Annotated in this window: 91 protein-coding genes and 2 pseudogenes (1 of these 93 running past the window's edge); 49 read left to right on the top strand and 44 right to left on the bottom strand. The window is 67.9% G+C overall.

The window, feature by feature from the left end; all coding sequences use genetic code 11:
* The 4 genes in view from MMB92_RS12355 to MMB92_RS12340 are tightly spaced (at most 21 nt apart) and all read right to left on the bottom strand, a layout consistent with a single transcriptional unit that may run on beyond the window.
* On the bottom strand, window positions 1-1,649 hold the 5' portion of the coding sequence (locus tag MMB92_RS12355) for a sarcosine oxidase subunit alpha family protein (RefSeq protein WP_277562710.1). It extends 1,363 nt beyond the left edge of the window; only the first 1,649 of its 3,012 coding nucleotides appear in the window; it begins with the start codon at window positions 1,647-1,649; its stop codon lies off the left edge, out of view.
* A complete protein-coding gene (locus MMB92_RS12350; protein WP_034201959.1) occupies window positions 1,646-1,960 on the bottom strand; it encodes a sarcosine oxidase subunit delta in 315 nt (104 codons plus the stop codon). Before MMB92_RS12350 ends, MMB92_RS12355 begins: the two co-directional genes overlap by 4 nt.
* A gap of 21 nt (window positions 1,961-1,981) precedes the next feature.
* Complete coding sequence (locus MMB92_RS12345; protein WP_006480591.1) at window positions 1,982-3,226, bottom strand: sarcosine oxidase subunit beta family protein; 1,245 nt, start codon at window positions 3,224-3,226, stop codon at window positions 1,982-1,984.
* A 14-nt stretch (window positions 3,227-3,240) separates the two neighbouring features.
* Window positions 3,241-4,626: an L-serine ammonia-lyase gene (locus MMB92_RS12340; RefSeq protein ID WP_006496824.1), complete on the bottom strand. Its 1,386-nt coding sequence runs from the start codon at window positions 4,624-4,626 to the stop codon at window positions 3,241-3,243.
* A gap of 285 nt (window positions 4,627-4,911) precedes the next feature.
* Here MMB92_RS12340 and MMB92_RS12335 point away from each other — a divergent pair, with 285 nt between their 5' ends.
* The 8 genes and pseudogenes from MMB92_RS12335 (at window position 4,912) to denD (ending at window position 13,098) form a co-directional block, all read left to right on the top strand.
* The gene (locus MMB92_RS12335) at window positions 4,912-5,985 is read left to right on the top strand and encodes a GlxA family transcriptional regulator (protein ID WP_080332005.1); all 1,074 of its coding nucleotides are present in this window, start codon (window positions 4,912-4,914) and stop codon (window positions 5,983-5,985) included.
* Window positions 5,986-6,176: 191 nt separating this feature from the next.
* Window positions 6,177-6,881, top strand: coding sequence for an FCD domain-containing protein (locus MMB92_RS12330; RefSeq protein ID WP_277562709.1), 705 nt, complete (start codon window positions 6,177-6,179; stop codon window positions 6,879-6,881).
* Window positions 6,882-6,930: 49 nt separating this feature from the next.
* Window positions 6,931-7,842: pseudogene (ltnD, locus tag MMB92_RS12325) on the top strand (L-threonate dehydrogenase); the annotation flags it as partial.
* A 19-nt stretch (window positions 7,843-7,861) separates the two neighbouring features.
* Window positions 7,862-9,163: a 3-oxo-tetronate kinase gene (gene otnK / locus MMB92_RS12320; protein ID WP_060267287.1), complete on the top strand. Its 1,302-nt coding sequence runs from the start codon at window positions 7,862-7,864 to the stop codon at window positions 9,161-9,163.
* A complete protein-coding gene (locus MMB92_RS12315) occupies window positions 9,160-9,798 on the top strand; it encodes an aldolase (protein ID WP_006489112.1) in 639 nt (212 codons plus the stop codon). Before otnK ends, MMB92_RS12315 begins: the two co-directional genes overlap by 4 nt.
* A 122-nt stretch (window positions 9,799-9,920) precedes the next feature.
* On the top strand, window positions 9,921-11,246 hold the full coding sequence (locus tag MMB92_RS12310; protein WP_006489121.1) for an MFS transporter: 1,326 nt from the start codon (window positions 9,921-9,923) through the stop codon (window positions 11,244-11,246).
* A 75-nt stretch (window positions 11,247-11,321) separates the two neighbouring features.
* Window positions 11,322-12,098, top strand: a complete 777-nt coding sequence (otnI, locus tag MMB92_RS12305) for a 2-oxo-tetronate isomerase (RefSeq protein WP_060267299.1) — start codon at window positions 11,322-11,324, stop codon at window positions 12,096-12,098.
* Between the two features lie 28 nt (window positions 12,099-12,126).
* Entirely contained in the window at window positions 12,127-13,098 is a 972-nt protein-coding gene (denD, locus tag MMB92_RS12300; RefSeq protein WP_006496821.1) for a D-erythronate dehydrogenase, read from the top strand.
* Between the two features lie 262 nt (window positions 13,099-13,360).
* Here denD and MMB92_RS12295 read toward each other — a convergent pair whose 3' ends face one another.
* Together MMB92_RS12295 and MMB92_RS12290 are read right to left on the bottom strand one after the other, a co-directional pair.
* Window positions 13,361-13,636, bottom strand: coding sequence for a DUF4148 domain-containing protein (locus MMB92_RS12295; RefSeq protein ID WP_058903496.1), 276 nt, complete (start codon window positions 13,634-13,636; stop codon window positions 13,361-13,363).
* A 71-nt stretch (window positions 13,637-13,707) separates the two neighbouring features.
* Window positions 13,708-14,052: a DUF4148 domain-containing protein gene (locus MMB92_RS12290; protein ID WP_006496820.1), complete on the bottom strand. Its 345-nt coding sequence runs from the start codon at window positions 14,050-14,052 to the stop codon at window positions 13,708-13,710.
* 206 nt (window positions 14,053-14,258) lie between these two features.
* On the opposite strand from MMB92_RS12290, the gene MMB92_RS12285 reads away from it, so the two are divergent.
* The 3 genes from MMB92_RS12285 to MMB92_RS12275 all read left to right on the top strand — a co-directional run bounded on the left by MMB92_RS12285 (window position 14,259) and on the right by MMB92_RS12275 (window position 16,541).
* Entirely contained in the window at window positions 14,259-14,948 is a 690-nt protein-coding gene (locus MMB92_RS12285) for an aspartyl/asparaginyl beta-hydroxylase domain-containing protein (RefSeq protein WP_006489133.1), read from the top strand.
* 101 nt (window positions 14,949-15,049) lie between these two features.
* The gene (locus MMB92_RS12280; protein WP_058903498.1) at window positions 15,050-15,319 is read left to right on the top strand and encodes a MoaD/ThiS family protein; all 270 of its coding nucleotides are present in this window, start codon (window positions 15,050-15,052) and stop codon (window positions 15,317-15,319) included.
* Window positions 15,320-15,392: 73 nt separating this feature from the next.
* Complete coding sequence (locus tag MMB92_RS12275) at window positions 15,393-16,541, top strand: hypothetical protein (protein WP_058903499.1); 1,149 nt, start codon at window positions 15,393-15,395, stop codon at window positions 16,539-16,541.
* Here MMB92_RS12275 and MMB92_RS12270 read toward each other — a convergent pair.
* The gene (locus tag MMB92_RS12270) at window positions 16,528-17,472 is read right to left on the bottom strand and encodes a LysR substrate-binding domain-containing protein (protein ID WP_006496818.1); all 945 of its coding nucleotides are present in this window, start codon (window positions 17,470-17,472) and stop codon (window positions 16,528-16,530) included. The two genes, MMB92_RS12275 and MMB92_RS12270, sit on opposite strands and share 14 nt — an antisense overlap.
* A gap of 137 nt (window positions 17,473-17,609) precedes the next feature.
* Between MMB92_RS12270 and MMB92_RS12265 the strand changes: the two genes are divergently transcribed.
* Entirely contained in the window at window positions 17,610-18,035 is a 426-nt protein-coding gene (locus tag MMB92_RS12265) for a PACE efflux transporter (RefSeq protein ID WP_012493547.1), read from the top strand.
* A gap of 9 nt (window positions 18,036-18,044) precedes the next feature.
* Here the strand turns inward: MMB92_RS12265 and MMB92_RS12260 are convergent, their stop codons facing one another.
* The 6 genes and pseudogenes from MMB92_RS12260 to MMB92_RS12235 all read right to left on the bottom strand — a co-directional run bounded on the left by MMB92_RS12260 (window position 18,045) and on the right by MMB92_RS12235 (window position 23,620).
* Complete coding sequence (locus MMB92_RS12260) at window positions 18,045-18,671, bottom strand: trimeric intracellular cation channel family protein (RefSeq protein ID WP_058903619.1); 627 nt, start codon at window positions 18,669-18,671, stop codon at window positions 18,045-18,047.
* A 293-nt stretch (window positions 18,672-18,964) separates the two neighbouring features.
* Window positions 18,965-19,912 (bottom strand): choline ABC transporter substrate-binding protein, encoded by a 948-nt coding sequence (locus tag MMB92_RS12255; protein ID WP_006489128.1) that lies wholly within the window; start codon window positions 19,910-19,912, stop codon window positions 18,965-18,967.
* A gap of 102 nt (window positions 19,913-20,014) precedes the next feature.
* Window positions 20,015-21,013, bottom strand: a complete 999-nt coding sequence (locus MMB92_RS12250) for a GlxA family transcriptional regulator (RefSeq protein ID WP_006489109.1) — start codon at window positions 21,011-21,013, stop codon at window positions 20,015-20,017.
* A gap of 107 nt (window positions 21,014-21,120) precedes the next feature.
* Window positions 21,121-22,017, bottom strand: coding sequence for a choline ABC transporter permease subunit (choW, locus tag MMB92_RS12245; protein ID WP_006491873.1), 897 nt, complete (start codon window positions 22,015-22,017; stop codon window positions 21,121-21,123).
* Window positions 22,010-23,301: pseudogene (locus MMB92_RS12240) on the bottom strand (glycine betaine/L-proline ABC transporter ATP-binding protein); the annotation flags it as partial. The gene choW and the pseudogene MMB92_RS12240, both read right to left, overlap by 8 nt.
* Window positions 23,267-23,620 (bottom strand): hypothetical protein, encoded by a 354-nt coding sequence (locus MMB92_RS12235; RefSeq protein WP_006489122.1) that lies wholly within the window; start codon window positions 23,618-23,620, stop codon window positions 23,267-23,269. The pseudogene MMB92_RS12240 and the gene MMB92_RS12235, both read right to left, overlap by 35 nt.
* A gap of 164 nt (window positions 23,621-23,784) precedes the next feature.
* Between MMB92_RS12235 and MMB92_RS12230 the strand changes: the two genes are divergently transcribed.
* Window positions 23,785-27,162 (top strand): DUF2339 domain-containing protein, encoded by a 3,378-nt coding sequence (locus tag MMB92_RS12230; protein WP_277562708.1) that lies wholly within the window; start codon window positions 23,785-23,787, stop codon window positions 27,160-27,162.
* Entirely contained in the window at window positions 27,159-28,517 is a 1,359-nt protein-coding gene (locus tag MMB92_RS12225) for a DUF3999 domain-containing protein (RefSeq protein ID WP_062910319.1), read from the top strand. Before MMB92_RS12230 ends, MMB92_RS12225 begins: the two co-directional genes overlap by 4 nt.
* A gap of 166 nt (window positions 28,518-28,683) precedes the next feature.
* Here the strand turns inward: MMB92_RS12225 and MMB92_RS12220 are convergent, their stop codons facing one another.
* Complete coding sequence (locus tag MMB92_RS12220; RefSeq protein WP_058903502.1) at window positions 28,684-29,472, bottom strand: GNAT family N-acetyltransferase; 789 nt, start codon at window positions 29,470-29,472, stop codon at window positions 28,684-28,686.
* 296 nt (window positions 29,473-29,768) lie between these two features.
* Between MMB92_RS12220 and MMB92_RS12215 the strand changes: the two genes are divergently transcribed.
* The 11 genes from MMB92_RS12215 (at window position 29,769) to MMB92_RS12165 (ending at window position 48,693) form a co-directional block, all read left to right on the top strand.
* A complete protein-coding gene (locus MMB92_RS12215) occupies window positions 29,769-30,074 on the top strand; it encodes an NIPSNAP family protein (protein ID WP_006490913.1) in 306 nt (101 codons plus the stop codon).
* Between the two features lie 310 nt (window positions 30,075-30,384).
* Window positions 30,385-31,035, top strand: a complete 651-nt coding sequence (locus MMB92_RS12210; protein WP_006490914.1) for an NAD(P)H-dependent oxidoreductase — start codon at window positions 30,385-30,387, stop codon at window positions 31,033-31,035.
* A 235-nt stretch (window positions 31,036-31,270) separates the two neighbouring features.
* The gene (locus tag MMB92_RS12205; RefSeq protein ID WP_006480563.1) at window positions 31,271-31,489 is read left to right on the top strand and encodes a hypothetical protein; all 219 of its coding nucleotides are present in this window, start codon (window positions 31,271-31,273) and stop codon (window positions 31,487-31,489) included.
* Window positions 31,490-31,584: 95 nt separating this feature from the next.
* Entirely contained in the window at window positions 31,585-32,487 is a 903-nt protein-coding gene (locus MMB92_RS12200; RefSeq protein WP_006490910.1) for a hypothetical protein, read from the top strand.
* 962 nt (window positions 32,488-33,449) lie between these two features.
* Window positions 33,450-41,555 carry an ESPR-type extended signal peptide-containing protein gene (locus tag MMB92_RS12195; protein WP_277562713.1) on the top strand — a complete coding sequence of 2,702 codons (8,106 nt, stop codon included), beginning with the start codon at window positions 33,450-33,452 and terminating at the stop codon, window positions 41,553-41,555.
* A 121-nt stretch (window positions 41,556-41,676) separates the two neighbouring features.
* Entirely contained in the window at window positions 41,677-42,339 is a 663-nt protein-coding gene (locus MMB92_RS12190) for an OmpA family protein (protein ID WP_012493551.1), read from the top strand.
* A gap of 377 nt (window positions 42,340-42,716) precedes the next feature.
* The gene (locus MMB92_RS12185) at window positions 42,717-43,862 is read left to right on the top strand and encodes a DUF2827 domain-containing protein (RefSeq protein ID WP_006495166.1); all 1,146 of its coding nucleotides are present in this window, start codon (window positions 42,717-42,719) and stop codon (window positions 43,860-43,862) included.
* A 14-nt stretch (window positions 43,863-43,876) separates the two neighbouring features.
* Window positions 43,877-45,031, top strand: coding sequence for a DUF2827 domain-containing protein (locus MMB92_RS12180; protein WP_006495165.1), 1,155 nt, complete (start codon window positions 43,877-43,879; stop codon window positions 45,029-45,031).
* A 26-nt stretch (window positions 45,032-45,057) separates the two neighbouring features.
* Window positions 45,058-45,525, top strand: a complete 468-nt coding sequence (locus MMB92_RS12175; RefSeq protein ID WP_006482018.1) for a DUF4019 domain-containing protein — start codon at window positions 45,058-45,060, stop codon at window positions 45,523-45,525.
* 33 nt (window positions 45,526-45,558) lie between these two features.
* A complete protein-coding gene (locus MMB92_RS12170; protein WP_058903508.1) occupies window positions 45,559-46,695 on the top strand; it encodes a DUF2827 family protein in 1,137 nt (378 codons plus the stop codon).
* Between the two features lie 24 nt (window positions 46,696-46,719).
* Window positions 46,720-48,693: an FkbM family methyltransferase gene (locus MMB92_RS12165; RefSeq protein ID WP_109342804.1), complete on the top strand. Its 1,974-nt coding sequence runs from the start codon at window positions 46,720-46,722 to the stop codon at window positions 48,691-48,693.
* 58 nt (window positions 48,694-48,751) lie between these two features.
* Here MMB92_RS12165 and MMB92_RS12160 read toward each other — a convergent pair whose 3' ends face one another.
* From MMB92_RS12160 to MMB92_RS12150, 3 genes are all read right to left on the bottom strand, one after another.
* Complete coding sequence (locus MMB92_RS12160) at window positions 48,752-49,168, bottom strand: hypothetical protein (RefSeq protein WP_059720879.1); 417 nt, start codon at window positions 49,166-49,168, stop codon at window positions 48,752-48,754.
* A gap of 73 nt (window positions 49,169-49,241) precedes the next feature.
* Window positions 49,242-50,045, bottom strand: coding sequence for an EAL domain-containing protein (locus MMB92_RS12155; protein WP_006495162.1), 804 nt, complete (start codon window positions 50,043-50,045; stop codon window positions 49,242-49,244).
* 782 nt (window positions 50,046-50,827) lie between these two features.
* Window positions 50,828-51,970: a DUF2827 domain-containing protein gene (locus MMB92_RS12150; protein ID WP_080324275.1), complete on the bottom strand. Its 1,143-nt coding sequence runs from the start codon at window positions 51,968-51,970 to the stop codon at window positions 50,828-50,830.
* A 400-nt stretch (window positions 51,971-52,370) separates the two neighbouring features.
* On the opposite strand from MMB92_RS12150, the gene MMB92_RS12145 reads away from it, so the two are divergent.
* Window positions 52,371-53,693, top strand: coding sequence for a galactosyl transferase GMA12/MNN10 domain protein (locus MMB92_RS12145; RefSeq protein ID WP_077056652.1), 1,323 nt, complete (start codon window positions 52,371-52,373; stop codon window positions 53,691-53,693).
* An 87-nt stretch (window positions 53,694-53,780) separates the two neighbouring features.
* Here MMB92_RS12145 and MMB92_RS12140 read toward each other — a convergent pair whose 3' ends face one another.
* The 6 genes from MMB92_RS12140 to MMB92_RS12115 form a co-directional block, all read right to left on the bottom strand.
* Window positions 53,781-55,895 (bottom strand): phospholipase C, phosphocholine-specific, encoded by a 2,115-nt coding sequence (locus MMB92_RS12140; RefSeq protein WP_277562707.1) that lies wholly within the window; start codon window positions 55,893-55,895, stop codon window positions 53,781-53,783.
* Between the two features lie 42 nt (window positions 55,896-55,937).
* Complete coding sequence (locus MMB92_RS12135; protein WP_006483229.1) at window positions 55,938-56,141, bottom strand: hypothetical protein; 204 nt, start codon at window positions 56,139-56,141, stop codon at window positions 55,938-55,940.
* A gap of 331 nt (window positions 56,142-56,472) precedes the next feature.
* A complete protein-coding gene (locus MMB92_RS12130; protein ID WP_277562706.1) occupies window positions 56,473-58,467 on the bottom strand; it encodes an acetyl/propionyl/methylcrotonyl-CoA carboxylase subunit alpha in 1,995 nt (664 codons plus the stop codon).
* Between the two features lie 36 nt (window positions 58,468-58,503).
* Entirely contained in the window at window positions 58,504-59,289 is a 786-nt protein-coding gene (locus MMB92_RS12125) for an enoyl-CoA hydratase/isomerase family protein (protein ID WP_006483238.1), read from the bottom strand.
* 19 nt (window positions 59,290-59,308) lie between these two features.
* Window positions 59,309-60,916, bottom strand: a complete 1,608-nt coding sequence (locus tag MMB92_RS12120; RefSeq protein WP_048987838.1) for a carboxyl transferase domain-containing protein — start codon at window positions 60,914-60,916, stop codon at window positions 59,309-59,311.
* Window positions 60,917-60,947: 31 nt separating this feature from the next.
* Window positions 60,948-62,129 (bottom strand): isovaleryl-CoA dehydrogenase, encoded by a 1,182-nt coding sequence (locus MMB92_RS12115; RefSeq protein WP_006480547.1) that lies wholly within the window; start codon window positions 62,127-62,129, stop codon window positions 60,948-60,950.
* Between the two features lie 170 nt (window positions 62,130-62,299).
* Here MMB92_RS12115 and MMB92_RS12110 point away from each other — a divergent pair, with 170 nt between their 5' ends.
* Window positions 62,300-63,046, top strand: a complete 747-nt coding sequence (locus MMB92_RS12110) for a TetR/AcrR family transcriptional regulator (protein ID WP_006493419.1) — start codon at window positions 62,300-62,302, stop codon at window positions 63,044-63,046.
* Between the two features lie 72 nt (window positions 63,047-63,118).
* On the opposite strand, the gene MMB92_RS12105 is transcribed toward MMB92_RS12110, so the two are convergent.
* Window positions 63,119-63,607 (bottom strand): MarR family winged helix-turn-helix transcriptional regulator, encoded by a 489-nt coding sequence (locus MMB92_RS12105; RefSeq protein WP_006483226.1) that lies wholly within the window; start codon window positions 63,605-63,607, stop codon window positions 63,119-63,121.
* 200 nt (window positions 63,608-63,807) lie between these two features.
* Between MMB92_RS12105 and MMB92_RS12100 the strand changes: the two genes are divergently transcribed.
* A complete protein-coding gene (locus MMB92_RS12100) occupies window positions 63,808-64,887 on the top strand; it encodes an aromatic ring-hydroxylating dioxygenase subunit alpha (protein WP_034203294.1) in 1,080 nt (359 codons plus the stop codon).
* Entirely contained in the window at window positions 64,884-65,849 is a 966-nt protein-coding gene (locus MMB92_RS12095) for a PDR/VanB family oxidoreductase (protein WP_062910313.1), read from the top strand. Before MMB92_RS12100 ends, MMB92_RS12095 begins: the two co-directional genes overlap by 4 nt.
* Before the next feature lie 174 nt (window positions 65,850-66,023).
* Here the strand turns inward: MMB92_RS12095 and MMB92_RS12090 are convergent, their stop codons facing one another.
* A complete protein-coding gene (locus tag MMB92_RS12090) occupies window positions 66,024-66,470 on the bottom strand; it encodes a hypothetical protein (RefSeq protein WP_034203292.1) in 447 nt (148 codons plus the stop codon).
* Between the two features lie 400 nt (window positions 66,471-66,870).
* Between MMB92_RS12090 and MMB92_RS12085 the strand changes: the two genes are divergently transcribed.
* The 5 genes from MMB92_RS12085 to MMB92_RS12065 all read left to right on the top strand — a co-directional run bounded on the left by MMB92_RS12085 (window position 66,871) and on the right by MMB92_RS12065 (window position 72,843).
* Window positions 66,871-69,039 (top strand): TonB-dependent siderophore receptor, encoded by a 2,169-nt coding sequence (locus MMB92_RS12085; protein WP_006495153.1) that lies wholly within the window; start codon window positions 66,871-66,873, stop codon window positions 69,037-69,039.
* A gap of 243 nt (window positions 69,040-69,282) precedes the next feature.
* Complete coding sequence (locus MMB92_RS12080) at window positions 69,283-70,074, top strand: hypothetical protein (RefSeq protein ID WP_062911390.1); 792 nt, start codon at window positions 69,283-69,285, stop codon at window positions 70,072-70,074.
* Between the two features lie 8 nt (window positions 70,075-70,082).
* Complete coding sequence (locus tag MMB92_RS12075; protein WP_277562712.1) at window positions 70,083-71,150, top strand: substrate-binding domain-containing protein; 1,068 nt, start codon at window positions 70,083-70,085, stop codon at window positions 71,148-71,150.
* A 53-nt stretch (window positions 71,151-71,203) separates the two neighbouring features.
* Window positions 71,204-71,902 carry a c-type cytochrome gene (locus MMB92_RS12070; RefSeq protein ID WP_058903519.1) on the top strand — a complete coding sequence of 233 codons (699 nt, stop codon included), beginning with the start codon at window positions 71,204-71,206 and terminating at the stop codon, window positions 71,900-71,902.
* Window positions 71,899-72,843 carry a c-type cytochrome gene (locus tag MMB92_RS12065; protein WP_062910312.1) on the top strand — a complete coding sequence of 315 codons (945 nt, stop codon included), beginning with the start codon at window positions 71,899-71,901 and terminating at the stop codon, window positions 72,841-72,843. The genes MMB92_RS12070 and MMB92_RS12065 overlap by 4 nt, the downstream gene beginning before the upstream one ends.
* Window positions 72,844-72,887: 44 nt before the next feature.
* On the opposite strand, the gene MMB92_RS12060 is transcribed toward MMB92_RS12065, so the two are convergent.
* From MMB92_RS12060 to MMB92_RS12050, 3 genes are all read right to left on the bottom strand, one after another.
* Window positions 72,888-74,816, bottom strand: a complete 1,929-nt coding sequence (locus MMB92_RS12060) for a hypothetical protein (protein ID WP_062910311.1) — start codon at window positions 74,814-74,816, stop codon at window positions 72,888-72,890.
* Between the two features lie 447 nt (window positions 74,817-75,263).
* A complete protein-coding gene (locus MMB92_RS12055; RefSeq protein ID WP_080322659.1) occupies window positions 75,264-75,695 on the bottom strand; it encodes a GFA family protein in 432 nt (143 codons plus the stop codon).
* Window positions 75,696-75,792: 97 nt separating this feature from the next.
* Window positions 75,793-76,986, bottom strand: a complete 1,194-nt coding sequence (locus MMB92_RS12050; RefSeq protein WP_006495147.1) for a porin — start codon at window positions 76,984-76,986, stop codon at window positions 75,793-75,795.
* 305 nt (window positions 76,987-77,291) lie between these two features.
* Between MMB92_RS12050 and MMB92_RS12045 the strand changes: the two genes are divergently transcribed.
* The 4 genes from MMB92_RS12045 (at window position 77,292) to MMB92_RS12030 (ending at window position 79,987) form a co-directional block, all read left to right on the top strand.
* Window positions 77,292-77,924, top strand: a complete 633-nt coding sequence (locus tag MMB92_RS12045) for a LysE family translocator (RefSeq protein ID WP_058903522.1) — start codon at window positions 77,292-77,294, stop codon at window positions 77,922-77,924.
* A 12-nt stretch (window positions 77,925-77,936) separates the two neighbouring features.
* Complete coding sequence (locus tag MMB92_RS12040; protein ID WP_058903523.1) at window positions 77,937-78,473, top strand: GNAT family protein; 537 nt, start codon at window positions 77,937-77,939, stop codon at window positions 78,471-78,473.
* A gap of 110 nt (window positions 78,474-78,583) precedes the next feature.
* Entirely contained in the window at window positions 78,584-79,318 is a 735-nt protein-coding gene (locus tag MMB92_RS12035) for a metallophosphoesterase family protein (RefSeq protein ID WP_006490078.1), read from the top strand.
* 57 nt (window positions 79,319-79,375) lie between these two features.
* Window positions 79,376-79,987 (top strand): alpha/beta fold hydrolase, encoded by a 612-nt coding sequence (locus MMB92_RS12030; protein WP_006490057.1) that lies wholly within the window; start codon window positions 79,376-79,378, stop codon window positions 79,985-79,987.
* 63 nt (window positions 79,988-80,050) lie between these two features.
* On the opposite strand, the gene MMB92_RS12025 is transcribed toward MMB92_RS12030, so the two are convergent.
* Both MMB92_RS12025 and MMB92_RS12020 read right to left on the bottom strand, forming a co-directional pair.
* Window positions 80,051-81,373 carry an ATP-binding protein gene (locus MMB92_RS12025; protein WP_006490055.1) on the bottom strand — a complete coding sequence of 441 codons (1,323 nt, stop codon included), beginning with the start codon at window positions 81,371-81,373 and terminating at the stop codon, window positions 80,051-80,053.
* Complete coding sequence (locus tag MMB92_RS12020) at window positions 81,370-82,110, bottom strand: response regulator (protein WP_006490080.1); 741 nt, start codon at window positions 82,108-82,110, stop codon at window positions 81,370-81,372. The genes MMB92_RS12025 and MMB92_RS12020 overlap by 4 nt, the downstream gene beginning before the upstream one ends.
* Window positions 82,111-82,343: 233 nt before the next feature.
* On the opposite strand from MMB92_RS12020, the gene MMB92_RS12015 reads away from it, so the two are divergent.
* The gene (locus MMB92_RS12015) at window positions 82,344-82,925 is read left to right on the top strand and encodes a thioredoxin family protein (RefSeq protein ID WP_006490070.1); all 582 of its coding nucleotides are present in this window, start codon (window positions 82,344-82,346) and stop codon (window positions 82,923-82,925) included.
* A 50-nt stretch (window positions 82,926-82,975) separates the two neighbouring features.
* Here MMB92_RS12015 and MMB92_RS12010 read toward each other — a convergent pair whose 3' ends face one another.
* The gene (locus MMB92_RS12010; RefSeq protein ID WP_006495144.1) at window positions 82,976-83,614 is read right to left on the bottom strand and encodes an FMN-binding negative transcriptional regulator; all 639 of its coding nucleotides are present in this window, start codon (window positions 83,612-83,614) and stop codon (window positions 82,976-82,978) included.
* Window positions 83,615-83,738: 124 nt separating this feature from the next.
* On the opposite strand from MMB92_RS12010, the gene MMB92_RS12005 reads away from it, so the two are divergent.
* Window positions 83,739-85,247: a PLP-dependent aminotransferase family protein gene (locus tag MMB92_RS12005; protein ID WP_277562705.1), complete on the top strand. Its 1,509-nt coding sequence runs from the start codon at window positions 83,739-83,741 to the stop codon at window positions 85,245-85,247.
* A 124-nt stretch (window positions 85,248-85,371) separates the two neighbouring features.
* Window positions 85,372-87,603, top strand: coding sequence for a transglycosylase domain-containing protein (locus MMB92_RS12000; protein ID WP_062910309.1), 2,232 nt, complete (start codon window positions 85,372-85,374; stop codon window positions 87,601-87,603).
* Window positions 87,604-87,768: 165 nt separating this feature from the next.
* Here the strand turns inward: MMB92_RS12000 and MMB92_RS11995 are convergent, their stop codons facing one another.
* From MMB92_RS11995 to MMB92_RS11985, 3 genes are read right to left on the bottom strand one after another with little or no spacing between them, the layout of a single operon-like run.
* Window positions 87,769-88,371, bottom strand: a complete 603-nt coding sequence (locus MMB92_RS11995) for a hypothetical protein (RefSeq protein WP_230878057.1) — start codon at window positions 88,369-88,371, stop codon at window positions 87,769-87,771.
* Window positions 88,340-89,440, bottom strand: coding sequence for an adenosine deaminase (gene add / locus MMB92_RS11990; RefSeq protein ID WP_048987859.1), 1,101 nt, complete (start codon window positions 89,438-89,440; stop codon window positions 88,340-88,342). Before add ends, MMB92_RS11995 begins: the two co-directional genes overlap by 32 nt.
* 44 nt (window positions 89,441-89,484) lie before the next feature.
* Window positions 89,485-90,834, bottom strand: a complete 1,350-nt coding sequence (locus tag MMB92_RS11985) for an NCS2 family permease (RefSeq protein ID WP_006491121.1) — start codon at window positions 90,832-90,834, stop codon at window positions 89,485-89,487.
* Window positions 90,835-90,928: 94 nt separating this feature from the next.
* Here MMB92_RS11985 and MMB92_RS11980 point away from each other — a divergent pair, with 94 nt between their 5' ends.
* Window positions 90,929-91,837, top strand: coding sequence for a LysR family transcriptional regulator (locus MMB92_RS11980; RefSeq protein WP_006495136.1), 909 nt, complete (start codon window positions 90,929-90,931; stop codon window positions 91,835-91,837).
* A 39-nt stretch (window positions 91,838-91,876) separates the two neighbouring features.
* Here the strand turns inward: MMB92_RS11980 and MMB92_RS11975 are convergent, their stop codons facing one another.
* The 4 genes from MMB92_RS11975 to MMB92_RS11960 form a co-directional block, all read right to left on the bottom strand.
* Window positions 91,877-92,929, bottom strand: a complete 1,053-nt coding sequence (locus MMB92_RS11975) for a nucleoside hydrolase (RefSeq protein ID WP_080322656.1) — start codon at window positions 92,927-92,929, stop codon at window positions 91,877-91,879.
* Window positions 92,930-92,938: 9 nt separating this feature from the next.
* Window positions 92,939-94,051 (bottom strand): porin, encoded by a 1,113-nt coding sequence (locus MMB92_RS11970; RefSeq protein WP_006491111.1) that lies wholly within the window; start codon window positions 94,049-94,051, stop codon window positions 92,939-92,941.
* A gap of 161 nt (window positions 94,052-94,212) precedes the next feature.
* On the bottom strand, window positions 94,213-95,520 hold the full coding sequence (locus tag MMB92_RS11965) for a hypothetical protein (RefSeq protein WP_277562704.1): 1,308 nt from the start codon (window positions 95,518-95,520) through the stop codon (window positions 94,213-94,215).
* Between the two features lie 395 nt (window positions 95,521-95,915).
* Entirely contained in the window at window positions 95,916-97,334 is a 1,419-nt protein-coding gene (locus MMB92_RS11960) for an MFS transporter (RefSeq protein WP_006495132.1), read from the bottom strand.
* 447 nt (window positions 97,335-97,781) lie between these two features.
* Between MMB92_RS11960 and MMB92_RS11955 the strand changes: the two genes are divergently transcribed.
* Window positions 97,782-100,244, top strand: a complete 2,463-nt coding sequence (locus MMB92_RS11955) for a DUF3772 domain-containing protein (protein WP_006491122.1) — start codon at window positions 97,782-97,784, stop codon at window positions 100,242-100,244.
* A 138-nt stretch (window positions 100,245-100,382) separates the two neighbouring features.
* On the opposite strand, the gene MMB92_RS11950 is transcribed toward MMB92_RS11955, so the two are convergent.
* On the bottom strand, window positions 100,383-101,894 hold the full coding sequence (locus tag MMB92_RS11950) for an aldehyde dehydrogenase family protein (protein WP_034175147.1): 1,512 nt from the start codon (window positions 101,892-101,894) through the stop codon (window positions 100,383-100,385).
* Between the two features lie 729 nt (window positions 101,895-102,623).
* On the opposite strand from MMB92_RS11950, the gene MMB92_RS11945 reads away from it, so the two are divergent.
* The 3 genes from MMB92_RS11945 (at window position 102,624) to MMB92_RS11935 (ending at window position 106,313) form a co-directional block, all read left to right on the top strand.
* Window positions 102,624-104,108 (top strand): amino acid permease, encoded by a 1,485-nt coding sequence (locus MMB92_RS11945; RefSeq protein ID WP_307850622.1) that lies wholly within the window; start codon window positions 102,624-102,626, stop codon window positions 104,106-104,108.
* Between the two features lie 135 nt (window positions 104,109-104,243).
* A complete protein-coding gene (locus MMB92_RS11940; protein WP_048987866.1) occupies window positions 104,244-105,512 on the top strand; it encodes an FAD-binding oxidoreductase in 1,269 nt (422 codons plus the stop codon).
* A gap of 126 nt (window positions 105,513-105,638) precedes the next feature.
* Window positions 105,639-106,313, top strand: a complete 675-nt coding sequence (locus tag MMB92_RS11935) for a TetR family transcriptional regulator (RefSeq protein WP_006491110.1) — start codon at window positions 105,639-105,641, stop codon at window positions 106,311-106,313.
* Window positions 106,314-106,378: 65 nt separating this feature from the next.
* Here MMB92_RS11935 and MMB92_RS11930 read toward each other — a convergent pair whose 3' ends face one another.
* Together MMB92_RS11930 and MMB92_RS11925 are read right to left on the bottom strand one after the other, a co-directional pair.
* Window positions 106,379-108,169, bottom strand: a complete 1,791-nt coding sequence (locus MMB92_RS11930; RefSeq protein WP_006495126.1) for a phospholipase D-like domain-containing protein — start codon at window positions 108,167-108,169, stop codon at window positions 106,379-106,381.
* A gap of 105 nt (window positions 108,170-108,274) precedes the next feature.
* A complete protein-coding gene (locus MMB92_RS11925; RefSeq protein ID WP_006491117.1) occupies window positions 108,275-109,033 on the bottom strand; it encodes a DeoR/GlpR family DNA-binding transcription regulator in 759 nt (252 codons plus the stop codon).
* A gap of 202 nt (window positions 109,034-109,235) precedes the next feature.
* Between MMB92_RS11925 and MMB92_RS11920 the strand changes: the two genes are divergently transcribed.
* The 3 genes from MMB92_RS11920 (at window position 109,236) to nadE (ending at window position 111,531) form a co-directional block, all read left to right on the top strand.
* Window positions 109,236-109,421 carry a hypothetical protein gene (locus tag MMB92_RS11920; protein ID WP_006480515.1) on the top strand — a complete coding sequence of 62 codons (186 nt, stop codon included), beginning with the start codon at window positions 109,236-109,238 and terminating at the stop codon, window positions 109,419-109,421.
* Window positions 109,422-109,621: 200 nt separating this feature from the next.
* Complete coding sequence (locus MMB92_RS11915) at window positions 109,622-110,491, top strand: DMT family transporter (RefSeq protein WP_006491114.1); 870 nt, start codon at window positions 109,622-109,624, stop codon at window positions 110,489-110,491.
* Between the two features lie 191 nt (window positions 110,492-110,682).
* A complete protein-coding gene (gene nadE, locus MMB92_RS11910; protein WP_265225550.1) occupies window positions 110,683-111,531 on the top strand; it encodes an ammonia-dependent NAD(+) synthetase in 849 nt (282 codons plus the stop codon).
* A 74-nt stretch (window positions 111,532-111,605) separates the two neighbouring features.
* On the opposite strand, the gene MMB92_RS11905 is transcribed toward nadE, so the two are convergent.
* From MMB92_RS11905 to MMB92_RS11895, 3 genes are all read right to left on the bottom strand, one after another.
* A complete protein-coding gene (locus MMB92_RS11905) occupies window positions 111,606-113,282 on the bottom strand; it encodes a peptidase S1 (RefSeq protein ID WP_058903535.1) in 1,677 nt (558 codons plus the stop codon).
* A 72-nt stretch (window positions 113,283-113,354) separates the two neighbouring features.
* Window positions 113,355-114,944, bottom strand: a complete 1,590-nt coding sequence (locus tag MMB92_RS11900; protein WP_048987877.1) for a S53 family peptidase — start codon at window positions 114,942-114,944, stop codon at window positions 113,355-113,357.
* A gap of 118 nt (window positions 114,945-115,062) precedes the next feature.
* A partial coding sequence (locus tag MMB92_RS11895; RefSeq protein ID WP_212066297.1) for a hypothetical protein occupies window positions 115,063-115,343 on the bottom strand: 281 nt, incomplete at its 5' end.

The raw sequence follows: 115,343 nt of genomic DNA, 5'->3' as shown, positions 1-115,343 counted from the left end.
GTGTAGCGCTTCACGTGCTCGACCGATTCGAAGCCTTCGCGCGCGGCGAGCAGGATGTCGGCGGCGGCAACGTCGTTCTGGAAGTCGACGAACTGCTTCGGCCCGCGCGCGGCCGCCTCGCGGCTGCCGACGAGCCACAACGGATGCAGCGCGCCTTCGACGGTTTCCGCGACCTGCGGTGCGGCCGGACGCTGCGCGGCCGTGAAGCCCGCGGCCTTCGCCGCTTCGACGCCCGCATCCACCGCGAGCCGCAGCGCACGGGCGAGCCCGAATTCGCCGGCCGCCGCGCCGATGCTCGCTTCCGCCTGCACGGGCTTGCCCGGCAGGAAGCACGCCTTCTCGTCGTTCCAGCACGCCTTGCCGCCCGATTGCGCGAACAGGTGCAGCACCGGGCTGAAGCCGCCCGACATCGCGACGAGGTCGCACGGCAGCGTCTGCAGCTTGCCGCCGGTCTGGCCGTTCGAGTAGGACGCGACGTCGACCGACGATACGCGCCACTTGCCCGAAGCGGCCGTGACGACCGCGCCGCTCATCACCGTCACGCCCTGCCGCTTCGCAGCGGCCGGCAGCGCGCCGTTCGACGACGCGCGGGAATCGACGACCGTCACCTTCGCGCCGCACGCCTTCAGGTCGAGCGCGGTCTGATAGGCGCGGTCGTTGTTCGTGAACACGACCACGTTGCGGCCCGGCAGCACGCCGAAGCGATGCACGTAGGTCGACACCGCGCCCGCCAGCATCACGCCCGGCAGGTCGTTGTTGCCGAACACGATCGGCCGCTCGTGCGCGCCGGTCGCGAGGATCACGCGTTTCGCGCGGACCTTCCACAGCAATTCGCGCGTGCCCTTGCGCATCGACACCGGCAGGTGATCGGTGAGGCGTTGCGTGACCGTCACGAGGTTGTGGTCCTGATAGCCGAACGCGGTGCTGCGCGACAGGATCGTCACGTCGGGCAGCTTGCGCAGTTCGGCCTCGATCCTCTCGACCCATTGCAGCGCGGGCTTCGCGTCGATCTCCGCGCGGCACGACAGCAGGCTGCCGCCGAGTTCGCGCTGGTCGTCGACGAGAATCACGCGCGCGCCGGCCGTGGCGGCCGCATGCGCGGCGGCGAGGCCCGACGGGCCACCGCCGACCACGAGCACGTCGCAGTGCGCGTAGCATTTGTCGTAGCGATCGGCGTCGAGCACTTCGGGCGCCTTGCCGAGGCCGGCCGCTTCGCGGATCTTCTCTTCGTACTTCGGCCACATGTTGCGCGGCCACATGAAGGTCTTGTAGTAGAACCCGGCCGGCATGAAGCGCGAGAACTTCTGGTTGATCGCGTACTTGTCGTTCTCGAGCGTCGGCTCCGCGTTCACGCTGGTCGCGACGAGCCCCTGGTACAGCTCGATCTCGGTCGCGCGCGCGTTCGGCACCGTGTACGGGCCGGTTTCGAGCTGCACGACGGCATTCGGTTCCGCGACGTCCGCCGTCACGATCCCGCGCGGACGGTGGTACTTGAAACTGCGCGCGACGAAATGCACGCCGTTCGCGAGCAGCGCGGACGCGAGCGTGTCGCCCTGGAAGCCCTGGTACGTGCGGCCGTTGAACGTGAACGTCAACGGAATCGCGCGATTGATGCGGCCACCGGTGCCGAGGCGGTCTTTCTGGCTCATTTGCTCGTGCCCTCTTCGTGTGCGTTGCCGGCAGCTGCGCCACTGTTGGCAGCCCCACCGAACTTTTCGTAGCCCTTGATATCGTAGGTCACCGTGTCGCGCGTGACCTTGAACCAGCGGCGGCAGCCCTGCGTGTGCAGCCATTGCTCCTTGTGGAGCCCGCGCTTGTTCTCGCGCATGAACACGTATTCGCCCCATTCGCGGTCGGTCATGGTCTCGTTCGCCACCGGGCGCACGATGTCGGCTTCACCGCCGCACGTGAACTCGGATTCGGCGCGCGGCCCGCACCACGGACATTCGATCAGCAACATGTTTCTTTCTCCTCAGTGCGGTTAGTGCGCGACGGCAGCGGCGCCGTGCTCGTCGATCAGATGGCCCGTGTAGAAGCGGTCGAGCGCGAACGGTGCGTTCAGCGGATGCGGTTCGTCGCGGGCGATCGTGTGCGCGAACACCCAGCCCGAGCCGGGCGTCGCCTTGAAGCCGCCGGTGCCCCAGCCGCAGTTGAAATAGAGGCCCTTCACGTCGGTCTTGGTGATGATCGGGCACGCGTCCGGCGACACGTCGACGATGCCGCCCCACTGGCGGTTCATCCGCACGCGCGAGAACACCGGGAACATCTCGACGATCGCCTGCAGCGTGCTTTCGATGATGTGGAAGCTGCCGCGCTGGCCGAAGCCCGTGTACTGGTCGATACCGGCGCCGATCACGAGGTCGCCCTTGTCGGACTGGCTGATGTACGCGTGCACCGCGTTCGACATGATCACCGAGTTGACGACCGGCTTGATCGGCTCCGACACCAGCGCCTGCAGCGGGTGGCTTTCGATCGGCAGACGCACGCCGGCCATGTCGGCGAGCGTCGTCGTGTTGCCGGCGGCGACCACCGCGACCTTCTTCGCCTTGATGAAGCCCTTCACCGTGTCGACGCCGACCACCGCGCCGCCTTCGCGGCGAATGCCCGTGACCTGGCAGTTCTGGATGATATCCACGCCGGCGCGGTCCGCGCCGCGTGCGAAGCCCCAGGCCACCGCGTCGTGACGCGCGACACCCGCACGGCGCTGGATCGATGCGCCGAGCACCGGGTAGCGGCTGTTCAGGTTGATGGTCGGCTCGATTTCCTTGATCTGCGCGGGCGTCAGGAATTCGGCATCGACACCGTTCAGCCGGTTCGCGTTCACGCGGCGCTCGGTGTCGCGCACGTCCTGCAGCGTGTGGGCGAGGTTCATCACGCCGCGCTGGCTGAACATCACGTTGTAGTTCAGGTCCTGCGACAGCCCTTCCCACAGCTTCATCGCCTTCTCGTACAGCGCGGCCGATTCGTCCCACAGATAGTTCGAGCGCACGATCGTCGTGTTGCGCGCGGTGTTGCCGCCGCCGATCCAGCCCTTCTCGAGGATCGCGACGTTCGTGATCCCGTGTTCCTTCGCGAGGTAGTACGCGGTCGCGAGGCCGTGGCCGCCGCCGCCGACGATCACGACGTCGTATTCCTTCTTCGGCTCCGGGCTCTTCCACTGCTTCTCCCAGTTCTCGTGATACGAGAGGCCGTTGCGGAACAGGCTGAATATCGAGTAGCGGCTCATGTTTGGATCCTTCGTTAGCATTCGATGACGTTCACGGCGAGGCCGCCGCGCGACGTTTCCTTGTATTTCGTCTTCATGTCGGCGCCGGTTTCGCGCATCGTCTTGATCACGGAATCGAGCGATACGTAGTGCTGGCCATTGCCCTTGAGCGCCATGCGCGATGCGTTCAGCGCCTTGATCGCGCCCATCGCGTTGCGCTCGATGCACGGGATCTGCACGAGCCCGCCGACCGGGTCGCAGGTCATCCCGAGGTTGTGCTCCATGCCGATCTCGGCCGCGTTCTCGACCTGGTCGGGCGTGCCGCCCATCACGGCGGCGAGCGCGGCGGCGGCCATCGAGCATGCGACGCCCACTTCGCCCTGGCAGCCGACTTCCGCGCCGGAGATCGACGCGGTTTCCTTGTAGATGATCCCGATCGCCGCGGCCGTCAGCAGGAATTCGACGATGCCGGCTTCGTTCGAGCCCGGCACGAACTTCACGTAGTAGTGCAGCACCGCGGGGATCACGCCGGCCGCGCCGTTGGTCGGCGCGGTGACGACCCGGCCGCCGGCCGCGTTCTCTTCGTTCACGGCCATCGCATACAGGTTGACCCAGTCGAGCATCGACAGCGGATCGCGCAGCGACTCTTCCGAACGCGCACGCAGGCGGCCATTCAACTCGGCCGCGCGACGCTTCACGCGCATCGGGCCCGGCAGGTCTCCCTCGACCTTGCAGCCGCGCTCGACGCAGGCGGCCATCGTGCGCCAGATCGCGAGCAACCCGGCGCGCACTTCGTCGGCGGGGCGCAGCGCGCATTCGTTGCGCAGCATCAGTTCGGCGATCGACAGCCCGTGTTCGCGGCACTGGCGCATCAGGTCGTCGCCGGTGCGGAACGGATACGGCACGTCGACCGCCGCCCGCACGCCGTTCACGCGATCGCCGTCGCGGTTCACGACGAAGCCGCCGCCGACCGAGTAATACTCCTTCTCGACGAGCAACTGGCCGTGTTCGTCGAATGCCTGGAAGCGCATCCCGTTCGGGTGCACGATGCTCGTGCCGCTCATCAGCTTGCGATAGAAGCCGATGTGTTCCTTCTCGTCGAAGCGCACCGTCTGCTTGCCGAGCAGCGACAGCGTCTTCTCCGCGCGGATCGCGGCGAGCCGCGGCTCGATCAGGTCCGGATCGATCGTGTCGGGCAGGTGGCCCTCGAGGCCGAGCAACACGGCCTTGTCGGTGCCGTGGCCCTTGCCGGTCGCGCCGAGCGAGCCGTACAGCTCGACCCGCACGCGGCGCACGAAGCCGAGCAGGTTCGCGTCCTCGACGTGCGACGCGAAGCGGCACGCGGCGATCATCGGGCCGACCGTATGCGAACTGGACGGGCCGATGCCGATCTTGAACAGGTCGAACGCGCTGACGTTCATCTGGCTTCCTTTGGGTTGCATGCGTGAAATGTCGTTGGGCCCCAGTACATCAAAGCGTAAAATCGGCCGATAGAACAAAAACGGCATCGGCGTGGGATAGCGCCGCCAAGCGCCGCCCCGGCCGGCCCGAAAGTGCGTTTTGGCGATGGTTCGCGACGAAAAACCACAAGTCCGGCCGCGGCCGATCGGCGACGCTGGCTGCATCCGCGCCGCCCCGGCAGCCGTAACCCGCAAACCGAGTGAAACGAGTGAGACCGCCTGCCCGGCGTGACGAGATTGGCCGCGATGATCCCCGACGTACCCGCTTCCCCCCTCGCAGAACCCGCGCCGCGGCGCATCCGCTTCGGCATCGTGCTGCTGCCGAACTTCACGCTGACGGCCTTCTCCGGCTTCGTCGACATGCTGCGGCTGTCGGCCGACGACGGCGACTACAGCAAGCCGGTGCGCTGCGCGTGGAGCGTGATCGGCGAGACGCTCGCGCCGGTGCGCGCGAGTTGCGGGATCCAGATCACGCCGTGGGAGACGTTCGACGCGGCCGAGCCGTTCGACTATGTGGTGGTGGTCGGCGGGCTGCTGCATTCGGGGCCGCAGGCCGGCCCTGAAACGCTCGATTTCGTCCGCCGCGCGGCGGCGGACGGCGCGACGGTCGTCGGCATCTGCACCGGCGTGTTCACGTTGATGCGCGCCGGCGTGCTCGACGGCTACCGCACCTGCGTGAGCTGGTTCCATTACTGGGATTTCATCGAGCGCTTTCCGTCCGCCGATCCCGACCTGCTGATCGCCGACCGGCTGTTCGTGATCGACCGGCGCCGGATCACGTGCTCGGGCGGCCGCGCGTCGATCGACGTCGCCGCCGCGATCCTGCTGCGCCATTTCGATCACGCGACCGTGCAGAAGGCGCTGCGCATCCTGCTGGTCGGCGAGATGCAGAAAGGCAATGCGCCGCAGCCGCATCCGCCGGGCCTCGAACCGGCGACGCATCCGAAGGTCAAGCGCGCGATTCTTCTGATGGAACAGCACGTCGGGCGGGCGCTGCCGCTCGAGGAACTCGCGTGCAAGCTCGACCTGTCGACGCGGCAGCTCGAACGGCTGTTCAAGGCGGAGACCGGCAAGAGCCCGCAGGCCTTCGCGAAACAGGTGCGGCTGCGTACCGCCGCGTGGCTGCTGACGAGTTCGGACCGCACGGTCGCCGATATCGCGTCGAGCTGCGGATTCGCCGATGCGTCGCACCTCGGGCGCGAATTCCGCAAGCAGTTCGGCGTGCCGCCGGCGACGTATCGCGAGCGCGGCGGCGACGTGGCTGAAGTCGCCGCGACGCCCGACGGGTCGGCCGATCCGGTCGAAGACATCGCCGACTGAACGCCCCCGGGCGCGCATCCGCCTCCCCCGTCGATTGCGGATCGACACACGTTCACATCGGTTTCGCCGCTTTTGGAACCGGTTCCAGTCAACTTAGCCGACGTTCACCGCCGTAAAACGAGGGTTATCCCGGATGCTGATGCCCGCTCAAATTTGTATGATGACCACATCACCTTACAAACCTGAGCATCATGTTCGAGAAAATTCCCGCCCGCGCGATGAGCGACCATGTCGCGCAGCAACTGCTCAAGCAGATCGAAGTGGGCAGCTTCTCGGCCACCGGCAAGCTGCCGACCGAGGCCGTGCTCGCGCACGAATTCGGCGTGAGCCGCACCGTGATCCGCGAGGCGATCTCGCGGCTGAAGAACGAAGGCGTGGTCGAGCCGCGCCAGGGCAGCGGCGTGTTCGTGAACCAGCACGGCGCGATCCGGCCGCTGCGGATCGACTACGCGGAAGCCGTCGAGGCGAGCTCGCTGCCGCACCTGCTCGCGGTGCGCCGCGCGATCGAGGCTGAAGTCGCGGCCGAAGCCGCGCTGCACCACACCGCCGACGACATGGCCGACATCGACGACGCGCTGCGCAAGATCGACGAAGCGGTGGCCGAAGGGCGCGACGGCGTCGCGGAAGACGTCGCGTTCCACCGCACGATCGCGGCCGTCACCGGCAACCCGTATTTCCTGAAGACGCTGCAGTTCCTGAACCAGTACCTCGAAGCCGGCGTGAAGGTCACGCGGCGCAACGAAGCGACGCGCGAGGACTTCTCGCGCCAGGTGCGCGACGAACACGCGGCGATCGCCGACGCGATCCGCGCGCGCGACCCGATGGCCGCCCGCAACGCGGCGCGCACGCACATGTACAACGCCGCCCGCCGTCTCGCGGAAGCCGGCATCTGCTGAAAGCCGGCGGCGCGGCCGTTCCCGGCAGCGCCGCCGTCACGAACCTCTCCCGAATCGATCAAGGTTGACCATGTCACGAAATGTTGGAGTCATCGGCCTCGGCGCGATGGGCCTCGGCGTCGCACGCTCGCTGCTGCGCGCCGGGCTGCGCGTCCACGCATGCGACGTGCGCGACACCGTGCTGCAGGCGTTCGCCGCCGAAGGCGGCATCGCCTGTGCGACGCCGGCCGAACTCGGCGCGCAGTGCGACGTCGTCGTCACGCTCGTCGTCAATGCCGCGCAAACGGAAACGGTGCTGTTCGGCGAACACGGCGCGGTCGCGGCGATGAAGCCGGGCGGCGTCGTGATCGCGAGCGCGACCGTCGCGCCCGAATTCGCGGTCGCGCTCGGCGCGCGCATCGAGGCTGCGGGCCTGCAGATGCTCGACGCGCCCGTGTCGGGCGGCGCGGCGCGCGCGGCCTCCGGCGAGATGACGATGATGACGTCGGGCCCGGCCGCCGCCTATGCCGGCTGCGAGGACGTGCTCGCCGCGATCGCCGGCAAGGTGTACCGCCTGGGCGACGCGCACGGCATCGGCTCGAAAGTGAAGATCATCAACCAGTTGCTGGCCGGCGTGCATATCGCGGCGGCCGCCGAGGCGATGGCGCTGGGCCTGCGCGAAGGTGTCGATGCCGACGCGCTGTACGACGTGATCACGCACAGCGCCGGCAATTCGTGGATGTTCGAGAACCGTGTGCCGCACATCCTGAACGGCGACTACACGCCGCTGTCGGCCGTCGACATCTTCGTAAAGGATCTCGGCCTCGTGCTCGATACCGCGCGCCGCAGCAAATTCCCGCTGCCGCTGTCGGCCACCGCGCACCAGATGTTCATGAGCGCGTCGAGCGCCGGCCACGGCGGCGAGGACGATTCCGCCGTGATCAAGACTTTCCCCGGCATCACGCTGCCGCCCGCCCGCTGATTCGAACGACGCTTTTGCCATGACCGCTTCCGCTTCCCGTCCCCTGCTCGGCTGCATCGCCGACGATTTCACCGGCGCGACCGATCTCGCGAACATGCTCGTCAAGAGCGGCATGCGCACCGTGCAGACGATCGGCGTGCCCGCCGACGGCGCCGCTGCCGACACGATCGTCGACGCCGACGCGATCGTCGTCGCGCTGAAGTCGCGCACGATTCCCGCCGCCGACGCCGTCGCGCAATCGCTCGCCGCGTACGAATGGTTGCGCGCGCAAGGGTGCCGCCAGTTCTTCTTCAAGTACTGCTCGACGTTCGATTCGACCGACGCGGGCAACATCGGGCCGGTGGCCGACGCGCTGCTCGACGCGGCCGGCGGCGACTTCACGGTCGCGTGCCCGGCATTCCCCGAGAACGGCCGCACGATCTATCGCGGCCACCTGTTCGTCGGCGACGTGCTGCTGAACGAATCGGGGATGGAGAATCATCCGCTCACGCCGATGAAGGACACGAACCTCGTGCGCGTGCTGCAACGGCAGACGCAGTCGCCGGTCGGCCTGATCCGCTACGACACGATCGCGCTCGGCGCGGCCGCCGTGCGCGCGCGGATCGACCAGCTGCGCGCGGAAGGCGCCCGTTTCGCGATCGCCGACGCGCTGTCGGACCGCGATCTCTACGTACTCGGCGAAGCGTGCGCAGGCCTGCCGCTCGTCACCGGCGGCTCGGGCATCGCGCTCGGCCTGCCCGCGAATTTCCGCCGCGCGGAGCAACTGCCCGAGCGCGACAACGCGGCGTCGCTGCCGCGCATCGACGGCCTGTCGGCGGTACTCGCCGGCAGCGCGTCGAAAGCCACCAACGCACAGGTCGCCGCGTGGCGCGCGACGCGGCCGAGCTTCCGCATCGATCCGCTCGCGGCCTCGCGCGGCGAGCCCGTCGTGGAGCAGGCGCTCGCGTTTGCGCGCGCGCACCTGCCGCAGCCCGTGCTGATCTACGCAACGGCCACGCCCGACGAGGTGAAAGCCGTGCAGCAGGCGCTCGGCGTCGACGCGGCCGGCCATCTCGTCGAAAGCACGCTCGCGGCGATCGCCCGCGGGCTGCACGAACTCGGCGTGCGCAAGTTCGTCGTCGCGGGCGGCGAAACGTCCGGCGCGGTCGTGCAGGCGCTCGACGTGAAGTCGCTGCAGATCGGCGCGCAGATCGATCCGGGCGTGCCGGCCACGGCCACCGTCGACGCGCAGCCGCTCGGCCTCGCGCTGAAATCCGGCAACTTCGGCACGACCGACTTTTTCGACAAGGCGCTGCGCGCGCTGGACGGAGCCGCACGATGAGCGACGAAGCCAAACTGCGCGAAGAGATCTGCGTGGTCGGCGCGAGCCTGTACGCGCGCGGCCATGCGGTCGGCAGCGCCGGCAACATCAGCGCGCGCCTGCATGACGGCTGGCTGATCACGCCGACCGACGCCTGCCTCGGCCGGCTCGACCCGAACGACATCGCTAAAGTCGGCGCCGACGGCCAGCCCGTCTCGGGCGGCAAGCCGTCGAAGACGCTCGCGCTGCATCGCGGCATCTATGCGCGCAACGCCGCAGCAAACGGCGTCGTCCACACGCATTCGACGCACCTCGTCGCATTGACGCTCGCGGGCGTGTGGCGCGACACCGACGTGCTGCCGCCGATCACGCCGTACTACGTGATGAAGGTCGGCCACATTCCGCTGATCCGCTACCGCCGCCCCGGCGACCCGGCCGTCGCGGCCGAAGTCGCGGCGCTGGCCGACCAGGTGCGCGGCGTGCTGCTCGATCGCCTCGGCCCCGTGATGTGGGGGCCGTCGGTATCGCACGCGTCGTATGCGCTCGAGGAGCTCGAGGAAACCGCGCGGCTGTGGCTGATGACGCAGCCGAAGCCGGAACCGCTGTCCGACGCCGCGCTCGACGAACTGCGCCAGACCTTCGGCGCGCGCTGGTAACGCGCCGCCGTCCTGGTCACGCACCGCTTCCCATGCCCGCCGTGTGCGCGGGCCCTTCCGTCAGCACACACACGATCCGGCGGCGTACGCGCCGCCGGTACACGATAGTCCAGGAGACGACGATGACTGCTCTCGACGCGGCCGCAAGCCGCTCGCCCGCCGCGGCCGCCCAATCGGGCGAACTCGACCGCACCTACAAGAAAGTGTTCTGGCGCATCGTGCCGTTCCTGATGCTCTGCTACGTGGTCGCGTATCTCGACCGCGTGAACGTCGGCTTCGCCAAGCTGCAGATGTCGCAGGATCTCGCATTCAGCGAAACCGTGTTCGGGCTCGGCGCCGGGATTTTCTTCCTCGGCTACTTCCTGTTCGAACTGCCGAGCAACATGCTGATGCACCGCATCGGCGCGCGCATCTGGATCGCGCGGATCATGATCACGTGGGGGCTGCTGTCCGCGCTGTTCGCGTTCGTGAAGACGCCCACGCAGTTCTACGTGCTGCGCTTCCTGCTCGGCCTCGCGGAAGCCGGCTTCTACCCGGGCGTGATCCTGTACCTCACGTACTGGTTCCCGTCGCACCGCCGCGCGAAGATCATCGCGGTGTTCATGTCCGCGATTCCGGTGTCGGGCATCTTCGGCAACCCGCTGTCGGGCTGGATCATGGAGCGCTTCCACGGCGGCTCGGGCTTCCACGGCTGGCAATGGATGTTCATGATCGAAGCCGTGCCGGCCGTGCTCGTCGGCATCGCGACGATCCTGTATCTCGACAACAGCATTCGCAGCGCGAAATGGCTCGACGAGCGCGAGAAGCAGTTGCTCGAAGACGAAATCGCCGCGCAGCCGCAGGAACAGCAGAAGCACGGCCATTCGCTGAAGGCCGTGTTCTCGGACCCGCGCATGTGGTGGATGTCGCTGATCTACTTCGCGTTCGTCACCGGCCAGTACGGGCTCACGTTCTGGATGCCGACGCTCGTGAAATCGACCGGCATCACCGATACGCTGCAGATCGGCCTGCTGTCGGCGATTCCGTTCGTCGTCGCGATCGTCGTGATGAACCTGTTCGGCCACAGCGCGGACAAGCGCCGCGAACGCCGCTGGCACCTGATCGTGCCGGCGCTGATGGGCGCGATCGGGTTTGCGGTCGCCGCGTCGTACTCGCACAATACGGCGGTGTCGATCGTGTTCCTGTCGCTCGCGGCAGGCGGCGTGCTGACCTGCGCGCCGCTGTTCTGGTCGCTGCCGACCGCGTTCCTCGCCGGCTCCGCGGCCGCGGCCGGGATCGCGATCATCAACTCGGTCGGCAACCTCGCCGGTTTCGCGAGCCCGTACGTGATCGGCTACCTGAAGGACGTCACGCACAGCACGTCGTCCGGCATGTACGTGCTCGCGGCGATGCTCGTGCTCGGCGCGATCGCGGTATGGCTCACGCCGCCCAAGCTCGTGAACCGCTGATCCGCCGCCGGCCGATTCATCATTCGACGCGGGGCGCATGGCGCCCCGCTCCCTTCATTCACAGGACCCGCTGCCATGCCCCGCTTCGCCGCCAACCTCTCGATGATGTATACCGAGCATGCGTTCCTCGAACGCTTCGCCGCTGCCGCCCATGACGGTTTCAAGGCCGTCGAGTACCTGTTCCCGTACGACTTCGCGGCCGAGGACATCCGCGCGCGCCTCGACGCGCACGGCCTCGAACAGGCGCTGTTCAACGCGCCGCCGGGCGACTGGGCCGCGGGCGAACGCGGCATTGCGTCGCTGCCGGGCCGCGAGGACGAATTCCGCCGCGGCATCGACCAGGCGCTCGACTATGCGCGCGTGATCGGCAACAGGAAGCTGCACGTGATGGCCGGCATGGTCGCGCCGAGCGCCGACCGCGCGCGCCATCGCGACACCTACCTGGCGAACCTGCGTCATGCGGCGCAGGCGGCGGCCGCGCACGGCATCACGATCCTGATCGAGCCGATCAACCAGCGCGACATGCCCGGCTATTTCCTGAGCCGCCAGGACGACGCGCAGGCGATCCGCGCGGAAATCGGTGCACCGAACCTGAAGGTGCAGTTCGACTGCTACCACTGCCAGATCGTCGAAGGCGATCTCGCGATGAAGCTCAAGCGCGATTTCGCGGGCATCGGCCATATCCAGATCGCGGGCGTGCCTGAACGCCACGAGCCGGATGTCGGCGAACTCAACTACCCGTACCTGTTCGCGCTGATCGACGCACTCGGCTACGACGGCTGGATCGGCTGCGAGTATCGGCCGAAGGCCGGCACGTCGGAAGGCCTCGGCTGGCTCAAGCCGTACCTGTAATTCAAGCATTCCTCAGAGGGCAACCAACATGAAAGTACTGATCACCGGCGGCGCCGGCTTTCTCGGCCAGCGTCTTGCGCGCAAGCTGCTCGAGCGCGGCGAATTGACCGGCCCGGACGGTCGCAGCGAGAAGATCGACGAGCTGGTGCTGCTCGACGTCGTCAAGGGCAGCGATTTCGGCGATGCGCGCGTGACGTCGATCGTCGGCGACATCGCCGATCGCGCGGTGCTCGACAGCGCGATCGACACGCAGACGGGTGCGATCTTCCACCTCGCGGCGATCGTCAGCGGGCAAGCCGAAGCCGATTTCGATCTCGGCATGCGGATCAATCTCGACGCATCGCGCACGCTGCTCGAAGTGTGCCGCGCGCGCGGCCACCAGCCGCGTGTCGTGTTCACGAGCTCCGTCGCGGTGTACGGCGGCGCGCTGCCCGACGTCGTGCAGGACGACACCGCGCTGAACCCGCAATCGTCGTACGGCGCCGAGAAGGCGATCGCCGAACTGCTGCTGTGCGATTACGCGCGGCGCGGCTTCGTCGACGGCCGCGTGCTGCGGCTGCCGACCATCAGCGTGCGGCCCGGCCGCCCGAACGCGGCCGCGTCGTCGTTCGCGAGCGGCATCATCCGCGAGCCGCTGAACGGCGAGGAAAGCGTGTGCCCGGTGCCCGGCTCGACGCGGCTGTGGCTGCTGTCGCCGCGCGGCGCGATCGAAGCGCTCGTCGCCGGCTGTGAACTCGACAGCGCGAAGCTCGGCAACAAGCGCGTGATCAACCTGCCGGGGCTGTCGGTGTCGGTCGACGAGATGATCGCGGCGCTGCGCGACGTCGCGGGCGACGAGGTCGTCAAGCTGATCCGTCATGCGCCCGACGAACGCGTCGAGAAGATCGTCGGCAGCTGGCCGGGCCGCTGGGATACGTCGCGCGCGGAAGCGCTCGGGCTGAAGGGCGACACGTCGTTCGCGGACGTGATCCGCAGCCATATCGCGGACGAACGGCGCTGATTTGCGCCGGGCCGGGCCGGGCCGCCTCGACGCGGCCCGGCCGGACTTTCCGACGCGCCACGACGCGCGTCGCGTCCCGCCCGCGTGCCGGCCTACCCGGACGCTTCGCGTCGAGCGCGAGCGCCGGCATGAAGCACGCATCGGCGCCGGGACGACACCGCCCCCCCGCTCCACACGATTCGTATCCGCGCGACCCGCAGCGCGCGCGCCTCGCTCTGTCGCGATGCCGGCGGTCTCTCGCCACACGGGGACATGTCGGCCCCTAGTTGCCGACCTGCGCCGGCATGCCGGGTTCGGCCGCCGGCGTCGCCGACGCCGCCATGCGCGCCCGATCCTGCTCGGCGAGCTTCGCTTCCGCAGCCTGGATGTCGGCCGGATACTCGCCGTCGTCGCCCTTCGCCGGGTCGTACCCGGCCGCTTCGAGACGCATCAGTTCGTCGCGGACCTGCGCACGCGTCAGCGGGGCGGCCGCTTGCGCGAACGCCGACTGACCGGCGAGCGCACCGATCATCATCAGTAGTGCGACATATATTTTCATCATGAACTCCTTCAACGTGATGTACCGATCAACCATGGGACAGGCGTGAGCTGCGCATGCAGGCGGGTGGATCAGCTGCCGAAATAGATCGTGCAGAAGCTCGCGGGGCCGACGCATGCGGCGGTGCCCGGACGCGGCGACATCGCCGCCGGCTTGCCCGCTTCGGACGACAAGGCCGGATCGCTGCCGACCGCCGTGCTGGCCTGCCGCTGCGGCATCCGCTCGGCTTGATGCTGAAACAACGGGCTCACGTCCGGATACGACGTATCGGTCACGAAGCGCAACCCGTTGTTTTCGGCATCGATCAGTTCCTGCCGGACCTGCTCGCGCGTGAGCGCCTGTGCCGACGCTTGCGTCGCGACACCTGCGAGAGACATTGCCGCCACCGTGGCGGCCACCAGCCAGTGCGTATTCATGTTCCACTCCTTCATCGATCAACGAGACGACGTGCTACACCCGTATGACGACGGAGGGGTCGTGTTTATTCCCGGCTTGCCATGCGCGCCGGCCGGACATTCAACTGTCATTCATTCGTCAGCCGGCGTAACCTGACGTAACGCAATGCCCGTCGCGCTTCGGGCAGACTGACCAGCACTTCATCCGGACCGCCCATCGATCGCCCATGTCCGCCGCCTACGACCATGCAGCCGCCCTGCTGCGCACGCTGTACGACCGCCATATCGACAGCGGTGCGGTGCTCGACGCGGCCGCATTCCCGGATGCCGAGCGTTTCGTGCGCGCGTGGCCCGCGATCCGCGCGGAGGCGCTGGCGGTAGCACGCGACATGCCGCGCATTCCGCGCTTTCACGAAATCATGCGCGAGCAGTACGACATCTCGGCCAACGACGCACGCGACTGGCGCATGTTCATCATGCAGGCGTACGGGCAGCCGTTTCCGCGCAACCTGTCGCGCTGCCCGACCGTCGCGTCGCTCGTCGCGGCGTCGCCGGACGTGCTGTCCGCGTCGCTGTCGTTCCTCGCGCCCGGCAAGCACATCCCGCCGCATCGCGGGCCGTTTCGCGGCATCCTGCGCGGGTATCTCGTGCTGTCGATGCCGACGCGCGCGGACGGTACGCCAGCCGCCGTGCTGAAGGTCGACGGGCACGAATACCGGCTCGACGAAGGCCGCTTCCTGCTGTGGGACGACACGTTCACGCACGAGGTGTGGAACGACAGCGACGCGGTGCGGATCGTGCTGCTGCTCGATATCCGCCGTCGCGGGATGCCGCGCTGGCTCACTTGGCTGTCGAATGCGGTGATCGGCGTCGTGCGGCTGGGGATCCGGATCCGGGGGCGGTCGATTCCGGTGTAGCCGCCGCCACCCTGCACGGCGCCTTCAATGCACCTTTCGGCGCGCGCCGGATCGCCTACACTACAAGCCGTCCCTTCGTGCGGCTCCTGCCAGCTACCGCCATGGCGCACCTCTTCTTCGCCGCGTCGATCCAGCGGCATGTCGAAACGCCCGAGCGCGACATCGACGCGCACACGGTCGGCGAAGCATTCGACACCATTTTCAGCGAGCAGCCACGGTTGCGCGGCTACATCGTCGACGACCAGGGCGCGCTGCGAAAGCACCTGTCGGTGTTCATCGACGGCCAGCCGATCCGCGACCGGCAGCGCCTGTCCGATACGCTCGGGACCACCAGCCGCGTGTATGTCGTGCAGGCGCTGACCGGCGGATAAAGGGACCGATGCACGGGCGCATCCCCATACCAAGTGCCGCCGTACCAAGGCGAACCATCCGGAGACATCGCACATGAACGATCGACTGCTCGTCGCCACCCGCAAGGGCCTGTTCGTCCTGCAACCGGACGGCAACGGCGGCTGGACGCCCGGCGAACCGCATTTCATCGGCGAGCCCGTCAGCATGGCGCTCGCCGATCCGCGCGACGGCACGCTGTACGCGGCGCTCAATCTCGGTCATTTCGGCGTGAAGCTGCATCGGCTGCGCGCAGGCGCCACCGACTGGGAGGAATGCGCAGTTCCGGTTTATCCGCCGCAGCCAGCCGATGTGTCGCCTGCCCGTGCCGACACGCGCGCAGACAGCGGCGACACCGACGACGAGCCTGCCGGATCGCCGCAACCGCCGTGGACGCTGCAGCAAATCTGGTCGCTCGAAGCCGGCGGCGCGGACGAACCCGGCGTGCTGTGGGCCGGCACGATTCCTGGCGGCCTGTTCCGCTCCGACGACCACGGCGACTCGTGGGTCCTCAACCGCGCGCTGTGGGATCGCCCCGAACGCGCCGAATGGGGCGGCGGCGGGTACGACGCGCCGGGCATCCATTCGGTGATGGTCGATCCGCGCGACAGCCGGCACGTCACCGTCGGCGTCTCGTGCGGCGGCGTCTGGCAGACCGTCGACGGCGGCGCGACCTGGCGCGTCACGGCGGAAGGCATGGAAGCCGACTACATGCCGCCCGAGCGGCGCGGCGAGCCGAACATGCAGGATCCGCACCGCGTCGTGCAGTGCGCGGCCAACCCGGACGTGCTGTGGACCCAGCATCACTGCGCGATCTTCCGCTCGACCGACGGCGGGGAACACTGGCGGCGCATCGAGGCAGAGCCGTCGAGCTTCGGTTTCGCGGTGGCCGTGCATCCGCACGAACCGGATACCGCGTGGTTCGTGCCGGCCGTGAAGGACGCGTGCCGGATCCCGGTGAACGGCCGGTTCGTCGTCACGCGCACGCGCGACGGCGGCCGCAGTTTCGAGAGTCTGTCGAACGGGTTGCCGGCCGCGCCGGCGTACGACCTCGTGTACCGGCACGGGCTCGCGGTGGACGATTCCGGCAGACGCCTCGCGATGGCGTCGACGACGGGCGGATTATGGACGTCCGCCGATGGCGGCGAGCACTGGCAACAGATATCGGCGCACTTGCCGCCGGTCTATTGCGTCAGCTTCGGGTAGCGGCGCGGCGCTCATCGGGCGCGATCCGCGCCACCGCGTCGCGGGTCCGGGCGATTTCCGCTTCGAGCCAGTCGAGAAACCGCCTGACCTGCGGCTCGCGCTCCCGCCCCGGCCGGCACAGCGCGACGAAGCGCGCGCCGTCGAGCCGCACCGCGGGATCGATCGGCATCAATGCGCCGCGCTCGACATGCTCGGCGGCCAGCACGGAGCTGAGCAGCGCGACACCCTGCCCGTGCAGCACGGCCTGCAACGCGTAATGCTCGTCGTCGTAATGGCGAAACACCGCGCGTTCGAGCCACGCTTCCCGGCCCGCCGCACGGCACCACGACGCCCAGTCGACCGACACGGGCAGCGGCGTGTCCCACACGGTCTCGATCAGATCGAGCGGCGCGTCCGTGCGATGCGCATCGAACCCGGCGGCCGCATACGCGCCGAAGTACTCGTCGATCAACGCAATCTCGTGCAGCGCGGGAAACTGGCGCGACGTCGCGCGAATCGCGAGATCGATCCGTGCATCGCGTTCGAGATCGACGAGCGCGTTTCCGGTTTCGACCTTGATGTGCAGATGCGGATCGACGCGGCGAAACGCACCGAGACGCGGAATCAGCCACATCGCCGCAAAGGCCGGCGTCGTGGTCAGCACGAGCGTGCGCTCGTCGGCCGCCTCCGGACGCACCGCGTCGAGCCCGCGGCTCAACGCCAGCAACGCATCGTGACTCGCGCGAAACAGCCGCTCGCCTTCTTCGGTCAGCCGCACGCCGCCCGCGCCGCGCTCGAACAGCAGCACACCGACGCGGCTCTCGAGCGCCTTGATCTGGTGCGACACGGCCGCCGGCGTCACGGACAACTCGTCCGCGGCAGCCTTGAACGTGCCGAGCCGTGCCGACGCTTCGAATACACGTAATGCGGTCAGGGGAATTTTCGAGAACACGGAGCCTCGCGGGCCGGATGCGGCCGGGTTGAATTGGATTCAATCCGGGTGAGATTAGGTGAATTGAAGCGGGTGCGCAACGCGGCTAGCCTTGCGGGACGTCGCGGCATGGCGCCGCCGTCGAACCGGAGGAACCCGTGCAAGGCCTACCGCGCAGGATCACGCAGGCGGTGCTCTACGAAGCGATCGCCATTTCCTGCATCTCGCCCGTGATCGCGGCGATCTTCAAGCAGGACCTCGTCTACTCGGGTGCGCTGTCGGCGACGATGTCGGCGATCGCGATGCTGTGGAACCTGATCTTCAACGCACTGTTCGAGCGCTGGGAAGCGTCGCGCCGACAGCCGGCGCGTACGCTCGGGCGGCGCATCCTGCACGCCACCGGATTCGAGGGCGGACTGATCTTCATCCTCGTGCCGGTCGTGTCGGGGTGGCTCGACATCTCGTGGTTCGACGCGTTCGTCGTCGACATCGGGCTGTTCGCGTTCTTCTTCTGCTACGCGTTCGTGTTCCAGTGGGCGTTCGATCGCGTGTTCGACGTGCCGGCGGCGACGAAGGGATCGTGAGTCGGGCGCTTACGCCCCCGCGGCAATTTTCGGCAACTGCCAGCCGAAGCGCACCGCCGCCATTCGCAGCGCAAAGCACGCGACGCCGCCCAGCACGGCCGCGACGACGGGCGGGCAACCGAGTCGCCGGCACGACGCGACGACGACCGCACCGAGCAGCGCCGCGCTCGCGTAGATGTCGGTGACCAGCACGACCGGTATCCGTGCGAGCAGCAGATCGCGCACCACGCCGCCTCCGCAGCCGGTCACGGCGCCCATCAGCGTGGCGATGAACGGGTGGACGCGAAATTCCAGCGCCTTCACCGCGCCCGCGACCGCGAACAGCGCGAGGCCGGCCGCATCGAGCGCCGTCAGCAGCGACGGCGGGAACGACGCGACCCGCGCATGAAACACGAATGCGAACAGCCCGGCGGCGAACGCAAGCGCCGGATAACGCCAGTCGCTCACGGCGCTCGGCGGGCGGGCGCCGATCAGCAGGTCGCGAATCACGCCGCCGCCAAGCGCGACGACGAGCGACAGCACCATCACCCCGAACAGGTCGAGTCCGGCGCCGATCGCCGCATTGGCGCCCTCGATCGCGAACACCGCCGTGCCCGCGAGATCGGCGGCGAGCACGACTTGCTCGATGCGCTTCATGCGAATGAACGGCCGCGGTGCGGGATCGCCCGGTTGCAGCCAGCATCGACCGAAGCGGTCGCGCCATTCGGTCGCGTGGCGGCGGCCGATTGCCATCCGGATGTATCGAGCGTGCTGCGGGTCATTGCCGTCTCCTCGATCGGGATCGAGCAGTCTAGCGCATCGCCGGCCGGCGGTCGGGCCAAGCGCGAAGCGGGCAGCAAAAAACCGGCGCAAGCAGGGCACCCTGCTTGCGCCGGCTCATCATGCACGTCAGGTTTTGGGTCGCAACCGCCAAGCCCGACAGGTCACCGTCAATGCACGCCGAGGTACGCCTTCACCGCCGGCAGGCCCGGCTTGCCGTCGAGCGTCGTCACGCCCGCGAGCCACTTGTCGAGGGCTTGCGGATTCGCCTTCAGCCATTCGGCGGCGGCCTTGTTCGGATCCTGCTTGTTCATGATCGGCACCATCACGTGGTTCTCGATCGACGTCGTGAACTGCAGGTTCGACACGAACTTCGCGACGTTCGGGCAGCGCTGCGAGTAGTCGGGCGGCGTCGCCGTCAGCACCTTCGCCTCGCCGTAGTTCGGGCCAAACACGTCGTCGCCGCCGGTCAGGTAGTCGATCTTCATCTGCACGTTCATCGGATGCGGTTCCCAGCCGAGGAACACGATCCACTGCTTGTCGCGGATCGCGCGATTCACCTCGACCAGCATCCCGGCCTCGCTCGACTCGACCAGCTTGAACTTGCCGAGGCCGAACTGGTTGCCGTCGATCATCTTCTTGATCAGCGCATTGCCGTCGTTGCCCGGCTCGATCCCGTAGATCTTGCCGTTGAGCTTGTCCGCGTACTTCTGGATGTCCGCGAACGACTTCAGGCCGCCCTGGTACACGTAGTCGGGCACCGCGAGCGTGTATTTCGCGCCGGTCAGGTTGGGCGTCGCGAGCACCTTGATCGTGCCGGCCTTCGTGAACGGCTGGATGATCGGGTCCATCGTCGGCGACCAGTAGCCGAGGAACACGTCGATCTGCTTGCTCTTGATCCCGGCGAACGTGATCGGCACCGACGCGATCGTCTTCGTCGGGTTGTAGCCGAGCCCCTGCAGCATCGTCGACGCGAGGCCCGTGGTCGCCGCGATGTCGGACCAGCCGACATCGGCGAAGCGCACGTTCTTGCATACGGGCGGATCGGCCGCATAAACGGCCGACATCGGCGCGGCCACCCCGATCCCGCACACCGCTGCGATCAATAGGCGCTTCATCTTGCTTCTCCTCAAAGTGATGTCGTTTGCTTGAATGCGGGATCGTTTATTGAAGCCGCGCGCCGCGATCCCGGCGACGTCGCGGACCGAATGACCGCCCGTTCAGCGCCCCGGCAGCCGGCGCTCGTAGCTCGGCGCATGGCCGAACTGCGCGCGGTATGCCTTGCTGAAATGACACGGCGAATGAAACCCGCAGACCGTCGTCACGCGCGCGATCGATGCATCGGTCGTGCGCAGCAGGTCGCGTGCGCGCTTCAGGCGCAGCGTCAGGTAATAGTGGGTCGGCGAGACGTTCAGGTACACCTTGAACATGCGCTGCAGATGCCGCTGCGACAGCCGCACGAGCCGCGCGAGTTCCTCGAGCGACAGCGGCTCCTCGATGTTCGCCTCCATCAGCCGCACGACCTCGATCAGCTCCGCGCGCGAGAAGCCCACCCGCGCATCGACCGGAATCGGCTGCGTATCGGTCGAACTGCGGATGCGCTCGAGGATGAACTGCTCGGATACCTGCGCGGCCAGTTGCTGGCCGAAGCGCATGCCGACGAGGTTCAGCATCAGGTCGAGCGGCGCGGTGCCGCCGGTGCAGGTGAGCCGGTCGCGATCGACGACGAACAACTCGTCGGCAAAGCCCACCCGCGGAAATTCGGAATGCAGCGCGGACAGGTTTTCCCAGTGCACGGTGCAGCGATAGCCGTCGAGCAACCCGCTCGACATCAGCGCATAGGCGCCCGTGCAGATGCCGCCGAGCGGCAGCCCGCGTTCGGCGAGCGCCGCGAGCGTATCGCGCGCGCCCTCGTCGACCACGTCGCGGATGCGGATGCCGCCGCACACGATCATCACGTCGGGCAGGTTGTCGTAGTCGAGCGCCTGCGTGGGCCGCACCGCGATGCCGTTACTGGCATGCACGGGCGCGCCGTCGAGCGAGTAGATCGACCACTTGTAGTGTTCCGCCCGCCCGACGTAGTTCGCCATCCGAAGCACTTCGACCGCGCTCGAGAACGCGATCATCGAGAAGTTCGGCAGCGTCAGGAAGCCGAAATGGGCGAGGGACGAAACCGGTGAAACGCAGGCGGCGGGCGCGACAGCGACGGCGGACGTCACATCGGTCTCCTGGCGAGGAGGTTGCAGGGGGCCAGCCCCGCGGCCGAAGCCGCGGGAACCGTTATCTATTCAGGGTGTGCGGCCAGGTCGCTCCTGGCCGCCGAAGATCAGGCCTGTGCGGGCGCGGCCTTCACGCGAAACAGCTGCTTGAGGCCGGAGAACAGCGGCGCCTTCACGGTGCCCGGTGCGCGGCCGAAGCTCTCGGTGATGCGGTCCAGAATGATCGCGAGCAGCACGACCGACAGACCGCTTTCGAAGCCGAGACCGATGTCGAGGCGCTGGATACTCGCGAGCACGTCGTTGCCGAGGCCGCCCGCGCCGACCATCGACGCGATGATCACCATCGACAGCGCCATCATGATCGTCTGGTTCACGCCCTGCATGATCGACGGCAGCGCGTTCGGGAACTGCACCTTGTACAGCAGTTGCCACGGCGTGCAGCCAAACGCCTGGCCGGCTTCGACGATCTCGCGGTTCACGTGGCGGATGCCGAGGCTCGTGAGGCGCACCGCGGGCGGCATCGCGAAGATCACCGTCGACAGGATCCCCGGCACGCGGCCGAGACCGAACAGCATCGCGGCCGGAATCAGGTAGACGAAGGCCGGCATCGTCTGCATCAGGTCGAGGATCGGGCGCACGATCGCGGCGACCCACTTGCTCTTCGCGGCCCAGATGCCGAGCGGAATGCCGAGCACGAGGCTGATGATCGTCGACGACAGCGTGAGCCCGAGCGTGATGACCGTCTGGTCCCAGAAGCCGGTCGCGAAGATCAGCAGCAGCGACGCGGTGGTGAACAGCGCGAAGCGCCAGCCCACCCGCCACAGCCCGACGCCGATGAAGATCGCCATCATCAGCCACATCGGGATCGCCTGCAGGCCATGCTCGACGAATGCGGCGAGCCCTTCGATCGCCTGACCGATCGCGTCGAACGTCTTCGCGTCGTGGTCGAGCAGGTAGTGAACGGACTGGTCGACCCAGCTACCGAGCGGAATCATTTCAGACATGGGAGCCTCGCGAACGCGTGATGGCCTTCAGGATGAGCGCGCGATCGACCGAGCCGCAGTAGCAGCCGTCGTCGTCGACGACCGGCAGTGCATTCGGGCTCGCGACCACGCGCGCGACGACATGGTCGAGCGACGCATCGCGCCGGATGCTTTCGATCGGCCGCACGGACGGCGTGTCCTGGCCGATCGCGTCGCGCGTGACGAAGCCGCGGATCTTGCGCTGGGCATCGAGCACGAACGCGTATTCGGCGCTGCCGTTCAGCGACGCCGCGACGTTCGCGGCATCGCACTTCGACACGAGCGGCACGGCGCCCGTCTGCATCAGGTCGCCGGCCGTGAGATAGCGGCTGGTGTCGATGCCGTCGAAGAACGCGCGCACGTAATCGTCGGCCGGGTTCGCGATGATGTCCTGCGGCGTGCCGACCTGCACGAGGCGGCCGCCTTCCATGATCGCGATGCGGTTGCCGATGCGCAGCGCTTCCTCCAGATCGTGCGACACGAACATGATCGTGCGACGCTGTTCCTTCTGCAGTTGCAGCAGCACGTCCTGCATTTCGCGGCGCTTGAGCGGATCGAGTGCGGAAAACGCCTCGTCCATGATCATCAGCGACGGGTTCACGGCCAGCGCGCGGGCGAGGCCGACGCGCTGCTGCATGCCGCCCGACAGCTCGGACGGCAGCTTGTGCGAAAACGGCGCGAGGCCGACCTGCTCGAGCACTTCCATCGCGCGGCGCTCGCGCTCCTTCTTGCCCATGCCCGCGACTTCGAGCCCGAACGCGGCATTCGACACGACGGTGCGATGCGGCATCAGCGCGAACGACTGGAACACCATGCTCATGTCCTTGCGGCGCAGCGCGGTCAGCGCCGAGCGGCGCGCCGACGCGACGTCGAGCCCGTCGATCAGCACCTTGCCGGCGCTCGGATCGACCAGCCGGTTCACGAGGCGGATCAGCGTGGACTTGCCGGAGCCGGACAGGCCCATCAGCACGAAAATTTCGCCTTCCTGCACATCGAAGGAGACGTTGTGCACGCCGACGACCTGACCGGTGCGCTTGAGCACATCGTCCTTCGTCGCGCCGGCGGCGAGCATGTCGAGCGCCTGCTGCGGATTGCTTCCAAACACCTTGCACAGACCTTCGACCACAACCTTGGGGGCATCCATCGAAACCTTCTCCTCGTGTAGCGGGGACTCGCGCTTGTCATAGCGTGCCTACATAGTTGCCAGAAAAAACCCCGGCCTGCCGACGAATTACGACAAACGCTTGCGCAAATACGACACAGCCTCCGGCCCCGTCCGGCGGGCCGCGCCGCCGATTGCGGCAGCGCAATACGCGCCCGGCCAGCAACGACGGGCATCGCCCGCCGGACTTGTGCGCAGCAGCGCGGCGAACGGCACATGAGGTTTTGCGTCAGGTCGCATCGGGCACGCGTCGTTTTGCGACAAATCGACGTCCGTTCCGGCGTCGATCTGCTCAGACGAAAGCGCGCATCCATTCGCCAGTAAAAAGCATGACCGTGCAAAAAGCCGGATGGCGACACCGAACGGCGCATGCCGCGATACCGCGTCACCCCCGGAATTCGGCGCGGGCACGCTGTGATACATTCCCCGCAAACACGCCGATCGCGACGATGCCGCGGGCCTTTCGCACGAGGGCCGAGCCGCACGGCGCGCGCATGCCGGTTCGCCTGCCGGCCGTGCTGAAACCGCCTCGATCCGGTGCGATCCGCGATCGAAGGACGATAACGATAGTGAGAGGGAGCAAGGCGTTGAACTGGGCATTCGCCGTAATCGGTTTCATCGTGGGCGGCATCGCTGCCTTGATCGGGGATTTCTCGGCCGGGAGCGGCTCGCTGCTCGGGGCCGCCGTCGGATTCTGCGTCGGGCACGCGCTGCGGCAACGCAAGCAGCAGAACCCGCGCGCCACGCCCGACGCGTTCGCGGTCTCCGCGACGCCGCCGCCCCCGTTACCGCTCGCCGATCGCGTCGCGCGCCTCGAAGCCACCGTCGACACGCTCACGCGCGAACTCGACGCGCTGCGTGCGCAACTCGCGGGCGCGACGGCCGGCGCGGCGACTTCCGGCGGCATCGCGCACACGGCTTCGGCGAGCGCCACATCCGCCCCGCTGCCGGCGCACTCCCCGACACCGCCCGTACCACCCGCGCAACCTGCTGTCGCACGGGCAGGTACATCGGCCTCCACCTCGGCACCGGCGCCCGCCTCGACGCTCGCGCCGGCAACCGCCGCGCGCCCGGCCGCATCCGCGCCTGCCCCCGTCGACACCACGACGATCCCCCCGGCCGCACCGGCCCGCGCTGTCCCGCCCGCACCCCGTGAACCCGGCATCGCCGAACGCGCATTCGGCGCCGCGCGCGACTGGCTGCTCGGCGGCAACACGGTCGTGCGCGTCGGGATCATCGTGCTGTTCTTCGGCGTCGCGTTCCTGCTGAAGTACGCGGCCGACAACGACATGCTGCCGATCGAGTTCCGCCTCGCGGGCACGGCGCTCGCCGCGGCCGCGCTGCTCGCGATCGGCTGGCGCGTGCGGGCGCGTCGCGCCGCGTACGGCCTCGTGCTGCAAGGCGGCGGCGTCGGCATCCTGTACCTGACGATCTTCGCCGCGACCAAGCTGTATGCATTGCTGCCCGTCGGCGCCGCGTTCCCGCTGATGGTCGCGGTCTGCGCGCTGAGCGCGTTCCTCGCGGTGCGGCAGGACGCGCTGCCGCTCGCATTCATGGGCAGCGCGGGCGGCTTCCTCGCGCCGATCCTGCTGTCGACCGGCCAGGGCAACCATGTCGCGCTGTTCAGCTACTACGCACTGCTGAACGCAGGGATCTTCGCGATCGCGTGGTTCAAGGCGTGGCGCCCGCTGAACCTGCTCGGCTTCGTGTTCACGTTCACGATCGGCTCCGCGTGGGGCGTGACCGCCTATCGTCCCGCGCTGTTCGCGAGCACCGAGCCGTTCCTCATCCTGTTCTTCCTGATGTATGTCGGCATCGCGCTGCTGTATGCGGTGAAACGCGAACTCGCGCTGCGACACTACGTGGACGGCACGCTCGTGTTCGGCACGCCGATCGTCGCGACCGCGCTGCAGGCGTCGCTCGTCAAAGGCATGCCGTTCGGGCTCGCGTGGAGCGCGGTCGCGCTGTCGGCGTTCTACGTCGCGGTCGCCGCATGGCTCGCGCGCCGCCGCGACCGCCTCGGCCTGCTGTTCGAATCGATGCTCGCGCTCGCGGTGATCTTCGCGACGCTCGCGGTGCCGCTCGCGTTCTCGGGGCCGACGACCAGCGCCGCGTGGGCCATCGAAGGCGCGGCCGTCGTGTGGCTCGGCGTGCGCCAGAAGCGCCTGCTCGCGTTCGGCTTCGGGCTGCTGATGCAGGTCGCCGCGGCCGGCGCGTTCTTCACGAGCCTGCTGGGCCCGGCCGACACGGCCGCGCTGCCGGTGCTCAACAGCCCGTATATCGCGATGCTGCTGATCGCGCTCGCCGGCCTGTTCACCGGCTGGTGGCTGCACGGGCGAGGCGAAGCGCGCGCGTGGCACGCATGGATGCCGGAGATCGGTGTCGCGGCCGCCGCGTGGGGGCTGCTGTGGTGGGTCAGCGGCGGGCTGCACGAGATCCTCGTCCATGCGAGCCGCCATGTCGACCTGCATGCCGACCGCTTCGTCGTCGATACGACCGCGCTGTTCGCGGCCGGCACCGCATGGCTCGCGCACGTCGCGCGCCGCCGGCTCGCATGGCCGCTCGCCGAATGGCCCGCGCTCGCGCTCACGCCGGTGCTGGCGCTGCTCGCGCTGCGCGCGTTCGACGCGCACGAAGCGCCGCTGTCGGGCATGGGCGCGTTCGCGTGGCCGATCGCCGTCGGCGCGGGGCTCGCGCTGCTGTGGCGCCAGTCGCGCAGCACGACCGGCGCCGCCGCCGCGAACGGCACGGCGTCCGCCGTTGCAGCAGGCATTCTCGCGCCGCTGCATACGCTGACGTTCTGGACCCTGTGCGGACTGTTCTCGCTCGAGGGTTTCTGGCGCCTGCGCACGTTCGTCCCGGAAGGCGCGTGGAGCTGGAGCGCATGGGCGTACGGCTTCGGCGCGCTGCTCCTGCTCGTATCGGGCCCCGGCTCGCGCCTGCGCTGGCCGGTCGCCGCGTTCCCGCGTGCGTATCAAGTGTGGGGAGCCGCGCCGCTCGCGGCGCTGCTGTGGCTGTGGAGCATCGCCAGCACGGCGAGCGACGGCGACGCCGCTCCGCTCTTCTGGCTGCCGCTGCTCAATCCGCTCGACGTCGCGCAGGGTCTCGTGTTCGTCGCGTTCGTCGCGTGGCTGCGTCGCCTGAAATCGCTCGGCCTCGCGTGGCATCCGCGCGTCGTCGACTATATGGCGATCGCGACCGTATTCCTGTGGTTCAACGCGCTGCTGCTGCGCACGCTGCATCACCGCTTCCACCTGGGCTACGACATCGACACCGTGCTGTCGTCGTTCGGCATCCAGCAGGTGTTCATGGTCGGCTGGAGCCTGTTCGCATTCGCCGGAATGTGGCTCACGCGCCGCGACGGCATCGCCCGCCTCTGTGCGTTCGCGTCGCTGCCGCTGATCGTCGTGATGTGGGCGTGGACCTTCTACGCGAACTTCACGCAGGACGGCGGAAGCTGGGCGCGCGTGCCGCTGTTCAACCCGCTCGATCTCGTGCTCGCGGTCGTCTATGCGCTCGCCGCGTCGTGGTTCGTGCGTGCGCGCAGGCTCGGCTGGTCGTTCGACGCGTATCGCGTCGAGTTGCTGGGTGCGGCCGGCGCGACCGGGTTCCTGTGGCTGAACGCGATCCTGCTGCGCACGCTGCATCACTGGGCCGGCGTGCCGTACGAATTCGGCGCGATGGCGGAGTCGACGCTCGTGCAGGCGTCGGTGTCCGTGTACTGGACGGTCTGCGCGCTCGCGATCACGATCTGGGCCACGCGCCGCGGGCTGCGACCGCTGTGGTTCGTCGGCGCCGCGCTGCTCGCGCTCACGGTCGTCAAGCTGTTCCTGTTCGACCTGTCGCACGTCACCGGCATCGAGCGCATCGTGTCGTTCATCGGTATCGGCGTGCTGCTGCTGTTGATCGGCTATTTCTCGCCGCTGCCGCCGAAGGCCGCCGCGCAACAGGACGGCCAGCCATGAAACGACTCGCCGCCCTGTTCGGGCTGAGCCTGCTCGCGTCGTTCGCGGCAGCCGACGGCGCGCCGAACGCCGGCCGCGTCACGCAGCGCTTCGCGCTCGACCTCGACGGCAGCGCCGCGTATTACCAGCTCACCGTGCCGCAGCCCGTGTATGCGGCGAGCCGGCGCGACGATCTCGGCGACGTGCGCGTCTTCAACGGCGCGGGCGAGCCGGTGCCGTACTCGCTCGATGCACCCGCCGCGGCCGCACCCGGCGTGCCGCCGTCCCGCACGCCGGTGCACTGGTTCCCGCTGCCGCCCGTCCGCGCGGAACACGGCAATGCGCCGCTCGGCGTGACGGTCGGCCCGGACGGCGCGCTGCGCGCGGCCGTCGCGACGCCTTCGGACGGCAGGCACGGCGCGGATCTCGTCGACCTGTCGCATGCCGACGGCAGCATCGATGCACTGCTCGTGCACGTGGACGACGACAGCTACCAGGGGCGCGTGTCCGTCGAAGCCAGCGACGACCTGCGCAGTTGGCGAGCGCTCGGCAGCACGCAGTTGCTGAAGGTCGGCCGCGGCAACGACATGCTGGTGCAGGAGCGCATCGCGCTCGAAGGCGCGGCGCCGCGCTACCTGCGGCTCGACTGGCTCGACGGCGCGCCCGCGATCGCGTCGATCGACGTCGAGACGCATCCGCGCGACGCGCGCGGCACCGACACGGCGTCCGTGCCGCGCCAGTGGCGCGATGCCGTGCGGATACGCGCCGGCGGTGCGCCCGGCGAGTATCTGTTCGACACCGACGGCGCGTATCCGGTCGACCGCGTGCGCATCGACCTGCCGCAGCCGAACACCGTCGCGCGCGCGACGCTGCAAAGCCGCGCCGATGCGCAGTCGCCGTGGCGCGACGTCGCGTCCGCCGTGCTGTTCCGGCTGCAGGGCAAGGGCGGCGAGCAGCGCAATCCACCGTTCGAGTTCGTCGCGAATACGGATCGCGCGTGGCGAATCGTCGTCGACATGCGCAACGGCGGGCTCGGCGGCGGCCAGCCGGCCGTCGCGATCGGCTGGCATCCGGCCGCGCTGACCTTCGTCGCGCGCGGCACGCCGCCGTTTACGCTCGGCGTCGGCGATGCGTCGCTCGTGTCGTCGGCCGTGAGCCGCGACGCACTGCTGGTCGGCATGGCGCCGGAAGTGCGGCCCGCCCGCGTCGGCGCGGCGCTGCCAGTGTCCGCGGTCGCGCCGGCGGCAGCCGCCGATGCGGATGCCGGGCGCCGCTACGTGCTGTGGGGCGCACTGGTGATTGCGGTCGGCGTGCTCGGCGCGATCGCATGGCGCCTCGCGAAAGGCGGCGGCGAGACGCGCGACCGCGACGAATGACGCCGACACGCGTTTGCGTGCCGCTCGACGCGGCGTTCATCGAGCAGGTTCGTTCCTTCGGCCATCGCGGCGCGTGACCGCACCGGTTCATCGAGCGATCCGCGCCCCGTCTTCGCGGGAAGGCCACGCGACGCGCCTGCGGCACGAGCAGGCGCCCTGCCCGCCGCTATCGCGCCACGAAGCGGCCGTGCTGACGCGGCCGCCACGGCGACGACCGACGACTGGCCGCACCGGCCGCTCGGCGCGCCGCGAAACGTCCGGCGCGACGCCAGCCCGACTCGCGCCGGGCCATCGCGACGATGCGCGGCGCCCACGCCTGCATGACACGCCGCACCGCCGCCACGCGCGCAGCCAGCCGCGCTGCCGGCAACACGCGGCGTGCCGCACGTGCAACGGGCCGTTTGCACAGGATCGCGCTGTCGTAGCACTTGCCGGCGAAACGCATGACGTCGACCACCTCGAAACCCTGCGCGCCATAGAACGCCAGCAGGTGCGCAGCGGGATGCGGCGTATCCAGCGCGAGCAGCGCATAGCCGCGCAACGCGGCCCACTGCTCGGCGAACGACAGCAGCAACGCGCCGATCCCGCGGCTCTGGCAAGCCGGGTCCACCGCCACCTGACGCACGCTCGCGACGCCTTCGCGCCGGTACAACGAGCAGGCCGACGACGGATCGGTCGCATACAGCGTGGCCGTGCCGACGACACGCCCGCCGCACACGGCGACATAGCATTCGCCCGCTTCCGCGCGGCGGCGCGTGACGTCTTCGTCCTGATCGACGCACGTGCAGTTGAGCCCCATCGCACCGAGTCGCGCGAACGCGCGGTGCAGCATCGGCGTGAGTTGTGCATAGCTGTCGACTGCCGGATCGAAACGCCGGACGATCACCCGATCGGCACACACCAAAGGCGGTGCGGCAGGGGTGCGTTCGGCGATCGCGTTCCAGGGTATCGACATGGCCAGGCTCCGTGGTGAAGATGCACGAAGTCTAGGAGCGCGCCGGCAGCCGTCGCAAGAAAAAATGTCGTAAAAATCCCGGGGTAGCGCGGGTGGCGGAGGACGTGGTGGAGACGGTGCGTTCCGATGCAGCGTGCGCGTCTTGGCGAACGCATCGAAGCACCGGTCGTTGTTCGCGCAAGCAACCGAGCACGCCATGAAGTCGCGCGGCGAGGCCCGTCCCCGGCGCGCACGCCGTTGACACGTGCCATCCCACACTCCAGACTCGCTGCTCCGTCACCGCATCGCGAGCGCCCATGATCACCTGCTTCCTTCGCTACGTCGTCGATCCGTACAAACTCGTCGAATTCGAAACCTACGGCAAGATGTGGATTCCGCTCGTCGAGCAGTTCGGCGGCACGCATCACGGTTACTTCCTGCCGTCCGAAGGCGCGAGCAACATCGCGCTCGCGATGTTCTCGTTCCCGAGCCTCGCCGAATACGAGCGTTACCGCGAACGCTCGAAGGACGATCCGGCCTGCCAGGCCGCGTTCCGCTACGCGGAGGAAACGCGCTGCATCGTCAGCTACGAGCGCAGCTTCTTCCGGCCGGTGTTCGAGTAACGGGCCGCGCCGCCGCGCATCGCACCCCGTTTTCCGGTCGAGGACGAAAAAAAGCCCCGCCTGCATCCGCGCGGCGGGGCCAACCCATGTCAGTAGAGACATCATGGAGGAGACGAGTCCATCTTATCGACCGTGGCGCACCGTCCCAACCAAGCATTTCTGCTATCGATCTGCGCGGCCGCGCACACGATTGCCCCCGCCACGCGGCATATCGATAGAACGAAAAGTCGTTTTCAGAGTGGCGACGGGGTCGTTACCATCTGGTTTTAAGCCTGTGCTTAGCCGGGCAAGCCAATCCCAGGAGCGCCCCTTGACTGCATTCGATCAACACCGCCGCCCGTTCGTCGTCGGCATCGGCGGGACCACCCGAGCCGCATCGTCCACCGAACGCGCACTGTCGTTCGCACTGCGCGGCGCGCAGGCCGCCGGCGCACGCACGCGCCTGTTCGACGGCCCGTTCCTGCATACGCTGCCGCACTACGCCCCCGAACACAAAACGCTGACCGACGCGCAGCGCGAGCTGATCGACGCCGTGCGCCAGGCCGACGCGATCATCATCGCGACGCCCGGCTATCACGGCGGCGTGTCCGGTCTCGTGAAGAACGCGCTCGACACGCTCGAGGAGCTGCGCGCGGACGAACGCCCGTATCTCGACGGCCGCGCGGTCGGCCTGATCGTCACCGCGTACGGCTGGCAGGCGGCCGGCACCGTGCTGACGTCGCTGCGCTCGATCGTTCATGCGCTGCGCGGCTGGCCGACGCCGTTCGGCGCAACCGTCAACACGCTGGAAACGCGCTTCGAAAGCGCCGACAGCTGCTCGGATCCGAAGGTGGTGGCACAGCTCGAGACGGTCGGCGCGCAAGCGGCCGAATTCGCGCTCGCGTTCGCGTCGCATCGTGCGGCCTCGCACGCGGCGTCGGTCGATGCGCTCGCGCCCGTACTGAAGGTCGCCAACCAGTAACCCCCGCATTCCGCCGCGCGGCCCTGATCGACAAGATTCGACGGGGCCGCGCGGCGCGTCTTCCCGCGCATGGCGATGTGCCGGACGCGCCGTCTTCGCCTCTCGCACATACCGTTTCCGCGTACCACCCCGATAACGATTCAGCCCGCCGCGTGATTTGCATTGGCCGAAAGATTGGTTCACGCCGCCGGCAGGTTTTCGTACGCTGAAAGTCCGAACTTTTTCCGCGCACGCCATGAACCGTACGATCCGCTACAAGGGCTATGAAGTCGCTCCCGCTGCCGCCCGGTTGCCGAACGGGCTGTTCGCCGCCAACCTGACCATCGAACGCGCGAGCGGCGGGCCGTCGCCGCGCTCCGTGTCGTTCGACGCCATCGATTTCTTCTTCGAGGAAGAACACGCCCTCGCCTACGCGTCGCGCTGGGGCCGCCTCTGGGTCGACACGAACGCGTGACATCCGCGGGGCCGGCGTGCCCATGGCCGCTCGAAAATACGCGATGACGGAAGCTGTGCAAGAATCTTTCGATCCGTAATCGCATAACAATAGCCATGACTGACACGCTGCAGGAAGAGCATGCAGCCGCAGATCACGCGATGCGCAACTGGACCTTCGAGAGGCAAGGTTCGGTCCGGATCGGTTCCGATGCGCACAAGCAGATGTTCTGTCGGATGCTGCTCGACACACACAACCCGTACAAGCCGGCCGTGATCGACTGGCCGGCACTCCAGCCGGCCGAACTCAGGCGGCTCACGTCGCTGCCGATCTGGGACATCGCGGTGCAAACCGAAGGCCGCGCGTCGATCCGCGTGGCGACCTACGCCGCGACGGTCGACGATCCGCTGCTGCGCCGCGCGCTCGAGATGGACGGCGGCGAGGAAGCCCGCCACAAGGTCGTGCTGTCGAAGCTCGTCGAGGCGTACGGCATCCAGTTGGCGCCCGAGCCGCCCTATCCGGCACCGAAGGACCCCGAATGGTCGTGGATGATGACGGGCTTCAGCGAATGCATCGACAGCTTTTTCGCGTTCGGCCTGTTCCGCTCCGCGCAGCGCTCCGGCTATTTCCCGCCCGAACTGGTCGAAACCTTCGAGCCCGTGATCCAGGAAGAAGGCCGCCACATCCTGTTCTTCGTGAACTGGTACGCGTGGTACTGGCGCACGATGCCGTGGTGGCGCCGGCCGTGGTTCTTCGCCCGCGTGGCGGCCGTGTGGGTGCAACTGATCCGCGACCGCATGAGCATCGCGCGCGGCATCGATGCCGACGGCGCCGCGCGTGACGCGAATTTCCCGGCTACCGGCACCGCCGACATCGGCGATGCGCTGAACCCGCGCGAGCTGATCGAGCTGTGTCTCGCGGAGAACGACCGGCGGATGGCCGGATACGACAAGCGCCTGCTGCGCCCGATGTTCGTGCCGCGGATGGCGCGGTTCGCGCTGCGGTTTCTGAAGAAGTGAAGTCGAAGGCTTGCCGCCGGTCATGCGGCAAGCCCCCGGTTGGGTCCACGCCCGTGGACCGAATGTGGCGTGCGCGACACATTCGATCAATCCCTATTTTTCTTCGACACGTCGAGCCGCCGACGGCATGACGGACAAATTGCCGCACCCTCCATCTGACATTTCGGCCGCCGCCGACCCGACGCCGACCTGCGGTCTTTGACGACCTGTCGACACACCCCGCGAAACAGCCGCTCCCCCTGCCTGCCCGACTTCCGGCGTGCGTACCGATTCCGCCTTAACACCGATTACAACGCGCTCGTCAATAGGACAAATCCGATAAATTGACGCGAATTGTTTCATTTGTTGCCCTGTAGCAATTTTTTACAACTTCGATGGGCCGGGCGGCCCGGAACGCCCGTCGCACGGGCCCCCGCGCCGGGCGGGATGCGCAGATCGGCACAACCCAATGCGCGTCATGCCAGGTAAATTCGATTATAAAATAATCTCTAAATACAAAAACAAATTCAATTCACACAAAACATTTAACAAGTTAATAATTAGGCAAAGATATTATCTCATCATAGCCAAACAATCCTTACGGAAATGAAAGAATGCAGGGCTGCGCAAACGTTTGCTATTTCATTTGTCTTACTTTTGAGGCGATGCGATCTGTTACCCATCGCACACAACTTCTATAAGTCATTGATTTTTATATGAAATCATGCTCCTCGCCAGAAAAATTCAAACCCTACAAGACACATTCTTGCATCTTTCAAATACATTCTTCCCCAATACATCAAAAAGCGATGCATTAACCATTCTTTAACTTTCCGAACGTTTCATTTATCACTGTTTGTCAATCTCTAAAATCCTCCTCCAATAAACTCCGCCCATCAATTTTGAGATTCGCGCGAGCGCACGGAGTAATCCTCTAACCAAAGAGACCGGTGTGTGGCGTGCACATTTGGAGGTAGCAGGACATGAACCGCACATACCGCTCGATCTGGAACGAAGCGCTTGGCGCCTGGGTCGCGGCATCGGAAATCGATTCGGCACGGGGCAAGCCGAACAAGTCGGCCGTCGTGGTGGCAGCAGTCGCGGCGCTGGCGATCAGCCTGCCCGGCTTGGCCGAGGCCAACACGCTCAACACACAGCAGACCTGCTTCACGGGCAGCAACGGCGCGGTCGGCCGCGTCAACCCGGGTGGCACGCAAAACCAGGCCGCCGATGGCTCCGGAACGTATTCGGTCGTAGCCGGGTGTAACTCCAACGGCAATGGCTGGACCGGTGTCACGGTATACGGCTCGTTCGCGCAGGCGACCGGCAACGGCGCCGTCGCCACCGGCATGCAATCGTCGGCCGGCCTCTGGGGTGTCGCGGCCGGTCTCGAAACCACCGCCAGCGGCGCCGCCGCAACCGCCCTCGGCTTCGGTTCGACGGCCAGCGCGCTGAACTCGGTCGCGATCGGCGGCGCGGGCGGCGACGGTACGACGCCGCTGTCGCAGGCCAACTCGACGCTCGCCTCGGGTGCGGGTTCGATCGCCATCGGCAGCAACGCAACGAAGGGCGCTCAATCGGCCGCCTCGGACGGTATCGCGATCGGCGGGCAATCGTCCGTCGCGTCGACCGCCACGTCGGGGATCGCAGTCGGTCGCGGTGCGACCGTCAATGGTGCGTACGGCATCGCGCAAGGCGACGGCGTCGTCTCCGGCGCAACGGGCCGGAACGTGGCGATCGGCTCGTCCGGTACCACCGCGAACGGCGCCACGGCCGCCGGCGGCGCGGTCGCGATCGGCCGAGGCCAGGTCGCGACCGGCGACGGCGCCGTTGCGATCGGCGATCCGAACAGCGCCACCGGCACGGGTGCGCTGGCAATCGGCGCAAATGACACGTCGAACGGCTCCGGCGCCATCGCGCTCGGCAACAGCAACTCGGCGAGCGGCACGGGTTCCGTCGCGCTCGGCAACAGCAGCACGGCAACCAACAGCTCCGTCGCAATCGGCAGCTCGGCGTCGGCAACGGGCACCAACGGCGCGATCGCCATCGGCAACGCCGCGACCGCGAACGGCACCGGCGCGATCGCGCTCGGTAACGCCGGCAGCTTCGCCGCCAAGTCGCTGGCTACCGGCACGGACGCACTCGCGCTCGGTAACGGCTCGACGGCCAGCGGCAGCGCCGGCGCGGTCGCGGTCGGCGCGGCAGCCGTGGCGTCCGGAAGCTACGGCACGGCACTCGGTTCGAATTCGACCGCGAGCGTCGCAAACTCGGTCGCCCTCGGCTACAACGCGCTGACGACCAGTGCGGCAACGGCGACGTCCGGCGGCACCACCACGGTCAGCAGCGCCACGATCGGCGGTCAGACGTTCGGCAACTTCGCCGGCGCCAATTCGGCGGGCGGTGTCGTCAGCGTCGGGCAGTCGGGCTCGGAACGCCGTATCCAGAACGTCGCGGCGGGCCTCGTCACGGCCACCAGCACCGACGCGATCAACGGCAGCCAGCTCTATTCGGTTGCGAGCACGACGACGTCGAGCATCACGAGCCTGTCGACGTCGGCTTCGACGGGCCTGTCGTCGGCTAACAGCTCGATTTCGTCGCTGTCCACGTCGACCTCGACCGGCATCAATTCGCTGTCCACCGGCCTCAGCTCGGCAAACAGCTCCGTTACGTCGCTTTCGACTTCCACGTCGACGGGTCTCTCCTCGGCTAATAGCTCGATCGGCTCCCTGTCGACCTCGACTTCGACCGGCATCAACTCGCTGTCCACCGGCCTCAGCTCGGCAAACAGCTCGGTTACGTCGCTTTCGACCTCCACGTCGACGGGTCTCTCGTCGGCTAACAGCTCGATCTCGTCGCTGTCCACGTCGACCTCGACTGGCATCAACTCGCTGTCCACCGGCCTCAGCTCGGCTAACAGCTCGGTTACGTCGCTTTCGACTTCCACGTCGACGGGTCTCTCGTCGGCCAACAGCTCGATCTCGTCGCTGTCCACGTCGACCTCGAGCGGCATCAATTCGCTGTCCACCGGCCTCAGCTCGGCAAACAGCTCGGTTACGTCACTTTCGACTTCCACGTCTACCGGCCTCTCGTCGGCTAACAGCTCGATCTCGTCGCTGTCCACGTCGACCTCGACCGGCATCAACTCGCTGTCCACCGGCCTCAGCTCGACAAACAGCTCGGTTACGTCGCTTTCGACTTCCACGTCTACCGGCCTCTCGTCGGCCAACAGCTCGATCTCGTCGCTGTCGACTTCGACCTCGACCGGAATCAACTCGCTGTCCACCGGCCTCAGCTCGGCTAACAGCTCGGTCACGTCGTTGTCGTCTTCCACGTCGACCGGCCTCTCGTCGGCTAACAGCTCGATCTCGTCGCTGTCGACTTCGACTTCGACCGGCATCAACTCGCTGTCCACCGGCCTCAGCTCGACAAACAGCTCGGTTACATCGCTTTCGACTTCCACGTCGACCGGCCTCTCGTCGGCTAACAGCTCGATCTCGTCGCTGTCCACGTCGACCTCGACCGGCATCAATTCGCTGTCCACCGGCCTCAGCTCGGCAAACAGCTCGATCACGTCGTTGTCGTCTTCCACGTCGACCGGCCTCTCGTCAGCTATCAGCTCGATCTCGTCGCTATCGACTTCGACCTCGACCGGAATCAACTCGCTGTCCACCGGCCTGAGCACGGTCTCGACGAAGACGGACAACCTCGGCAGCAGCACCGCCTCGGCACTTGGCGGCGGTTCGACGTACGACCCGACGACAGGCAAGGTTTCGGCCCCGTCGTACACCACATACAACGCGAACGGCACGACGTCGACCGCCAACAGCGTCGGCTCGGCGATCAACAACATCAACAGCCAGGGCATCAAGTACTTCCACGCGAACTCGACCGGCGCCGACAGCACCGCAACGGGCACCGACGCTGTCGCCATTGGCTCGGGCGCCGTCGCCAGCACGATCAACTCCGTCGCCATCGGCCTCGGCGCGGTCGCCAGCACAGACGACTCCGTCGCACTTGGCGCCGACTCGAAGACCGTCGCGGCAACGCCCACGAGCAGCGCGACCGTCAACGGTGTGACGTTCAGCGGATTCGCTGGCGCCAAGCCAGTCGGCGTCGTCAGCGTGGGTGATGCCGGCAAGGAACGACAAGTCACCAATGTCGCCGCGGGTCAAGTGACCTCCACCAGTACCGACGCGATCAACGGCAGCCAACTGTATTCGGTCGCCCAGCAAGTCGGTACTGCGACCAGCGCCATTTCGTCGCTGTCCACTTCGACCTCGACCGGTCTGTCGTCGGCTAACAGCTCGATCACGTCGCTCTCGACCTCGACCTCGACCGGCCTGTCGTCGGCCAACAGCTCGATCACGTCTCTGTCGACCTCGACTTCGACGGGCTTGTCGTCGGCTAACAGCTCGATCACGTCACTCTCGACTTCGACCTCGACTGGCCTGTCGTCCGCAAATAGCTCGATCACTTCGCTCTCGACTTCGACTTCGACGGGCTTGTCCTCGGCTAACAGCTCGATCACCTCGCTGTCGACCTCGACTTCGACCGGCTTGTCGTCCGCTAACAGCTCGATCACCTCGCTCTCGACTTCGACCTCGACTGGCCTTTCGTCCGCGAACAGCTCGATCACCTCGCTGTCGACCTCGACCTCGACCGGTCTTTCGTCGGCCAACAGCTCGATCACTTCGCTCTCGACCTCGACTTCGACGGGTCTTTCTTCGGCCAATAGCTCCATCACGTCGCTGTCGACCTCGACCTCGACGGGCCTGTCGTCCGCGAATAGCTCGATCACGTCGCTCTCGACCTCGACCTCGACGGGTCTGTCGTCGGCCAATAGCTCCATCACGTCGCTCTCGACTTCGACCTCGACCGGCCTCTCGTCGGCTAACAGCTCGATCACGTCGCTCTCGACTTCGACCTCGACCGGCCTCTCGTCGGCTAACAGCTCGATCACGTCGCTCTCGACTTCGACCTCGACCGGCCTCTCGTCGGCTAACAGCTCGATCACGTCGCTGTCGACTTCGACTTCGACGGGGTTGTCTTCAGCTAATAGCTCGATCACCTCGCTGTCGACCTCGACTTCGACCGGCCTCTCGTCGGCTAATAGCTCGATCACTTCGCTCTCGACCTCGACCTCGACGGGGCTGTCGTCAGCTAACAGCTCGATCACCTCGCTGTCGACTTCGACTTCGACCGGCTTGTCGTCCGCGAACAGCTCGATCACCTCGCTGTCGACTTCGACCTCGACGGGTCTGTCCTCGGCTAACAGTTCGATCACGTCCCTGTCGACTTCGACCTCGACCGGTCTGTCGTCGGCTAACAGCTCCATCACGTCGCTGTCGACCTCGACTTCGACGGGTCTGTCCTCGGCTAACAGCTCGATCACGTCGCTCTCGACCTCGACCTCGACGGGCCTGTCGTCGGCTAACAGCTCCATCACGTCGCTGTCGACCTCGACTTCGACGGGTCTGTCCTCGGCTAACAGCTCGATCACTTCGCTGTCGACCTCGACCTCGACGGGCCTGTCGTCGGCTAACAGCTCGATCACGTCGCTCTCGACTTCGACTTCGACTGGCCTGTCGTCGGCTAACAGTTCGATCACCTCGCTGTCGACCTCGACCTCGACGGGTCTTTCGTCGGCCAATAGCTCGATCACGTCGCTCTCGACTTCGACTTCGACGGGCCTGTCGTCCGCGAATAGCTCGATCACTTCGCTGTCGACTTCGACTTCGACGGGCTTGTCGTCGGCCAATAGCTCGATCACGTCGCTGTCGACCTCGACCTCGACGGGCCTGTCGTCCGCGAATAGCTCGATCACCTCGTTGTCGACCTCGACTTCGACGGGCTTGTCGTCGGCTAACAGCTCGATCACGTCACTCTCGACTTCGACCTCGACTGGCCTTTCGTCCGCGAACAGCTCGATCACCTCGCTGTCGACCTCGACCTCGACCGGTCTTTCGTCGGCCAATAGCTCGATCACGTCGCTCTCGACTTCGACTTCGACGGGCTTGTCGTCCGCGAATAGCTCGATCACGTCGCTCTCGACTTCGACCTCGACTGGCCTGTCGTCGGCTAACAGCTCGATCACGTCACTCTCGACCTCGACCTCGACCGGCCTGTCGTCGGCTAACAGTTCGATCACCTCGCTCTCGACTTCGACCTCGACTGGCCTTTCGTCCGCGAACAGCTCGATCACCTCGCTGTCGACTTCGACCTCGACCGGCCTGTCGTCGGCCAACAGTTCGATCACCTCGCTGTCGACCTCGACCTCGACGGGTCTTTCGTCGGCCAATAGCTCGATCACGTCGCTGTCGACCTCGACTTCGACGGGTCTGTCGTCGGCTAACAGCTCGATCACTTCGCTCTCGACCTCGACGTCGACCGGCCTGTCGTCGGCTAACAGCTCGATCACGTCGCTCTCGACCTCGACCTCGACGGGGCTGTCGTCAGCTAACAGCTCGATCACCTCGCTGTCGACCTCGACTTCGACCGGCTTGTCGTCCGCGAACAGCTCGATCACCTCGCTGTCGACTTCGACCTCGACGGGTCTGTCCTCGGCTAACAGTTCGATCACGTCCCTGTCGACTTCGACCTCGACCGGTCTGTCGTCGGCTAACAGCTCGATCACCTCGCTGTCGACTTCGACCTCGACGGGTCTGTCGTCGGCTAACAGCTCGATCACGTCGTTGTCGACTTCGACTTCGACGGGTCTTTCGTCCGCGAACAGCTCGATCACGTCGCTCTCGACCTCGACTTCGACCGGCCTCTCGTCGGCAAACAGCTCCATCACGTCGCTGTCGACTTCGACGTCGACCGGCCTCTCGTCGGCAAACAGCTCGATCACGTCGCTCTCGACTTCGACTTCGACGGGGCTGTCGTCGGCTAACAGCTCGATCACCTCGCTGTCGACCTCGACTTCGACCGGTCTGTCGTCGGCCAACAGCTCGATCACGTCGCTCTCGACCTCGACTTCGACCGGTATCAGCTCGCTGTCCACTGGCCTGAGCTCGACCAACAGCTCGGTGTCGTCCCTGTCGACCTCCACCTCGACCGGCCTGTCGTCCGCCAACAGCTCGATCACGTCCCTGTCGACTTCGACTTCGACCGGCATCAGCTCGCTGTCCACTGGCCTGAGCTCGACCAACAGCTCGGTGTCGTCCCTGTCGACCTCGACGTCGACCGGCCTGTCCTCGGCCAACAGCTCGATCAGCTCCCTGTCGACCTCCACCTCGACGGGTCTGTCGTCGGCCACCAGCTCGATCACGTCCCTGTCGACTTCGACCTCGACCGGCATCAGCTCGCTGTCCACCGGCCTGAGCAGCACGGACAGCACGATCCTGTCGCTGTCCACCTCGACGTCGACCGGCATCGGCTCGCTGTCCACCGGCCTGAGCAGCACGAACAGCTCGGTGTCGTCGCTGTCGACCTCGACCTCGACCGCGATCAACGCCGCGAAGACGCACTACTACAGCGTCAACGACAACGGCGTGCAGCAAGCCAACTACGACAACACCGGTGCAACCGGCACCAATGCTCTCGCCGCCGGCGTGAACGCCAGCGCGGCGGGCGCGAGCAGCGTGGCAGTCGGCGACGGCTCGAACGCGCAGACGGCAGGCGCGGTCGCGATCGGCCAGAACGCATCGGCAACGGGCGGCAAGGCGGTATCGATCGGCTCCGGCAACACGGCATCCGGCGATGGCGCGGTCGCGATCGGCGATCCGAACGTGGCGACGGGTACCGGCGCCGTGGCGATGGGTGCGAACAATACGGCGACCGGCGACGGCGCGGTGTCCCTCGGCAACCAGAACACGGCAACCGGCGCCAGCGCGCTCGCCCTCGGCAGCTCGAACCAGGCCACCGCGGACAACACGATCGCGCTGGGCAGCCAGGCCACGGCCAGCGCCACCGGCGCACAGGCCTACGGCTCGGCCGCCAAGGCCACGGCCGCCGACGCGCTCGCCTTCGGCACGAACGCGCAAGCGAACGTCGCGAACTCGATCGCACTCGGCGCGAACTCGGTCACGGCCGCGGCGGTCGGCACCTCGAGCGCCACGATCGGCGGCGTCACGTACCCGTTCGCGGGCGGCTCGCCGGTCGGCGTGGTGAGCGTCGGCGCACCGGGCCAGGAACGCCAGATCACGAACGTCGCCGCGGGTCGGATCTCGGCCACGAGCACGGACGCGATCAACGGCAGCCAGCTGAACGCGACGAACAACGCGATCAACGCGCTGTCGACGTCCACCGCGTCGAACGTCGCATCCCTGTCGACCGGCATCAACTCGCTGTCGACCGGCCTGAGCACGACGAACAGCAACGTGGCCTCGCTGTCCACGTCGACCTCGACCGCGATCAACTCGCTGTCGACGGGCCTCAGCACGACGAACAGCAACGTCAACTCGCTGTCGACGTCGACTTCGACCGGCATCGGTTCGCTGTCCACCGGCCTGAGCACGACGAACAGCAACGTGGCATCGCTGTCGACCGGCGTGACGAACATCAACAACCAGTTGAACCAGTTGTCGACGTCGATCAACAACAACACGACGCGTGCAGCCAACAACAACGGCATCGCGGCCGACATGAACGGCAAGGGCACCGACGTCCCGGTCGTCACCGCCGGCTCGAACTCGGTGGCGATCGGCGCGGGTTCGAACGACGGCGGTCGCTCGAACGTGGTGTCGGTCGGCAGCGACCAGCAGCAGCGGCAGATCACGAACGTCGCGCCGGGTACGCAAGGCACCGACGCGGTGAACGTGAACCAGCTGACGCAGGTGCAGACGACGCTGTCGACGGCACTGTCGGGCCAGCAGGCGCAGATCAACTCGCTGGGTTCGCAACTGCAGCAGACCGACCAGATGGCGAAGCAGGGTATCGCGGCCGTCGGCGCGATGGCGTCGATCCCGCAGCTCGATCGCGACGCCAACTTCGGGATGGGCGTGGGCACGTCGACCTTCCTCGGCCAGAAGGCGATGGCGGTCAACATGCAGGCGCGCATCACGGAGAACCTGAAGGCCTCGATCAACGGCGGCTTCAGCGGCGGTCAGAAGGTGATCGGCGCCGGCATGCTGTACCAGTGGAAGTAATGCGTCGCGCCGCCCGGCCGTCCGGCTCGCCAGCCGGGCGGCCCGCGGCTCCGACGGCAGGACGAGCCCGCCGCGCACCGCGCGGCGGGCCTCGGTCAACCCAAGCTTTAAGGACGTCACCGTGAACAAACTCGCTCTTGCGCTCGCGCTTTCCGCAACGGCCCTCGCCGCGTGCTCGACCGCATCCGGCCCGACCTTCAGCGCCTCCGAACTGCAGCCGCGCGACGGCGTGCGCACCTTCCAGGTGGACTGCCACGGCCTGCTGTCGGGCCCGCAGACCTGCATGAAGGCCGCCCGCAAGATCTGCGGCGACGAGCCCGTGCGCGCCGTGGACTCGGCCCGCGCGCTGCGCGACAAATCCGATCCGGCCACGCTGGTCTTCCAGTGCGGCGCCGCACCGGCCGAAGCGGCCTCGGCCGCCGAGCCGGCCGCCGCCGTGGTCGAACGCGTGAACCTGTCGGGCGACGCGCTGTTCGCCACCGACCACGCGACGCTCGCGCCGACCGCGCGCGAATCGCTGGACCGGCTGCTGAGCGAGCGCGCCGACCGCACGTACTCGCAAGTGACGGTCACCGGCTTCACCGATTCGGTGGGCAGCGACGACTACAACCTCGCGCTGTCGAAGCGCCGGGCCGAATCGGTCGCCGCCTATCTGAAGGCGCACGGGCTCAAGACCGACTCGATGACGGTCTCGGGCCGCGGCAAGGCCGATCCGGTCGCATCCAACGCGACGCCGGAAGGCCGCGCCAGCAACCGCCGCGTCGAAATCCGGCTGCAGCACTGAGCCGCCTGCGGCCGCGCGATCCGGCGTGCCGTCCGCGCCGCGCCGGCACGCCGCCGGACCACCGGGCGCCGCAACGCCTGCGCCCGTTTCCGTTGGCCGGCGGCTATGTCAAAGTTCGTCACGTCCTGCCAAAACCGGCGGTTTCCATGCCACAATCGCCGCAGACAGTCGCCGGGGCAGCCTGCCCGACGCGCGCCGTGCCAGGCGTGCCCGGCGACACGCCGGAATCCGGCTGCCGCCCGCGCGAATCTCGTCGCCCGATTCGTGCACCGCGGCGCACCGGCGCGAATCCAACCATGACGATCCACGGCGCGCCGCTGCCGGCCATACGCTCGACGCGATGCCCGGACGCATGACGCCGCAGAGGAAACCAACCGGTGACGGACATCAATGAAGCCGCCGCGGGCGGCACCCGCAAGCAACGGCCGGCGGTCGGCATCTCGCTGTTTGCGCGCGACGGCCAGGCGATCTGGGAAAACGGCATTCACCAGAACATCGCGTTCCTCGCGATGATGCTCAAGCGCTCGGATCGCGTCGGCCCCGTCTATTTCCTGAACGGCGGCGACGCCAACGCGCTGCCGGCCGGCCTCGAACTCGACGGCCTCGACATCCCGCTGGTGAAACCCGCCGACGTCACGCACGAACTCGACGTCGTGATCGAAATGGGCGCGCAGTTGCCGGTCGAGTGGCTGCGGCACATGAAGGCGCTCGGCAAGAAGATCGCCGCGTTCTTCTGCGGGCACGTGTATGCGGGCCTGTGCGAAACGCCGATCTTCGGGAAACCGTCGGGGCACGTGTTCAACGGCGCACCGTTCGACGAAGTGTGGCTGCTGCCGCAATACGACAAGACCGCCGCGCCGATGCTGCAGACGATCCTGCGCGCGCCCGTCCATCTGATGCCGCACATCTGGTCGCCGTACTTCCTTGAGCGCCGCGTCGCCGTGATCGCCGGCGAAGGGGCGACGTTCGGCTATCAGCCCGGCGCCCGCCCGTGGCGCCTCGCGATGCTCGAACCGAACATCTCGGTCGCGAAGTCCTGCCACTACCCGATGCTGGCGTGCGACGCGTTCTACCGCGCGCGGCCGGACGCGGTGCAGCACATGTTCGTCGTCAACGCGATGCACATGAAGGAACATCCGACCTTCGTGCACTTCGCGAACAGCCTCGATCTCGTGCGCCAGCACAAGGCGACCTTCGAACCGCGCCTCGACCTGCCGGGCTTCATGGCGCGCCATGCGGATGCGGTCGTGTCGCATCACTGGGAAAACGGGCAGAACTACCTGTATTACGACGTGCTGTACGGCGGTTATCCGCTGATCCACAACTCGACGCTGATCGGCGACGCCGGCTACTACTACCCGGACTTCGACTCGGCCGCGGGCGGCCGCGCGCTGCTCGAAGCGTGGCTGCATCACGACGAACGCCTCGACGACTACCGCGCGAAGGCCGGCCGGCTGCTGCAGTCGGTCTCGATCGACAACCCCGCGAACCTCGACGCGTTCGTCTCGCGTCTGGTCGCCTGAACCGGAGCATACGCATGTCGGACTCCAATGCCCGTCAAGCGCCCGGCGAGGGCAAGCGTCTCGTCGTCGGCGTGTCGCTGTTCGTGCGCGGCGCCGGCCAGTCGCTGTGGGAAAACGGCATTTTCCAGAACTGCCTGCTGCTGATCCTGCTGCTGCGCCAGTCACCGCTCGTCGCGGATGCCGTGATGGTGAACGGCGGCGAACAAGTCGCCGATCCGCAGATGATGCTCGGCGAGTGGAACGTGCCGCTGCTGTCGATGGACGAAGCGCTCGAGCGCTGCGACGTGCTGATCGAGATGAGCGCACAGTTCGGCGCGGACTACCTGCGCGCGTTCCGCGAGCGCGGCGGCAAGGTCGTCACGATGCGGGTCGGCAACGACTACGTGATCGACATCGAACGCGCGATGTTCGACAAGCCGTCGGGCTTCCTGTTCTCGGGCGCGCCGTACGACGCGGTGTGGACGATCCCCGAGTTCGAGCGCTCGTGCCTGCACTACTACCAGACGGGCCTGCGCGCGCCGGTCACGATCGTCCCGCACATCTGGCATCCGATGCTGTTCGACAAGGCGCGCGCGACGCTCGGCGCCGGTTTGTCGTTCGGCTATCAGCCCGGCAAGCCGCGCTGGCGCGTGACGATGTTCGAGCCGAACATCTGCATGGTGAAGACGAGCATCATTCCGATGCTCGTGACCGAGGAAGCGTATCGCGCGAAGCCCGAGTTCCTCGAGTTCGTGCGCGTGTGCAACACGATTCACCTGAAGGAACATCCGACGTTCGTGCACTTCGCGAAGAGCCTCGACATCGTGAACCACGGCATCACGACGTTCGAAAGCCGCTATGCGGTGTACGAGTTCATGGCCGCGTACGGCGATGCGGTGGTGTCGCACACGTGGGAGAACGCGCAGAACTACCTGTACTACGAGCTGCTGTACGGCGACTATCCGCTGATCCACAACTCGCCGTTCCTCGGCAAGGCCGGGTATTTCTATCCGGACTTCGACTGCCAGGCGGGCGGCCGCGCGCTGCTGCAGGCGTTCGCCGAGCACGACGCGAATCTCGACGCGTATCGCGAGCAGTCGAAGCACGTGCTCGACTCGGTCAGCATCTACAACCCCGAGAACGTCGCGGCCTATACGGACGCGATCGCCACCCTCTATCGCGACGCGTGACGCGCCGCCCTTTCCGGACCCCGCCCATGAACGCACGCCCGACCCTCACCCGCGCAAAATGGCTGCTTGGCTGCGCCGCCGCATCGATCGCGATCGGCGCGCATGCGCAAGCCGCCGGCGAATCGGCCGACACGCTGCTGCGCGACTCCGATGCGGTGTTCAAGCAGCTCGACGCCGGCCAGTACGGCGCGGTATGGACCGACGCTGCACCGTTCGTCAAGGCGCGCTTCAAGCAGGACCAGTTCGCGGCGCAGATGCAGCAGGCCCGCCAGTCGGTCGGCACGGTCAGCCATCGCGGCTGGGCGCAGGTCACGCGCATCCGCTACGAGCGAACGGCCGGGATGCCCGACGGGCTCTATGCGAACGTCGATTACGCGACGACGGTGGCGAGCGGCGCCACGATGTTCGAAAAGCTGAGCTTTCGCCTCGAAACCGACGGCCGCTGGCACCTGACGGGCTACGTGCCGCGTCAGACGCAAAACGCCGCGCAGTAAGCCGCGCACTGCCCGCCCCACGGAGCCGATCCGATGAAACTCAATGTCGCGATAACGATGAACGTGCAGCGCGACGCGACACAGTCGATCTGGTACAACGGTGCGAACCAGCACTGCGTGTACCTGTACATGCTGCTGAAGCAGTCGCCGTTGATCGGCGAGGTCTGGCTCGCGCACGACAACGGCATCACCGAGTATCCGCAGGCGCTGATGATGGACGCGTTCGGCGACGCGCTGCGGCCGCTGTCGGCCGTCGTTCACCAGACCGACCTGCTGATCGAGATGAACGCGTTCGTCGACCCGTCGCACACGGACGTCGTGCGCCAGCGCGGCGGCAAGTGCGTGTCGTATCGCTTCGGCAACGACTACGTGATCGCGGTCGAGACGATCAACTTCGAGAAGAACGACTGGCGGCCGAACCCGCACCGCGTGCAGTTCGACGAGATCTGGACCAATCCGCAGCACATGCACACGTGCGCCGCGTATTTCCAGGCCGTGTACCGTGCGCCGGTAATCGAGCTGCCGCATATCTGGTCGCCGTATTTCATCGAGCGCAGCCTCGACGCCGATCCCGAACTGAAGGCGCGCTTCGGCTATCGCAACCACGGCCCGGCCAAGCGCATCGCGTTCTTCGAGCCGAACCTGAACGTCGTGAAGAGCGCGATCGTGCCGATGCTCGCCGCGAACGCGTGCTACGTCGAGCATCCGGAGCTCATCGAGCACGTGTACATGACCAACACGTTCGACAAGAAGGAAAACGTCGCCTTCAAGCATCTCGCGCTCGGGCTCGAAATGGTGCGCGACGGCAAGGCCACCGCCGACGTGCGCGCGCCGTTCGTCGCGTGGGCCGCGCATCACACCGACATCGTCGTGTCGCACCACTGGGAAAACGGCCTGAACTATCTGCTGTACGACGCGCTGTACGGCAACTACCCGCTCGTGCACAACTCGCCGTTCCTGCGCGACGTCGGCTACTACTATCCGGACTTCGAGATCTTCGATGCGGCGCGTGCGATCGCGACCGCCGCGCAGACGCACGATGCACGGCTCGACGATTACGCGGCGGCCGCCCGGCTCTGCCTGCATCGGGTCGACACGCTCGCCGAGCACAACGTCCGCGCCTATTCCACGCAGATCCAGCATCTGTTCGCCGGCCGCCCGCTCGGCTGATTTCCTTCGCCCGCGCCCCTGCCCATGAATCAGACCGTCCGCAATTTCGTCGTGATCGATTCGATCCACGGCCCGTTCGTCATCAACCGGCACTGCGCATTGCAGGCCGAGGCGCTGATCAAGACCGGCCGGCCGCATATCCAAGGCGAACTCGACACGATCCTGCACGTGATCGACCAGTTGCCCGACGGCGCCATCGCCGTGGACGGCGGCGCGAACGCGGGGCTCGTCTGCGTGCCCGTCGCGCACCGGCTGCGCGAGCGCGGCGGCCGCGTCTATGCGTTCGAGCCGCAGCGCACGCTGTTTCACGCACTCGGCGGCACCGTCGCGCTCAACCAGCTCGACAATCTCCATCTGCTGAACATGGGGCTGGCCGCCGCCAACGGCACGATGAAAGTGCCCGACGTCGACTACGGGCAGGATGCCGACTTCGGACAGGTCTCGCTCGTCGACGCGCAAGCGTCGGGCGGCACGCCGACGCCGGTCGTCCGGCTCGATTCGCTCGGCCTGCCGCGGCTGGATTTCCTGAAACTCGACATCGAAGGAATGGAGATCGATGCGCTGCGCGGCGCACGGCAGTTGATCGAGGCGCATCTGCCGTGGTGCTGGATCGAATACTGGAAAGTCGGCGAGGCGCCGATCATCGACACGTTCGCCGGTCTCGACTACACGTTCTACCGGATCGACGGGCTGAACCTGCTGTGCGTGCCGAACCCGCGCTGGGACCGGCAGCGCCTGTTCATCACGGGCGAACCGCTCGCCGTCGGCGCGACGGCCGAACACGGCGCGGCGCCAGCAACGGCTGCGGTCGCCGATGCCGACGCGCCCGAAACGGACTGGAACCGCGCGCTCGAGCATGAATCGCGCGGTGAGTGGGGGCATGCGATCGACCGCTGGCGGCGCGCACGCGGCCGCGGGCTCGACGACGAGGCGATCGCGCTGCAGCTCGCGTCATGCTATGGCTTTGCCGGCATGCCCGAAGCCGGGCTTGCGGCGCTCGACCCGTTCGGCGATCCGGCCGCGCTGCCCGACGCGGCGCGCGGGCGCATCCAGCTGGCGCGCTCGGCGCTGCTGCTGCGTGCCGGCCGACGCGACGAGGCCGCACGCGCCACCATCGACAGCGAAAACGTATTGACGGCCGCGCAATTCGGATTGGCGACGGAGCGGCTTTACCAGGGCCAGCCGCTGCACGGCAAGCGGCTGCTCGTCCTCAGCTACGGCGGTGTCGGCGATCAGCTTCAGTACGCGCGCTATCTGCATGCGCTCGACGCGTTCGGCTGCGCCGGCGTGACCGTGGTCGTCCCCGACGCGCTGACGGGCCTGCTGCGCCAGACGTTCCCGCGCATCGAATTCGTCGGCGCGCACGGCGCGTGGGTCGACACGTCGCATCTCGCCCACGACTACTGGTGTTCGTTCCTGGTGCTCGCCGCGCAGTTCGGTTACGCGCCGGCGCCGGAAGGCGTGCCGGCGCCCTACCTGACGTGCCCGCCCGCGCATGCGGCCACGTGGCGCGAGCGTGTGTCGCACGACGGCCATGCGCCCGGCACGCGCCGCATCGGGCTGAACTGGCGCGGTCGCGACGAAAGCGATGCGCGCTTCCATCGCGCGGCCAGCCTGCGCGATTTCGCGCCGTTCGCGCGGATGCGCGGCTACGCCGCGTACTGTCTCAATCGCGACCTGTCCGCGCAATCCGAGCAATCGGACCTGCCGGTCACCTTCCCGCATCAGGCCATCGGCGACTTCAGCGATCTGGCCGCGCTGATGCTCGCGATGGACGCCGTGGTGACGACCTGCACCGCGCACATCCATCTCGCCGGCGCACTCGGCGTGCCGGCCGTGCTGCTGCTCAGCCCGAAAGCGGACGCACGCTGGGAAACCGGCTCGCGCACCGCGCTCTACCCCGGCATCCGGATCGTGCGCGCCGCGCACGTCGGTCGATGGGACGATGCGATCGACCGCGCGATGGCGCTGGTGCTTGGCGGTTTCGGGAAGGATTGAGATTCGACGGGCCGCGCGAGCGGGCCGCAGCACCGGGCTCGCTCGCGCGCCGGTTGCGTTACACCAGCACCCGGTCGCCGCTTTGCGCGGCGAATGCGCGGCCATGCCGCCGCCCCATGCGCGCGAGCAGCGCGAAACAACGGGCTGCCGGCCGGCCTGCACCGCCCGATTGCCGGACGAGGCTGTCGGATACACCGCGCGCGATCGCCGACTCGTCGCCGCACGCGCCGGCGATGACGCCCGCGTAGTAGTGCCGGGCCGCCAGCTCGCGGCCGCCCGCGTCGAGCAGGCTCATCCGCTGAATGCGGCGCGCGACGATCGTCAGGCCGTCGAGATAGGGTGCGACGTCGATCGGCGCATCGGTCGATTCGGCGCCCAGTTGCCACAGCATGTCCGCCAGTTCGGCGAGCGCGACCAGGTCGCGCACGTCGGTCGCCTGCGTGCCCGTTCCGCCTCCGGCTTTCGTTCCCGCCATGCCCACGCCCCTTTGCGATTCGTCCCCACCCCCGACACGCATCCCGCGCGCGCCGCCCTGCCCGTTGCCGCGATCACGCGGCGGCCGGCGACCGCCATGAAAAGCGGATGCCCTGCGCCCACGCGACGCCGGCATCCACGATGATCTGCCGGTCGATTTCGCTTTCCACGCCTTCGACGACGACGTGCCGCGCCCCTTCATGCGCGAACGCGATCAGCCGGCGGAACTGGTAGCGCCCGATCGCGTTGCGCTTGATCAACGACAGGACCGACCGGTCCAGTTTCACGATGTCGGGATTGCCGACCACCAGGTTGTTCAACGCGCTGAACCCGACGCCGAAATCGTCGATCGCGATCCGGCAGCCAGCCTGCCGGAAGCGGTTGACGAACGACCGGCCGGCGACGGGGTTCAGCGGCCCCGTCTCCGTGATCTCGATCACCAGCCGCGCCGCCACCGACGGCTCGCGCTCGAGCCGCCTGAAAATCGCCAGCCACGCGTCGTCGACCACCGCGCTCGCCGCCGCGACGTTGCAACCGTACACGGCGCCCGGATCCGCGCGCAGCGCGTCGATCGTGCGGCCGACCACCAACCGGTCGAACCAGCGCATCAGCCCGAGCGCTTCGAGCCGCGGCAGGAAGGCGAGCGGCGGCAACGCATCGCGCTCGCCCCACCGCAGCCGCGCCAGGCATTCCCGGTACAGCACGCCGCCCGACAGGTCGGCGCGGCACACGGGTTCGTGCGCGAAGCCGAGCCGGCTTTCGACGAAACTGCGTACCGACGCAAGGTCGGGATGATCGTCGGGCGCGCCGAACACGAGATCGATTTCATCGCGATTCGCTTTCCGATTCGCCTCCTGGCGAGCTTCGACCGCATTCATCCGGCGCTCCGGCAAATGGCGAGCCGCCGATCACGGCTCGACCTCAACACATACGCGGAACGAGCCAACCTCGACGCACTCCGCCGCCTACCCGGCCCATCCTGTCATGTCGATTTTTTCCGGGGAGCGTACTGTTCGCTTCGGCGCGCCGTCAAATTCGATATTTTTACGATATTCGATTACTTGAAATACACCACGCGTGCGCGATGCCGACAGTGCGACAGGTTACACAACGCGAATTACAAAATCCCAAAATCAGGATCGTTTATCTTTTTTTGCCTAAACAGTTTTATCCGAATCGGCTTTACCCGAATTTGCTCGTCGCGCGAATCGGGGTGCCGCCAATTGATCAGATAAATACCGTGCCTCGAGGTGCCGACCGTGCTTGATATGCCGAGTCGAAACACCGGCGTCCGCCCATGCCGCGCCCCGCAGAAAACCCGCTGCGGCGGGCCATTCGATCATCGCAGCATTCAATTTTCATGTTTCAAACGATATTATTAAGTTTCGAAACGGAATCAAGTGCCGGTCAATCAATAATACCAACTTCAATTATATGAAGATTATCAATTGAAACATCTTTAACAATCTTGAAGACTTGTTAACCTATAAACTCTTTTTTGACGGACTTCCCTCGGAGCCGTCAATTTCGTGCCTTCGAAAACCGTCGAACTCATCGGGTTCGGCGGTTTCTTTTTTAACGGCAGGATTTCGTCAGACATGAGGGCGGGACAAACCCGACGGAAGGCGGCGCCTCGAACGTGCGCCGCGGAAAATCGGCGTCAGGCAGCCGGCGCGCCGATCAGGTTCGCGAGCAGCGCGTCGTACTCGGCGACGAGCGCCGGATTCGCCGACGTGTAACGGCCGAGGATCTCGCGCTGACGCCGCGTATACGCTTGCCAGTCGTCGTCGTGCGTATGCAGCGCGCGCAGCAGCGCGTCGGCGCCCTGCTGCACGTCGTTGTCCGGATAGTAGTAGCCGAGATCGGGCGCGAGGCTCGCGTTGTGCACGAGCGGATAGCCCTGCCAGCACACGTCGAAATAGAAATAGTTCAGCGGGTTCGACCATTGGTGCGACACGACGATATCGGTCAGGTCGGCCAGGAACAGCGGCGTATCGAAACGCCCGACGAAGCTCGCCTTGCCCGCGCGCACGATGTCCAGGTAGTTCATCAGCATCACGAACTCGGGGCTGTCGTGCGCGAGGCGATCGGCGTTCGTCACGTGCGTGAAGCAGATCGTGTCGGGGTCGCGGCGATACGCTTCGTCGATGATCAGCATCGGATACACGCAGAACTTCACGACGTTGTGGTTCGGCTCCATCACCGTGAGCCGCTTGCCCGGCTCGCTGCGCGGCCGGTATTCGCCGTGCTCGGGCAGCGACCGCGCGCGTTCGGTCAGGAACATCGGATCCCACACGAACGGCACCACGCGCCCCGGGCAGCGCCGCAGCGACTGCAGGAACGGCAGCGACGACGGTGCGATCTGCGGAATCGCCCACACCTCGTCGTAGCCGCGGTTGATGAACAGCGAATCCCACAGCCGGCGGCCGAACAGCATCGACTCCATCGCGTTGATGTACTCGACGCCGCAGCAATAGCTGACCAGCTTCACGCCGCGGGCCTTCAGGTAGGCCGTCTGCTCGCCGTCGATCTGCCCGCCCAGCTCGATCACCACGTCGAGCGCGTCCTTCATGTCGGCGAACGCGCGCGTGTCGTACGCGCTGCGGTCCCATGGCAGCGCATCGGTGAGCGGCACGTCGGTCGTGTTGACCAGCGTCACGCGGTAGCCGTGCGGCGACGCCATCAGCAGTTTCGCGAGGAACAGCGCGTTCTGCTTGATGCCGTTGATCCACAGGCTTTCGTCGGGGGCACGCAATCCGATCGTGATACCGATGCGCAGGCCGGTCAGGACAGGAGACGTCATCGTCGGCGGGATGGAAGGTTGAACGGGGAATGGCGCAGTGTAGCGCGCGAAGCGCCGCCCGCGTCAAGCGGCGGCAACCCGGCATTCTAGCGGAGCGCCGGCCGCACACTGTCAGGGATGGTCAGCGCCCGCTCCCGCCGTGCCAATCCGTTCGACCGTTATGCGATACTCGTGCCGCCCGGCGGCCGGTTTGCCCGGGACATTCGAGCGGGCGCCGCACGACCTCGCCGCACCACGATCAGAACAGGGCACACCGAATGGAATACGATGCCGCGCCAGTCTTCCAGACCATCCACGACGAACCGGGGCGGCGCTCGCCGCAACCCGTATCCGGATCGGGTGCCGCGCTGAAGCGCACCGCGCGGATCGTGTGCATGCGTCCCGGCGTCCGGAGCGCACGATGATCGTCGTCAGTCATTTCAGCCAGCCCGCGCCCGCGAGTCTCGAGAATCACCGCTGGTACGCGCAGGTGCACGGCTATCGCCACGAGATCGTCGACGCCTGCGGCATGCCGCAGGCGCTGCCGTTGCGACCGCTGCATCGCTACGAATCGCTGCTTCACGTGCTGCGCGGCGCGCAACCCGGCGAACTCGTGCTGCTGCTCAGCGAAGACGCGGCGATCATCCAACCCGTCGCGCTCGATCGTCTGATGGCGGGGCGCGATACGCTGTTCGTCGACGCGTTCGCGTCGCCGCTGCCGCAAGTCGACGTGCAGATCTGGCGCAACACGCCGGACGTGCGGGCGATCGTGATGCGGCTCGTGCAGCGCTGCAAGCTCGGCAGCGAGCCGAGGCTGACGTCGGAAGCCGCGCTGTTCGCGGATCTCGATACGCACGGCTACATGACGCCGATCGACGGGCTGTACGCGGTCATGCCGTCCGGCCCCGACCTCGATCCGATGTGGAGCCGCGAACCGACGTTCGCGATCAGCATCGACGACACGCCGCGCGATCCCGAACGCAAAGGCGCGACGCCGCGCTTTCGCGACACGCTCGTCGCCTACGTCAATCGCTGCCGCGCCGCCGGCCGGCCGATGTTCTCGTTCGATCACGATGCGGCGGTCACGCCGGACGAACGCGCCGAGCGCACCACGTACCACCCCGGCCGCCCGATCGCGTTGATGATGCTGTACACGCCGAACATCGGCAGCTATGCACGCGTCGCCGAACGGAATTTCCGGCGCTACTGCGATGCGCACGGCTACACGCTCTACGTGCATCGCGACATTCCCGCCGAGATCGGGCTGAACGCGACCGGCAACTGGTTCAAGCCGTGGTTGCTGCACGCGTACCTGCAGCACCATGAATGGGTCGTGTGGCTCGATGCCGACGTGCTGATCGCGAACCAGCAGCAACCGCTGGAACCGCTGCTCGAAGGGCGCGACTGGCTGCTCGCGCAGGATATCGGCCAGTGGGCGTTCAATTCGGGCGTGATGGCGTTTCGCCGTACCGAACGCAACGACGCGATGCTGCGCGACCTGATGACGGCGATCGCCGCGCTGCACGACCGCTCGAGCGTCTATGCGAGCGACGGCGACCAGCTGCATTTCATTCGCGCGATGGAGCGCGACGGGCAGTTGCACGGCGAAGGCGTGGCCGATCTCGTGAGCCTCAACACACCCTGGCTGTTTCGCCGTGCGGACAGCTACGTCGTGCATTACTACGGCATGTGGTCCGCGATGCGGGCGCTGATGATGGCGCACGACGACGGGCTGCTGCCCTGACGCTTCCGCCGCGACATCATCGATTGGCAAACGCGACGGGCCGGCCGGTTACAACCGGCCGGCCCGTCGTCGCATCGGTTACCGTCGTCAGATCGCCGTGATCGTCGGCGCGACGGCCGCCGGGTCGGTGATGCTGGCCTTGCCGGTCTCGACGTGCCCCGCGATGCGGCGCGTCCAGCCGGCATTGCCGGCCACCGCGAACTGCAGGTCGTACCAGTGGCTGCTGCACGACAGGTCCCAGTGCGCTTCGATACGCTGCCCGGCCGGAACCGTCAGCGTGCGCGCCGCGCCGCCATACGCGACATCGGTCGCCGTGACCGTGAGCGGGCTCGTGCCCGCATTGGCGATCGTCACGTACACGTCGCCGTTCGCGGTGTCGTAGCACGGTGTGATTTCAGGCTTGGCCGCGGCATCCGCCGCCGCCGAACCCGCGAAGCGCCGGAAATAGCCGTTTGGCCCCCACACGCTCACCAGGTAGTTGCCGTTCGCATCGAGCGCCCACGTATCGGTCAGGTGCTTGCCCGCTTCGACCGTATAGCGGCGCGGCATCGCGGTGGGGTCGCCCGTATAGACCCAGAAGTGCGCGCCCTGCGTGCCGGTATTCGCGAACGTCAGCGCATACCCTTGTGCCTGGAGTTGGCCGGTGACATGCAACTCGTACGGCAGCGCGCGCGCCGGCCGCGTGCCCGGTTCCTGCGCGGTCACGACCTGCTGCGCGGTGCTGGCCGGCGCGGTCTGCGACGACGCACGCGAGCATTGCAGGTCGGCCTGCGCGACATATGCCTGCGTGTTCGGCAGGGTCGGCAGCGTCGCATCCGATTTCGAGAAGTCGAGCGCCGACGTCAGGTCGCCGCAGATCGCGCGGCGCCACGGCGAGATGTTGGTCTCCACCACGCCGAAGCGCTTCTCGATGAATTGCAGCACCGACGTGTGATCGAACACCTGCGAGCAGACGAAGCCGCCCTTCGACCACGGCGACACGACGAACATCGGCACGCGCGGACCGAGCCCGTACGGCAGATTGTCTGCCGAATAGGTGCCGGCTTGCGTGGCGGTCACGACGTTGTGCCGCTCGAGCGACACGTCCACGGTGCTCATGCCCGAGCCCGGCAGCGTCGGCGCCGACGGCGGCACGACGTGGTCGAAGAAGCCGTCGTTTTCGTCGTACATGATCAGCAGGACGGTCTTGCTCCACACGTCCGGGTTGGACGTCAGCGCATCGAGGATCGTCGACAGGTAGTACGCGCCATACAGCGGCGTGAACTTCGGATGCTCCGAATACGCGGCGGGCGGCAGCAGCCACGACACCTGCGGCAGCGCATTCGCCTGCACGTCGGCCTTCAGTTGCGTGATCGGACGCGTGCTCATCCCGCGCGTCTGCAGCGACGAACCGGCCGGCGCATTCACGAAGTTGTTGAAGCACGCCAGCATGTTCGTGCCGTAGTTGCCGGTGAAGTTGTCGAACCCGGTGCCCTGCTGATAGATCTGCCACGAGATGCCGGCTTTTTCGAGGCGTTCCGGGTAGGTCGTCCAGCTGAAGGGCGGCAACTGGATCTTGTCGAACTGGTTGTCGATGTAGTCGGTGTTGTCGAGCAGCGGGCCGCCGCCGGTGCCGAGCGGATCGACCATGCCCGTCATCAGGTACATGCGGTTCGGGTGCGTGTTGCCCGGAATCGAGCAGAAGTAGTTGTCGCACACCGTGAACGCATCCGCGAGCGCGTAATGGAACGGGATGTCGTCGCGAACGTGATAGCCCATCGTCATGTTCGACTTCTGCACGGCCCACTGATCCGCGCGACCGTTGTCGATCGCGCCGTGCGTCGTCGCCCACGTGTGCGGCAGGCCGCCGATGCATTGCGCGTTGACGCCCGGGTTGGTCGTGTCGTAGCGAAACGGTGCGATCACGCTCGACTTGTCTTCCTGGCGCGGCTGGAACCACACCGGCTTGCCGTTCGGCAGCGTGACCGGGAAGCGGTCGTTGTAGCCGCGCACGCCGCTCAGGTGGCCGAGGTAGTGGTCGAACGAGCGGTTCTCCTGCATGAACACAACGATGTGCTGCACGTCCTGGATCGTGCCCGTCACGGTGTTCGGCTCGATCGCCAGCGCCTTGCGGATCGATTCCGGCAGCAGTGCGGTGGCGGCGGTCGCGCCGGCGAGGCCGGCCGAGAACTTCAGAAAATCGCGTCGCGAATGAGTGGCCATGCTGGTTGCTCTTGATGGGTTTTCTGGTGGAAACGGCCGGTATCAGGAAGCGGGCGACGAAGCAGGCGCGGTGAAGCCCGGCGGGCAGCGCATCTGCGCGGTGGCGACCACGGCGCCGCCGCACGCGGCCTTCTGCTGCGCGACGGGCGCGGCGGGTGCGGTCAGGTCGTCGTTGCAGGCGCCGAGCAGCGCGGTCAGCGCGATCAGGCCGACGACTGCGAAAGGCCGTAGGGCCGACGTTCGCATAACGGTTCTCCGTGAGGATGATGACGTGACGCGGACGCGAACCCCGCGCCGGTCATATCGACGCCGAGATGCTATGTTCGACTTGTTACACGACGGTGTCGAGTGGCGGGAAGATCGAGGGGCGTGCCGCGCGCGGCACGAAGAGAGATGGCAGGAACGACGAAGACCGTAAGTCGTTCGAAAGATTTTCGTTGGCCACGCGTACTGCTTCGCGTGTGCTCGATACCGCAGCCGTGCTGCCGCGACGACGAACACACGGCGAATCGCGACGCGCTTTCTTGCGGGCCGGCCGCCGCTGCAACCGGCCCGCGTATGGCAGCAACGCTGCCGATCAGCCTTCCGCCATCATCAGCAACTGCGCGCCGTCCGCGACCTGGTCGCCGACGCCGTACAACACTTCCGCGACGACGCCCGCGCTCGGCGCGCCGATCGTGTGCTCCATCTTCATCGCTTCCATCACGATCAGCGGCGTGCCCGCTTCGACCTTCTGGCCCGGCTCGACCAGCACCGCGATCACCTTGCCGGGCATCGGCGCGGTCAGGCGGCCGCCGCCCTGCTCCGCGTCGCCCGCATGCGCGAGCAGGTTGCGCCATTCGAACGTTTCGGCCGCGCCCTGCGTGAACACATGGAACGTGTCGCCGTCCGCATACACGCGGCCGCTGCTGCGCACGTCGCCAAGCGTCACGTCGAAATCGAGCGGCGTGGCGCCGCGCGTCCACGCGAACGGTTGCGCGGCCGCGTCGCCGATCGCGATGCGCGCGCCGGCGCCGTCGTCCTCGTACGTGACCGTCACGTCCGCTTCGCGATCGATCGCATGCCACTCGAGCGTGCGGCGATAGCCGCCGTTCAGCCGCCAGTCCGGTAGCGCGGCCCACGGCGATGCGGCCGGCGCCGCAGCGCGTTCGCGTGCCAGCAGCGCCGCGCAAGCGAGCGCGAGCGTCGCGCGCGGCGGCTGTCGCGGCGCGAACAGCGCATCGTGGTTGCGCTCGATCAGGCCGGTGTCGAGATCGGCCGTCGCGAACGGCTCGCACGCGACGATCCGCTGCAGGAATGCCGCGTTCGTATGCAGGCCGACCACTTCGCACGCGCGCAGCGCACGCAGCATCAACCCCAGCGCTTCCGCGCGGTCCGCGCCGTGGACGATCAGCTTCGCGATCATCGGATCGTAGAACGGCGTGATCGCATCGCCTTCGCGCACGCCGCTGTCGACGCGCACCGCCGCGCCGATGTCGAACTCGACGCCGGCCGGCAGCCGCAGATGCTTCAGCGTACCCGTCGACGGCAGGAAGCCGCGCGCCGGATTCTCCGCGTAAAGGCGCGCCTCGAGCGCATGGCCCCGCACGCGCAGTTCCTCCTGCTTCAGCGGCAGCGGCTCGCCGGACGCGACGCGCAGTTGCCATTCGACGAGATCGAACCCCGTGACCATCTCGGTCACCGGATGCTCGACCTGCAGGCGCGTGTTCATTTCCATGAAGTAGAACGCATCGCCCGTCATGATGAATTCGACGGTGCCCGCGCCGACATAGCCGACCGCGCGCGCGGCCGCGACGGCCGCTTCGCCCATCGCCTGGCGCACGTCGTCGTGCAGACCGGGCGCCGGCGCTTCCTCGAGCACCTTCTGGTGACGGCGCTGCACAGAGCAGTCGCGATCGAACAGGTACACGGTATTGCCGAGCGTGTCGCCGAACACCTGCACTTCAACGTGGCGCGGGCGCGTCAGGTATTTCTCGATCAGCACACGATCGTTGCCGAAGCTGCTTGCCGCTTCGCGCTGGCACGATGCGAGCGCCGCGGGAAAGTCCTCGGAGCGCTCGACCACGCGCATCCCCTTGCCGCCACCGCCCGCGCTCGCCTTCAGCAGCACCGGGTAGCCGATCTCGTCGGCTTCGCGATGCAGGTTGGCCGCATCCTGGTCGTCGCCGTGATAGCCGGGCACGAGCGGCACGGCGGCCGCGTGCATCAGCGCCTTCGCGGCGGCCTTCGAGCCCATCGCCGCGATCGCGTCGACCGGCGGCCCGATGAACACGATGCCGGCCGCTTCGCATGCGTGCGCGAAATCCTCGTTCTCCGACAGAAAGCCGTAGCCGGGGTGAATCGCCTGCGCGCCGGTCGCACGCGCGGCGTCGATGATGCGCTCGATGCGCAGGTAGCTGTCTGCCGCGGCCGAACCGCCGATGTGCACGGCCTCGTCGCATGCGGCCACGTGTTTCGCGTTCGCATCCGCGTCGGAATAGACGGCGACGCTCGCGATCCCGAGACGTTTGCACGTCGCGGCGACGCGGCACGCGATTTCGCCGCGGTTGGCGATCAGAATCTTGTCGAACATGGCTTCGATGTCGTCCGGAAGGTTGAGGTCACGCGATCATTCACGCCACGACGGCGTACGCTTTTCGAGGAAGGACGCGATCCCTTCGCGCGCTTCCGCGCCGGCGCGGGTCTTCGCGATCCAGTCGGCGGTCTGCTCGATCAGCGTCGCATCGAGCGCGCGGCCGGCCACGTCGGCGACGAGCCGCTTGCACGCCTTCACCGCGTCGGGGCCGTTCGCGACCAGCGTCGCCGCCAGCTTCGCGACCGTTTCGTCGAGCGCGTCGGCCGGCACCGCGTCGTGAATGAAGCCGAGCGACGCCGCACGCGCGCTGTCGAACACTTCGGCCGTCGTGAAGTAGCGACGCGCCGCGCGCTCGCCCATCGCACGCACGACGTACGGCGCGATCGTCGCGGGAATCAGCCCGAGCCGCGCTTCCGACAGGCAGAACTTCACGCCGTCGGCGGCGATCGCGATGTCGGCCGCCGCGACGAGGCCCACGCCGCCCGCATACGCATCGCCATGCACGCGCGCGATCACCGGCTTGCCGCAGCGATGGATCGCTTCGAGCATCCGCGCGAGCTTGCGCGCATCGGCGCGGTTCTCGTCGTCCGAGTAACCGGCCATCTTCTTCATCCAGTTCAGGTCCGCGCCCGCGCAGAATGCCGCGCCTTCCGCGGCGAGCACGACCGCGCGCACGCCTTCGTGCGCGTCGAGCCATTCGAACGCGGTGGTCAGCTCGGCGATCGTCGTCTCGTTGAACGCATTGCGCACGTCGGGACGCGCGAGCGTGACGGTCGCCACGCGGCCGGCTTCGCTTACCTTGATCGTTTCGTATCGCATCGGTCAGTCCTCCCGGGCGTTACATGCGGAACACGCCGAAGCGCGTGTCGTCGATCGGCGCGTTCATGGACGCGGCGAGGCCGAGCCCGAGCACGTCGCGCGTCTGCGCGGGGTCGATCACGCCGTCGTCCCACAGCCGCGCGCTCGCGTAATATGGATGGCCCTGGCGTTCGTACTGGTCGCGGATCGGCTGCTTGAACGCTTCCTCTTCTTCCGGCGACCATGCGCCGCCCTTCGCCTCGATGCCGTCGCGGCGCACGGTCGCGAGCACCGACGCGGCCTGCTCGCCGCCCATCACGGAGATGCGCGCGTTCGGCCACATCCACAGGAAACGCGGGCCGAACGCGCGACCGCACATCCCGTAGTTGCCGGCGCCGAACGAGCCGCCGATGATCACCGTGAACTTCGGCACCTTCGCGTTCGACACGGCGGTCACCATCTTCGCGCCATGCCGCGCGATGCCTTCGTTCTCGTACTTGCGCCCGACCATGAAGCCCGTGATGTTCTGCAGGAACACGAGCGGAATCTTGCGCTGGCAGCACAGCTCGATGAAATGCGCGCCCTTCACGGCCGATTCGGAGAACAGGATGCCGTTGTTCGCGACGATCCCGACCGGATGGCCCCAGATGTGCGCGAAACCGGTGACGAGCGTCGTGCCGTAGCGCGCCTTGAATTCGTCGAACTCCGAATCGTCGACGATGCGCGCGATCACCTCGCGCACGTCGAACGGCTTGCGCGTATCGACCGGAATCACGCCGTACAGGCTCTTCGCGTCGTAACGCGGCGGCTTCGGCTCGCGCAGCGCGACCGGCGGCGCGATCTTCGGCGCGAGGTGACTGACGATGTTGCGCGCGATCGACAGCGCATGCGCGTCGTTCTGCGCGAGATGGTCGGCCACGCCCGACAGGCGCGTATGCACGTCGCCGCCGCCGAGATCCTCGGCGCTCACTTCCTCGCCGGTCGCGGCCTTCACGAGCGGCGGCCCGCCGAGGAAAATCGTGCCCTGGTCCTTCACGATGATCGATTCGTCGCTCATCGCCGGCACGTAGGCGCCGCCGGCCGTGCACGAGCCCATCACGACGGCGATCTGCGCGATCCCCGCGGCCGACATCGTCGCCTGGTTGAAGAAGATGCGCCCGAAGTGATCGCGATCGGGAAACACGTCGTCCTGGTTGGGCAGGTTCGCGCCGCCCGAATCGACGAGGTACACGCACGGCAGCCGGTTTTCCGCGGCGATCTCCTGCGCGCGCACGTGCTTCTTCACGGTGATCGGGTAGTAGGTGCCGCCCTTGACCGTCGCGTCGTTGCACACGATCACGCATTCGCGGCCGGCGATGCGGCCGATCCCGGTGATCACGCCCGCGCCCGGCGCGTCGTCGTTGTACATGCCGTTCGCGGCGAGCTGCGAGAACTCGAGGAACGGCGCACCCGGATCGAGCAGTTGCGCGATGCGGTCGCGCGGCAGCAGCTTGCCGCGCGACAGGTGCTTGTCGCGCGCGGCCTGGCCGCCGCCCTGCGCGAGCTGTTCGATCTTCGCGCGCAGGTCGGCGACGACCGCCTCGAGCGCGGCGGCATTCGCGCGGAAGTCTTCCGAACGCGGGTTCAGTTTCGATTCGATGATCGGCATCGACAAGGCTCCGTTCGCGTGACGTGGGGCGTTACATCGTTTCCGCGAACAGCTCGCGGCCGATCAGCATCCGGCGGATCTCGCTCGTGCCGGCGCCGATCTCGTACAGCTTCGCATCGCGCCACAGGCGGCCGACCGGATATTCGTTGATGTAGCCGTTGCCGCCGAGGATCTGGATCGCCTCGCCGGCCATCCACGTCGCCTTCTCGGCCGTGTAGAGGATCACGCCCGCGCAGTCCTTGCGCACCTGGCGAATGTGGTCGCTGCCCGCCGAGTCGAGGTGGCGGCCCACTGCATACAGGTATGCGCGGCACGCCTGGAACGTGGTGTACATGTCGGCGACCTTGCCCTGGATCAGCTGGAATTCGCCGATCGCCTGGCCGAACTGCTTGCGGTCGTGGATATACGGCACCACGGCGTCGAGGCACGCGGCCATGATGCCCGTCGGGCCGCCCGACAGCACCGCACGCTCGTAGTCGAGGCCGCTCATCAGCACCTTCACGCCGCCGTTGAGCTGGCCGAGGATGTTCTCTTCCGGCACTTCGACGTCCTGGAACACCAGCTCGCCCGTGTGCGAACCGCGCATGCCGAGCTTGTCGAGCTTCTGTGCGACCGAGAAGCCCTTCATCCCCTTCTCGACGATGAATGCGGTGATGCCGCGCGGGCCGGCTTCGATATCGGTCTTCGCGTAGACGACCAGCGTGTCGCAATCGGGGCCGTTGGTGATCCACATCTTCGTGCCGTTCAGCACGTAGCGGTCGCCGCGCTTGTCCGCCCGCAGCTTCATGCTGACGACGTCGGAGCCGGCGTTCGGCTCGCTCATCGCGAGCGCGCCGATGTGTTCGCCCGACACGAGCTTCGGCAGGTATTTCTGCTTCTGCGCTTCGGTGCCGTTGCGATGGATCTGGTTCACGCACAGGTTCGAATGCGCGCCGTACGACAGGCCGATCGACGCCGACGCGCGCGAGATCTCTTCCATCGCGACCATGTGCGCGGTGTAGCCCATGTTCGCGCCGCCGTATTCCTCGGAGACGGTCATGCCGAGCACGCCGAGATCGCCGAACTTCTTCCACAGATCCATCGGAAACTGGTCGGTGCGGTCGACCTCCGCCGCGCGCGGCGTGATTTCCTTCGCCGCAAACGTCGCGACGGCGTCGCGCAGCATCTCGATGTCTTCACCGAGCATGAATTGCACGCCGGGCAGGTTGATCATGTCTCCTCCGTCTCCAGAAAGTGTGTCGCACTCACCGATTTCTGAGTTTCGCTCAAATCGAATGAATACGCCGATTCATTGACCAATACAGCGGAAATTTTGCACAGTTTCGCGCTTCGACGGGCTCGGCGTCAATAGTTTTTTGAGTGATACTCAGATATGATGCGAGCATGACAGCCGCTCCCGCCGACACCATGACCGCCACCGCCAAAGCCGACCGCGCCGACGCGCCGCGCGCACCCGCCGGGCGCAAATCCCAACAGCGCGTGCAGGACATCCTGCGCGCCGGCCGTGACGTGTTCGCCGAAAAAGGTTACGAGCATGCGACGGCCGCCGAGATCGCGCAGCGCGTGGGGGTGTCGGAGGCGACGGTGTTCAGCTATTTCCGCGGCAAGCGCGAGCTGTGCGCGCGCGTGATCGCGGACTGGTACGACGAAATCATCGCCGCGTTCGAACACGGGATGCCACGGGAGGCATCGGTGCAGCAGCAGTTCGCGTTCATCGTGCGCACCCACCTGCGGCTGATGCTCGTGAACGGCACGGGGCTGTGCGCGCTGGTGCTGTCGGAAGGCCGCGCGAAACAGCACGCACTGAGCGACGAGCTCACCGCGCTGCAGCGCCGCTACACGGCGCCGCTGATGGACGTGCTCGCACGCGGCCAGGCGGCCGGGCAGGTTCGCGCGGATCTGCCGCTGAGCCTGTTGCGCTCGATGGTGTTCGGGCCGATGGAGCACGTGCTGTGGGATGCGATCCTCGGGCACCGCAAGCTCGATACGGAAACGACGGCCACGCAGCTGATCGACATGCTGTGGGCCGCCGTGCAGCCGCCAGCGCCGGAACAGGCGGCGCTCGTGCGCTTCAGGAACGAAGTGGCCGAAGCCGTGCGGCGGCTGGAAGGGCAAGCGTCACGCGGGTGACGCCGGTGGGCGGCACGCCCGCTGCCCCGCCGCGGCTTCTCTGCGGTCGGGCGGAGCACCGGTGCGTAGCCGCTACGAATCCTCGCTGACCCGCAGCGGCGCGCGGCTCTGCTCGTTGTTCAAATGCACGAACTTGCGTAGCAGGCGCATCAGTTCCTGCGAATCGTCGTCGCCCATCCCGTCGAACAGCCCGGCCCGCAACTCCGTCACCGACGGAATCAGGTGGGTGAGCAGCTCGACGCCGGCCGGCGTCAACAGCAGGCGCCGCTGACGCCGCGGCAGCACTTCGCGCACGATCAATCCCTTCGCTTCGAGCCGCACCGCGAGATCGGCCGTGGTCGACGTGTCGAGCGCCACCCGCTGCGCGAGCGTCACCTGATCGAGCCCCGGATTCTCGTACAGCATCCGCAGCACCGCGTACTGCACGGGCGTCACGTCCCGGCCCAGCTTCTCGTAGAACATCGCGACCGCGATCTGGTGCGCGCGCCGGATCAGGTGCCCGGGTTCGTCGTACAGGTCGATCGGGAAAGCCGGCAGGTCGGCGGGAGTCGTTTTTTCCATGAATGAGTCGATCACATAGGCGGTGCGCGCCGGTTGCGCGCGCCGTCGGCATGGCGCTGCCTCGCGCCATTCGCGGGAAAACCAGTATACCGCTCGCCTTGTTTCCGCCAATCTCAATGAGTACACTGAATCTCATTCAGTACACGGAATGAAGATCGGGCCGCATCCCCGGCGGCACCGTCCCGAAGGAGACAAGGAACATGTTTCTCAAGAACGCGTGGTACGTGGCGTGCACGCCTGACGAGATCGACGGCAAGCCGCTGGGCCGCAAGATCTGCAACGAATCGATGGTGCTTTACCGCGCGACGGATGGCCAGGTCGCCGCGCTCGAGGATTTCTGCCCGCACCGCGGCGCGCCGCTGTCGCTCGGCTTCGTGCGCGACGGCGTGCTCGTGTGCGGCTATCACGGGCTCGAAATGGGCTGCAACGGCAAGACGGCCGGCATGCCGGGCCAGCGGGTCGGCGGGTTTCCGTCGATTCGCAGCTTCCCGGCGGTCGAGCGGTACGGCTTCGTGTGGGTCTGGCCGGGCGATGCGTCCGAAGCCGATCCCGCCAAACTGCCGGCGCTGGCCTGGGCCGAGGATCCGGCCTGGGCGCACGGCGGCGGCCTGTATTACATCCGCTGCGACTACCGGCTGATGGTCGACAACCTGATGGACCTCACGCACGAGACCTATGTGCATGCGTCGAGCATCGGCCAGAAGGAAATCGACGAAGCGCCGCCGAAGACGACGAGCCACGGCGACGAAGTCGTCACGAGCCGCTTCATGGAGAACGTGATGCCGCCGCCGTTCTGGCGGATGGCGCTGCGCGGCAACGGGCTCGCCGACGACGTGCCGGTCGACCGCTGGCAGATCTGCCGCTTCACGCCGCCGAGCCACGTGATGATCGAAGTGGGCGTCGCGCATGCCGGCCACGGCGGCTACGATGCGCCGGCGGACAAGAAGGCGTCGTCGATCGTGGTCGACTTCATCACGCCCGAGACCGACACGTCGATCTGGTACTTCTGGGGGATGGCGCGCAACTTCCGGCCCGACGATCGCGCGCTGACCGCCGAGATCCGCGAAGGCCAGGGCAAGATCTTCGCGGAGGATCTCGAGATGCTCGAGCGACAGCAGCGCAATCTCGAGCAGTGGCCCGAACGCACGCTCCTCAAGCTCAACATCGACGCCGGCGGCGTGCTGTCGCGCAAGGTGATCGACCGGCTGCTCGCGGAAGAAAACGCGGCGCGCCCGCAGCGGCCCGTGATTCCGGTCGCGCACGCCCGGGAGGCGTCATGAGCGACGCGACATTGACGGTCCGGGTCGCCCGCAAGTGGCACGAAGCGCGCGACATCTGCGGCTTCGAACTGGTCAGCGATGACGGCTCGCCATTGCCGCGCTTCGACGCCGGCGCGCATATCGACGTGCATCTGCCGGGCGGGCTCGTGCGCCAGTACTCGCTGTGCAACCACCCGGAGCAGCGCGATCGCTATCAGATCGCGGTGCTGCGCGAGGCCGACGGCCGCGGCGGGTCGCGCGCGATTCACGACGAAGTCCGGCAAGGCGATACCGTGCGAATCGGCATGCCGCGCAATCAATTCCCGCTCGCGTCCGATGCGCCGCACCATCTGTTGCTCGCCGGCGGGATCGGCGTCACGCCAATTCTGAGCATGGCCGAACGGCTGTGCTCGGCCGGCATCCCGTTCGACATGCACTACTGCGCGCGTTCGGCCGATCGCATGGCCTTCGTCGAGCGGATCAACGCGGCCGGGTTTCGCGATCGCGTCCGCTTCCACGTCGACGACGGCGATCCCGCGCAACGCTTCGATCTCTCTACCGTGCTGGCGGGTGCGCCCGACGGCACGCATCTGTACGTATGCGGCCCGCGCGGCTTCATGGATGCGGTGCTGAACGCCGCACGCGAGCGCGGCTGGGGAGAAACGCGGCTGCACTACGAGTTCTTCGGCGGCGCGGTCGTGTCGTCCGGCGCCGATCGCGCATTCCAGGTGCGGATCGCGAGCAGCGGCAAGGTGATCGACGTGCCGGCCGAATGCACGGTGATCGCGGCGCTGGCGGCGCACGGCGTCGACGTGCTGACGTCGTGCGAGCAAGGCGTGTGCGGCACGTGCGTGACCCGCGTGCTCGAAGGCGAACCCGATCATCGCGACGCGTATCTGACCGACGACGAAAAAGCAGCCGGCGACCAGTTCATGCCGTGCTGCTCGCGATCGCGAACCGACCTGCTGGTACTCGATCTGTAGATCCGCGGGCGGGCCGCCCGGCACGCGGCGGCCAATCACCATACTGGAAACGATCGATGGCCCATCCTGCCCGGCCATCAATCAAAAGATCGCGCCCGGCGCGTGATCGAGCGGTTGCTGCTGCAGCCCGAGCAGGCTCGACCCTCGCACGCCGGCCCCCGCCCATCGCTCGACTCAATCGGCGAGCCGGCAATGCGACAGCTTCAGCCCCGGCAGCACCGGCGCATCGATATAGCCTTCGTTCACGCAACTGAAGCGGAACGCCGCCGACGTGACGAACGGCTTGATCTCGCCGCCGGGAAATTTCGGCTTCAACGCGTCCTGGTCGGCCACGTCGAAATGCGTGTCGAACTGCTCGCCGTCGGCCGTCAGCGCGCCGAAGTACGTGCCGCCCGGGTCGCCGCCCATCCGGATCACGGCGCCGACGAACGCGAGGCGCTTGCCGTCGTACTTCGTCTTCGCGGCGGCCATGTCCTGCGTATACGCCTCGATCACGGCGCCGTAGTGCGCGTCGATCGCGGGTTCGGCGGCCGAGGCCGCGCAAGCGGCCGGGTGGACGGCCGCCAGTAGCGTGCAGGCCGCGAGCGCGGCCGCCGCGAACGGCGCGGAAATCTTCTTCAAGGGTGGTCTCCCGTCTAGCGTGGTGGTTGAAGTCATCGAAGCCCGGCGCAACGCCGGTTGAATTCGCTTCCGTTGCTTTAATCGTTCGAATGGCGGTACACGGCTGCGATCACTTCATCGCCCGCACGCTCGCGCGCGGTGCGTGGCGTCGCGCGAAACGCGACGTGACAGGAAGATGACATGGTGCGGCCCCCGGCTCTCTCGTTGAATTTCACTGCGTCTGATTTTGGCCGCTACGGTAGCAGACGGCCGACGGGCCGGCAACCGAGCGCCGCACGTGGCCGGCCATCCCATTACAATTGCAAATGATTCTCATTACATATATCATGCGCACCCTGGTCGCCACGCAATGCCGCGGCCCGCAACACGATCCTTAGCATTCCTCTTCCTGCATCGATTCATGCCATCCCGTCGAACGCCCTGCCGCGCCCGGACCACACGTCCGTGGCGCACGCGCCTGCCTGCCCTGCTCACCCTGTGCGTCGCGAGCGGCGCGCATGCGGCCGGCGCCGAACCCGTTGCGCCCGCGCCCGACGCCGCGCCGGCCGCCGAACACGCGCTCCCGGCGATCAACGTCAGCGCGTCGGCCGCCGTCGATCCAACCGTCGGCTATCAGCCGCGCACGACGAGCATCGCGGGCGGCGACGACCGCGCGCTGAAGGAAATTCCGCAGTCGGTCGCGGTGGTCAGCAGCAGTGTGATGCAGGACCAGCAGGCGCGTTCGCTCGACGACGTGCTCGGCAACATCAGCGGCGTCACGCAGACGAACACGCTCGGCGGCACGCGCGACGCATTCATCAAGCGTGGCTTCGGCTCGAACAACGACGGCTCGGTGCTGGTCGACGGCGTGCGCACGCCGGTGCTGCACAGCTATCTCGCGACGATCGATCGCGTCGAAGTGCTGAAGGGCCCGGCTTCGCTGCTGTACGGCATGCAGGACCCGGGCGGCGTGATCAACCTCGTCACGCGCAAGCCGGAAGACACGTTCGGCGGCTCGATCTCCGCGTCGCGCACGAGCCACGGCGGCAGCAACGCGCAGTTCGATCTCACGGGGCCGCTCGGCCGCCCGGGCCAGGTCGCGGGCGGCACGCTCGCCTTCCGGCTGACCGGCGAATACGACACGAGCCGCTACTGGCGCAGCTTCGGCCGCGAACGCAACGCGTTGATCGCGCCCGCGCTGTCGTGGCACGACGCGAACACGTCGATCGACGTCAGCTATCAGTACGTCGACTACACGATGCCGTTCGACCGCGGCACCGTGCTCGTGAACGGCCGGCCGGACGATGCGCTGCGCTATCGCCGCTACGAGGAGGCGTGGTCGCAAAGCAGCGGCATCCAGGAAACGCTGCGTACCCGCATCGAGCACCGCTTCTCGGATGCATGGCGCGTGCGCGCCACTTACGGCTGGGGCCGGGACCGCTACGATCAATTCATCACCCGCGCCACCGCGTTCAACAGCAGGACCGGCGCGCTGACGCGCTCGTCGGATGCGAACCTCGGGCGCAACGATTCCGACCAGATCGCGACGCTCGGCCTGCTCGGCAACGTGACGCTCGCGGGCATGCAGCACGCGATCTACGTCGGCGGCGAATACGAGCGGCAGCGCAGCTTCCGCGGCGACACGATCCGCGGCAAGGCCACGACGGGCTTCAATCTCTACGATCCCGTGTACGGGCTGCTCGCGCCGGGCGGCGTGCCGAACCCGAAGCAGAGCGATTCGCGCTCGGTCGTGCATGCGTATTCGACGATCGTGCAGGACTCGGTGAAGATCACCGACCGCCTCACCGCGGTAGGCGGGCTGCGCTGGGAGAACTGGCAGCAGGAATCGGGGATGGGCCGGCCGTTCGTGTTCGCCGACCGCTCGCGCGGCAGCGTCTGGCTGCCGCAGTTCGGGCTTGCGTATGCGCTCACGCCGGCGCTCACCGCCTATGCGAACGTGAGCCGCTCGTTCAAGCCGAACGTCGCGTCGAACGTCGCGGCGCCGCTCGCGCCGGAATACGGCCGCGTGCTCGAGGCCGGGCTGAAGTTCAGCCTGAAGCCCGCGATCACGGGCACGCTCGCCGTGTACCAGATCGACAAGCGCAACGTCGCGGTCACGGTCGACGACATCACGTCGACGATCGGCACCGCCCGCTCGCGCGGGATCGAGCTCGACGTCGCCGGGCAGATCACGCGCCACCTGAGCGTGATCGGCAGCTACGCGTACACGAACGCGAACGATCGCGACAGCAACACGCCGCTCGTCAACGTCGCGCGCCACACGGGGAGCCTGTTCGCGGTGTACGACACGGCCATCGCGAACCTGCCCGGGCGCTGGCGCTTCGGCGGCGGCGCGCGTCTCGTCGGCGCCCGCTCCGGCGACACCGCGAACAGCTTCACGCTGCCCGGCTACGTGAGCGTCGACGCGTTCGCGGCGTACGAAACGACGATCGGCAAGTTCCCGACCCGCTTCCAGCTCAACGTGAAGAACCTGCTCGACAAGACCTACTATCCGTCGAGCAACAACAACCTGATCGTCGCGGTCGGCGAGCCGCGGCTCGTCACGCTGACGACGACGGTATCGTTCTGACGTCCGCGCGCGGCCGACGCCGGCGCAGCAGCCGTCGGTCGCGCAACGCCCGCCGCCTTCACGTCGCCGCGCAACGCGGCGGCGCCCGCCTCGCGGTCAATCATCGGGCCCCCGAATAGCTCCCATCCGATATCGCGATTTCCGGTATCGATCGCGCGCCCCTAGACTGGCTACGCGATGGCGACGCAGCGCTGCGGCACGGCGATGCAGCTCGCCCCCACAAAAACGATCTGGGAGAGCTCGATGTCCGACCGGCATGCGCGCCGTGACGCACTCAAGACACTTGGCCTCGCGGCCGGCACCGCCCTGCTCGCGGCGACGCGCCCCGCGCACGCCGCGGCGCCCGACACCGGCACGCTGCTGCCCGGCGGCGCCGCGCGCCTCGCCGACCTCACGCGCCGCCTCGCGGCAACCCCGCGACGGCGCGACTTCAAGACGGTGCCGATGATCCTCGAGCGCCCCGACCAGTGGGACCACGCGGCGCTCACCGAAGTCATCGGCTATCGCGGCGGCCCGAAGCAGGTGTGGGACAACACCGAGCTCGGCGGCCCGTGGCTGAACCTGATGCGCAATTCGCTGAACGCGCAGATCTGGTCGTACGGCCATCCGGATTTCCTCGTCGTGTCGGCCACTCACGGCAGCGCGCATCTCGCGCTGTTCGATCAGATCGCGTGGGACAAATACGGCCTCGCGAAATTCGCCGGCGCCGCGTTCCCGACCAACACGCTGCTCGACGCCAAACCGGCGCAAGCGAAAGGCGCACAGGGCCACGAACTACCGGACGGCGCATTCTCGTCGCATGACAACGGCATCGCCGCGCTGCAGCAGCGTGGCGTCGTGTTCCTGTCGTGCCACAACGCGATCTGGGAACTCGCGGAACGGCTCGACGGCGCGAATGCGAACCCGGACAAGCTGCCGCTCGACGCACTCGCGGCCGACCTGACCAACCACGTGATTCCGTCCGCGATCGTCACGCCGGGCGCGGTCGGCACGCTGCCCGAGTTGCAGCAGGCCGGTTTCACGTACGCGAAATGAGCACCGCGATGACCTCGATCCGGATGAAACCGCCCCGGCAATCGCCCACGGCGCGCCGCCGCCCGCGCACGCCGCGCGCCGTGCTGGCCGCGTGGCTGTGCTGCGCCTCGGCGCTTGCGCTCGCCGCCCCCGCCGACACCGATGCACGCCTCTTTCCGCCGTGGCAGGACGGCCGCAACAACGACGCGATCCATCGCGGCCTCGAATTCACGGTGCCGCAAGTCGACGTGCTCGCCGATTTCCACGGCGACCTCACCGCGCCGAAGCTCGTGCTGTACGTCGGCGGCAATTACTTCTTCGCGATGGCACCGCTCGTCGCGAAGTTCGAGGCAGACCATCCCGAGTATCGCGGCCGCATCTACTGGGAAACGATTCCGCCCGGCCTGCTCGTCAAGCAGATCCACGCGGGCGGCACGATCACCGTCGGCAACATGACGTGGACGGTCAAGCCCGACGCGTATTTCGCGGGGCTCGGCAAGATCAACGACCTGATCGCGGACGGCACGCTCGCGGGCCCGGCCGTGCCGTACGTGACGAACCAGCTGACGATCATGGTGCGCGCCGGCAATCCGAAACGCATCGCGACGCTCGGCGATCTCGCGCGGCCCGACGTGGCGCTCGCGATGCCGAACCCGGCCTTCGAAGGCGTCGCGCGGCAGATCCGTGCGTCGCTCGTGAAAGCCGGCGGCGACGCGCTCGCACGCGCCGTCTACGACGACAAGGTGCGCGCCGGCACGGCCGAGCTCACGCATATCCACCATCGGGAAACGGCGCTGTTCCTGATGCAGGGCCGCGCGGACGCGGGGGTGCTGTGGCAGTCCGAAGCGGCGTTCCAGGAACAGGTCGGGCATCCGCTGATGCACGTCGACATTCCGGCCGAGCAGAATACGACGGCGATCTACGCGGGCGCGATGGTGAAGGACGCGCCGCACCCGGAAGCGGCGCGTGCATGGCTCGCGTTCATCCGGTCGCCCGAAGCGTTCGGGATTTTCCGGCGCTACGGCTTCGGCCGATATGATGCGAACCAGCCGACGCCGCATCTCGCGCCGGCGCAGGACGTGTCTGCCGCAAGCTGACGGTCCGGCCGCTGCACGGCGCGCGCGCCACATACACAACAAGGAGGGGACACGTGAACGACAGGGTCGCTAGACGGCGAGAACCATCGCGACGCCGGTTCGCACCGCTGCTGCTCGCCGCGGCCGCGCTGCTGGCCGGCCACGCGCATGCGGACGACGCGGCGTCCGGCAAGACGATCGCGACACAAGGCACGGCGACGGGCGTCGCCGCCTGCATCGGCTGCCACGGCAGCCAGGGCGAAGGCAACGCGGCGGCCGGCTTCCCGCGCCTTGCGGGCGCGAACGCCGCGTACCTGTCCGCGCAGCTCGCCGCGTTCGCGGACGGCAGCCGCCAGAATCCGGTCATGCAGCCGCTCTCGAAACTGCTGTCGCCGCGCGAGCGCGACGCGGTCTCCGCGTACTTCGCAAGCCTGCCCGCGCCGGCCGGCGTCTTCACCCCCGACGACGCGTCGATCGATCCGGCGAACACCGGCGCGTGGCTCGCGACGCGCGGGCGCTGGTCGCAGGGCCTGCCCGCGTGCGCGCAATGCCACGGCCCCGGCGGCCTCGGCGTCGGCACCGCGTTTCCGCCGCTCGCAGGGCAGCCGGCCGCGTATCTCGCCGGCCAGTTGCACGGCTGGCAACACGGCACGCGGCCGCCCGGGCCGATGGGATTGATGCCGATGATCGCCGGCAAGCTGTCCGACGCCGACATCGACGCGGTGGCCGCCTACTATGCACGCGGCGGCGCCGCGCAAGGAGACAAGCGATGACCGATCGCACGACGCTGATCCGCCGCACCCGCACGGCGCTGCTCGGCGCGGCGTGGCTGCCCGCGCTCGCGTTCGGGGCGACACCGCAGGACGCACCGGCCGCCGCTTCCGCCCCCCCGCCCGCGCCCGCCGCCGCCGCCGCGCCGGCGGCGAAACCGTTCACGCCGCCGCCCGAATCCGCGATCCCCGCCGACGACTTCGGCAAGACCGTCAGGCTCGGCGAGCAGATCTTCCTGCACACGCCCGAGTTCGCGGGCAAGTACGTCGGCAACAAGCTGACCTGCGCGAGCTGCCATCTCGATGCGGGCCGCCGGCCCGATTCGAGCCCGATGTGGGCCGCTTACCTGCTGTATCCGGCGTACCGCGCCAAGAACGGCCACGTGAACACGTTCGCCGAGCGCCTGCAGGGCTGCTTCCGCTACAGCATGAACGGCAAGGCGCCGCCGGCCGGCGATCCGATCCTGGTCGCGCTCGAAACCTATTCGTACTGGCTCGCGAAGGGTGCGCCGGTCGGCACGAAGCTGCCGGGCCAGGGGTTCCCGAAACTGCCACCGCCGGCGCAGAAGGCCGACTACGCACGCGGCGCGGCCGTCTACACGCAGCACTGCGCGCTGTGCCACGGCGCGGACGGCCAGGGCCAGTCGAGCGGCGGCAAACCGGTGTTCCCGGCGCTGTGGGGCGCGCGCTCGTTCAACTGGGGCGCGGGGATGGGCGACATCCGCAACGCGGCCGGCTTCATCAAGGCCAACATGCCGCTCGGGCTCGGCGGCACGCTGACCGATCAGGAAGCGTGGGACGTGGCAACCTTCATGGACAGCCACGAACGCCCGCAGGACCCGCGCTTCACGGGTTCCGTGCAGGACACGCGCGCGAAGTTCCACGATTCACCCGACTCGATGTATGGGCGCAGCGTGAACGGGCGCGTGCTCGGCGCGCCCTGACGATCAGGCCGCGCCGGTCGATACGGCCCGCGCGGCCGGCGCGGTCACGGACGCCAGCGATACACGACGATGCTCGACCCGTTGTAGTTGTCCTTCGTGATCACGTACTCGCCGGTCGAGCGCAGGTATGCGCGCACGCCGTACATCGAATCGACGTCGTTGCCGACGTCCATCGCCGACGGGTTCGAGTTCGTCAGCGTCGTGACGAACGCACCGGTGTTCAGGTCGAATATGTCGATGTTCGGCACCGTGTGCACGTAGCCGACGAACAGGTAGTGGCCGGCGGCCGCGATCGATTTCGGGTTCGCGCTCGTCAGGTTGATCACCGGGTTCGGCGTGCTCGTGTTGCCGTTCTTCCAGCCGTGATAGACCTCGATGTGCCCGTTCATCGCGGTCCAGTCCCAGTTGCCCGCGAGGCCCTGCGCAAGAATCATCGTGTCGCTGTCGGCCTGGTAGATGATGCGCGTCACGGGCGCCACGCTGCCTGGCACGGCGGTCGTCACCGGCTTGCCCCATGACGGCTTGCCGGTCGTCGGGTCGAAGCCCGTCATCGGGTAGCGCGTGATCGCGTTGGCGCCGTTCAGTCCGGCCCACACGTCGCCGTTGCCGTCGATGTCGAAACCGGCCGTCACCTGCAGCGTCGTGTTGAACGGCTTGCCGGGCAGCGAGCCGGCCGGAATCGCGATGTAGCCGCTCGCGGTGTTGAAGTAATAGAAGTTGAAGTTGCCGGGGTTCTGGCCCGACGCAACGAGGATCCGATTGCCGCCGACCGTCACGAGCTGGCCGAAGTGCTGGCCACGCTGATAGTCGTTCATGTCGAGGCGCGGGTCCTTCGGATAGGTGAACGGATCGACCGTGTTCGCGACGAACGTGCCGCCCGCGGTGCCCGTATACACGTTGTTGCCGCTGAAGAACAACGTGCCGTCCGTCGCGGGATCGGGCGCGGCGATCCCCTCGAAGTTCAGCGCCTGCAGCTTCCATTGCAGCGTGCCGACCGGGCTGTACGAATGCAGATCGGTGCTGCCGTTGCGGCCGAGATCCCAGCCGCCGCCCCAGGCGTTGTTCAGCACGTACAGGTTGCCGGCCGCATCCTTGCCGAGCGCCGCGACGCGCGTGAAGCGCTTGTCGCCGACCTGCCCCTTGATGCCCGTCGTCGTGTCGAGATAGCCGCCCTGCACGCCGAACGTGCCGACCTGCACCGGCAGCCCGGGCAGCCCGCCGTACACCTTGATGTTCATGTCGGGCCCTTCGTCGCCCACCATCAGGCGGCCCATCGACGCATCGAAGTACAGCGACGCCGGCCGCGCGCCGGCCGCCATCTGCAGCGTGTTCATCGCCGTCCCGGTCGGACTGAACTGCGCGACGACGCCCGCACTCTTGCGCGCGACCCACAGGTTGCCGGCCGCATCGAGCGCCAGCGCGCCGGGCCCCGTGACGCCGATGTCGCGCTGCCACACGCCATCGGTCGTATAGACGCGCACGCGGTTGCCGTAGAAGTCGCTCACGTACAGCAGGTTGCCGCCCGTCGCGAGGCCCGTGATGACGTCCGCATACTGGATGCCCGTCCACGTGCTGACCGGAATGCGCAGGTCGCGCTGGTTGGTGCTGCGGTTGTAGCGGCCCACCGAGCCGCTGCCGAACGTGCGGTTGTAGCCGAGCGCGACGAACAGCGACGTCGAATTGCCGGTGATCGCGCCGCCCTGGAATTCGTCGTGGATGCCGATCGTGCCGAGCGGCTGGCCGTTCTGGTAGATCGCGACGCCGCCCGCGTTCTCGTCCCAGCGCGACGCCGTGTAGATCACGCCTTCGGGCGCGACCCACATCGAGCGCGCGCCGTTGCCGACGTGCGAGGCGAGCGTGCCGTAGGTGTTCGCGAGCCAGTCGGTCGAGTATTGCGCCTGCGCGTGGCTCGCCGGCGCCAGCATCGCCATGCACATTCCCAGCAACACCGCGCGGATTTGTTTCATTGACATGAATAATGCTCCCAGACGAACCATGGTCGACACTGTAAATCGCGGCGCATGAAATATTGGTGATTCAGGCAAATGCGCATTCGCCGTTACCCCGAATTATTCACTGCACGCCTTTTGCCGTCCGGCGCTTTTTCGTCAATGATCGAAAAATCTGCGAACCCGCGCCACGACGGCCTGCCAGCCACGCGGTCGCGGCGCATTTCCCGGCATTTTCTTCCGGGTCATCCAATGCCAATGCGTCATTTTTTCTGATATGAGCGCATTGCTTTTTTCATTCCCCGGCGATCGTTTTGATTATTACAAATAGAAATTAAAATGAAAGGGAAAAAATATTATCCGGCGAGCCCGGCGTTTGCGATTTCGTGCAAGGAAGGGAAAACAGGAAGGAAAGCGGAATGCAGCGGGGAAAGCCGCGCGCCGGCCGTACCGGCACGCGGCGGCGATCGTTCAGTTCGCCGGATCGAGCGTCGGGCCGTCCCAGCCGTCGACGTATTTCGGCAGCGCATCGACGACGTCGAGCACGCGTTGCCGGTAGAACAGGTGCATCGTCGGCTGCAGGTCGCCGGGCAATGGCCCGACGTGCGCCCGCGCGGTCAGGCTGTTCGGCACGACGCGCATGCCGAGCCGGTTCGTCCCGAACACGATCTCGCCGCACGCTGCGCACCACGTACGCGCCATCGACTTCGACGGATGCGGAAACGTCGCGTGGCCGCCGTCGATCGTCACCTGCTCCGGCGGCCATGCGGTCGCGGACAGCATCGGCGTGCCGTAGAAATCGCGGCAGGTCGCGCAATGACAGTTCGCACGCGCGGCCGGCTCGCCGCGCAACGTGACGGTCACGGCGCCGCACAGGCAGCGCGCGGAAAGCGTTCGGGTCATGTCGTCTCCTCGAAAAGCGAGGCGACAGTATAGAAGCATGCATGCAACGTGACCCGCATCGGCCGCGGGCCCCGTTGCACGCGCAACGACCGCCGCGTCAGAACTTCTGGCGCAGCCCGAGGCTCACGATCGCCTGCGAGCGCGAATCGGACGAGTGACCGTTCGCCTTGTCGGACACCGACGCGGTCGCGGCCACCGGCCGGCCGAGCGCGTCGAGCGTCGTGCCGGACGCATGCTGGTACGCGCCGAGCAGGTACACGCTGGTGCGCTTCGACAGGTCGTAGACCGCGCCGAGCGTGACGTTGTGATACTGCGCGCGGTTGTCGATGCCGTCGACGTCGCTGCCGCGCGTGTAGCTGTAGCCGGCGAACAGCTGCGTCTGCGGCTGCACGTTCCAGCGCGTGAACACGCCGGCGACGTTGAACGTCGCATGGCCGGAAAACAGCGATTGCGCGCCGCTGCGGTACTGCACGTTGCTGTAGTTCACGCCGACGACGGCCGGGCCGAAGTCGTACGTCGCGCCCGTCGCGATCACCTGTTGCGACTGCGCGCTCGCATAGCCTTCGTTGATCGACGAATTGAACAGGCCGTCATCGGTGCTCTGCCACTTGCCCGCCGTCGGATCGGTCGCGCCCGTCTTGCTGTTGTCCGAGCGCTCGTAGCCGACGCCCACGCGCAGCGGCCCCGCCGCATACGCGGCGCCGACGCTCCACGTGTTGCGCTGCTTCATGCTGCCCGGCTGGCCGCCGAAGCCGTACAGCGCGCCGAACGTGAAGCCCGAGTAGTTCGCGCTCGTATATTTGATCGCGCTGTCGACGCGCGCGGTCTGGTCGAGATCGTCGATGTCGCCCGGGTGCGCGCCGAAGCCGCCGATGAACGACGAGGGGCCCACCGGGCTCACGAAATCGTCGAGCGACGTGTACTGGCGACCGAGCGTGATCGTGCCGTAGCGGTTGCTGCCGAGCCCGACGAACGCCTGGCGGCCGAACTGGCGGCCGCCCTGGCCGGACGTACCGTTGGAGATGTCGAAGCCGTTCTCGAGGACGAACAGCGCGCGCATCCCGCCGCCGAGATCCTCGGAACCCTTGATGCCCCAGCGGCTGCCGGACAGGTTGCCGGTCGTGAGGCCGACGCTCGAGTGCCCGGTGTACGCGCCCGCCGAGCCGACCCGCTCGTTGCTGCGATAGGTCACGCCCGCGTCGACGATGCCGTACAGCGTGACGGAGCTTTGCGCGGCGGCGATACCCGCGAGCGAGAGCAGCAGCGGCGCTGCGATCAGTTGCTTGTTCATGTTGTATGTCTCCGGGCGGTGAGCCCGTTGTTCTGGCTGGCTGTTTGCGAGTGGCGCGCGCGGGCGCCGACATCCGCCGGCGGTGCGAGACCGGCGACGTCCACGCGCGACGACGCGGCGGGCATGCCCGCTGCGGCCGGTATGGTAGTTGGAACCGGTTTCGTTCCAAAGCGGAATAATGACAACAGTTTCTTGTCGAAATTGAGATAGTTCGGGCGTGGCCGTCGCCGCTCACTGCCGCGCCTGTACAGCGAGGGCCGACGCCCCCGATAATCGAACGCGCGCCCTCCATCGGGAGTTCATTCATGCATGAAACGACCCTGCTGATCTTCGCCGCCGTCGCATTCGTCGGCATCGCGACACCCGGCCCGACCGTGCTGCTCGCGCTGACCAACGGCTCGCGCTACGGCGTGCGCCGCGCGGCCTACGGTTTCGCGGGCGCGATGCTGTCGGACTTCGTGCTGATCGTCGCGGTCGCGCTCGGACTCGGCGCGCTGCTGATGGCGTCGGCGTTCTGGTTCTCGGTCGTGAAGTGGCTCGGCGCCGCCTACCTCGCCTATGTCGGCATCCGGCTGCTGACGTCGAAGGGAGCGCTCGACGTCGCGGCCGCGCAGCGCGGCACGGCCTCCGGACGCAACGCATCGATCTTCGCGAAAAGCTTCCTGACCGCGGTGACGAACCCGAAGGGTTATCTGTTCTTCTCCGCGTTCCTGCCGCAGTTCCTCGATCCATCCGCGCCGCTCGCGCCGCAGTACGTCGCGCTCGCGGTCACGTTCGCGCTGCTCGACGGCGTCGTGATGTTCGGCTACGCGCTGCTCGGCGCACGCGCGGTGCGGCTGTTGAAACGCGCGGGCGCGCTGTGGCTCGAGCGCACGTGCGGCGCGATGCTGCTCGCACTCGCCGGTTCGCTGGCGCTGTACCGGCGCCATGCCGCGTAGGCGCCGGGCTCGATGAAAATCGCCACGCCGCCGCGCGCCGGTTACCCCGGGCTGTCGCTCAGGCAACTCGAACGCGCGGACCTCGACGCGTGGTACGCGTACCTGTCGAATCCCGACGCCGTTCGCCACACGAGCTGGAACCTGCGCTCGCCCGACGATCTGCTGCCGCTGTTCGACAACATCGAATCGACCGATCCGGATTCGATCCGGCGTCTCGCGATCGTCGACACCGCGTCGGGCGCGCTCGCCGGGACAGTCGGGCTGCATACGGTGTCGACCGTGAACCGCTCGGCGGAAATTGCGTACGACCTCGCGCCGTCGCACTGGGGGCGCGGCATCGCGAGCGCGGTGTGCGAAGCCGTCACCGCGTGGGCGCTCACGCACGGCGGCTTCATGCGCATGCAGGCGGTCGTGCTGACCAGCAACGCAGGCTCCGCGCGCGTGCTGCAGAAGTGCGGCTACCGCTACGAAGGGTTGCTGCGCGCCTACAAGATGGTGCGCGGCACGCCGGGCGATTTCGCGATGTACGCACGCCTCGCGACCGACTGACGTGCCCGCCGCGGCATCGCGTGCCGATGCCGTGAAGCGATTGCACGACCCGATTGCACGGCCCGCGCCGAATTGGCGACAATCGCCATTCCCCACATCGACTTGCCGCCATGAAAATCGCCGCGCTGTCCGACATCCACGGCAACCTCGCCGCGCTCGACGCGGTGCTCGACGACGTCCGCCGCCGCGGCGCCGACGTGATCGTCAATCTCGGCGACATCGTGTCCGGCGCGCTCCATCCGGCCGAAACGGCCGACCGCCTGATCGCGCTCGACCTGCCGACCGTCAAGGGTAATCACGAACGGCAGTTGCTCACCGGCGAGCGCGACGCGATGCGGCTGTCGGATCGCTGGGCGCACGACACGCTGCGCGCCGACCAGTTCGACTGGCTCGCCGCGCTGCCCGAACGCCTGACGCTCGACGGCGACGTGCTGATGGTGCACGGCACGCCGGCCAGCGATCTCGTCTATTTCCTCGAAACGGTCACGCCCGACGGCTGCCGCGCGGCCACGCCCGATGAAGTCGCGCAGCGCGCGGGCGACACGGCGGCGTCGCTGATTCTGTGCGGCCACACGCACGTGCCGCGTGCAGCACGGCTCGACGACGGCAGGCTGATCGTCAATCCGGGCAGCGTCGGGCTGCAGGCATATGAAGACGACCTGCCGCATCCGCACCGGATCGAGACGGGCTCGCCGCACGCGCGCTACGCGATGGTGTCGCGCACGGCGGCCGGCTGGAACGTCGAATTCCATGCGGTCGAATACGACTGGCACACGGCCGCCGCCACCGCGGCCGCGCGCGGGCGCGACGACTGGACCGTCGCGCTGCGCACCGGCCGCTGCTGACGCGCTCGCGCCGCTCGTCGTCCCGCTTCGCTTCGACTACCGGAACACCAACACGCCATGCCCGCTCCATCGCAATTGCTCTTCCTGCCCGGCGCATCGGGCAGCACCGCGTTCTGGCAACCGCTGGCCGGCAGGCTCACGCATCCGGCCGAGCGGCGGATCGTCGCGTATCCGGGCTTCGGTGACACGCCGCGCGATCCAGCCGTCGACGATTTCGACGGTCTCGTGCGTCATGTGCTCGCAAGCGTCGACCGGCCGACCGCCGTGATCGCGCAATCGATGGGCGGCGTAATCGCGATGCGCGCGGCGCTCGACAAGCCGGATCTCGTCACGCATCTCGTGCTGACGGTCACGTCCGGCGGCCTCGACATGGCCGGACTCGGCGCGCAGGACTGGCGCGCCGGTTTCGCCGAGGCGAACCCGCGGTTGCCGGACTGGTTCATGACGTTGCGTGCGGACCTGTCTCAGGACATCGGCCGTATCGCGCAGCCGACGCTGCTGCTGTGGGGCGACGACGATCCGATCAGCCCGGTCGCGGCCGGCCGGCGTCTGCTCGAACGGCTGCCCGATGCGCGGTTGCACGTCGTACCGGGCGGCCGGCACGATCTCGCGGCCGTGCATGCGCAAGCGCTCGCGCCGCTCGTCGACCAGCATCTGCACCGCGCGTGACGTCGCCCCCGTCGCATGCGCCGGCACGCGCCCGACACCGCGACGCTCGCGCGCCGCGTCGCATCAGCCCGCGTTCCTCAGCGTCAACGTCGCTTCGAGCCCGCCGCCGTCGGGCCGGTTGCTCAGCGTGAGCGTGCCGCCCATCGCCAGCGCCAGTTGCCGCGCGATCGCGAGGCCGAGCCCCGTGCCGCCGGTATCGCGATTGCGCGACGTCTCCACGCGCCGGAACGGCTCGAACACCGCGTCGAGCTGGTCGTCCGGAATGCCGGGCCCGCGGTCGAGCACCGCGATCACCGCGCCGCCGTCCGGCGCCGCCCGCACGTCGATCTCGGCCGCGCCCGCGAACTTCAGCGCGTTGTCGACCAGGTTGCCGACGATGCGGCGCAGCGCCTTCGGCCGCGTGACGAGCGCGAGCGGCGCGCGGCTGTGCAGCGCGACGTCCTGCCCCGCATCCGTGTAGTCGCACACGATGCTGTCGAGCAGCGCGTCGACGTCGATGCGGCGTGCGGCTTCCTCGGTGCCGTGCAGCGTCCGCGCGTACGCGACGCCCTCCTTCACCAGATGCTCCATCTCCAGCAGGTCCTGGCGCAGCTTCGCGCCCTGCGTGTCGTCGTCCATCACGTCGACGCGCAGCCGCATCCGCGTGATCGGCGTCTGCAGATCGTGCGAGATCGACGCGAGGATCTGCATGCGCTCGGCCATGTACTGCGCGATGCGGTCCTGCATCGCGTTGAAGGCCCGTGCCGCGCGCGCGACTTCCGACGGCCCGTCTTCGCTCAGCCGCTCGCCCTTCAGGTCGGGGCCGAGTGCGTCGGCGGCCTGCGCGAGCTGCTTGAGCGGCCGCGTCGCGAGCCGCACCGCGAGCCAGCAGCACGCGGCCAGCACCGCGAGCTGCACCACGAGCACGGCCGGCAGCCAGCCCGACAGCGGCACCGTCGACATCGGATGAATGTCGATCGTCAGCGGCGAGCCGTCGGTCAGCCGCAGATGCACCTGCAGATGTTCGCGGTCGCCGGGGATCGAATTCGCGGTCAGCGGATAGTCGCCGCCGATGCCGTCCGAGATCGAGCGCTCGACGCGCGCCGACAGCCGCGCCTCCGGCGGCGTGCCGGTTTCGCCGGGCCCGAGGATGAATGCATAGCTGCGCCGTGCGAGGCGCGGCAGCCACGCGGTGCGCTCGGCGGGCGGCAGATGGTCGAGCAACGCGACCGAGCTCGCGACCTCGCGCTCGATGTAGCCCATCATCAGGTTCGTGGTCGCCTGGTCGCGCTCGGTCACGGTGAGCCAGAACGACAGCGTCTGCGCGAGCGCCAGGCCCACGCACAGGATCAGCGCGAGCCGCGCGAACAGCGAACGCGGCCAGCGCCACAGCGTGCGCGCGCTCATGGCGTACCGTCGACGGCGGTCACGGCCGACGAGAACACGTAGCCCTCGTTGCGCAGCGTCTTGATGTAGCGCGGCTCGCGCGCGCCGTCGCGCAGCCGCTGGCGCAGCCGGCTCACCAGCAAGTCGATCGAGCGGTCGAACGGGTCGGACTGGCGCCCTTGCGTGAGGTTGAGCAACTGGTCGCGCGTCAGCACGCGCTGCGGGTTGTCGAGGAACACGCGCAGCAGCCGGTATTCGGCGCCACTCAGCGCGACCAGCGTGCCTTCGGCGTCGAGCAGATGGCGCCCGGTCGTGTCGAGCTGCCATTCACCGAACGCGAGCAGCGCGGCCGTTTCCGTGACCTGCATGCCGGGCGGCAGCATGCGCGCGCGGCGCAGCACCGAGCGAATCCGCGCCAGCAGCTCACGCACCGCGAACGGCTTGGCCAGGTAGTCGTCGGCGCCCATCTCGAGACCAATGATGCGGTCGGTTTCCTCGCCGCGTGCGGTCAGCATCAGCACCGGTACCGTGCGGAACTTGCCGGCGCGCAGGTCGCGGCACAGCGTCAGGCCATCCTCGCCGGGCAGCATCAGGTCGAGCACGATCAGGTCGGGCGCGCCGTCGTCCAGCGCGTTGCGCATCTCGCGGCCGTTCGCGGCCAGCGACACGCGCATGCCGTTCTTCTCCAGGTAGTCCGCGATCAGTTCGCGGATCGCGCGATCGTCGTCGACGATCAGCACGTGGTCGAGCTTGTCCATGAGTCGTTGCCGGTATCGGTGTCGGGGTTCGGGCGGGGCGATGTCCGCTTTTATACCGCACGGCGGGCACGCGTTTGTATCGCAATGTATCGCGGCGCCGCGACGACACACAACATTGCACACGCGCGGCTGGCCGGACACATCGCGGATACGTCGGCGCCGCCTAATGGGGCCTGTCGAAACCCGTCCGGCCGCCGCCCTCCCGCCGCGGCCCCAAAGATCAGGAGAACGCCATGCTGCCCCGCTTCAAGACCGCCGCCCTCGTCATCGCCCTCGCCGCCACGGCCGGGCTCGCCGCCTTCGCCGGCACCCGCGACGACGCGGGCGTGCAGGCAGCGCCGGCCGGCATGGCGGCGCCCGGTTTCACCGGCATCGACCGCTGGCACAACAGCGCGCCGCTGACGCTCGACCAGTTGCGCGGCAAGGTCGTGCTCGTCGATTTCTGGACGTATTCGTGCATCAACTGCATTCATACGATCCCGTACGTGAACGACTGGTATCGGAAGTATCGCGACCAGGGGCTCGTCGTGGTCGGCGTGCATACGCCGGAATATCCGTTCGAACGCGACGCGAAGAACGTGGCCGATGCGATCAGGCGCTTCGACATCCGGTATCCGGTCGCGCAGGACAACCGCTACGATACGTGGCGCGCATACGGCAACCAGTACTGGCCCGCGCTGTACCTGATCGATGCGAACGGCAAGATCGTCTATACGCGTTATGGCGAAGGCGGGTACGACAAGACGGAAGCCGCGATTCGCGGCGCGCTCGCGCAGGCGGGGGACGGGACGAAGGGTGCGACGCGCACGCCGTGACCGGGGCCGCGCGCGGGCTCGCCACGCGCCCGCGCGCGGCAGTCATGCGCTCATCCGCGCTTCGCGTCGGCCTCCGCCAGCATCGCCTCGCCGATCGCGAGCTGGCCGTCCGCGACCAGCGCTTCGCCCGCGCCGCGAATATCGGCCGCGGGCTTGTTCTGCCCGAGCTTGCGCTTGCCGACGAGCTGCGTGATCTCGATCTGCAGCCCGACGATCGCTTGCAGCATCGCGTCCATGTAGTCCTGCGGCGCGTCGCCCATCTTCCACGGCACCGGCTGCGACGCTTCGTGCGTGCGCGTCAGCCGCGCGACCACGCCTCGCACGAACTTCTCGTCGTCGCGCACCGTGATGCGGCCGTGCGCATGCACGACCCGGTAGTTCCAGGTCGGCACCTCCCGGTGCGTCGCCTGCTTGCTCGGATACCAGGTCGGCGAGATGTACGCGTCGCCCGCACGGAAGATCACGAGCACCTCGTCGCCGTCCGCGACGTCCTGCCAGACCGGATTCGCGCGGGCGACGTGTGCATGCAGCTCGCCGAGCCCGCCATCGCCCGGCATCAGCGCGAACGGGAGGTGGATCGCATCGAGCCCGCTCTTGCCGTGCGTGATCAGGCTGCCGAACGGGTGCTGCACGATCAGCTCGCGCAGCGCGTCCGGATTGGGTTCGTTGTAATCGGCGGGGATGTACATGTCGGCTCCACGGTCGTACGGGGTGGGAAAGGGGCGCGGGCGCAGGCCCGTCATACGTCGATTGTGGCCTTAAACTGGTTTATCCTGTAGAGCCGGTTTGAAACAATTTCAGCAGACCAGAATCATGGCAAGAACGGCCCGGATCGTCGAAATCCCGTCGCTCGGCGCGCTCGATCGCGCGGCCGGCGACCTGAGCCGCCAGCTCGCGCAGGCGCTGCGCGATGCGGTGCGCCGCGGCGACGTCCGGCCCGGCGACACGCTGCCGTCCACGCGGCTGCTGGCGGCGTCGCTGCAGGTGGCGCGCGGCACCGTCGTCGACGCGTATGCACAGCTCATCGCCGAAGGTTTTCTCGAATCGCGCGGCGGTGCGGGCACGCGGGTCGCGCACGCGCTCGCGGAGCCGCCCCCCGTCGACGAACCCGAACCACCCACCCGCCATCAACGCCCGGTACGCGACGCCCTGCCCGAACCCGCCGCCGCCTTCGCGCGGCTTGCCGACGAATTCAACCCGCTGCCGGCGATGCCGTTCGCGATCTCGGTGCCGCTCGGCCTCACCGCGCCCGACGACATCTGGCGCCGGCTCGGCAATCGCCTGCGCGCCCGCGGCGCCGGCGCGCCGTCCGGCTATGCCGATCCGCAAGGCGCGCTGCCGCTGCGCGAAGCGATCGCCGACTACGTGCGCCGGTCGCGCTCGGTGCGCTGCGATGCCGGCCAGGTCGTGATCACGAGCGGCACGCAGCAGGGGCTGCATCTCGCGAGCCAGGTGCTGCTCGGCGACACCGACCGCGCGTGGGTCGAGAATCCGGCCTACCGCGGCATCACCGCGCTGCTCGAAAGCACCGGGCGGCGCGACGCGATGGTGCGCGTGCCGGTCGACGCCGACGGCCTCGACGTCGACGCCGGCATCCGGCTCGCACCCGATGCGCGCGCCGCGTTCGTCACGCCGTCACACCAGTACCCGCTCGGCATGCCGTTGAGCATGGCGCGCCGCAATGCGCTGCTCGCATGGGCGCGCGCGCACCGCGCATGGGTCGTCGAGGACGACTACGACAGCGAATTGCGCTACGAAGGCTATCCGTTCCCGTCGCTGCAAGGCCTCGCGCCCGATCGCGTGATCTATCTCGGCACCTTCAGCAAGATCCTGTTTCCATCGCTGCGGCTCGGCTACGTGATCGCGCCCGACGATCTCGTGCCGGCGTTCTGCGGCGCGCGCGTACTGATGGACCGCCACGCGCCGACCGCCGATCAACACGTACTCGCCGCGTTCATCGCCGACGGCCATCTCGACCGCCACATCCGCCGCGTGCGCGGCGTCTATGCGGAACAGCGCGCGCTGCTGATCGACACGCTCGGCGCGCGACTGCCGCGCGAGCGCGCGTGGGTGCAGCCGGGCGACCAGGGAATGCACGTCGTGCTGTGGCTCGCGGCCGGCATCGACGATCTCGACGTGGTCGCGCGCGCCGCCCGGGCCGGTGTCGCGGTGCGCGCGGTGTCGCCGATGTTCGCGCCCGGCACCGCGCGCCCCGGGCTGGTGCTCGGCTTCGGCGGATTCGGCCGCGCGCAGATGGAAGCGGCCGCGCAACGGCTCGCGGACGTGGTTTCGTCGGTCGAATCGCGGCCCCACGGGCAGTAAAAGGTTGTCGGCGGGCAACAAACGTAATCGTCTGTAAATCCTGCAAGCAAACGGCCGTTTCGGCCGCCGGCGCGCGGGTTCCGTTTGCTAGGATCGCGCGTCTTCCTTCCGCGCCCCTGCCGCCTTGAATCGCTTCGTGCCGTTGCTCCGAGACGCGTGGCTCCGTTGCCGCGCCCGTGTCGCGCCATTCGCCGCCGCCTGCCGCACGCGCCTCGGTGCGCTGGGCGCCGGCGCGCTGCATCGCCTGCGCCATCCGACCCGGCGCGGCGTGGCGCTGACGTTCGCCGCGATCCCGGTGCTGGGCCTGCTGGTCCTGCTCGCGTTCGTTCCGTTCACGCCGAGCATCGGCGACATCCGCAAGGCGCGCATCGACCGCCCCGCGCGCGTGCTGTCGGCCGACGGCCAGCTGATCGCCGAGTTCCGGCCCGTGAACCGCGAATGGGTGCCGCTCAGGCAGATCTCGCCGCACATGGTCGACGCGCTGATCGCGACCGAGGATCACCGCTTCTATTCACATCACGGCATCGACTTGCGCCGCACGCTCGCGGCCGGCCTGCATACGTTCTCGGGCAGCCGCCAGGGCGGCTCGACGATCACCCAACAGCTCGCGCGCAACCTGTATCCGGACGAAATCGGCCGCGCGCCGACGCTCACGCGCAAGGTGAAGGAGCTGATCACCGCGTTCAAGATCGAAGCGGTGTACAGCAAGGACGAGATCCTCGAAACCTATCTGAATACCGTGCCGTTCCTGTACAACGCGTACGGCGTCGAAATGGCCGCACGCACCTACTTCGGCAAGTCGGCGAACCAGCTCGACATCGCGGAGAGCGCGACGCTCGTCGGGATGCTGAAGGGCAACAGCTATTACAACCCGGTGCTGAACCCGGAACGCGCGGTCCAGCGGCGCAACATCGTGCTCGGCCGGATGGCGCAGATGGGCATGCTGTCGCCGCGGCAGCTCGCGAAGCTGCAGCGCCAGCCGCTGCGCGTCGATTTCGAACCGCAGACGGCGCAGCCGGGCCTCGCGCCGCATTTCGCGGTGCAACTGCGCAAGTGGCTGATCGCGTGGGCCGACCGCAACAACTACGATCTCTACGCGGACGGCCTCGTCGTGCGCACGACGCTCGATGCGCGGCTGCAGGACATGGCCACGCAGGCGCTGACGCGGCAGACCGAACGGCTGCAGGCGATCGCCGACGGCGCCTGGCGCGGGCCGTCCGGCTGCGGGCTGCGCAACGACCTGTTCCGCGGCTTCATGCGCCAGACGCCCGAGTATCGCCAGGCGCGCGACACGGGGCTCGCCGACGTGGTTGCGCTGAAGCAGCTCGGCGCGAATCGCGAATTCATGCGGGCGCTGTGCGAGCGCAAGACGCAGGTGCAAGCCGGCTTCGTCGCGATCGATCCGCGCAACGGCGCGATCCGCGCGTGGGTCGGCAGCCCCGATTTCGGCAGCGCGCCGTTCGATCACGTCGCGCAGGCGCGGCGCCAGCCGGGTTCGACGTTCAAGCCGTTCGTCTATGGCGCCGCGTTCGCGGACGGGATGCGGCCGGGCGACACGTTCGTCGACCGCCCCGTCGCGATCCCGATCGACGGCCGCGCCGTGTGGCGGCCGACCGATGCGGAACCGCCGACCGGCGAGCCGATGACCCTGCGCGACGGGCTGGCGCTGTCGCGCAACCGCATCACCGCGCAGGTCATGCAGCGCGAAGGCGCCGCGAAGGTCGCGCAGCTCGCCCGTGCGATGGGGGTGCGCGACAGCCCGCTCGACGCGGTGCCGTCACTCGCGCTCGGCACGAGCCCGGTCACGCTGAAAGAGATGGTGTCCGCGTACGGCACGATCGCGAACCGCGGCGTGTACGTCGCACCGCGGACGATCACGCGCATCGAGGATCGCGACGGCAAGGTGCTCGCCGCGTTCGGCAGCGCGCCGCCGGAGCGCGCGTTGCCGGAGGCCGCCGCGCAGACGCTCGTCGACGCGATGCGCGGCGTCGTCGATTACGGGACCGGCGCGGACATCCGCTCGCGCTACGGGATTCGCATCGACGTCGCGGGCAAGACCGGCACGACGCAGGACAACACCGACGGCTGGTTCATCCTGATGCATCCGCAACTCGTGGCCGGCGCGTGGGTCGGCTTCGACGACGGCAGCGTGACGCTGCGCAGCGACTACTGGGGCGCGGGCGCGCACAGCGCGCTGCCGATCGTCGGGTCGTTCTACGATGCGGCGTTGCGCGCGCAGGCGATCGATCCGCACGTGCAGTTCTCGCCCGACTTCCGGCCGCGCAGCGCACCGGCGCCGAGGCGGCGCGCGCAGCCGCATTCGGGCCTGTTCGACTGGTTGAGGTTCTTTCGCTGATCGGGGTGGCTGCGCGCCGGGCTACCGAGGCGTCGTCATCATGTGCCCGTCCGCGTACAGCCACACGGGCACGCCGTCGCGATCGTCATCGAACAGCGCAGCGTCGCCGAGCCGCGTGTAATGCGGCGGGTGCAGCACGGTGCCGTCCGCGCGCGGCAACGGCCTTCACGGCGCCGACGGCGAAGCGCCGCTGCGCGCGACCCGATACAGCTCGATGCCGTCGACCTGGAAGCCTTGCGTCATCAGCAGCAGGACGCCGGTGGTCGAACGCTTCGTCGTGAAGCCGTTGCCCGTGATGGACGTGACCTGGTACGGTGTCCCGATCGGCATCCTGATGATCTGGCCGCCCGGCACCTCCAGCACGCATGCGTCGGCAGGCGGCTTCTCCGGACCGTCCATATCGAGTTCAGCCACGTGCGCCGGCGCCGTATCGACGCTCCAGCGCCCGGCTTCACGCGCGCGCAGCACGATGTCGCTCCCCACCTTCTCGACCCGCATCGTCGCGGGCTTGCCGGCGGCCGGCGCGTAATCGCCGAGTAACGCATCGCAGGCGGTGCCGGCTCGCGCGGACAGCGAGACGAACAACATCAGACAGAAAGCGGGAATACGCACGGTGGAGCCTCTCAGGTTCGAATTGCTATTGGAATGCCGGCGCGGGCGCGCACGGCGGCGGCGCCACGACAGGGTGCTGCCGGACGCCAATATAGCGAACACAAGCGGCGTGTGCCAGTCTGGCTCAGCCCGCCGCGAGCGATGCAGCAAGCGCATCGAACTCCGGCGCCCACGCGGCACGCCACGCCGCCTTCGTCGCGTCGTCGACCCACGCGCCGTCGATCCCGTTCAGCATGAACTGCTTCAGGTCGGCGACGGTAAAGCCGAAATGACTGAACATCAGTTCCCACGCCTCGGCCGGATTGACCTTGTGCAACGTCGGATCGTCGGTATTCGGATGAATCTTCAATCCGAGGCCCGGCATCTTGCGCATCGGATGCAGCTCGGCCCATTGCTCCGGCGGCAGCGTGCGCAGGTAGTACGAATTGGTCGGCACGACGGTAAACACGATCCCGCGCTCCGCGTAGCGCGCGCACAGCTCGGGGTTGTCGACGACCGTATAGCCGTGATCGACGCGGTCGACCTGCAACAGATCGACGGCCGTCTCGACGTTGCGCCACGGCATCCCGAACTCGCCCGCATGCGCGGTCGTGCGAAAGCCGGCCGCGCGTGCATTGCGGTACGCCTTCCAGAACAGTTCGGGTGGCCGGTCGTTCTCGCGATAGTCGATGCCGAGCCCCGCGACTTCGTCCGCGCGATTCGCCTTCATCCACTCGACGATCTCAACCGCTTCGTCGGGGTCCTGCTCGCGATCGATGCTCGGAATCAGGCGCGCGCCGATCCCGAAATCGCGCGCGGCATCGCGGATCGCCGTCACGATCGCGGCCTGCGCGTCCGCATACGCGATGCCCGACACGCGCACCGTTCCCGTCGGATTCCAGAAGAATTCCGCATGCCGCACGTTGTGCGCGGCCGCGTCTTCCAGATACTCGTATGCGATTCGGCGCAGGTCGTCGGGTTGCGTCAGCAGATACTTGTCGAGCGCACGCAGCACGTGCAGCACGCCGACCGGCTTCTCGCCGCGCGCGTAGAACGCGTCGATCTCCGTCCGCTCGATCGGTGCGCCGCTGCGTTCGGCCAGCGCGACGAACGTGTCGTGCCGCACCGCGCCGAGCAGATGGCAGTGCAGCTCGACCTTCGGCAGCGCGTGGAAGAAGGCCCGATGGGCCGGCGTGATGTCGATGCCCGTGCGCGCGGCCGGGACGTTGCCTGGTGTTCCCTTCATCTCAGTCTCTTTTTCGGTAGTGCGATGCGTGGCGAAGCCGTCTCTCAGTGCGGCTTCACGACGGTCCAGAAGTAATAGCCGAGCGGAATCGCAAGCACGACGAGCCCCCACGACACGTCGCGCCAGCGGCCGGCCAGCAGCTTGACGAGCACGTAGCACAGCAGCCCGCCTGCAATGCCGGTGCCGAAGCTGTTCGACATCAGCGTGAGCAGCACCATCGACATCACGGGCAGCGCATCGGTGAAGTCGTCGAAATGCGTATGGCGGATCGTCGCGAACATCGACAGCCCGATCAGGATCAGCGCCGGCGCGGTCGCCTCCTTCGGGATCGCGAGCGCGACCGGCACGAACAGCAGCATCGCGGCGAACAGCACGGCGGCAGCCAGCGACGACAACCCGCTGCGGCCGCCGGCTTCGACGCCCGCCGCCGATTCGATCAGCGCGGTCAGCGCCGGAATGCCGAACACGGGCCCGAGCGTCGCGGCGAGCGAATCGACGAGGAACGGCCGGTTGATGTCCGGCAGGTTGCCCTGTTCGTCGAGCAGGTTCGCCTTCGCGCCGACCGCGAGCGCGGTGCCGAGCGTCGAGAAGAATTCCGCCGCGAAGAACGCGAACAGGTACGGCGCGGCGGCCAGGCTCAACGCGCTGCCGATATCGAGCTTGAACGCGATCGGCGCGATGCTGTGCGGCAGCGACACGAACGACGCCGGCAGGTGCGTGACGCCGAGCGGCACGCCGGCCGCGGCCGCGACGAGGATCGCGATCAGGATCGCGCCGGGCACCTTGCGCGCCTGCAGCACGATCGCCACCGCGAGGCCGATCAGCGCGACCAGCGCGCCCGGCCGCGAGAAGTCGCCGAGCGCGAACGCGTTGGTCTTCGCGTTCGCGACGACCATCCCCGCATTGCGCAGCCCGAGCATCGTGACGAACAGCCCGATCGACGCGCCGAGCCCGAGCTTGATCTGCACCGGAATCAGCCGCACCACGACGCCGCGCGCGCCGAGGATCGTCAGCAGGAAGAACAGCACGCCCGACACGCACGCGATGCCGAGGCCCGTCTGCCAGCCGACGTGCTCGGTCGTCGCGAGCGTCACGCCGATGATCACCGAGCCGCCGATACCGGGGCCGACGAGGAACGGCAGGTTCGCGTAGAGCCCCATCAGCGTGGTGAACAGCACGAACACGACGATCGTCGCGGTGGTCGCCGCGCCGCGCTCCATTCCGCCCGTCGCGAGCAGCGACGGGATCACGACGAGCAGGTACGCGGCCGCGAGGAACGACGTGACGCCCGCGATCGTCTCGGTGCGCACGCTCGTGCCGCGCGCGGCGAGCGCGAAGCGGCGTTCGAGCCAGTTGGCCGGCGCACGTGCCGGCATCGTGTCAGTCGCTGACATGGTGGTTCTCCTGTGATTCCGAATATTGTCCTGTGTCGGTTCGTGCGGCGCGGTCTTATACTGCCGCGTACCGCTTCCTGACCGTCATTGCCCGATGTCCGACCGCTCGTCGCTGCTGCCCGCGCTCACGCTGCGGCAAGTCCAGCACTTCGTAGTCCTTGCGCACGCACGCAGCTTCACGCAGGCCGCGCAGGCGCTGTCGCTCACGCAGCCCGCGCTCACCGCGTCGATCCGCCAGATCGAATTCCTGCTCGGCGGCCGCCTGTTCGCCCGCACCGCGCATCGCCTCACGCTCACCACCGCGGGCGAAGCCGTGCTGCCGCTCGCCGAACGTCTGCTCAACCAGGCGCGCGGCACCTTCGACGACATGACGCGGCTCATCGGCGAACGCATCCAGACCGTGCGCATCGCGTTCATTCCGTCGGTCGCGGGCCGCCTGCTGCCCGCGCTCAACGCACTGCGCGGCACGCACCCGACGCTGCGCTTCACGCTGACCGATTTGCCGAACAGCGCGCTCGTCGAAGCGGTGCGCGACGGCGTCGCGGATCTCGGCATCGGCGTGCGCGAACCCGATAGCGACGACGGCACGCTGCGCTACCAGCAACTGTTCGAGGACGAGATCGTGATCGTCGTGCGGCACGACGATCCGCTCGCCCGCGCGAAGAGCGTCACGTGGGCGAAGCTCGTCGATCGCGAACTCGCGGTGTTCGTGCGCGGCAGCGTCAGCGAATCGCTGCATCGCACCGGCGGCGCCGGGAAGCTGCGCCTGAACGTCACGTACCGGATGGAATACACCGAGCCGCTCTACGCGCTCGCGCGCAACGGTCTCGCGACCGCCGTGCTGCCGAGCCTCTACACGATGCATCTGCACGATCCCGAACTCGTCGCGCTGCGTGTCGACAAACCGCGCGTCACACGTGCGATCTCGCTGATCTCGCTCGCCGCCGACGATCGCGGCCCGCACGTGCGCGCGTGCCGCGAGTGGATTGCGAAGCACATCTGATGCCGCGTCCGCCGCGCTTGCCGCATTTGCCGCGCGCGTTCAGGGCAGCTTCGCGATGCGCTCGACGAGCGTCGCGTAGAAGCGGTCCGCGTCGACCTCGTTGATCCACGTCGCGTTCGCCGCACGGCCGCTGCGCCCGTTCCAGTCGACGATCGTCTCGCCGAGCGTCCACTGCCCGGTCGTCTCGACCACCACGTTCACCTTGCGTCCGCCGAACAGCGTCGGGTCGACGAGATAGCCGACGGCCGTCGGGTCGTACATCGGCGCGTCGTCGATCCCGCGCCGCTTCTTGTTGTAGGCGAGTTCCGCTTCCATGATGTCCGCGACGATCGTGCCGCAGCGGTTGCCGAGCGCGCGGAACGGCGCGACCCGCGCCGGCGTGATCGGCGCCTTCACCGCGACGTCGCGCGGCAGCACGACGATCGGCACGCCGCTGCCGAACACGACGTCGGCCGCCTGCGGATCGACGTAGATGTTGAACTCGGCGGCCGGCGTGATGTTGCCGCGCTCGAAGAACGCGCCGCCCATCAGCACGATGTCGCGCAGCGCGGCGCGAACCTGCGGCGCCTCGACCAGCGCGGTCGCGATGTTGGTCAGCGGGCCGAGCGCGCACAGCGTCACGCTGTTCGGCGCCGCGCGGCTCAGCGTATCGACGAGGTACGACACCGCGTGACCGGCGGCGAGCGGCGCGCGCGGCGCGTGCAGTTCGACGCCTTCGAGCCCCGTCTTGCCATGCACGTTCGCGGCCGTCACGAGGTCGCGCACGAGCGGGCGCGGGCAGCCCGCGTACACCGGCAGCGTCTTCGTGCGGCCGGCCCAGTCGCGGATGATCCGCGCATTGCGTTCGGTGAGGTCGAGCGGCACGTTGCCCGCCACGGCCGTCAGCGCGCGCACGTCGAGCCGGTCCTGCGCGCCGAGCGCGAACAGGATCGCGATGGCGTCGTCCTGCCCCGGATCGGTATCGATGATCACCGTGCGGCGGGCGGCGTCGCCGCCGGCCGCGAACGCGCCCGTTTCGGGCAGCAGCGCGGTGCCGGCCAGCGCGGCCGACAGTTTCAGGAAGGTGCGGCGGGATGCGATCGGATGGGTCATGGTCGGTGCTCAGAAGACGTGCCGGACGCCGAGCGTCGCCATCATCTGGCGCGTGCCGGTCGAACGCGCATACGCGAAGATCTGCGCATGATCCGCGTCGCCGGCCGCCTGCTGCGCGATCACCGTCAGCGCGACGTCGGTGCGTTTGGACAGGAAGTAATCGGCCTGCAGGTTCACCTGATGCCATTTCGGACGCTTGTCGATCACGTCGTACTTGCCGTTCGTGAATGCATACGCCGCGCCAAGAAAGAGCTGCGGCGTCATCGTGTAGACGACGTTCACGCCCAGGTTCTGCAGGTGCAGATGCGAATTGTCGAGGTAATCGTAGCGCACGTCGGTAAACATCGCGGCGAACTGCGCGCGGCCGATCGTGTAGAAGCCGCCCGTGCCCGCGATCCGCTGCCGGCTCGCATACGCGGCCGGCGTCATCGCGCTCTTGCTGAAGATCAGCAGCGGCGACGCGTAGTCGTTCGCGATCGCGCCGTCCTGGTTCGTCGCGCTGTAAGGATGGTTGTACTGCGCATAGACCGCGCTCCAGCGCAGCGGGCCACGCTCATAGCCGAGCCCGAAGCTGTACGCGCTGTTGTTCGCGAAACCGGTCGCATTGCTGAAGCCGTACAGCGCGGTGAACTTCAGCCCGTAGTAGACGGGGCTCACGTACTTCACCGAGTGCTGCACGCGGATGTCGTTGTAGCCGTTGTCGTTGTCGCCGATGTTCACGCCGTTGCTCGCGATGATCACGGGCCCGATGTAGTCGTGGATCGCGTCGTACTGGCGACCGAACGTCAGCGAGCCGTAGGTGCGGTCGGCCAGGCCGACGTACGCCATGCGCCCGAACTCGCGGCCGTTCTGCGCGGCCGTGCCCGTCATCACGTTGAAGCCGTTCTCGAGCTGGAAGACCGCGGACAGCCCTTGCCCGAGATCCTCCTTGCCCTTCAGCCCCCAGCGCGGGTTCTGGTTCGTGCCGGACAGCGCCTGCCATGCATTCTTGCCGCCCTGGTTCGTCGCGAACCCGACACCGGCCGAGATCAGACCGTACAGCGTGATGCTGCTTTGCGCACAGGCATGGGTCGCGAAGGCGCCGAGCATCGCGAGCGGAGCGAGCTTGTAGAGAGTTTTCATGCGGGTCGTGTGGTCGGTGGTGGTCCAGGCGCGGCAGGGTTCCGCGAAACTGGACTCGACTATACGAACCCGGATCGGATAATAAAAGTTTGCTTTCCTTATATCTCAATAAAACGGATTTATTCTCATCCTCGCACCGCCCGCGCCCGGCGAAGCGGCGCTCAGTCCGCCGTATCGCCGCCTTTCGGCAGCTTCGACCATGCGCCGCGCCCCGGCAGCGGCGACCACGCCGGGCGGGTCTTGCGGGCGCTGTCGATCACGACCAGGTAGCGGCCCGCGATCGGCGTGATGTCGCGATCGCGACGCAGCACCCACAGCGACTTGCCGGCCTCGACGCGGGCCTGGTAGTCGTCGTCGAGCAGCCCGTGCCGGTCGAGGAACGTGTTCAGCGACGCGGGAATCCGCACGCAGCCCTTCGAGTGCCGGATGCCGAGCAGCGCTTCGAGCCGGTCGGGGTCGGTCGCATGCATCTGGAAGCGCATCGGCGACACGCCGCCCTTGCCCCAGCCGCGCTCGCCGTCCACCCAGCCGAAATCGTAGATGCGCATGTCGCGGTGACCGTAGCCGCGAATGCCGTTCTCGTTCGTCGTGCCTTCCGCGCGGAAATCCATCGTGTCGGGCGAGTGATGAAACACGCCGAGCGGCGTCAGGAAATGGTCGTACTGGCCCGGCAACCCGGTGCCGACCGGCGATGCGCCGATCATCAGCCACGCATTGGCCGGTGTCGCGCGGAAGTAGATGAACAGCGCCTGCACGTTCGGCGCGCGGTCCACCATCGCGACGTATTCGCCGGCGAGATCGCCGAGATCCGCATCGGCGAGCGCTTTCTGGAGCCGGTCGCCGTACGCGCGCTGCTCGCTCGCGGGCACGTTCAGGCGGCGCGTGACTTCCTGCATGAAACGCTTGTGCATGTCGAGCGCGCGTGTCGTCGCGTTTTGCGCGTCCTCGGCCGACAGCGGCGGATGCCGACGCGGCGGCGTGGGCGGAGGCGGTTCGGCCTCGCTGGCGGGCGTGCCGGAGGCGGCCGATGCAGGTGCGCCGGCCGATGCCGCCGATGCCGCGGAAGCGGCCGACGCACCGGATGCCGCGCTTGCGGATTCCGCGCGATTCGCCTGTGACGCGGCGGATGTCGGCGCTGCGGCCGATGCGTCCGACGCCGCATGCGCGGACGAAGCCGGATGCGGGCGGGAGGCCGCCGAAGCAGGCGACGCGACGGATGAGGATTGCACAGCAGACGACGGAGCGTCGGACGCGGCAAAGGCAGGTCGTTGTGCGACAGCGGAAATCGACACCGCGGCAGCAAGCCACACGGATGCGGCGACTGCGCGGTTGAGGCAACGCGGCTGCGCGAAGCGCCGCGTCAAGTGGGCAAGAATCATATGTTCGAAGCCATCGGCCGATCCGGCCGCCGCATGGTGCTGCTGCGAGCGGCGCATCTTCCGCGCAAGCCATCGACACGCCCGGCACATCGCGTGCGCCCGGCGCCGACGCCTCTTCGCGGCGGAGCCATTCGCTGATGCAACGCGGGCACTCCGATGGCGGCTAATGAGTCGTCAGGCCCCCTATTTTACTCGTCCATGCGCGAATCGGCCGCGGCCGGAAGCACGCTTTTACGGGGAATTGCGCTTCGTCACGCTTTGTTTCAACTCGTTGCCGCGTGCGTATTCGTGGCGTGGCACGCTTGCGTGTTCGATGCTTTCGGCACGCGGCCGAGTGCTGACGCGATGGATCCGGTTCGAGCGCGCCTCCCGGTTGATTCGCATGACAAAGCATTTTGGCGAGGGGCCGGTCCGGAAGCGGAAACCCCGGACCGCATCGCACGCATGCCGCAACGAACCGTGCGACATGCGTGCGCACCCGCCGATCACTTCGAGATGGTTTCGAGCGCGATGCCCTTCGTGCGCGGCCCCATCAACCCGATCGCGGCCATCACGATCACCATCGCGCCCGCGATGAACGCGAACACGCCGAACGTGCCGAAGCCGCGCAGCACGGCCGCGATCACGAACGACGAGAAGATCGCCGAGAAGCGGCTCCACGAATAGACGAAACCGACGGCCCGCGCGCGGATCGACGTCGGGAACAGCTCGGCCTGGTAGGCATGGAAGCTGTACGACATGATGTTGCTCGCGAGCGTGAGGCCGATGCCGAGCACGATCAGGAACGCGCCCACCGTCGTCTGGCTGAACAGCAGCCCGCAAACGACGATCGCCGCCGCCATCGCGACGATCACCGACTTGCGCTCGAAGCGGTCGGCGATCACGAGGCCGATCAGCGGACCGATCGGCGCGGCGAGTGCGATCACGCTCGAATACATCAGGCTCGACGTGATCGTGATGCCCTGCTTGATCAGCAGCGTCGGCACCCAGTTCGCGAAACCGTAGAAGCCGACCGTCTGGAACACGTTGAAGATCGTCATCATGATCGTGCGGCTGCGATACGGCGGCACCCACATGTCGCGGAAGCTGCCGCGCGGCGGCACGGGTTCGGCGGGCGCGGGCGGCGGCAGCGGCCGCCCGTATTCGGCTTCGACCTTCGCCTCGAGCGCGCGCATGATGCGGTCGGCCTCGTCGACGCGGCCCTGCTGCGCGAGCCAGCGCGGGCTTTCCGGCAGTTCGCGGCGAATCCACCACACGAACAGCGCGCCGTGCGCGCCGATCAGCACGACCCAGCGCCAGCCGTCGAGGCCGAGCGGTGCGTGCGGCACCAGCAGGTAGGCGAGAAACGCGACCACCGGCACCGCGACGAACCCCACCGCCTGCTCGCACGCGAACGCGCGGCCACGGATCTGCTTCGGCACGAGTTCGGAGATGTACGTGCCGATCGTCACCATCTCGACGCCGAGGCCGAGACCGACGACGAAGCGCCAGAAGTTCAGCCCGGCCGCGGTGTCCTGGAACGCCATCACGACATTGGCGGCCGTGTACCACAGCAGCGACCACGTGAAGATCGCGCGGCGACCGAAGCGGTCGGCGAGGAAGCCGCACGCGATCGTGCCGATGAAGAGCCCGGAAAACAGCGCGGCGATGAAGCTCGCGACGCCCGTGGTGCCGAACAGGCCGTGCGTCGTCGCGGACAGGATGCCGCTTTTCACGAGGCCCGGCGCGACGTAACCGCTGTAGAGCAGGTCGTAGAGTTCGAAGAAGAAGCCGAGGCTCAGCAGCACGACCAGCTTCCAGACGCTGCGCGTCGGCGGCAGGCGGTCGAGGCGGGCCGAGATGGCGCCGGGGTCGATGGAAGGGGATTGGGCAGGTGCCTGGGAAAGGCTGTCCGTTGAGGCCATCTTGGGCGCGTCTCCTGATCGTGTCGTGTTGTGCGTTGTCGTCCGGCGGACCGCCGAACCGGCGCCGGGCGAATCGCTGCATTGTACCGGCAGCCCCGTTCGACGCACGGGCAAGCCGGCAGGCCGGACGCAGTGCGGGCACCGAAGCCATTCGATGCCCCGTTTTCGCGCCTGATAATGTGTAACTTGCGTAACCGTGTGTCGGCACCGACTGCGCGTTCGCGTGGCGTTCCGCTACCACCGGCCTCGCGCGCAGGCCGCGCAGGCGGGTGATGACGGGCCTCCCGCGCTGCTTCACCCACGCACGCGCCGCCGGAATCGCCGCGAATCGCAACACGCAATCGGGACAACCACGCGTTCCGCGCCCCGGTAACATGCTAGCGGGCCAACTACCGGCTTCCGGCTGCCTTTCGGCAATCGGCATTGTCGGCAAATCGTAAGCATTCCATGTCCATACAACGACTCTCCACGTACGCCCGCCGGATCGCGCTGATCGCGCTGCTGCAGTTCGCGGCGATCGCGACCGCGTCGGCGTTTCCGGCGGCCGCTTCCGCGCCCGTCGCGAGCGGCGTCGGCGCCACCGCGCCGGCCATCTCGCTGCCCGACGCCGTCGCGCAGCTCAAGCAGATGCAGGCCGAGCTGGACCGCATCAAGCAGCAGACCTCCACCGCATCCAACAGCAAGGAGCTGGATGCGCTCGACGATTCGGCGCAGGAACTGAGCACCGATGTCGCGAAACTGCAGAGCGATCTCACGCCGCAACGCGCGCAGGTCCAGGCGCAACTCGACGTGCTCGGCCCGCCGCCGGCCGAGGGCGCCGCGCCGGAAACGCCAGCCGTCGCGAAGCAGCGGGCCTCGCTGGACGCGCGCAAGACGCAGATCGACGCCGCGCTGAAGCAGGCCGCCGACCAGAAGACGAGCCTCGCGAACCTGACCGAGCAGTTCGCGAAGCTGCACCGCAGCCTGCTGAAGAACCAGCTCGCGTTCCGTTCGGGCAGCATCTTCAGCGCGCAGTTCTGGCTGCCGCTGTTCCACCTGTCGCCGGACGATCGCCAGCGGCTCCAGGATTTCGACGACGAACTGTTCGACATGCTGCGCTCGTCGTGGGTGCCGGGGCAGCGGGCCATCACCGCGGTGCTGCTGATCGCCGCGTTCGCGGCATGGCTCGGCGGGCGCCGCCTCATCGAGCGCGGGCTCGCCTGGATCGCGCTGAACCGCCTGCCGCCCACCCGCTTGCGCCGCAGTGCGCTGGCGCTGTCGACCGCGCTGTCGACCTTCCTCGCGACGGCCATTGCGATCCAGATCCTCTACCTCGCCGTCGCGCGTCATTACGAGCTCACGCCGTCGCTGACCGATCTGTGGGACCAGTTCGCGAAGCTCGCCGCAACCTGCGCACTGATCGCCGGGCTCGGGCGCGCACTGCTCTGCACGAAACATCCGTCGTGGCGGCTGCCCGCGCTCGCCGATCCGGTCGCGCTCGCGATGAAGCCGTTCCCCGCGATCCTGGCTGCGCTGCTGCTGGTGTCGGGCACGCTCGAATCGATCAACCGGATCGTCGACACCAGCCTGTCGGTCACGCTGTTCGGTCGCGGCATCGTGTCGCTCGTCGTCGCGCTGACGGTCGGCGCGTCGCTGTTGCGCGCGAACCGTGCGCGCGCCGCGCTCGCGGCGGCAGGCGAGGCACCCGAGCAGCGCTCGACGCTCGCGGGCCTGATCCACGCCGGCGTCACGCTCGCGATCGTCGCGTCGTTGATCGCCCTCCTGATCGGTTACATCACGGTCGCGCGCTTCATCACGTACGAGCTCGTATGGTTCGAGATCGTGCTGTGCGCGACCTACATCCTGATCCAGTTGACGCGCGACGCGAGCGAAAGCCTGTTCTCGTCGAGCCTGTCGACGGGCCAGCAGATCAAGCACCTGTTCGCGCTCGAAGACCGCCACCTCGACCAGGCGCGCACGGTCCTGTCCGGCTTCGGCACGAGCCTGCTGATGCTGATCGCGGCGATCGCGCTGGTGACCGGCGGCTTCGGCACGACGCCGGGCGACCTGCTCGACAGCGCGGTCGCGATGATCGGCAGCCAGCGGCTGCAGAGTCTGAACATCATGCCCGACCGGATCATGAATGCCGTGATCGGCTTCGCGATCGGCTTCTACCTGCTGCGCTCGCTGCGCCGCTGGCTCGACGGCGAGTTCATGCCCGCGCTCGGCATGGACACGGGCATGCGCGTGTCGCTGATCACGCTGTTCACCAATGTCGGCTACGTGCTGCTCGTCCTGATGACGCTCGGGCTGCTCGGCGTCAGATGGAACAATCTCGCGTGGATCGTCAGCGCGTTGTCGGTCGGTATCGGCTTCGGCCTGCAGGAAATCGTGAAGAACTTCGTGTCGGGGCTGATCCTGCTGACCGAGCGCCCGGTGAAGGTGGGCGACATGGTCAGCATCGCGGGCGTCGAAGGCGACATCCGCCGCATCAACGTGCGCGCGACCGAAATCCAGCTGAGCGACCGCTCGACCGTGATCGTGCCGAACTCGCAACTGATCTCGCAGAACGTGCGCAACGTGACGATGGGCAACAGCACGCAGGGCGTCGCGACGCTGGTGCTGACGTTCCCGCTGAACACCGATCCCGAGCAGGTGCGCGACCTGCTGCTCGATGCGTATCGCGCGCATCAGGCGATTCTCGAGAAACCGGCGCCGTCGGTGACGTTCAGCCAGCTCGCGCCGGACGGGATCACGCTGAGCGTGACGGGTTACGTGTCGAGCCCGCGGATCGCGAGTTCGACGAAGAGCGATCTGCTGTTCGAGATCCTCAAGCAGTTGCGCGCGGCGGGGATCACGCTGTCGAGCCCGCAGATGCTGGTCGTGCAGAACATGCCGGCGAACGATGGCGCCACGCGGCACGAATCGTAGGCGAGCCATCGAGCGGGTCCGCTCACGATCGATCGGCGCGGCGCACGCATCGCAATAAACGACCAGGGCCGGTTACCGCTTCCACGGCAACCGGCCCTGTTCATTCGACGTCGAAGCGCCCAAGCCGGGCGCCCGCACTTATACGTCGAACTTCACCCCCTGCGCCAGCGGCAGCTGGCGGCTGTAGTTGATCGTGTTCGTCGCCCGGCGCATATACGCCTTCCATGCATCCGAACCCGACTCGCGGCCGCCGCCCGTTTCCTTCTCGCCGCCGAACGCGCCGCCGATTTCCGCGCCGCTCGTGCCGATGTTCACGTTGACGATCCCGCAATCGCTGCCGGCCGCCGACATGAACTGCTCGGCTTCACGCATGTCGTTCGTGAAGATCGCCGACGACAGGCCTTGCGGCACCGCGTTGTGCACGTCGATCGCGTCGTCGAAGTTGTCGTAGACCATCACGTACAGGATCGGCGCGAACGTCTCGCGCTCGACCACCGCCGATTGCTTCGGCATCCGCACGATGGCCGGACGCACGTAGTACGCATCCGCGTGGCCGACGTCGACGCGCTCGCCGCCCTTCACTTCGCCGCCCTGCTCGCGCGCATCGGCCAGCGCCTTCTGCATCGCGTCGAACGACGCACGATCGACCAGCGGGCCGACCAGCGTGCCTTCCTCGAGCGGATTGCCGACCTTCACCGACGCATAGGCCTTCTCGATGCGCGGCAGCAGTTGCTCGACGAGGCTGCGATGCACGATCAGGCGGCGCAGCGTCGTGCAGCGCTGGCCGGCCGTGCCGACCGCCGCGAACGTGACCGCGCGCACGACGAGGTCGAGATCCGCGCTCGGCGCGACGATCATCCCGTTGTTGCCGCCGAGTTCGAGGATGCCGCGCGCGAGGCGCTGGCTCAGCACCTTCGCGACTTCCTGGCCCATCCGCACGCTGCCCGTCGCGCTGACGACCGGCACCTTCTTCGACGCCGTCAGCACCTCGCCGACGTCGCGCATGCCGAGCACCAGCTGGCTCAGTTCCGCCGGCGCGACGCCCGGATGCGTCTTGTCGAACTCGCGCAGCGCCTTCTGGAGCAGCACGTGGCACGCGATCGCGGTGAGCGGCGTCTTCTCGGACGGCTTCCACACGACCGAATCGCCGCACACGAACGCGAGCGCCGCATTCCACGCCCACACCGCGACCGGGAAGTTGAACGCCGAAATCACGCCGCACACGCCGATCGGGTGCCACGTTTCCATCATCCGGTGGCCCGGGCGCTCGGACGCGATCGTGAGGCCGTAAAGCTGGCGCGACAGGCCGACCGCGAAATCGCAGATGTCGATCATTTCCTGCACTTCGCCGAGGCCTTCCGACGTGATCTTGCCGGCTTCGAGCGTGACGAGGCGGCCCAGCTCGGCCTTGTGCTCGCGCAGCACGTTGCCGAACACGCGCACGAGTTCGCCGCGCACCGGCGCCGGCACCGTGCGCCACTTGAGGAACGCGTCGTGCGCGGCGTCGATCTTGCGCTCGGCGTCGGCGGGCGTGTCGACGGCCAGCGTCGCGAGCGTCGCGCCGTCGAGCGGCGAACGCGCGGTCAGCGCGTTGCCTTTCCACTGGGCGAGATCGATGTCGAGCGCGGCAAGAATGTCGTTGAATTGCATCACTTCCTCTTCAGGGACAGATTGATCGATGCGGCGGCAGCGCCGCCCGCGTGATTCGATTGGAGCGCGTTCGAGCGCCTCGTGCAAGCGGATGCGCCGCGCGGCGGGCCGGTGCGCCATCCGGCGCATCGCACTGCGCCGCCGCCGGAAGCCCGGCCGGACGGCGCGCCCCAGCCTCGCGAGGCACGATCCATGAACACATTGTCGATGGCCACAAGTCGGGCCGCTATTGATATTAACTCACGACTTCATTCCCAAAACGCAAGAAGTGCGCTGGCCAGCCGCGGCTGTTTCGATGCCGATATGGGACGTTTCCCAAGCCCGTAACAGGCCGCCCGGACGCATCGCTGCGCGGCCCAAGTTGATGACCATCCCGCATCACCCTGTTCGGAAATATCGTTTGCCGCCGGTGCACCGGGCCCACACAATCGGTGCGACGTCGAGGTGCAACGCACCCGGCGCGCCGCCGGCCGCCACCACGGCAGCCGGACGACCGACGAAGGCGACACGCACCACGGCCCGGCTCAGCGGGCCGGTTTCGCATCGCATCACCGCTGCCCGGCCCGCGAGCCGGCGACGCGTCGCGCTTCGTCACCGAAAAAACAATCCCGGAGACAGCGCCCAGCGCCCGCCATGCATTCAGATGCCCGCCCCGATTCGTCCCGCCCGTCCGGCTCGCCGCCCGCGAAGCCGTCCCTTCACCGCGCGTTGCAGGCCCGCCATCTACGGATGATCGCGATCGGCGGCTCGATCGGCACGGGCCTGTTCGTCGCATCCGGCGCATCGATCTCGCAGGCCGGCCCCGGCGGCGCAATGGTTGCGTACATGGTGATCGGCCTGATGGTCTATTTCCTGATGACGAGCCTCGGCGAAATGGCCGCGTTCATGCCGGTATCGGGCTCGTTCGCGACCTATGGCGCGAAGTTCGTCGACGAAGGCTTCGGCTTCGCGCTCGGCTGGAACTACTGGTACAGCTGGGCCGTGACGCTGGCGGTGGAGCTCGTCGCCGCGCAGCTCGTGATGCACTACTGGTTTCCGCACGTGCCGGGCGTGTGGTGGAGCGCACTGTTCCTCACGCTGATCTTCGCGCTCAACGCACTGTCGGTGCGCGGCTTCGGCGAAGCCGAATACTGGTTCGCGCTGATCAAGGTGCTGACCGTGCTCGCGTTCGTCGGCGTCGGCCTGCTGATGATCTTCGGGATCATGCAGGGCGGCCCGAGCGCCGGCTGGGGCAACTTCACGATCGGCGACGCGCCGTTCGTCGGCGGCTGGGCGACGATGCTCGGCGTCGCGATGATCGCGGGCTTCTCGTTCCAGGGCACCGAAATGATCGGCGTCGCGGCCGGCGAATCGGAAAATCCGCGTACGACGATTCCGCGCGCGGTGAGCCAGATCTTCTGGCGCATCCTGCTGTTCTACGTGTTCGCGATCGTCGTGATCGGCGTGCTGATTCCGTACACCGATCCGAGCCTGCTGAAGAGCGACGTGACCGACATCGGCGTGAGCCCGTTCACGCTGGTGTTCCGCCACGCGGGCCTCGCGTTCGCGGCCGGCGTGATGAACGCGGTGATCCTGACGGCCGTGCTGTCGGCCGGCAACTCGGGCATGTACGCATCGACGCGCATGCTCTACAACCTCGCGGTCGAAGGCCGCGCGCCGAAGCTGTTCGCGAAGCTGTCGCCCGGCGGCGTGCCGCGCAACGCGCTCTATGCGACCACCGCCGTCGGCGCGCTGTGTTTCCTCACGTCGCTGTACGGCGACAAGACCGTCTACCTGTGGCTGCTGAACACGTCGGGCATGGCCGGCTTCATCACGTGGCTCGGCATCGCGATCAGCCACTACCGGTTCCGCAAGGGTTTCCTGAAGCAGGGCTACCGGCTCGACCAGCTGCCGTACCGGTCGAAGTGGTTCCCGTTCGGCCCGCTGTTCGCGTTCGCGCTGTGCGCGGTCGTCGCGCTCGGCCAGGACTACCAGGCGTTCCTCGCCGACCAGATCGACTGGACCGGCGTCGCCGCGACCTACATCGGCCTGCCGTTCTTCCTCGCGATCTGGCTCGGCTACGCGCTCGTGCGCAAATGCCGGCTGGTGCGCTACGAGGACATGGAAATCGCGCCGTGGATCGAACGCAACACGACACGTGAAGCGACCGAAAAGGCCGATACCGGCTATCCGGCCTACGTCACCCGTCCGGCCAACCCGACGCCGGGCGCCTGACGCCCGGTCACGCGCCGGCCGCCGCTCCTACGCGGCGGCCGCTGCGCTGAAAACCCCATTCGACGCGGCGCGCGCGTTCAGGCAAGATCGACGCGCGCCGTCCGCTTTTCCGCCGTCACGAATCACCGAAAACGCATGCAGAACTTCTACGAAGCCACCGTTACCCGCCAGCCCTATCCGCAACTGACCGGCACGATCGATACGCAGGTCTGCATCGTCGGCGGCGGCCTCGCCGGCCTGTGCACGGCGCTCGGCCTCGTCGAACGCGGCGTGCACGACGTCGTCGTGCTCGACAGCGAACGGGTCGGCTTCGGCGCGTCGGGCCGCAACGGCGGCTTCGTGTTCGGCGGCTACAGCCTCGACAACGCCGACCTGCTGCGCACGCTCGGCCGCGACGAAGGGCGCCGGCTGTACCGGCTCACCGTCGACGCGGTCGACCTGATCCGCGCGCGGATCGCCCGCTACGGGATCGACTGCGACATCGTCGACGAGGGCGTGATGCTCGCGAACTGGTTCGACGATCCGTCGCGGCTCGACGGTGTGCGCACGCTGATGAAGAACGAACTCGGCGTCGAATGGGAGCCCGTCGCGACCGGCGCGCTGCGCGAGCGGCTGAAGACGCAGCGCTATTACGGCGGCCTGTTCGAGCCGAACGCGTTCCACTTCCATCCGCTCAAGTACGTGCTCGGCGTCGCGGCGGCCGCCTCGCGCGGCGGCGCACGCGTGTACGAGCGCTCGGCCGCGCTGAACATCGCCCGCGACGGCGCCGGGTACGTCGTGCGCACGGCGCAGGGCGCGGTGCGCGCGAAGGACGTCGTGTTCGCCGGCGGCGGCTACGCGCGCGGCGTGTCGCCGCGCATCGAGCGCGCGGTGCTGCCGATCGCGACCTACGTGATCGCGACCGAACCGCTCGGCGCGCGCCTGCCGGATGCGATCGACGCGCCGTACGCAATCTACGACACGCGCTTCGCGTTCGACTACTACCGTCCGCTGAAGGACACGCGGATCCTGTGGGGCGGCCGGATCTCGGTGCTCGACCGCGGCCCCGACGCGATCGCGCGCCTGCTGCGGCGCGACCTGCTGCGCGTGTATCCGCAACTGGAAGGCGTGAAGGTCGACTACGCGTGGGGCGGGCTGATGAGCTACGCGCGGCACAAGATGCCGCAGATCGGCCGCGACGCGGACGGCGTGTGGCACGCGATCGCTTTCGGCGGCCACGGGATGGCGCCGACCACGGTGGCCGGCGAGACGCTCGCCGCCGCGCTGGCCGAAGGCCGGCCGGTGCCGGACGGCTTCGCCGCGTTCGGGCTCACGCGCACGTTCGGGCTGGCCGGACTCGCCGCCGCGCAGCTCACGTATACGGCGTACCAGGCCCGCGACGCGCTCGCGTCCTGCCGCCGCTGAGCGCCCGCGACGGCCGAAACCACCGCGCCGGCGGCCTTGCCGATTAGAGCGGAAGGTCGGCCGGGCGGCCATTTCCCGCATGCTAGAATGCCTTTTCCAAGCCGCCGCGAACCACAATAAAGTCACATGAAAGCAGGAAGCAAGGCCGCCACGTCCGACACCCGCGCGCTTGCGTCCGATGCGCGGCGTAAATACGATCCCGAGCAAACCAAGCGCAACATCCTCGATGTCGCCACGCAGGAATTCTCTGCGATGGGCCTCGCCGGCGCGCGCGTCGACGCGATCGCCGAGCGCACCAACACGACGAAGCGGATGCTCTATTACTACTTCGACAGCAAGGAAGGCCTGTACGAGGCCGTGCTGGAGAAGGTGTACGGCGACATCCGCGCGCTCGAGCAGGAACTGCACGTCGGCGACATGGAGCCGCGCGAAGGCATGCGCCGTCTCGTCGAATTCACGTTCGACTACCACGACAAGCATCGCGATTTCGTGCGCCTCGTGTCGATCGAGAACATCCACGGCGCGAAATATCTCGAACAGCTCAAGTCGTTCAAGAACCGCAACGTCAGCATCATCAAGACGCTCGAGGAACTGGTCGAGCGCGGCGCGGCCAGCGGCGCGTTCCGCAAGGACATCGACGCGTTCGACCTGCACCTGCTGATCAGCTCGTTCTGCTTCCATCGCGTGTCGAACCGCTACACGTTCGGCGCCGCGTTCGGCCGCGATCCGTCGGCGCCGCGCCTGCGCGCGCGCCATCGCGACACGATCGCCGACGCGGTGCTCCGCTACGTCGCCGCGTAAGCGGCGCCAGCAGCCGGCCGGGGCGCGACTCGTTCGCGCCCTTTGCATTTCGGCGCGTCAGCCCATCAGTCCGTCGGCGCGGTCGACGCCAGCGCGATCCGCGCCTTCTGTTCCGGGCTGCCCGCCACGTAATACTTCTTCGCCCAGCTCGAATCGGGCGCAAGCGCGAGCCGCGCATGCGTACCCGCGCCCGTACCGTGCTGCTGCTTCGCGTGGATCGCCAGCGCGCGGGCGCGGTAGTGCTCGTAAAGCCGCAGGAATTCCGCGAGATAGATCGCCGCGATCCGCTTGTCGCGGATCTCGAGCAGGTTCTCGTCGTTGTACTGCTCGGAATTGCGGCTCATGTTCGCCGAGCCCGTATAGACGACCGGATTCGCGCCTTCCGCATCGATCACGATGAACTTGTGATGGATCACCACGGGCGGAAAGGCCGGCGCCGGTTCGCCCGGGAAAAGCCGCAACTCCGGCTCGAAACCTTGCGGCACGGTAGCCGGCGAGAAATACGACGCATCGATCACGTCGTGGTTGTCGCGGCTGCGGTGGTACAGCTCGAGGTTCGCGAGCGTGGCCGCATCGAGCGACTGGCCGGCCTGCTGCGCAGCGTCGGCCTTCGTTGCGCTGGCCGCGTTGATCCGGTTCACGAGGCCGAACATCATCAGTCCGCGATCGCCGGCCGCGAAGCACGCATCGCGCAGCGCCGCGTCGGTCGGCATGAACAGGCAGAACGACACCGAATGCTTCGCGGCCGCGATCGCGGCGACGATCGTATCGATCTCGGTACGCTGCCCCGCCGGCTCCGGCGAGTATGCGACGCGCACCTGCGCGCTGCCGATCGTCATCGGCGCCGACCAGCCCGGCGACAGTCGCGCGGTCTCCGCGATCGACGGATTCCCGGCCAGCGCGTGGGCGCGCTCGTTGTACAGCGCGGCGAGCGCAGGCGAGTCGAACGCGTGCAGCACGTTGGCCTGCTCGGTCAGCCCTTCGGTCGTGAAGTTCGCGGAACCGGTCAGCACGCGCGCGGGCGCCGGGTTCGACGGTGCATCGGTCACGATGAACTTGTCGTGCATGATGTGCGTCCGGTCGCGCGGCGCGAGCGTCGCGAGGCCCTGCAGCGCATCGACGGCCGGCTGGTTCGGCGACGGCAGCGGCGGCTTGCCCTTGCGCGCCGTCGTGTGCGCGTCGTAGACGATCGCGAGCGACGCTGCGCCGTGCCGGCGGCCGAACGCGTCGAACGCGGGCAGCGCCCACAGCGAGTCGGTCAGGTGATAGACGGCCGACACCGCGCGCGACGCCGGATCGAGCATCTGCGCGAACACCTGCTCCATGTCGTTCGCGAGCCACGTGCGCAGTTTCAGCGCCTGCGCGGCGCTCGGCGCCTCGTTCGGCGCGAGCCCCAGCGCAGCAACCTGCTTCGCGAACGCCTGCGAGCTGACCACCGCGCGGTTGAACCACGTGCCGATGCCGTCCTCGATATGCGCGGGCAGCACGACGTCGCACACGCCGGCTTGCGCGTCGAGCACCTGCAGGTTCGCCGGCGTGCCGACGACCGGATAGACGTCGTAGCGGAACGACGCGTCGCGGTCCTGCGGATCGATGCGTGCATCCCACCACATGAATTTCTGGATCGGCGCCTGATCGGTCGGCGCATCGCCCTGCGTGTCGGCGGCCGGGCCGTCGAACGTCAGGCGGTTGGGCAGCCAGCTGTCCGGCGCACGCGTCTTGCCGTCGACCGACCAGAAGCCCGGCGTGCGCCGGATCGCGAAGCCGAGGAAATCGGACCGCGACGCCGCATCGGGCCAGTCGAAAGCCAGCAGGACCAGGGTGGGGGAAAGATAGCTGCGCACGCTGACGGTCATTCGTTGCTCCCTGGCCTGACGGCCGGTCGAGGTGAATGAGTCAGTCTCGATGGCGGTTCTTCCCGCGCGATGACCGTTCGATGAACCTTGTATGTCGGACGCGCGTCAGTCGCACACGAGCAGCTCGATCCCGCGCGCCGTCAGCGCGCGGCGCACGGCCTTGTCGGGCGCGCGCTCGGTCACCAGATAGCGGGCGGCGGCCGCGCCGTTGATCCGCACCGGCGTCACGCGGCCGAATTTCGAATGGTCGGCGACGATGATCGCCGTGCCCGCCGCCGCGATCATCCGGCTGCGCACTTCGGCCGCGAGCCGCGAGTAATCGGTGCATTCGCCGTCGGGCGTGATGCCGCCGGCGCCGACGAACGCGAAATCGACGTGGTATTGCGCGAGCTGGTGGATCGTGTCGAGCCCGAAGGTGGCGTCCTCGTCGTCGGACAGCTCGCCGCCGAGCAGCGTCACGCGGTTGCCGTTGCGCCGCGCGAGCACGAACGCGGTACGCCAGTCGTTCGTGTAGATCGACAGCCGGTGCCGGTCGGCCAGCGCCAGCGCGACCGCATGCGGCGTGCTGCCCGAATCGATCAGCACCGATGCATCGTCGGGCACGAATTCGGCCGCGCGCCGCCCGATCGTGCGCTTCGCGTCGGCGTTCGCGGCCTCGCGCTCGGACAGGCTCGGCTCGCGGCGATCCGCGGCCAGCGCGCCGCCGTGCGTCATCACGAGCAGCCCGCGCGCGGCCAGCGCGTTCAGGTCGCGCCGCACGGTTTCGCGCGACACGTCGAGCGAACGCACGAGTTCCGCGACCGACAGCGCGCCCGATCGTCCGAGCTCCGACAGGATGTATTGATGACGTTGTTCCGCCAGCATCGCGTGTGCGCCCGAGGCGACTGGTAATGGGTAAGCCAGCCATTGTATTACGGACGTTTGACGACCATTTGACGACGCCGGGAAGCGCGGCCGGCGCGTTTCCCGAAAGCGAAATTCAGTATTGTCCGGCGCGCGCGAATCCGTGCGGCGGCGGGCGCTACACTTTGCGCTTCGCCGAACGACCAACCAAGGGGCTCGCGCCATGTATCGCAAAGGCAGTGTGATCGAAATCCAGTTTCCGCCGGAACGCCTCAACGACGCGGCGGGTGATCCGTACTGGATCGACCTGACGCTCGACGAAGCGCGCCGGCTCTACGAACAGCTCGCCGCGCGCTTCGCGACCGACGCGCGCGCCAACCAGCCGCTCGACACGTTCTCGATCGACTGATCGTCGCCGCTGCGCGCCCCTCCGCGCAGCGGCGTGCGGGGCACGCATCCCCACGGCACCACACATCCGGCGCGCGCTGACCGCCGGCACGATCACGCATCGCGTGGCACGAGTGCAGGATTCGACAAGACGCCGGCACCGCTTCGTCCGATACTGGCCGACTTTCCGGTTCTGTCCGGCCGCCTCGCGGCCCGTCACGCATGCTTACCTCGATCGTCGCCGCCGCCTTCGTCGCGCTCTGGTCCACCGGCTTCATCGTTGCCCGGGCAATCAAGCCTTACGCCGACCCGAACCTGTTCCTGCTCGCGCGCTTCGCGGGCACGGCCGCGTTGTTCGGCGTGGTCGCGCTCGTCGCGCGCGCGCCGTGGCCGGCCCGCCGCGAATGGCCGCGCCACCTGATCGCCGGCGCGCTGCTGCAAGGCGTCTATCTCGGCGCGAGCTACTGGGCCGTCGCGCAAGGGTTGAATGCGGGCGTGATGGCGCTGCTTGGCGCGCTGCAGCCGCTCGCCACCGCCGTGCTCGCGGTCCCGCTGTTCAACGAACGCCTGCCCGCGCGCGGCTGGCTCGGCATGGCGCTCGGGCTGGCCGGCGTCGCGCTCGTGCTCGCGCCGAAGGTCACGGGCGGCGTCGCACCGCCGCCGGGCGCCGCGCCGGCGTGGCTCGTCGTCGCCGTGTCGGTCCTCGCGGTCGGGTCGATCACCGCCGGCTCGCTGTACCAGAAAGGCAAGCTCGCGCAGAGCGACCTGCGCACCGCGGTCGCCGTGCAGAATTTCGGCGCGGCGATCGTCGCGGCCGTGTTCGTCCTGCTGCTCCATGAAACCCGCTGGATTGACGCGCCGGCGCTGTGGGTGTCGCTCGTGTGGGGCGTCGTGTTCCTGTCCGGCGGCGCGGTCACGATGCTGATGTGGATGCTGCGGCGCGGCAATGCGGCACGCGCGACGTCGCTGCTGTTTCTCGCGCCACCGCTGGCCGCGCTGCAGGGTTACGGGCTGTTCGGCGAAACGCTCGCCGCGATCCAGCTCGCCGGCTTCGCGCTCGCGCTGGTGGGCGTCGTGCTCGCGCGGCGCTGACGCCGCCCCCGGGCGCCTACCCGGCCGCCCTTCGCGCGGCATCCTGCCCCCGCCCGGCGCACCGTGCACCACGGCGATGCGCCGCGTCTCGTCGATGCAACGCAAAACCGCCGGATCGCCGGCCCGGCGCGGCGGCACACCACGATTGCGCTTATGATGGGCGCCTTGCATTTCGTTCCGGAACTTCCTTCATGACATCCGCCGATTACGCCAGCCGCCAACGCGCGATCATTGCCGAACTGAACGTCGCCCCGCACTTCGACGCCGAAGCCGAAATCGACCGCCGCGTCGATTTCCTCGCGCAGTACCTTCGTTCGACCGGCCTGCGGACCTACGTGCTCGGCATCAGCGGCGGCGTCGATTCGTCGACGGCCGGCCGGCTCGCGCAACTGTCGGTCGAGCACCTGCGCGCCGACGGCTACGATGCGCGCTTCATCGCGATGCGCTTGCCGAACGGCGTGCAGAACGACGAAGAGGATGCACAGCGTGCGCTGGCGTTCGTGCGCGCGGACGAGGTATTGACGGTCGACGTGAAGCCGGCCGCCGATGCGATGCTCCGTTCGCTGGTCGCCTCCGGCCACGCATTCGACACCCCGGCGCAACAGGATTTCGTGCACGGCAACATCAAGGCGCGCGAGCGCATGATCGCGCAGTACGCGGTGGCCGGCGCACGGCGCGGCATCGTGATCGGCACCGATCACGCGGCCGAATCGCTGATGGGTTTCTTCACGAAGTTCGGCGACGGCGGCGCGGACATCCTGCCGCTCGCGGGCCTGAACAAGCGCCGCGTGCGCGGGGTGGCGCGCGCGCTCGGCGGCGAGGAGCTGATCGTGATGAAGGTGCCGACGGCCGACCTCGAGGAACTGCGCCCGCTGCGCCCGGACGAGCACGCGTATGGCGTGACCTACGACGAGATCGACGATTTCCTCGAAGGCAAGCCGGTCGCCGACCGCGTCTACGAAACGGTGCTGCGCTTCTACGACGGCTCGCGCCACAAGCGCGCGCTGCCGTACACGATGTTCGACTGGCCGGCCGCGTAAGCCGGCCCCCGGCTACCGACATACCGCCGCGCGCACCGTCACGGCCGCGCGCGGCACGCTCGGGACGGGCAACGCTACGCGTGCCCGCCCGTCTTCTTCGCCTGCAGTGCACGAATCCGCATCCGCGCGCCCGTATCGCTGACCGTCGCGTCGTACATCGTCGCGAGATCGCGCTTGAGCGCGGTGCGCGAGCCACCGTCGAGATACACCATGTGCCCCGACGGATAGAACCGCGCGGACAGGTTCTGCCGCACCTTCTGGTCCTCCAGCGGCATCTGCTGCAGATCGATCACGGTCTGGTAGAACGGCGTGACGAAATCGTAGAAGCCGTTCGCCGACAGCACCTTCAGGTCGACGTTCAACGCCATCACCGCGGCGAGGTCGCCGGCCGTGTAGAGGATCACGTTCCCCTGCGCATCGATGCCCTGCTGCGCGCCGGTCGGGTCGATGTGGCTGAAATCCCAGTTCTGGAACGCCTGGTCGTTCAGGTCCGTGAACGCGGAATTCGACGTGAACTTCAGCTGCTCGTTCAGGTAGCTGTTCCACATCGCCGTATAGACGCCCGTCACGGCCGTCATCGTCGGATCGTTGCCGCCCGAATTCGGGTCGATCTTGCCGGCGATACCCGACGAGATCCCGGTCACGCGACCGTCGTACGAACCGAGCGCGAGCCCCTGCGCATGCAGCAGCGTCGTCAGGAACAGCGAATTGCCGCGCGCGTCGTAGCCGGCGATATTCAGCCCCCACGACTGCAGCGTCGCCGTATCGATGCCCGTGTATTGCGACAGTTTCTGCACGGTGGCCGGGTTCGCATGCGGCACCGCGCGCAGCCCGCTCAGGTAGTCGGTGCGCGCGAACTGCGCGACCTCCTCGACGAACGCGCCGAGATCGCTCGGCGGCGGCTTAATGCCGAGTTTCTTGTGATACCACGCATCGGCCGCGGCGGTCGGCAGCGTACCGACCGGGTTGCCGGCCTGCCGGTAGTCGAGGATCGACGATTGCAGCGTGACGCCGTTCAGGTCGACGCCGTCCTCGTGCAGCTTGTACGCGAGCACGCAGCTGCGCGCGGTGCCGTACGATTCGCCGAACAGGTATTTCGGCGAATTCCAGCGGTTGTTCTTCGTCAGGTAGCGCTTGATGAACTGCTTCAGCGAATTCGCATCCTGGTCGACGCCCCAGAAGTCGCGGTTCTTGTTCGGCGCGACGGCCGCCGAATAGCCGGTGCCGACCGGGTTGATGAACACCAGGTCGCTGTGGTCGATCATGCTGTCCGGGTTGTCTTCGATCTGGTACGGCGCGGGCGGCGTGAAGCCCGGCATCGACGTCTTGATGCGCTTCGGCGCGAACGAGCCGAGCAGCACGAACACCGACGACGAACCGGGCCCGCCGTTGTAGAAGAACGTCACGGGCCGCGTTTCCTCCTTCGCGCCGTCGGCCGTGAACGCGACGTAGAAAATCTTCGCGGCCGGCTGCGAACTGCTCGGATCGACGGTCACCAGATGGCCGACCGTCGCCGTGTACGCGATGCGTTTCCCGTCGATCAGGATCGTGTGGTGCGTGATCGCGGCCGCCTCGGTCGTGTCGGTCACCGAATCGTCCGGGCCGTTGCCGTACGCGACCGGGTCGAAGAACGGCTGGTCGCGGCCGTGGCTCAGCGCGACCGGGTTGATGGTCGGCGGCACGCCATGCGAATTGTGGTCGCCGTGATGCAGCGGATACACGCCGCCGGAAGATGCGGAATCGATGCCCATCGTGCTGCTCCTGGAGGTGAAAAAAGACGCGGCAGACCACCCGCGTCGAACGGAAAGGCGTGCGCCGGCGCGTCAGCTCGACGGCTTGCGCGCGAGGATCGTGGCGAGCTGCGCGCCGTTCGGGCTGCCGAGCCCCGTGCACGCGTCCCAGCCCGACGCGGCCGCATAGGTGCCGTTCGATCCTTTCGTGATGTCGCGCAGCGCGCCCGGATGCTTGTACAGCACCGGATTGATCCAGCCGGCCGACGCGCCGGCCGCCGCATTGATCCGCGCGATCAGCGCGGCCCACAGCGGCGCGACCGCGCTCGTGCCGCCCATCACCGCGGGCGTGCCGGCCACCGACACTTCGTAGCCCGTCTGCGGCGACGCGTCGCCGGCCACGTCCGGCACGCCGCGCTTCGCGAGCGGCGTGCTGCTGCCGTCGGCGCGCGCGACCTTCAGCCCCTGCTGCCACGCCGGCAGGTCGAACAGCGCACTGACGCCGCCGCCACCCGCGCCGCCGCCCGACGCCTCGTCGTTCCACGTGACCTCGCTGCGAATGCCCTGCCCGGGCAGCGCGTCGAGCTGCGTGCCGCCGCAGCCGAGCACGTACGGGCTCGACGCGGGGAAGTCGACGTGATCGGCGCCATCCTGCAACCCGTCGCCCGAGCCGCTGTCGCCGGACGCCGCGCAGACGGTGATGCCCTGCGCGGCGGCCGCCTGCAGCACGCGGTTGAACGCGTGTGCGGACTGCGCCTGCCAGATCGCTTCCGGGCCGCCCCAGCTGATCGAGATCACGGACGGCTGGTTCGTCTTGTCGGTCACGGCCGCGTTGACGGCCTGGATGAAGCCTGCGTCGCTGTTCGGCGCGAAGTAGACGGCGATCTTCGCGGCCGGTGCGATCGCGCCGGCGATTTCGATGTCGAGCGCGACTTCGCCGTCCGGGCCGTTCGGCTCGCCGGTCGGCGCATTGCGGCCGGTGCCGACGTTCACGTCGACGAGCTTGGGCGGTGTCGTGATGCCGAGCCCGCGGAAATACTGCTGGATGTCGGCCGCGCGATAGCCGCCGCCGAGCTCGATGATCGCGATGCATTGCCCCGCGCCGTCGCCGGCCGGAAAGTCGTACAGCGACGCAAGCTGGATCGGCGTGAACGTGACGGCCGCCGCGCCGCGCGCCGGCTTGAACGGCGGACGGAAGCGGAAGTGCGGCCGCGCCTGCGGGCGACTGTCGAGGCCGAGCACGGCCGTCACCGCATCGCCGAGCTCGTCGGGCAGCGCGATCGGGCCCGAGCGGCCGCGGTACTGGCCGATCGAACGATGCTCGAAACGCTCGAGCTTCACGCTGAACGCGGTTTCGAACTGCCGGATCGTGCCGGACAGCACGACGACGCTTTCGACCGGATCGACGCGATCGACCGTCAACTGGTGACGTCGCGCGAACGCCTCGGTCTTGCGAATGTCGTCGGGATTGGCGGAGAAACGCTGCGCGAAAGCGTCGCGCGACACCGGTTTTGCGCGGGCGTCGCCGGTGGCGAGCTGGTGAACCAATGCATCGAGTTGCCCTTCTTCCTGCCGCCGCAACATGATCGTGACGTGAATGCGTTCTGCCGGATCGCACTGGCCGAGGCACTTGGACTCGGCCACGATGCGGGGCTCACGGTCGGCTTGAAGATGCCTTGCCATGTTCAGACCCTCCTTGGTACCGCGTTGCACGGAACAGCCAGGAAATCGGACATAGCCTGCGGAAGACGGTTCCGTTCGGTCAGTCGGTTCGCGACAGCGCGTGTGCGACCGCGCGAAGTTAAAGGAAGTTTAGAACAGTCAGACGATTTGCGCGCACGCCCTGCTGCGGCAAGGCATGCGCGCGAAGGCCGGCATTGCGCGCGGCCTGCATCGATCCCTCACGGCGCGCCGCAGGGCCGATCGGCCCGCGCGGCGACCATGCCGCGACGACGCTTGTATGTTCAGTACTGACCAGTACGGTAAAGTCTGGTGGTAGCCAGACGAGACCGTGCAGTTTGCCCCGCGCTTGGGTGTTGGAGCCCGTGACTGAGTACAAAACGCACGGTTGCCGTGCTGGTC

The sequence above is a fragment of the Burkholderia sp. IO2 genome, from assembly GCF_029522185.1.
Classification (GTDB): domain Bacteria; phylum Pseudomonadota; class Gammaproteobacteria; order Burkholderiales; family Burkholderiaceae; genus Burkholderia; species Burkholderia cenocepacia.
The sequence above is the reverse complement of the archived record's forward strand: the minus strand, read 5'-3'. Positions and strand labels throughout refer to the sequence as shown.

Bases quoted from the DNA above. Each gene is read 5' to 3' on its own strand.
- MMB92_RS12350 (WP_034201959.1), bottom strand. From the start codon at position 1,960: ATGTTGCTGATCGAATGTCCGTGGTGCGGGCCGCGCGCCGAATCCGAG.
- MMB92_RS12345 (WP_006480591.1), bottom strand. From the start codon at position 3,226: ATGAGCCGCTACTCGATATTCAGCCTGTTCCGCAACGGCCTCTCGTAT.
- MMB92_RS12340 (WP_006496824.1), bottom strand. From the start codon at position 4,626: ATGAACGTCAGCGCGTTCGACCTGTTCAAGATCGGCATCGGCCCGTCC.
- MMB92_RS12335 (WP_080332005.1), top strand. From the start codon at position 4,912: ATGATCCCCGACGTACCCGCTTCCCCCCTCGCAGAACCCGCGCCGCGG.
- MMB92_RS12330 (WP_277562709.1), top strand. From the start codon at position 6,177: ATGTTCGAGAAAATTCCCGCCCGCGCGATGAGCGACCATGTCGCGCAG.
- otnK (WP_060267287.1), top strand. From the start codon at position 7,862: ATGACCGCTTCCGCTTCCCGTCCCCTGCTCGGCTGCATCGCCGACGAT.
- MMB92_RS12315 (WP_006489112.1), top strand. From the start codon at position 9,160: ATGAGCGACGAAGCCAAACTGCGCGAAGAGATCTGCGTGGTCGGCGCG.
- MMB92_RS12310 (WP_006489121.1), top strand. From the start codon at position 9,921: ATGACTGCTCTCGACGCGGCCGCAAGCCGCTCGCCCGCCGCGGCCGCC.
- otnI (WP_060267299.1), top strand. From the start codon at position 11,322: ATGCCCCGCTTCGCCGCCAACCTCTCGATGATGTATACCGAGCATGCG.
- denD (WP_006496821.1), top strand. From the start codon at position 12,127: ATGAAAGTACTGATCACCGGCGGCGCCGGCTTTCTCGGCCAGCGTCTT.
- MMB92_RS12295 (WP_058903496.1), bottom strand. From the start codon at position 13,636: ATGAAAATATATGTCGCACTACTGATGATGATCGGTGCGCTCGCCGGT.
- MMB92_RS12290 (WP_006496820.1), bottom strand. From the start codon at position 14,052: ATGAATACGCACTGGCTGGTGGCCGCCACGGTGGCGGCAATGTCTCTC.
- MMB92_RS12285 (WP_006489133.1), top strand. From the start codon at position 14,259: ATGTCCGCCGCCTACGACCATGCAGCCGCCCTGCTGCGCACGCTGTAC.
- MMB92_RS12280 (WP_058903498.1), top strand. From the start codon at position 15,050: ATGGCGCACCTCTTCTTCGCCGCGTCGATCCAGCGGCATGTCGAAACG.
- MMB92_RS12275 (WP_058903499.1), top strand. From the start codon at position 15,393: ATGAACGATCGACTGCTCGTCGCCACCCGCAAGGGCCTGTTCGTCCTG.
- MMB92_RS12260 (WP_058903619.1), bottom strand. From the start codon at position 18,671: ATGAAGCGCATCGAGCAAGTCGTGCTCGCCGCCGATCTCGCGGGCACG.
- MMB92_RS12255 (WP_006489128.1), bottom strand. From the start codon at position 19,912: ATGAAGCGCCTATTGATCGCAGCGGTGTGCGGGATCGGGGTGGCCGCG.
- choW (WP_006491873.1), bottom strand. From the start codon at position 22,017: ATGTCTGAAATGATTCCGCTCGGTAGCTGGGTCGACCAGTCCGTTCAC.
- MMB92_RS12235 (WP_006489122.1), bottom strand. From the start codon at position 23,620: ATGTATCACAGCGTGCCCGCGCCGAATTCCGGGGGTGACGCGGTATCG.
- MMB92_RS12225 (WP_062910319.1), top strand. From the start codon at position 27,159: ATGAAACGACTCGCCGCCCTGTTCGGGCTGAGCCTGCTCGCGTCGTTC.
- MMB92_RS12220 (WP_058903502.1), bottom strand. From the start codon at position 29,472: ATGTCGATACCCTGGAACGCGATCGCCGAACGCACCCCTGCCGCACCG.
- MMB92_RS12215 (WP_006490913.1), top strand. From the start codon at position 29,769: ATGATCACCTGCTTCCTTCGCTACGTCGTCGATCCGTACAAACTCGTC.
- MMB92_RS12205 (WP_006480563.1), top strand. From the start codon at position 31,271: ATGAACCGTACGATCCGCTACAAGGGCTATGAAGTCGCTCCCGCTGCC.
- MMB92_RS12200 (WP_006490910.1), top strand. From the start codon at position 31,585: ATGACTGACACGCTGCAGGAAGAGCATGCAGCCGCAGATCACGCGATG.
- MMB92_RS12195 (WP_277562713.1), top strand. From the start codon at position 33,450: ATGAACCGCACATACCGCTCGATCTGGAACGAAGCGCTTGGCGCCTGG.
- MMB92_RS12180 (WP_006495165.1), top strand. From the start codon at position 43,877: ATGTCGGACTCCAATGCCCGTCAAGCGCCCGGCGAGGGCAAGCGTCTC.
- MMB92_RS12175 (WP_006482018.1), top strand. From the start codon at position 45,058: ATGAACGCACGCCCGACCCTCACCCGCGCAAAATGGCTGCTTGGCTGC.
- MMB92_RS12170 (WP_058903508.1), top strand. From the start codon at position 45,559: ATGAAACTCAATGTCGCGATAACGATGAACGTGCAGCGCGACGCGACA.
- MMB92_RS12165 (WP_109342804.1), top strand. From the start codon at position 46,720: ATGAATCAGACCGTCCGCAATTTCGTCGTGATCGATTCGATCCACGGC.
- MMB92_RS12160 (WP_059720879.1), bottom strand. From the start codon at position 49,168: ATGGCGGGAACGAAAGCCGGAGGCGGAACGGGCACGCAGGCGACCGAC.
- MMB92_RS12155 (WP_006495162.1), bottom strand. From the start codon at position 50,045: ATGAATGCGGTCGAAGCTCGCCAGGAGGCGAATCGGAAAGCGAATCGC.
- MMB92_RS12150 (WP_080324275.1), bottom strand. From the start codon at position 51,970: ATGACGTCTCCTGTCCTGACCGGCCTGCGCATCGGTATCACGATCGGA.
- MMB92_RS12145 (WP_077056652.1), top strand. From the start codon at position 52,371: ATGATCGTCGTCAGTCATTTCAGCCAGCCCGCGCCCGCGAGTCTCGAG.
- MMB92_RS12140 (WP_277562707.1), bottom strand. From the start codon at position 55,895: ATGGCCACTCATTCGCGACGCGATTTTCTGAAGTTCTCGGCCGGCCTC.
- MMB92_RS12135 (WP_006483229.1), bottom strand. From the start codon at position 56,141: ATGCGAACGTCGGCCCTACGGCCTTTCGCAGTCGTCGGCCTGATCGCG.
- MMB92_RS12130 (WP_277562706.1), bottom strand. From the start codon at position 58,467: ATGTTCGACAAGATTCTGATCGCCAACCGCGGCGAAATCGCGTGCCGC.
- MMB92_RS12125 (WP_006483238.1), bottom strand. From the start codon at position 59,289: ATGCGATACGAAACGATCAAGGTAAGCGAAGCCGGCCGCGTGGCGACC.
- MMB92_RS12120 (WP_048987838.1), bottom strand. From the start codon at position 60,916: ATGCCGATCATCGAATCGAAACTGAACCCGCGTTCGGAAGACTTCCGC.
- MMB92_RS12115 (WP_006480547.1), bottom strand. From the start codon at position 62,129: ATGATCAACCTGCCCGGCGTGCAATTCATGCTCGGTGAAGACATCGAG.
- MMB92_RS12110 (WP_006493419.1), top strand. From the start codon at position 62,300: ATGACAGCCGCTCCCGCCGACACCATGACCGCCACCGCCAAAGCCGAC.
- MMB92_RS12105 (WP_006483226.1), bottom strand. From the start codon at position 63,607: ATGGAAAAAACGACTCCCGCCGACCTGCCGGCTTTCCCGATCGACCTG.
- MMB92_RS12100 (WP_034203294.1), top strand. From the start codon at position 63,808: ATGTTTCTCAAGAACGCGTGGTACGTGGCGTGCACGCCTGACGAGATC.
- MMB92_RS12095 (WP_062910313.1), top strand. From the start codon at position 64,884: ATGAGCGACGCGACATTGACGGTCCGGGTCGCCCGCAAGTGGCACGAA.
- MMB92_RS12085 (WP_006495153.1), top strand. From the start codon at position 66,871: ATGCCATCCCGTCGAACGCCCTGCCGCGCCCGGACCACACGTCCGTGG.
- MMB92_RS12080 (WP_062911390.1), top strand. From the start codon at position 69,283: ATGTCCGACCGGCATGCGCGCCGTGACGCACTCAAGACACTTGGCCTC.
- MMB92_RS12075 (WP_277562712.1), top strand. From the start codon at position 70,083: ATGACCTCGATCCGGATGAAACCGCCCCGGCAATCGCCCACGGCGCGC.
- MMB92_RS12065 (WP_062910312.1), top strand. From the start codon at position 71,899: ATGACCGATCGCACGACGCTGATCCGCCGCACCCGCACGGCGCTGCTC.
- MMB92_RS12060 (WP_062910311.1), bottom strand. From the start codon at position 74,816: ATGTCAATGAAACAAATCCGCGCGGTGTTGCTGGGAATGTGCATGGCG.
- MMB92_RS12055 (WP_080322659.1), bottom strand. From the start codon at position 75,695: ATGACCCGAACGCTTTCCGCGCGCTGCCTGTGCGGCGCCGTGACCGTC.
- MMB92_RS12050 (WP_006495147.1), bottom strand. From the start codon at position 76,986: ATGAACAAGCAACTGATCGCAGCGCCGCTGCTGCTCTCGCTCGCGGGT.
- MMB92_RS12045 (WP_058903522.1), top strand. From the start codon at position 77,292: ATGCATGAAACGACCCTGCTGATCTTCGCCGCCGTCGCATTCGTCGGC.
- MMB92_RS12040 (WP_058903523.1), top strand. From the start codon at position 77,937: ATGAAAATCGCCACGCCGCCGCGCGCCGGTTACCCCGGGCTGTCGCTC.
- MMB92_RS12035 (WP_006490078.1), top strand. From the start codon at position 78,584: ATGAAAATCGCCGCGCTGTCCGACATCCACGGCAACCTCGCCGCGCTC.
- MMB92_RS12030 (WP_006490057.1), top strand. From the start codon at position 79,376: ATGCCCGCTCCATCGCAATTGCTCTTCCTGCCCGGCGCATCGGGCAGC.
- MMB92_RS12025 (WP_006490055.1), bottom strand. From the start codon at position 81,373: ATGAGCGCGCGCACGCTGTGGCGCTGGCCGCGTTCGCTGTTCGCGCGG.
- MMB92_RS12020 (WP_006490080.1), bottom strand. From the start codon at position 82,110: ATGGACAAGCTCGACCACGTGCTGATCGTCGACGACGATCGCGCGATC.
- MMB92_RS12015 (WP_006490070.1), top strand. From the start codon at position 82,344: ATGCTGCCCCGCTTCAAGACCGCCGCCCTCGTCATCGCCCTCGCCGCC.
- MMB92_RS12010 (WP_006495144.1), bottom strand. From the start codon at position 83,614: ATGTACATCCCCGCCGATTACAACGAACCCAATCCGGACGCGCTGCGC.
- MMB92_RS12005 (WP_277562705.1), top strand. From the start codon at position 83,739: ATGGCAAGAACGGCCCGGATCGTCGAAATCCCGTCGCTCGGCGCGCTC.
- MMB92_RS11995 (WP_230878057.1), bottom strand. From the start codon at position 88,371: ATGCGCTTGCTGCATCGCTCGCGGCGGGCTGAGCCAGACTGGCACACG.
- add (WP_048987859.1), bottom strand. From the start codon at position 89,440: ATGAAGGGAACACCAGGCAACGTCCCGGCCGCGCGCACGGGCATCGAC.
- MMB92_RS11985 (WP_006491121.1), bottom strand. From the start codon at position 90,834: ATGTCAGCGACTGACACGATGCCGGCACGTGCGCCGGCCAACTGGCTC.
- MMB92_RS11980 (WP_006495136.1), top strand. From the start codon at position 90,929: ATGTCCGACCGCTCGTCGCTGCTGCCCGCGCTCACGCTGCGGCAAGTC.
- MMB92_RS11975 (WP_080322656.1), bottom strand. From the start codon at position 92,929: ATGACCCATCCGATCGCATCCCGCCGCACCTTCCTGAAACTGTCGGCC.
- MMB92_RS11970 (WP_006491111.1), bottom strand. From the start codon at position 94,051: ATGAAAACTCTCTACAAGCTCGCTCCGCTCGCGATGCTCGGCGCCTTC.
- MMB92_RS11965 (WP_277562704.1), bottom strand. From the start codon at position 95,520: ATGTGCCGGGCGTGTCGATGGCTTGCGCGGAAGATGCGCCGCTCGCAG.
- MMB92_RS11960 (WP_006495132.1), bottom strand. From the start codon at position 97,334: ATGGCCTCAACGGACAGCCTTTCCCAGGCACCTGCCCAATCCCCTTCC.
- MMB92_RS11955 (WP_006491122.1), top strand. From the start codon at position 97,782: ATGTCCATACAACGACTCTCCACGTACGCCCGCCGGATCGCGCTGATC.
- MMB92_RS11950 (WP_034175147.1), bottom strand. From the start codon at position 101,894: ATGCAATTCAACGACATTCTTGCCGCGCTCGACATCGATCTCGCCCAG.
- MMB92_RS11945 (WP_307850622.1), top strand. From the start codon at position 102,624: ATGATCGCGATCGGCGGCTCGATCGGCACGGGCCTGTTCGTCGCATCC.
- MMB92_RS11940 (WP_048987866.1), top strand. From the start codon at position 104,244: ATGCAGAACTTCTACGAAGCCACCGTTACCCGCCAGCCCTATCCGCAA.
- MMB92_RS11935 (WP_006491110.1), top strand. From the start codon at position 105,639: ATGAAAGCAGGAAGCAAGGCCGCCACGTCCGACACCCGCGCGCTTGCG.
- MMB92_RS11930 (WP_006495126.1), bottom strand. From the start codon at position 108,169: ATGACCGTCAGCGTGCGCAGCTATCTTTCCCCCACCCTGGTCCTGCTG.
- MMB92_RS11925 (WP_006491117.1), bottom strand. From the start codon at position 109,033: ATGCTGGCGGAACAACGTCATCAATACATCCTGTCGGAGCTCGGACGA.
- MMB92_RS11920 (WP_006480515.1), top strand. From the start codon at position 109,236: ATGTATCGCAAAGGCAGTGTGATCGAAATCCAGTTTCCGCCGGAACGC.
- MMB92_RS11915 (WP_006491114.1), top strand. From the start codon at position 109,622: ATGCTTACCTCGATCGTCGCCGCCGCCTTCGTCGCGCTCTGGTCCACC.
- nadE (WP_265225550.1), top strand. From the start codon at position 110,683: ATGACATCCGCCGATTACGCCAGCCGCCAACGCGCGATCATTGCCGAA.
- MMB92_RS11905 (WP_058903535.1), bottom strand. From the start codon at position 113,282: ATGGGCATCGATTCCGCATCTTCCGGCGGCGTGTATCCGCTGCATCAC.
- MMB92_RS11900 (WP_048987877.1), bottom strand. From the start codon at position 114,944: ATGGCAAGGCATCTTCAAGCCGACCGTGAGCCCCGCATCGTGGCCGAG.